Origin of the sequence: Saccharospirillum sp. HFRX-2 (assembly GCF_043196805.1) — a bacterium.
Taxonomy (GTDB): domain Bacteria; phylum Pseudomonadota; class Gammaproteobacteria; order Pseudomonadales; family Natronospirillaceae; genus Saccharospirillum.
This window is the reverse complement of record NZ_JBEBMU010000002.1, coordinates 230,687-342,132: the sequence shown is the minus strand read 5'-3', so window position 1 is coordinate 342,132 and position 111,446 is coordinate 230,687. Positions and strand designations below refer to the sequence as shown.

The 111,446-nt window shown below is 56.4% G+C and carries 118 protein-coding genes and 3 tRNA genes (2 of these 121 running past the window's edge); 85 read left to right on the top strand and 36 right to left on the bottom strand.

Going from position 1 to position 111,446, the window contains the following annotated elements:
- Positions 1-2,143 carry the 3' portion of a bifunctional 23S rRNA (guanine(2069)-N(7))-methyltransferase RlmK/23S rRNA (guanine(2445)-N(2))-methyltransferase RlmL gene (rlmKL, locus tag ABMA60_RS08210; RefSeq protein WP_392801344.1) on the top strand. Its footprint begins 2 nt before the window's first position, so the window shows 2,143 of its 2,145 coding nt (coding positions 3-2,145); only part of the start codon is in view: it crosses the left edge, with 1 base visible at position 1; it ends in the stop codon at positions 2,141-2,143.
- Here rlmKL and ABMA60_RS08205 read toward each other — a convergent pair.
- A complete protein-coding gene (locus ABMA60_RS08205; protein ID WP_392801342.1) occupies positions 2,140-3,246 on the bottom strand; it encodes a class I SAM-dependent methyltransferase in 1,107 nt (368 codons plus the stop codon). The genes rlmKL and ABMA60_RS08205 overlap by 4 nt on opposite strands.
- A 39-nt stretch (positions 3,247-3,285) precedes the next feature.
- Between ABMA60_RS08205 and ABMA60_RS08200 the strand changes: the two genes are divergently transcribed.
- The gene (locus ABMA60_RS08200; RefSeq protein WP_392801392.1) at positions 3,286-3,711 is read left to right on the top strand and encodes a secondary thiamine-phosphate synthase enzyme YjbQ; all 426 of its coding nucleotides are present in this window, start codon (positions 3,286-3,288) and stop codon (positions 3,709-3,711) included.
- A gap of 13 nt (positions 3,712-3,724) precedes the next feature.
- Here the strand turns inward: ABMA60_RS08200 and trmA are convergent, their stop codons facing one another.
- Positions 3,725-4,810, bottom strand: a complete 1,086-nt coding sequence (gene trmA / locus ABMA60_RS08195; RefSeq protein ID WP_392801340.1) for a tRNA (uridine(54)-C5)-methyltransferase TrmA — start codon at positions 4,808-4,810, stop codon at positions 3,725-3,727.
- Between the two features lie 147 nt (positions 4,811-4,957).
- Here trmA and ABMA60_RS08190 point away from each other — a divergent pair, with 147 nt between their 5' ends.
- Positions 4,958-5,590 carry a tRNA-(ms[2]io[6]A)-hydroxylase gene (locus ABMA60_RS08190; protein WP_392801338.1) on the top strand — a complete coding sequence of 211 codons (633 nt, stop codon included), beginning with the start codon at positions 4,958-4,960 and terminating at the stop codon, positions 5,588-5,590.
- Here ABMA60_RS08190 and ABMA60_RS08185 read toward each other — a convergent pair.
- The 3 genes from ABMA60_RS08185 to folD are packed head-to-tail and all read right to left on the bottom strand — an operon-like array spanning position 5,587 to position 7,771.
- Positions 5,587-6,372 carry a UDP-2,3-diacylglucosamine diphosphatase gene (locus tag ABMA60_RS08185; protein WP_392801335.1) on the bottom strand — a complete coding sequence of 262 codons (786 nt, stop codon included), beginning with the start codon at positions 6,370-6,372 and terminating at the stop codon, positions 5,587-5,589. The genes ABMA60_RS08190 and ABMA60_RS08185 overlap by 4 nt on opposite strands.
- Positions 6,373-6,374: 2 nt before the next feature.
- The gene (locus ABMA60_RS08180; protein WP_392801332.1) at positions 6,375-6,872 is read right to left on the bottom strand and encodes a peptidylprolyl isomerase; all 498 of its coding nucleotides are present in this window, start codon (positions 6,870-6,872) and stop codon (positions 6,375-6,377) included.
- 32 nt (positions 6,873-6,904) lie between these two features.
- Positions 6,905-7,771, bottom strand: a complete 867-nt coding sequence (gene folD / locus ABMA60_RS08175) for a bifunctional methylenetetrahydrofolate dehydrogenase/methenyltetrahydrofolate cyclohydrolase FolD (protein ID WP_392801329.1) — start codon at positions 7,769-7,771, stop codon at positions 6,905-6,907.
- A gap of 174 nt (positions 7,772-7,945) precedes the next feature.
- Here folD and ABMA60_RS08170 point away from each other — a divergent pair.
- The 11 genes from ABMA60_RS08170 (at position 7,946) to ABMA60_RS08120 (ending at position 17,749) form a co-directional block, all read left to right on the top strand.
- Positions 7,946-8,022 (top strand) — tRNA-Pro (locus ABMA60_RS08170).
- Positions 8,023-8,084: 62 nt separating this feature from the next.
- Positions 8,085-8,161: transfer RNA gene (locus ABMA60_RS08165), tRNA-Arg, on the top strand.
- A gap of 21 nt (positions 8,162-8,182) precedes the next feature.
- Positions 8,183-8,258, top strand: a tRNA-His gene (locus tag ABMA60_RS08160).
- A 155-nt stretch (positions 8,259-8,413) separates the two neighbouring features.
- Entirely contained in the window at positions 8,414-9,727 is a 1,314-nt protein-coding gene (tig, locus tag ABMA60_RS08155) for a trigger factor (protein ID WP_392801326.1), read from the top strand.
- A gap of 96 nt (positions 9,728-9,823) precedes the next feature.
- Entirely contained in the window at positions 9,824-10,462 is a 639-nt protein-coding gene (clpP, locus tag ABMA60_RS08150; RefSeq protein ID WP_108165334.1) for an ATP-dependent Clp endopeptidase proteolytic subunit ClpP, read from the top strand.
- 149 nt (positions 10,463-10,611) lie between these two features.
- Positions 10,612-11,898: an ATP-dependent Clp protease ATP-binding subunit ClpX gene (gene clpX, locus ABMA60_RS08145; RefSeq protein ID WP_392801323.1), complete on the top strand. Its 1,287-nt coding sequence runs from the start codon at positions 10,612-10,614 to the stop codon at positions 11,896-11,898.
- Between the two features lie 115 nt (positions 11,899-12,013).
- Positions 12,014-14,437: an endopeptidase La gene (lon, locus tag ABMA60_RS08140; protein WP_392801389.1), complete on the top strand. Its 2,424-nt coding sequence runs from the start codon at positions 12,014-12,016 to the stop codon at positions 14,435-14,437.
- Positions 14,438-14,625: 188 nt separating this feature from the next.
- The gene (locus ABMA60_RS08135) at positions 14,626-14,898 is read left to right on the top strand and encodes an HU family DNA-binding protein (protein WP_108127673.1); all 273 of its coding nucleotides are present in this window, start codon (positions 14,626-14,628) and stop codon (positions 14,896-14,898) included.
- Positions 14,899-15,014: 116 nt separating this feature from the next.
- Positions 15,015-16,874: a SurA N-terminal domain-containing protein gene (locus tag ABMA60_RS08130; RefSeq protein WP_392801320.1), complete on the top strand. Its 1,860-nt coding sequence runs from the start codon at positions 15,015-15,017 to the stop codon at positions 16,872-16,874.
- A gap of 87 nt (positions 16,875-16,961) precedes the next feature.
- The gene (locus tag ABMA60_RS08125; protein WP_392801317.1) at positions 16,962-17,204 is read left to right on the top strand and encodes a hypothetical protein; all 243 of its coding nucleotides are present in this window, start codon (positions 16,962-16,964) and stop codon (positions 17,202-17,204) included.
- Positions 17,201-17,749: a KdsC family phosphatase gene (locus ABMA60_RS08120; RefSeq protein ID WP_392801315.1), complete on the top strand. Its 549-nt coding sequence runs from the start codon at positions 17,201-17,203 to the stop codon at positions 17,747-17,749. The genes ABMA60_RS08125 and ABMA60_RS08120 overlap by 4 nt, the downstream gene beginning before the upstream one ends.
- On the opposite strand, the gene kdsA is transcribed toward ABMA60_RS08120, so the two are convergent.
- Positions 17,746-18,591, bottom strand: a complete 846-nt coding sequence (gene kdsA, locus ABMA60_RS08115) for a 3-deoxy-8-phosphooctulonate synthase (RefSeq protein ID WP_392801312.1) — start codon at positions 18,589-18,591, stop codon at positions 17,746-17,748. The genes ABMA60_RS08120 and kdsA overlap by 4 nt on opposite strands.
- 63 nt (positions 18,592-18,654) lie before the next feature.
- Between kdsA and dinG the strand changes: the two genes are divergently transcribed.
- Entirely contained in the window at positions 18,655-20,769 is a 2,115-nt protein-coding gene (gene dinG / locus ABMA60_RS08110; RefSeq protein ID WP_392801309.1) for an ATP-dependent DNA helicase DinG, read from the top strand.
- On the opposite strand, the gene ABMA60_RS08105 is transcribed toward dinG, so the two are convergent.
- Positions 20,770-21,846 (bottom strand): agmatine/peptidylarginine deiminase, encoded by a 1,077-nt coding sequence (locus ABMA60_RS08105; protein ID WP_392801306.1) that lies wholly within the window; start codon positions 21,844-21,846, stop codon positions 20,770-20,772.
- A gap of 63 nt (positions 21,847-21,909) precedes the next feature.
- On the bottom strand, positions 21,910-22,449 hold the full coding sequence (locus tag ABMA60_RS08100; RefSeq protein ID WP_392801303.1) for a PilZ domain-containing protein: 540 nt from the start codon (positions 22,447-22,449) through the stop codon (positions 21,910-21,912).
- A gap of 100 nt (positions 22,450-22,549) precedes the next feature.
- Between ABMA60_RS08100 and ABMA60_RS08095 the strand changes: the two genes are divergently transcribed.
- The 9 genes from ABMA60_RS08095 to murB all read left to right on the top strand — a co-directional run bounded on the left by ABMA60_RS08095 (position 22,550) and on the right by murB (position 31,103).
- On the top strand, positions 22,550-23,794 hold the full coding sequence (locus ABMA60_RS08095; protein WP_392801300.1) for a lipoprotein-releasing ABC transporter permease subunit: 1,245 nt from the start codon (positions 22,550-22,552) through the stop codon (positions 23,792-23,794).
- Positions 23,784-24,461 (top strand): lipoprotein-releasing ABC transporter ATP-binding protein LolD, encoded by a 678-nt coding sequence (lolD, locus tag ABMA60_RS08090; RefSeq protein ID WP_392801298.1) that lies wholly within the window; start codon positions 23,784-23,786, stop codon positions 24,459-24,461. The genes ABMA60_RS08095 and lolD overlap by 11 nt, the downstream gene beginning before the upstream one ends.
- 79 nt (positions 24,462-24,540) lie before the next feature.
- Positions 24,541-26,754 (top strand): DNA internalization-related competence protein ComEC/Rec2, encoded by a 2,214-nt coding sequence (locus tag ABMA60_RS08085; RefSeq protein WP_392801295.1) that lies wholly within the window; start codon positions 24,541-24,543, stop codon positions 26,752-26,754.
- Between the two features lie 75 nt (positions 26,755-26,829).
- Entirely contained in the window at positions 26,830-27,447 is a 618-nt protein-coding gene (locus ABMA60_RS08080) for a MotA/TolQ/ExbB proton channel family protein (protein ID WP_392801292.1), read from the top strand.
- A 10-nt stretch (positions 27,448-27,457) separates the two neighbouring features.
- Positions 27,458-27,877 (top strand): ExbD/TolR family protein, encoded by a 420-nt coding sequence (locus ABMA60_RS08075; protein ID WP_392801290.1) that lies wholly within the window; start codon positions 27,458-27,460, stop codon positions 27,875-27,877.
- Between the two features lie 25 nt (positions 27,878-27,902).
- Positions 27,903-28,853, top strand: a complete 951-nt coding sequence (gene lpxK, locus ABMA60_RS08070) for a tetraacyldisaccharide 4'-kinase (RefSeq protein WP_392801288.1) — start codon at positions 27,903-27,905, stop codon at positions 28,851-28,853.
- Positions 28,850-29,602: a 3-deoxy-manno-octulosonate cytidylyltransferase gene (kdsB, locus tag ABMA60_RS08065; RefSeq protein WP_392801286.1), complete on the top strand. Its 753-nt coding sequence runs from the start codon at positions 28,850-28,852 to the stop codon at positions 29,600-29,602. The genes lpxK and kdsB overlap by 4 nt, the downstream gene beginning before the upstream one ends.
- Positions 29,599-30,075, top strand: coding sequence for a low molecular weight protein-tyrosine-phosphatase (locus tag ABMA60_RS08060; protein WP_392801283.1), 477 nt, complete (start codon positions 29,599-29,601; stop codon positions 30,073-30,075). Before kdsB ends, ABMA60_RS08060 begins: the two co-directional genes overlap by 4 nt.
- Positions 30,072-31,103 carry a UDP-N-acetylmuramate dehydrogenase gene (gene murB / locus ABMA60_RS08055; RefSeq protein WP_392801281.1) on the top strand — a complete coding sequence of 344 codons (1,032 nt, stop codon included), beginning with the start codon at positions 30,072-30,074 and terminating at the stop codon, positions 31,101-31,103. Before ABMA60_RS08060 ends, murB begins: the two co-directional genes overlap by 4 nt.
- Before the next feature lie 63 nt (positions 31,104-31,166).
- On the opposite strand, the gene rne is transcribed toward murB, so the two are convergent.
- Positions 31,167-33,926, bottom strand: coding sequence for a ribonuclease E (rne, locus tag ABMA60_RS08050; RefSeq protein ID WP_392801278.1), 2,760 nt, complete (start codon positions 33,924-33,926; stop codon positions 31,167-31,169).
- 507 nt (positions 33,927-34,433) lie between these two features.
- On the opposite strand from rne, the gene rluC reads away from it, so the two are divergent.
- Both rluC and ABMA60_RS08040 read left to right on the top strand, forming a co-directional pair.
- Positions 34,434-35,384 carry a 23S rRNA pseudouridine(955/2504/2580) synthase RluC gene (gene rluC / locus ABMA60_RS08045; RefSeq protein WP_392801275.1) on the top strand — a complete coding sequence of 317 codons (951 nt, stop codon included), beginning with the start codon at positions 34,434-34,436 and terminating at the stop codon, positions 35,382-35,384.
- Between the two features lie 15 nt (positions 35,385-35,399).
- A complete protein-coding gene (locus tag ABMA60_RS08040; protein WP_392801273.1) occupies positions 35,400-36,392 on the top strand; it encodes a S49 family peptidase in 993 nt (330 codons plus the stop codon).
- Here ABMA60_RS08040 and ABMA60_RS08035 read toward each other — a convergent pair.
- Positions 36,389-36,964, bottom strand: a complete 576-nt coding sequence (locus ABMA60_RS08035) for a Maf family protein (protein ID WP_392801271.1) — start codon at positions 36,962-36,964, stop codon at positions 36,389-36,391. The genes ABMA60_RS08040 and ABMA60_RS08035 overlap by 4 nt on opposite strands.
- A 59-nt stretch (positions 36,965-37,023) precedes the next feature.
- Here ABMA60_RS08035 and ABMA60_RS08030 point away from each other — a divergent pair, with 59 nt between their 5' ends.
- The 11 genes from ABMA60_RS08030 (at position 37,024) to holB (ending at position 45,879) form a co-directional block, all read left to right on the top strand.
- Positions 37,024-37,557 (top strand): YceD family protein, encoded by a 534-nt coding sequence (locus tag ABMA60_RS08030; protein ID WP_392801269.1) that lies wholly within the window; start codon positions 37,024-37,026, stop codon positions 37,555-37,557.
- A gap of 92 nt (positions 37,558-37,649) precedes the next feature.
- Positions 37,650-37,832 carry a 50S ribosomal protein L32 gene (rpmF, locus tag ABMA60_RS08025; RefSeq protein WP_108165311.1) on the top strand — a complete coding sequence of 61 codons (183 nt, stop codon included), beginning with the start codon at positions 37,650-37,652 and terminating at the stop codon, positions 37,830-37,832.
- A gap of 6 nt (positions 37,833-37,838) precedes the next feature.
- Complete coding sequence (locus ABMA60_RS08020; protein WP_392801265.1) at positions 37,839-38,834, top strand: phosphate acyltransferase; 996 nt, start codon at positions 37,839-37,841, stop codon at positions 38,832-38,834.
- Between the two features lie 162 nt (positions 38,835-38,996).
- Positions 38,997-39,935, top strand: a complete 939-nt coding sequence (fabD, locus tag ABMA60_RS08015) for an ACP S-malonyltransferase (protein ID WP_392801263.1) — start codon at positions 38,997-38,999, stop codon at positions 39,933-39,935.
- Positions 39,929-40,672, top strand: a complete 744-nt coding sequence (gene fabG, locus ABMA60_RS08010) for a 3-oxoacyl-ACP reductase FabG (protein ID WP_392801386.1) — start codon at positions 39,929-39,931, stop codon at positions 40,670-40,672. Before fabD ends, fabG begins: the two co-directional genes overlap by 7 nt.
- 88 nt (positions 40,673-40,760) lie before the next feature.
- The gene (gene acpP, locus ABMA60_RS08005; RefSeq protein WP_108127175.1) at positions 40,761-40,997 is read left to right on the top strand and encodes an acyl carrier protein; all 237 of its coding nucleotides are present in this window, start codon (positions 40,761-40,763) and stop codon (positions 40,995-40,997) included.
- A gap of 128 nt (positions 40,998-41,125) precedes the next feature.
- Positions 41,126-42,364: a beta-ketoacyl-ACP synthase II gene (fabF, locus tag ABMA60_RS08000; protein ID WP_392801259.1), complete on the top strand. Its 1,239-nt coding sequence runs from the start codon at positions 41,126-41,128 to the stop codon at positions 42,362-42,364.
- A gap of 27 nt (positions 42,365-42,391) precedes the next feature.
- On the top strand, positions 42,392-43,207 hold the full coding sequence (gene pabC / locus ABMA60_RS07995) for an aminodeoxychorismate lyase (protein WP_392801256.1): 816 nt from the start codon (positions 42,392-42,394) through the stop codon (positions 43,205-43,207).
- Positions 43,200-44,306, top strand: coding sequence for an endolytic transglycosylase MltG (mltG, locus tag ABMA60_RS07990; protein WP_392801253.1), 1,107 nt, complete (start codon positions 43,200-43,202; stop codon positions 44,304-44,306). Before pabC ends, mltG begins: the two co-directional genes overlap by 8 nt.
- Complete coding sequence (gene tmk, locus ABMA60_RS07985; RefSeq protein WP_392801250.1) at positions 44,303-44,923, top strand: dTMP kinase; 621 nt, start codon at positions 44,303-44,305, stop codon at positions 44,921-44,923. Before mltG ends, tmk begins: the two co-directional genes overlap by 4 nt.
- Positions 44,920-45,879: a DNA polymerase III subunit delta' gene (gene holB, locus ABMA60_RS07980; RefSeq protein WP_392801247.1), complete on the top strand. Its 960-nt coding sequence runs from the start codon at positions 44,920-44,922 to the stop codon at positions 45,877-45,879. Before tmk ends, holB begins: the two co-directional genes overlap by 4 nt.
- Before the next feature lie 17 nt (positions 45,880-45,896).
- Here holB and ABMA60_RS07975 read toward each other — a convergent pair whose 3' ends face one another.
- The gene (locus ABMA60_RS07975; protein WP_392801244.1) at positions 45,897-46,772 is read right to left on the bottom strand and encodes a YiiX/YebB-like N1pC/P60 family cysteine hydrolase; all 876 of its coding nucleotides are present in this window, start codon (positions 46,770-46,772) and stop codon (positions 45,897-45,899) included.
- Positions 46,773-46,860: 88 nt separating this feature from the next.
- On the opposite strand from ABMA60_RS07975, the gene ABMA60_RS07970 reads away from it, so the two are divergent.
- Positions 46,861-47,481, top strand: a complete 621-nt coding sequence (locus tag ABMA60_RS07970; protein WP_392801242.1) for a TetR/AcrR family transcriptional regulator — start codon at positions 46,861-46,863, stop codon at positions 47,479-47,481.
- Positions 47,468-47,989: a DUF1285 domain-containing protein gene (locus ABMA60_RS07965; protein WP_392801239.1), complete on the top strand. Its 522-nt coding sequence runs from the start codon at positions 47,468-47,470 to the stop codon at positions 47,987-47,989. Before ABMA60_RS07970 ends, ABMA60_RS07965 begins: the two co-directional genes overlap by 14 nt.
- Positions 47,990-48,019: 30 nt before the next feature.
- Here ABMA60_RS07965 and ABMA60_RS07960 read toward each other — a convergent pair whose 3' ends face one another.
- A complete protein-coding gene (locus tag ABMA60_RS07960; protein WP_392801236.1) occupies positions 48,020-49,675 on the bottom strand; it encodes an electron transfer flavoprotein-ubiquinone oxidoreductase in 1,656 nt (551 codons plus the stop codon).
- 276 nt (positions 49,676-49,951) lie between these two features.
- Between ABMA60_RS07960 and ABMA60_RS07955 the strand changes: the two genes are divergently transcribed.
- Positions 49,952-50,701, top strand: coding sequence for an electron transfer flavoprotein subunit beta/FixA family protein (locus ABMA60_RS07955; RefSeq protein ID WP_392801234.1), 750 nt, complete (start codon positions 49,952-49,954; stop codon positions 50,699-50,701).
- Positions 50,701-51,627 (top strand): electron transfer flavoprotein subunit alpha/FixB family protein, encoded by a 927-nt coding sequence (locus tag ABMA60_RS07950; protein WP_392801232.1) that lies wholly within the window; start codon positions 50,701-50,703, stop codon positions 51,625-51,627. The genes ABMA60_RS07955 and ABMA60_RS07950 overlap by 1 nt, the downstream gene beginning before the upstream one ends.
- A 93-nt stretch (positions 51,628-51,720) precedes the next feature.
- Here the strand turns inward: ABMA60_RS07950 and ABMA60_RS07945 are convergent, their stop codons facing one another.
- Positions 51,721-54,261 (bottom strand): hypothetical protein, encoded by a 2,541-nt coding sequence (locus ABMA60_RS07945; RefSeq protein WP_392801229.1) that lies wholly within the window; start codon positions 54,259-54,261, stop codon positions 51,721-51,723.
- Positions 54,262-54,600: 339 nt separating this feature from the next.
- Here ABMA60_RS07945 and ABMA60_RS07940 point away from each other — a divergent pair, with 339 nt between their 5' ends.
- The 12 genes from ABMA60_RS07940 (at position 54,601) to gorA (ending at position 66,543) form a co-directional block, all read left to right on the top strand.
- Positions 54,601-56,763, top strand: a complete 2,163-nt coding sequence (locus ABMA60_RS07940; protein ID WP_392801227.1) for a response regulator — start codon at positions 54,601-54,603, stop codon at positions 56,761-56,763.
- A gap of 83 nt (positions 56,764-56,846) precedes the next feature.
- The gene (gspE, locus tag ABMA60_RS07935) at positions 56,847-58,340 is read left to right on the top strand and encodes a type II secretion system ATPase GspE (RefSeq protein ID WP_392801224.1); all 1,494 of its coding nucleotides are present in this window, start codon (positions 56,847-56,849) and stop codon (positions 58,338-58,340) included.
- The gene (gene gspF / locus ABMA60_RS07930; RefSeq protein WP_392801222.1) at positions 58,340-59,551 is read left to right on the top strand and encodes a type II secretion system inner membrane protein GspF; all 1,212 of its coding nucleotides are present in this window, start codon (positions 58,340-58,342) and stop codon (positions 59,549-59,551) included. The genes gspE and gspF overlap by 1 nt, the downstream gene beginning before the upstream one ends.
- A gap of 13 nt (positions 59,552-59,564) precedes the next feature.
- Positions 59,565-59,981 (top strand): type II secretion system major pseudopilin GspG, encoded by a 417-nt coding sequence (gspG, locus tag ABMA60_RS07925; RefSeq protein ID WP_392801219.1) that lies wholly within the window; start codon positions 59,565-59,567, stop codon positions 59,979-59,981.
- Entirely contained in the window at positions 59,978-60,538 is a 561-nt protein-coding gene (locus ABMA60_RS07920; protein ID WP_392801216.1) for a prepilin-type N-terminal cleavage/methylation domain-containing protein, read from the top strand. The genes gspG and ABMA60_RS07920 overlap by 4 nt, the downstream gene beginning before the upstream one ends.
- Positions 60,525-60,920, top strand: a complete 396-nt coding sequence (gene gspI / locus ABMA60_RS07915) for a type II secretion system minor pseudopilin GspI (protein WP_392801214.1) — start codon at positions 60,525-60,527, stop codon at positions 60,918-60,920. Before ABMA60_RS07920 ends, gspI begins: the two co-directional genes overlap by 14 nt.
- Entirely contained in the window at positions 60,917-61,657 is a 741-nt protein-coding gene (locus ABMA60_RS07910; protein WP_392801211.1) for a type II secretion system protein GspJ, read from the top strand. Before gspI ends, ABMA60_RS07910 begins: the two co-directional genes overlap by 4 nt.
- The gene (gspK, locus tag ABMA60_RS07905) at positions 61,644-62,612 is read left to right on the top strand and encodes a type II secretion system minor pseudopilin GspK (protein ID WP_392801208.1); all 969 of its coding nucleotides are present in this window, start codon (positions 61,644-61,646) and stop codon (positions 62,610-62,612) included. The genes ABMA60_RS07910 and gspK overlap by 14 nt, the downstream gene beginning before the upstream one ends.
- Positions 62,609-63,865 (top strand): type II secretion system protein GspL, encoded by a 1,257-nt coding sequence (gene gspL / locus ABMA60_RS07900; protein WP_392801205.1) that lies wholly within the window; start codon positions 62,609-62,611, stop codon positions 63,863-63,865. The genes gspK and gspL overlap by 4 nt, the downstream gene beginning before the upstream one ends.
- Complete coding sequence (gene gspM / locus ABMA60_RS07895) at positions 63,862-64,353, top strand: type II secretion system protein GspM (protein ID WP_392801202.1); 492 nt, start codon at positions 63,862-63,864, stop codon at positions 64,351-64,353. The genes gspL and gspM overlap by 4 nt, the downstream gene beginning before the upstream one ends.
- A gap of 62 nt (positions 64,354-64,415) precedes the next feature.
- Positions 64,416-65,069: a GNAT family N-acetyltransferase gene (locus tag ABMA60_RS07890; protein WP_392801199.1), complete on the top strand. Its 654-nt coding sequence runs from the start codon at positions 64,416-64,418 to the stop codon at positions 65,067-65,069.
- Positions 65,070-65,097: 28 nt separating this feature from the next.
- Complete coding sequence (gene gorA / locus ABMA60_RS07885; protein WP_392801196.1) at positions 65,098-66,543, top strand: glutathione-disulfide reductase; 1,446 nt, start codon at positions 65,098-65,100, stop codon at positions 66,541-66,543.
- Here gorA and ABMA60_RS07880 read toward each other — a convergent pair whose 3' ends face one another.
- Both ABMA60_RS07880 and ABMA60_RS07875 read right to left on the bottom strand, forming a co-directional pair.
- Entirely contained in the window at positions 66,544-67,848 is a 1,305-nt protein-coding gene (locus tag ABMA60_RS07880) for a tyrosine-type recombinase/integrase (protein ID WP_392801193.1), read from the bottom strand.
- Positions 67,820-68,458: a metallophosphoesterase gene (locus ABMA60_RS07875; RefSeq protein ID WP_392801190.1), complete on the bottom strand. Its 639-nt coding sequence runs from the start codon at positions 68,456-68,458 to the stop codon at positions 67,820-67,822. The genes ABMA60_RS07880 and ABMA60_RS07875 overlap by 29 nt, the downstream gene beginning before the upstream one ends.
- Before the next feature lie 218 nt (positions 68,459-68,676).
- On the opposite strand from ABMA60_RS07875, the gene ABMA60_RS07870 reads away from it, so the two are divergent.
- From ABMA60_RS07870 to ABMA60_RS07860, 3 genes are all read left to right on the top strand, one after another.
- The gene (locus ABMA60_RS07870) at positions 68,677-69,819 is read left to right on the top strand and encodes a sensor histidine kinase (RefSeq protein WP_392801187.1); all 1,143 of its coding nucleotides are present in this window, start codon (positions 68,677-68,679) and stop codon (positions 69,817-69,819) included.
- A complete protein-coding gene (locus ABMA60_RS07865) occupies positions 69,816-70,472 on the top strand; it encodes a response regulator (RefSeq protein WP_392801185.1) in 657 nt (218 codons plus the stop codon). The genes ABMA60_RS07870 and ABMA60_RS07865 overlap by 4 nt, the downstream gene beginning before the upstream one ends.
- Before the next feature lie 64 nt (positions 70,473-70,536).
- Positions 70,537-71,235, top strand: coding sequence for a hypothetical protein (locus ABMA60_RS07860; protein WP_392801183.1), 699 nt, complete (start codon positions 70,537-70,539; stop codon positions 71,233-71,235).
- A 119-nt stretch (positions 71,236-71,354) separates the two neighbouring features.
- On the opposite strand, the gene ABMA60_RS07855 is transcribed toward ABMA60_RS07860, so the two are convergent.
- Entirely contained in the window at positions 71,355-71,702 is a 348-nt protein-coding gene (locus ABMA60_RS07855; protein WP_392801180.1) for a helix-turn-helix domain-containing protein, read from the bottom strand.
- Positions 71,703-71,828: 126 nt separating this feature from the next.
- On the opposite strand from ABMA60_RS07855, the gene ABMA60_RS07850 reads away from it, so the two are divergent.
- The 17 genes from ABMA60_RS07850 to ABMA60_RS07770 all read left to right on the top strand — a co-directional run bounded on the left by ABMA60_RS07850 (position 71,829) and on the right by ABMA60_RS07770 (position 81,104).
- Positions 71,829-72,068, top strand: a complete 240-nt coding sequence (locus ABMA60_RS07850; protein ID WP_392801177.1) for a hypothetical protein — start codon at positions 71,829-71,831, stop codon at positions 72,066-72,068.
- Positions 72,065-72,346, top strand: a complete 282-nt coding sequence (locus tag ABMA60_RS07845) for a hypothetical protein (protein WP_392801175.1) — start codon at positions 72,065-72,067, stop codon at positions 72,344-72,346. The genes ABMA60_RS07850 and ABMA60_RS07845 overlap by 4 nt, the downstream gene beginning before the upstream one ends.
- Before the next feature lie 436 nt (positions 72,347-72,782).
- The gene (locus tag ABMA60_RS07840; RefSeq protein ID WP_392801172.1) at positions 72,783-73,295 is read left to right on the top strand and encodes a hypothetical protein; all 513 of its coding nucleotides are present in this window, start codon (positions 72,783-72,785) and stop codon (positions 73,293-73,295) included.
- Positions 73,295-75,385: a replication endonuclease gene (locus ABMA60_RS07835; protein ID WP_392801169.1), complete on the top strand. Its 2,091-nt coding sequence runs from the start codon at positions 73,295-73,297 to the stop codon at positions 75,383-75,385. Before ABMA60_RS07840 ends, ABMA60_RS07835 begins: the two co-directional genes overlap by 1 nt.
- Positions 75,382-75,615, top strand: a complete 234-nt coding sequence (locus ABMA60_RS07830; protein ID WP_392801166.1) for a hypothetical protein — start codon at positions 75,382-75,384, stop codon at positions 75,613-75,615. Before ABMA60_RS07835 ends, ABMA60_RS07830 begins: the two co-directional genes overlap by 4 nt.
- 237 nt (positions 75,616-75,852) lie before the next feature.
- On the top strand, positions 75,853-76,308 hold the full coding sequence (locus ABMA60_RS07825; protein WP_392801164.1) for a hypothetical protein: 456 nt from the start codon (positions 75,853-75,855) through the stop codon (positions 76,306-76,308).
- Positions 76,289-76,906 carry a hypothetical protein gene (locus ABMA60_RS07820; protein WP_392801161.1) on the top strand — a complete coding sequence of 206 codons (618 nt, stop codon included), beginning with the start codon at positions 76,289-76,291 and terminating at the stop codon, positions 76,904-76,906. Before ABMA60_RS07825 ends, ABMA60_RS07820 begins: the two co-directional genes overlap by 20 nt.
- A gap of 334 nt (positions 76,907-77,240) precedes the next feature.
- On the top strand, positions 77,241-78,086 hold the full coding sequence (locus tag ABMA60_RS07815; RefSeq protein ID WP_392801159.1) for a major capsid protein P2: 846 nt from the start codon (positions 77,241-77,243) through the stop codon (positions 78,084-78,086).
- A gap of 3 nt (positions 78,087-78,089) precedes the next feature.
- Positions 78,090-78,398 carry a hypothetical protein gene (locus ABMA60_RS07810; protein WP_392801156.1) on the top strand — a complete coding sequence of 103 codons (309 nt, stop codon included), beginning with the start codon at positions 78,090-78,092 and terminating at the stop codon, positions 78,396-78,398.
- An 8-nt stretch (positions 78,399-78,406) separates the two neighbouring features.
- The gene (locus ABMA60_RS07805; protein WP_392801153.1) at positions 78,407-78,553 is read left to right on the top strand and encodes a hypothetical protein; all 147 of its coding nucleotides are present in this window, start codon (positions 78,407-78,409) and stop codon (positions 78,551-78,553) included.
- On the top strand, positions 78,534-78,761 hold the full coding sequence (locus ABMA60_RS07800) for a hypothetical protein (protein ID WP_392801151.1): 228 nt from the start codon (positions 78,534-78,536) through the stop codon (positions 78,759-78,761). Before ABMA60_RS07805 ends, ABMA60_RS07800 begins: the two co-directional genes overlap by 20 nt.
- 9 nt (positions 78,762-78,770) lie before the next feature.
- Positions 78,771-79,232, top strand: a complete 462-nt coding sequence (locus tag ABMA60_RS07795) for a hypothetical protein (protein WP_392801148.1) — start codon at positions 78,771-78,773, stop codon at positions 79,230-79,232.
- Positions 79,232-79,786, top strand: coding sequence for a hypothetical protein (locus ABMA60_RS07790; RefSeq protein ID WP_392801145.1), 555 nt, complete (start codon positions 79,232-79,234; stop codon positions 79,784-79,786). The genes ABMA60_RS07795 and ABMA60_RS07790 overlap by 1 nt, the downstream gene beginning before the upstream one ends.
- Before the next feature lie 3 nt (positions 79,787-79,789).
- The gene (locus ABMA60_RS07785) at positions 79,790-80,191 is read left to right on the top strand and encodes a hypothetical protein (protein WP_392801143.1); all 402 of its coding nucleotides are present in this window, start codon (positions 79,790-79,792) and stop codon (positions 80,189-80,191) included.
- Positions 80,188-80,688 (top strand): hypothetical protein, encoded by a 501-nt coding sequence (locus tag ABMA60_RS07780; RefSeq protein ID WP_392801140.1) that lies wholly within the window; start codon positions 80,188-80,190, stop codon positions 80,686-80,688. The genes ABMA60_RS07785 and ABMA60_RS07780 overlap by 4 nt, the downstream gene beginning before the upstream one ends.
- Positions 80,685-80,894, top strand: a complete 210-nt coding sequence (locus ABMA60_RS07775) for a hypothetical protein (protein ID WP_392801138.1) — start codon at positions 80,685-80,687, stop codon at positions 80,892-80,894. Before ABMA60_RS07780 ends, ABMA60_RS07775 begins: the two co-directional genes overlap by 4 nt.
- Positions 80,895-81,104, top strand: a complete 210-nt coding sequence (locus ABMA60_RS07770; protein WP_392801135.1) for a hypothetical protein — start codon at positions 80,895-80,897, stop codon at positions 81,102-81,104.
- An 88-nt stretch (positions 81,105-81,192) separates the two neighbouring features.
- On the opposite strand, the gene ABMA60_RS07765 is transcribed toward ABMA60_RS07770, so the two are convergent.
- The 7 genes from ABMA60_RS07765 to ABMA60_RS07735 all read right to left on the bottom strand — a co-directional run bounded on the left by ABMA60_RS07765 (position 81,193) and on the right by ABMA60_RS07735 (position 86,191).
- Entirely contained in the window at positions 81,193-81,681 is a 489-nt protein-coding gene (locus ABMA60_RS07765; protein ID WP_392801132.1) for a hypothetical protein, read from the bottom strand.
- A gap of 583 nt (positions 81,682-82,264) precedes the next feature.
- Positions 82,265-82,756 carry an arsinothricin resistance N-acetyltransferase ArsN1 family A gene (locus tag ABMA60_RS07760; protein ID WP_392801129.1) on the bottom strand — a complete coding sequence of 164 codons (492 nt, stop codon included), beginning with the start codon at positions 82,754-82,756 and terminating at the stop codon, positions 82,265-82,267.
- Entirely contained in the window at positions 82,749-83,771 is a 1,023-nt protein-coding gene (gene arsB / locus ABMA60_RS07755; RefSeq protein WP_392801126.1) for an ACR3 family arsenite efflux transporter, read from the bottom strand. Before arsB ends, ABMA60_RS07760 begins: the two co-directional genes overlap by 8 nt.
- Positions 83,772-83,774: 3 nt before the next feature.
- Positions 83,775-84,500 carry an arsenical resistance protein ArsH gene (gene arsH / locus ABMA60_RS07750; RefSeq protein WP_392801123.1) on the bottom strand — a complete coding sequence of 242 codons (726 nt, stop codon included), beginning with the start codon at positions 84,498-84,500 and terminating at the stop codon, positions 83,775-83,777.
- Complete coding sequence (locus tag ABMA60_RS07745; protein WP_392801120.1) at positions 84,487-84,963, bottom strand: arsenate reductase ArsC; 477 nt, start codon at positions 84,961-84,963, stop codon at positions 84,487-84,489. Before ABMA60_RS07745 ends, arsH begins: the two co-directional genes overlap by 14 nt.
- Positions 84,963-85,334 carry a metalloregulator ArsR/SmtB family transcription factor gene (locus ABMA60_RS07740; protein WP_392801116.1) on the bottom strand — a complete coding sequence of 124 codons (372 nt, stop codon included), beginning with the start codon at positions 85,332-85,334 and terminating at the stop codon, positions 84,963-84,965. Before ABMA60_RS07740 ends, ABMA60_RS07745 begins: the two co-directional genes overlap by 1 nt.
- 74 nt (positions 85,335-85,408) lie before the next feature.
- Complete coding sequence (locus tag ABMA60_RS07735) at positions 85,409-86,191, bottom strand: CLCA_X family protein (RefSeq protein WP_392801114.1); 783 nt, start codon at positions 86,189-86,191, stop codon at positions 85,409-85,411.
- A gap of 108 nt (positions 86,192-86,299) precedes the next feature.
- Between ABMA60_RS07735 and imuA the strand changes: the two genes are divergently transcribed.
- From imuA to ABMA60_RS07720, 3 genes are read left to right on the top strand one after another with little or no spacing between them, the layout of a single operon-like run.
- Positions 86,300-86,962, top strand: a complete 663-nt coding sequence (gene imuA / locus ABMA60_RS07730; protein ID WP_392801112.1) for a translesion DNA synthesis-associated protein ImuA — start codon at positions 86,300-86,302, stop codon at positions 86,960-86,962.
- On the top strand, positions 86,955-88,379 hold the full coding sequence (locus ABMA60_RS07725; RefSeq protein WP_392801109.1) for a Y-family DNA polymerase: 1,425 nt from the start codon (positions 86,955-86,957) through the stop codon (positions 88,377-88,379). Before imuA ends, ABMA60_RS07725 begins: the two co-directional genes overlap by 8 nt.
- Positions 88,376-91,534, top strand: a complete 3,159-nt coding sequence (locus tag ABMA60_RS07720) for an error-prone DNA polymerase (protein WP_392801107.1) — start codon at positions 88,376-88,378, stop codon at positions 91,532-91,534. Before ABMA60_RS07725 ends, ABMA60_RS07720 begins: the two co-directional genes overlap by 4 nt.
- A 27-nt stretch (positions 91,535-91,561) precedes the next feature.
- Here the strand turns inward: ABMA60_RS07720 and ABMA60_RS07715 are convergent, their stop codons facing one another.
- Complete coding sequence (locus ABMA60_RS07715) at positions 91,562-92,527, bottom strand: LysR family transcriptional regulator (protein ID WP_392801104.1); 966 nt, start codon at positions 92,525-92,527, stop codon at positions 91,562-91,564.
- A gap of 131 nt (positions 92,528-92,658) precedes the next feature.
- Here ABMA60_RS07715 and ABMA60_RS07710 point away from each other — a divergent pair, with 131 nt between their 5' ends.
- Positions 92,659-93,546: a DMT family transporter gene (locus ABMA60_RS07710; protein ID WP_392801102.1), complete on the top strand. Its 888-nt coding sequence runs from the start codon at positions 92,659-92,661 to the stop codon at positions 93,544-93,546.
- On the opposite strand, the gene ABMA60_RS07705 is transcribed toward ABMA60_RS07710, so the two are convergent.
- Genes ABMA60_RS07705 through ABMA60_RS07690 form a run of 4 tightly spaced genes read right to left on the bottom strand, consistent with a single transcriptional unit; the run spans position 93,525 to position 96,569 of the window.
- On the bottom strand, positions 93,525-94,472 hold the full coding sequence (locus ABMA60_RS07705; protein WP_392801100.1) for an FAD:protein FMN transferase: 948 nt from the start codon (positions 94,470-94,472) through the stop codon (positions 93,525-93,527). The genes ABMA60_RS07710 and ABMA60_RS07705 overlap by 22 nt on opposite strands.
- Entirely contained in the window at positions 94,472-95,776 is a 1,305-nt protein-coding gene (locus ABMA60_RS07700; protein ID WP_392801097.1) for a DUF3570 domain-containing protein, read from the bottom strand. Before ABMA60_RS07700 ends, ABMA60_RS07705 begins: the two co-directional genes overlap by 1 nt.
- 17 nt (positions 95,777-95,793) lie before the next feature.
- Positions 95,794-96,018, bottom strand: a complete 225-nt coding sequence (locus ABMA60_RS07695; protein WP_392801094.1) for a DUF4266 domain-containing protein — start codon at positions 96,016-96,018, stop codon at positions 95,794-95,796.
- A 5-nt stretch (positions 96,019-96,023) separates the two neighbouring features.
- The gene (locus ABMA60_RS07690; protein WP_392801092.1) at positions 96,024-96,569 is read right to left on the bottom strand and encodes a TlpA family protein disulfide reductase; all 546 of its coding nucleotides are present in this window, start codon (positions 96,567-96,569) and stop codon (positions 96,024-96,026) included.
- A gap of 129 nt (positions 96,570-96,698) precedes the next feature.
- On the opposite strand from ABMA60_RS07690, the gene dsbD reads away from it, so the two are divergent.
- From dsbD to ABMA60_RS07675, 3 genes are read left to right on the top strand one after another with little or no spacing between them, the layout of a single operon-like run.
- A complete protein-coding gene (gene dsbD / locus ABMA60_RS07685) occupies positions 96,699-98,525 on the top strand; it encodes a protein-disulfide reductase DsbD (RefSeq protein ID WP_392801089.1) in 1,827 nt (608 codons plus the stop codon).
- Positions 98,526-98,535: 10 nt separating this feature from the next.
- A complete protein-coding gene (locus ABMA60_RS07680; protein ID WP_392801086.1) occupies positions 98,536-99,204 on the top strand; it encodes a response regulator in 669 nt (222 codons plus the stop codon).
- Complete coding sequence (locus ABMA60_RS07675; RefSeq protein WP_392801083.1) at positions 99,201-100,595, top strand: ATP-binding protein; 1,395 nt, start codon at positions 99,201-99,203, stop codon at positions 100,593-100,595. Before ABMA60_RS07680 ends, ABMA60_RS07675 begins: the two co-directional genes overlap by 4 nt.
- On the opposite strand, the gene ABMA60_RS07670 is transcribed toward ABMA60_RS07675, so the two are convergent.
- Together ABMA60_RS07670 and argF are read right to left on the bottom strand one after the other, a co-directional pair.
- A complete protein-coding gene (locus ABMA60_RS07670) occupies positions 100,548-101,321 on the bottom strand; it encodes a substrate-binding periplasmic protein (RefSeq protein WP_392801080.1) in 774 nt (257 codons plus the stop codon). The two genes, ABMA60_RS07675 and ABMA60_RS07670, sit on opposite strands and share 48 nt — an antisense overlap.
- Complete coding sequence (gene argF, locus ABMA60_RS07665; RefSeq protein WP_392801077.1) at positions 101,314-102,222, bottom strand: ornithine carbamoyltransferase; 909 nt, start codon at positions 102,220-102,222, stop codon at positions 101,314-101,316. Before argF ends, ABMA60_RS07670 begins: the two co-directional genes overlap by 8 nt.
- Positions 102,223-102,461: 239 nt before the next feature.
- On the opposite strand from argF, the gene grxD reads away from it, so the two are divergent.
- Genes grxD through ABMA60_RS07650 form a run of 3 tightly spaced genes read left to right on the top strand, consistent with a single transcriptional unit; the run spans position 102,462 to position 104,242 of the window.
- Positions 102,462-102,797 carry a Grx4 family monothiol glutaredoxin gene (gene grxD, locus ABMA60_RS07660; RefSeq protein WP_392801074.1) on the top strand — a complete coding sequence of 112 codons (336 nt, stop codon included), beginning with the start codon at positions 102,462-102,464 and terminating at the stop codon, positions 102,795-102,797.
- A gap of 45 nt (positions 102,798-102,842) precedes the next feature.
- Positions 102,843-103,613 (top strand): HesA/MoeB/ThiF family protein, encoded by a 771-nt coding sequence (locus ABMA60_RS07655; protein ID WP_392801071.1) that lies wholly within the window; start codon positions 102,843-102,845, stop codon positions 103,611-103,613.
- Positions 103,614-103,666: 53 nt separating this feature from the next.
- Positions 103,667-104,242 carry a YqgE/AlgH family protein gene (locus ABMA60_RS07650; RefSeq protein ID WP_392801068.1) on the top strand — a complete coding sequence of 192 codons (576 nt, stop codon included), beginning with the start codon at positions 103,667-103,669 and terminating at the stop codon, positions 104,240-104,242.
- 21 nt (positions 104,243-104,263) lie between these two features.
- On the opposite strand, the gene ABMA60_RS07645 is transcribed toward ABMA60_RS07650, so the two are convergent.
- The 4 genes from ABMA60_RS07645 to ABMA60_RS07630 all read right to left on the bottom strand — a co-directional run bounded on the left by ABMA60_RS07645 (position 104,264) and on the right by ABMA60_RS07630 (position 108,901).
- The gene (locus ABMA60_RS07645; protein ID WP_392801065.1) at positions 104,264-104,857 is read right to left on the bottom strand and encodes an SCO family protein; all 594 of its coding nucleotides are present in this window, start codon (positions 104,855-104,857) and stop codon (positions 104,264-104,266) included.
- Positions 104,858-104,881: 24 nt separating this feature from the next.
- Positions 104,882-105,718 carry a cytochrome c oxidase assembly protein gene (locus ABMA60_RS07640; RefSeq protein WP_392801062.1) on the bottom strand — a complete coding sequence of 279 codons (837 nt, stop codon included), beginning with the start codon at positions 105,716-105,718 and terminating at the stop codon, positions 104,882-104,884.
- 76 nt (positions 105,719-105,794) lie between these two features.
- A complete protein-coding gene (locus ABMA60_RS07635; protein ID WP_392801059.1) occupies positions 105,795-108,263 on the bottom strand; it encodes a heavy metal translocating P-type ATPase in 2,469 nt (822 codons plus the stop codon).
- A 62-nt stretch (positions 108,264-108,325) separates the two neighbouring features.
- On the bottom strand, positions 108,326-108,901 hold the full coding sequence (locus ABMA60_RS07630; protein WP_392801056.1) for a thymidine kinase: 576 nt from the start codon (positions 108,899-108,901) through the stop codon (positions 108,326-108,328).
- Positions 108,902-109,003: 102 nt separating this feature from the next.
- Here ABMA60_RS07630 and xthA point away from each other — a divergent pair, with 102 nt between their 5' ends.
- Positions 109,004-109,831: an exodeoxyribonuclease III gene (xthA, locus tag ABMA60_RS07625; protein ID WP_392801053.1), complete on the top strand. Its 828-nt coding sequence runs from the start codon at positions 109,004-109,006 to the stop codon at positions 109,829-109,831.
- Positions 109,832-109,872: 41 nt separating this feature from the next.
- Positions 109,873-110,382 carry a GNAT family N-acetyltransferase gene (locus ABMA60_RS07620; RefSeq protein WP_392801050.1) on the top strand — a complete coding sequence of 170 codons (510 nt, stop codon included), beginning with the start codon at positions 109,873-109,875 and terminating at the stop codon, positions 110,380-110,382.
- 106 nt (positions 110,383-110,488) lie between these two features.
- Here the strand turns inward: ABMA60_RS07620 and ABMA60_RS07615 are convergent, their stop codons facing one another.
- Together ABMA60_RS07615 and ABMA60_RS07610 are read right to left on the bottom strand one after the other, a co-directional pair.
- Complete coding sequence (locus tag ABMA60_RS07615) at positions 110,489-110,992, bottom strand: GNAT family N-acetyltransferase (RefSeq protein WP_392801047.1); 504 nt, start codon at positions 110,990-110,992, stop codon at positions 110,489-110,491.
- Between the two features lie 67 nt (positions 110,993-111,059).
- On the bottom strand, positions 111,060-111,446 hold the final stretch of the coding sequence (locus ABMA60_RS07610) for an insulinase family protein (RefSeq protein WP_392801044.1). It continues 2,526 nt past the right edge of the window; only the last 387 of its 2,913 coding nucleotides appear in the window; its start codon lies off the right edge, out of view; its stop codon occupies positions 111,060-111,062.

Below are 111,446 nucleotides of genomic sequence, written 5' to 3'. Positions count from 1 at the left end.
GAGCATTACCGAACCCGCGACATTTTGGGTGACTTGCCCCCAGGGCTTTCATCGACTACTGAAGCCTGAGATCACTCAAATCACCGGCCAGCCTGCGCTGGACTGGTCGCGTGGTCTGGCATTCGAGGGTTCGCTGGCCGACGCCTATCGGCTCTGTTTATGGAGCCGCCTGGCCAACCGCGTCCATCTGGCGCTGGGACAAAGCGATAACGTCAGCCTGGATGGCTTGATGGCGCTGATCGACAGCGTCAACTGGGACCAGCACGTTCGCCCGGGCGGTACTCTGAGAGTGGATTTTCAAGGTCGAATGAGTGGCATTGATGATCCGCGTTATGGCGCGCAGAAAGTGAAAGATGTCATCGTCGACCAGATGCGTGATCGCCATGGTATTCGCCCCAGTGTTGAGCGTGACTCCCCCGATATCGTGGTCTTTGTTCAGGTCGGCCGTCAGCGCATCGACTTGGGATTGGATTTGTCGGGCGATTCCTTGCATCGCCGCGGTTACCGTCAGGCGACTGGTCCGGCACCGCTGAAGGAAAACCTGGCGGCGGCTGTTCTGATGGCTGCTGACTGGCCCAAGCGAGCGGCGGCTGGCGAAGCCTTTATCGATCCACTCTGTGGTTCCGGCACTCTGGTGGTGGAAGCGGCAATGATTGCCGCCGATATGGCGCCGGGATTGATGCGACGTCGTTTCGGTTTTGACGGTTGGCTAGGCCACGACCGCGGTTTGTGGAATGAACTGGTTACCGAAGCGCGCCAGCGTCGTCTCGACGGCGAAAGCCAGATGAGCCCGGTCTTGGGTTACGACGCCGATGGTGGTGTCGTCGCGCGGGCCAACGAGACGCTCGAGCGGTTGGGGTTGTCGCGTCAGGCGCGCTGTTATCACAAGCCGTTGAACGATTGGACCAAGCCGACACACTGGGCTTTACAGCCGGGCCTGGTGGCCTGTAACCCGCCATATGGTGAGCGTCTGGGCAACAAGCCACAGTTACTGGCTTTGTACCGGCGTCTGGGTGAATTGGCACAAACCGAACTGGCCGACTGGACGGTGGGTATCCTCACGTCCGATACCGTTCTGGCACGCGAGACCGGTTTGAAAGCCAGCGCCAAGGAGCGTTTCTTTAACGGTCGTCTGGAAACGCATCTCTATGTGTTCGCGCCGGATGAGCGCGAAGCCAGTAACCAAACGCCGGCGATGGTTGAGCAAGACAGCGCTTTGCGTAATCGCTTGATCAAAAATCTCAAGCAACGGCGCAAGGCATTGAAAGGCAAAGACATCGAAGCCTACCGACTGTACGACGCCGACTTACCCGAATTTGCGCTGGCTATCGACGTCTATGGCAACCAATACCACGTTCAGGAATATGCACCACCGCGCGAAATTCCCGAAGACAAAGCGCGTGCGCGTTTGCTGCATGCGTTAGCGGTGTTGGGTGAGGTGATGGATGCACCGCCGGAAAACATCGTTTTGAAACAACGTCAGCGCCAGAAAGGCCGAACCCAATACGAACGCCAGGATGAAAGCGGTGACTTTTTTATCGTGCGTGAGGAAGGCGTCTTTCTGGAAGTTAACCTGCGCGACTATCTGGATACGGGCTTGTTCCTGGATCATCGACCGACGCGTCATTGGATTCAGCAACAGGTCAAAGATAAACGCTTTTTGAATCTGTTCTGTTATACCGGCGCGGTGACCGCCCATGCTTACGTCGGCGGTGCAGCGAGTACCACCAGTGTCGATTTATCGCGCACCTATTTAAACTGGGCGCGGGAAAATCTGCGCTTGAATGGCGGCGAACCCAATGCTCAACATCGTTTTATTCAGGCCGATTGTTTGCAATGGCTCGATGAGTGTCGCGAACAGTTTGATGTGATTTTTCTCGACCCGCCGACGTTCAGTAACTCGGCGCGGATGAGCGATACGCTGGATGTTCAGCGTGATCAGGTGGCGTTGATTGATCGGGTTATGCGGGTGTTGTCACCACAAGGGCTGCTGATTTTTTCTAACAACTTCCGCAAATTTCGACTCGAACCAGAGCTGTCAGAACGCTATGCAGTGACTGAGAAAACGTCCGTTTCTGTGCCATTCGATTTCCAGCAAAAACGGCCCCATCAATGCTGGCATCTGCGTCATAAAACGCATTAATTTTTGATGTCGAGAGCCGCCAGAACCACGAACTTCGGGTGGCTCGATTTTACCTCTACCTGCCTAAAATACCTTTTCAGTCGCTGGTGGTAACCCAGGTGTCGATTGCCGACTAACCAAAATTCGCCGTCTTTGGCGAGTGAGAGAGCAGCGCTTTTGATCAGCTGCTCGGCAATGACATCGGTCAGGCTGGTGTCTTGATGAAAGGGCGGGTTACAGAGCACCAGCGGCACGCTTTTTAAATCTAAATCTGTTAAACCGTTATTGTGAATCAGTTCCAGGCGTTCGCTCAGCTTATTAGCCTCGGCACTGGCGCGAGCGGAGGCGATCGCTTGGGCGCTTTCGTCAATGCCGATGGCCATCGCTGACGGATGATCTCGTAAATAACTCAACGCCAAAATGCCATTACCGCAGCCCAGATCCAAAACTCGATCGGCATTGGGGAGTTGGGCGAAATGCTTCAGGAAAACGAGTGCACCCGGATCGGTTTTTTGCGCGCTGAAGCAACCGGGTTCGCTGATCAATTTCAGGCCGTCGTCCGTACGGCTGTGGTGTGCCTGAACCATCTCGGCTGATAGTGGTTCGCCCAGCTCAACACAGCGTGCTTTTTTCTCGGCACGGCCGGGGTTGACCTGATCAAACCAGCGACGCATGGTTTTTTGATGCCCTGCGCTGAGATGTTTTACCATCCCCAATGCGTAGACTTTTCCGTTTGCCGCCAGGCGCTTTGTCAGTTGCCCCAGCTGCCAGTCGAACAGAGCAACTGACTTGGGTATCTGAATGATGGCGCAGCTTATGTCGTCTGGTAGTTCGTCGCTCGAATGAATCAGCTTGGGCAGAGCACGCTGGTTTCGCGCGCAGTTGTGTTGCAAGGCTTGTCGTGCCATAGCGCTGTCGTTCCACCAGGCGCTGACGCGCTGATCCAGTGCCACGGCTAAACTGCCGAAGCTGTCGTTGATCAGCAGTATGTTGTCGTCATCTGGCGACAGTCGCGACAGCACTAACTCGTCGGCAGCGTTCCAGGCTTGAAGCTGCGTATCAGCCGGTACGCGCTGCAAGCTGAAGGCGGAGAAGTTTTGCGCTAGGGAAGGTGGTGTTGTCACAATTTATGAGGAGTGTCAGTCATGGCGGAATCACAATCGATTTGGGCGCAACAGGAGATTCGCTTGCAACCGCGTGCGCGTGGCTTTCATTTAATTACCGATGAAGTGCTGGCGGCGCTTCCTGAGTTAAAACAGGTGAGTGTCGGCTTGTTGCATCTGTTATTGCAGCATACTTCGGCGTCACTGACCATTAATGAAAACGCCGACCCCAGCGTGCGTAATGATTTTGAAACCGTCTTTAACAGTCTGGTTAGCGAAGACCGCCGCGATCTGATTCATACCTACGAAGGGGCTGATGATATGCCGGCGCATATCAAGTCTTCTTTATTAGGCGTTTCATTAACCCTGCCGGTTCGTGAGGGGCGTCTGGTGCTGGGAACCTGGCAGGGCATTTATCTGGGTGAGCATCGTAATGCAGGCGGTAGCCGTCGCCTGGTTGCCACGCTTCAAGGGCAGAGCGACTAATAGATCAGAGCGGCTAGGCCCGGCTCAGCACTAAGCCTGCTTCCATATGATCGGTGTAGGGAAATTGGTCGAACAGAGCGGCGGCTTCGATGCGATAGTCGCCTCCCAGTTCTGCCACGTTTTGCGCCAGGGTTTCCGGGTTGCAGGAAATATAGATAATGCGCTCAAAACGTTTGGCAAGGGCGATGGTATCGGCGTCCAGACCGGCGCGCGGAGGATCGACTAAGAGCGTGTGGAAATCGTAGTCGTCGATTTGCCATTCGCGCAGTCGGCGTGACTGTGTCTGGCCAAGCCAGGCTGCGGAGAAGTCCTCGCTCGACATTCTGGCAATGCGCAGGTTGTCGACGCCGTTAGCGGCGATATTGTGCTGTGCACTGTTGACCGACACCCGGGAAATTTCCGTTCCCAAGGCTCGCCGGAAGTTTTCTGCCAGCGGCAGGCTGAAGTTGCCGTTGCCACAATAGAGTTCCAGCAAGTCGCCTTCGCTGCTCTGGCTGTGTGTTTTGGCCCAGCTCACCATCTGCTCACACACGCCCGCATTGGGTTGGGTGAAGCTGTTTTCGTATTGTCGGAAGTGATAGTCGCGACCGAGAATGTTCAGCGTCTCATTAACGTAATCTCGCTCCAACACCAGTCGCTGTTTACGCGCTCGGCCGATAACGGCGGCCTGCCATTGGTCCTGCCAATAACGGGCGCGCTCTTCCCATTCGCTGTCGAGTTTGCGGTGATAGAGCAGGGTGATCAGTGCATCGCCGGTCTGAGTGGTGAGAAATTCCACCTGAAACAGTTTGTGGCGTAGCTGCGGATCGCTTAGGACTGCGTCACGAACCTGCGGCATCAGCTCGTTAATTCGCTGGCTGGCGACGGGGAATTCGTCAACCCGCAGTGGTGTCTTGGGGTCGGCCGGGTCGAACATGGCGTACCAGGCGTCATCGCCGTCGTGCCAGAAACGAAATTCCGCGCGCATCCGGTAGTGGCTTGGCTGGGACGCGAATACATCCAGCGCCGGAAGTGGGCGATCAGCGAGTAAGGCTTTCAGTCGATCCACCTTGGTGTCGAGCTGTTCTTGATAGTGATCGGGATCGAACGGAAAGGGCATGAAAGGTCCTCAAGCTGGCGCGGCAGGCCATTCTATTCAGAGTGGGCCGGAGCTCTAATTTATACCGTTATCTTTTGTGGCGGTTCTGGTGGTCATAAGGCTAGGCGTCATTATAATGCGGCCCTCAACGATTCAGGCGCTTTAGTTATGACCACCACCCTTAGCGCGGCCGACTGTCAGGCCATGCTCGAAGACATCCCCGATTTTCTGGGTAACGCTACACCGCAAGCCTGGATTGATGACGCTCTGACGCAGCTTCCGACGCTGTTGATTGACCACGCCCAGTGCGAAAAGAAAGCAGCTTCCACGGCGATGTCGATGATGTACAAGTATGTCGATCGGCGTGATTTGTTGTCGAAGATGAGCAAGCTGGCGCGCGAAGAACTGGTTCACTTCGATCAGGTGCTCAAGCTGATGGATAAGCGCGGCGTTGAGTACACCCATTTATCCGCTGGCCGATATGCAGGCGCCTTGCACGAGATGGTGCGCAAGCCAGAACCGCAGCGCTTGGTTGATCGACTGATCCTGGGTGCTTTTGTTGAAGCCCGTTCCTGCGAGCGCTTTGCGGCCCTGGTGCCTTATCTGGATGAGGAGTTGGGACGGTTTTACGCCTCACTGCTTAAAAGCGAAGCGCGTCATTATCGTCACTATTTAGAGTTGGCGCGTTTGTATGCAGAGGAAGATATTCAACCGAGAATCGAGGCGTTCCGGGAGCTAGAGGCCGAACTGATCGCAACGCCAGATACCGTCTTCCGTTTCCACAGCGGTGTTCCGGCTTAAGCGTTTGTCTGGCTTGTTGCTTCCTTTATAGACAGCCCGGGTCCGTCCTCGATGTTAAAGCGGTGCAACTGCTGCTGGTTAACATCAAAGGACAAATACCAGCCGTGATGATGCCAGTCGCCTAATACCAGGCGCGGCTTGGCCATTCCATTTTCCAGTTTGTGCTGATGCCAGTCGGCTTTATGGGTATGACCATGGACCAGGCCGTCGACCTGTGAATCCGCTAACCAGTTTTGCACCGCTGATTCCGTCACATCCACATAACGCACAATGTTCATGCGGTTACGTTGCTGGCTGTTACCGCGCAGATAATCTGCCAGCTTAATGCGCCAGGGCAGTGGCATGCGACGTAAGGTGCCCAAAACCCAGGGGTGACGGATGACTTTGCGATAGCGCTGATAACCTTTGTCGTCGGTGCACAACTCATCGCCATGACTAAGCAGCCAGCGAAGGCCGCCGAGTTCAACCAGGGTCGGGTCCGGTAATAAGGTCGCGCCGCAGCGCTGGGTATAGTCTTCGCCCATGGCAAAGTCGCGATTACCGACCATCAGGTGGACGTTCATGGTTTGAGACAAAGCTCGCAGCCGCTCAGCGATGTCGAGATGGAAGGGCGTTGCTGCATCGTCGCCGACCCAGTACTCAAAGAAGTCACCGAGAATAAACAGCGCCTGGGTTTGACCAGGCAGCTGTTCCAGCAATTGAAAAAACGCCCGGGTTATGGCCGGGCGACTTTCCAATAAATGCAGATCGGAAATGATGATGGCCCGATCGTAGTGCAGCATCATCAATCCAGCAGTTTGGCTTTTTCGATGACGATGTCATCAGCGGGAACATCGCTGTGGCCGGCGGCAAAGGTGGTAGGAACGCCCTTGATGCGATTCACCACGTCCATACCGTCAACGACCTTACCGAAGACAGCGTAACCCCAGCCTTCGGGTGTTTCGGCGCTGTGGTTCAGGAAGTTGTTGTCAGCCACATTGATAAAGAACTGGGCGCTGGCGGAATGCGGGTCCATGGTGCGAGCCATGGCGACAGTGCCGATGTCGTTCTTCAGACCATTGTTGGCTTCGTTCTTGATCGGCTCGCCAGTCGGACGCTGTTTCATGCCCGGCTCAAAACCGCCGCCCTGAACCATGAAGTTGTTGATTACGCGATGGAAGATTACGCCATCGTAATGGCCTTCCTTAACGTAGTTAGCAAAGTTCTCGCTGGTCTTGGGTGCTTTTTCTGTGTCCAGCTCCAGGGTGATGTCGCCCAGAGTAGTGGTCAGCAATACTTTCACGGGATTACCTTTCTTCAGTGTAATAAGACAAATCAGTGCGTCAGGTTCAAATGCAACCGTTTCGCAGCGATCAGGGTGTTTTCCATTAAGGTGGCAACGGTCATGGGGCCGACGCCACCGGGAACCGGAGTGATCCAGGCGGCGCGTTCAGCGGCCGCAGCGAATTGCAGGTCACCCGACAGCTTGCCGTCTTCGAGTCGGCTGATGCCGACATCAATAGCTATGGCGCCTTCACGAATCCATTCGCCTGGAATAAAGCCGGGTTTGCCGACGGCGGCGACCAGGATGTCGGCGCGGCGCACGTGGCTTTCCAGGTTTTCAGTGAAGCGGTGGGCGGAGGTGACGGTACAGCCAGCCAGCAGCAGCTCGAGCATCATCGGCCGTCCGACGTGGTTGGAGGCGCCGATGACCACGGCTTCTTTGCCGCGCAGCGGAACGCCGGTTTCGCGCAATAAAGTCATAATGCCCTTGGGCGTACAGCTTTCCAGCATGGGGCGACGCTGCATCAGTCGACCGGCGTTAAAAGGATGGAAGCCATCGACATCTTTATCCGGACGGATGCGTTCCACGATGGTGTCGGCATTAATATGTTCCGGCAGCGGCAGTTGCACCAAAATGCCATCGATTGAGGCGTCTTCGTTGAGATCGTCAATCAGGGCGATTAATTCGCTTTCGCGCGTTGAACTGGGCAGGTCATGGCTGACGGACTTGAAGCCAACCTCTTCACAGGCGCGACGCTTGCTGCCGACATAGACTTGGGAGGCTGGATCAGCGCCGACTAAAATGACCGCCAGGCCGGGTGGGCGAATACCTTGTTCGGTCAGATCCGAGACTTCTGCGGCGATGCGAGCGCGAAGATTGGCGGCAACGGCTTTGCCGTCCAGTAGCTGAGCTGGCATTCAGGGCTCCAAAGAGGGTTTGGCGAATTTTCTCATGGCGCTGATGGCCGGGCAAGCTAACTTGAGGGTAGGGAAGCGCTATCGTCTTGTTTTTGCTGAATTTTTCATAGAAAAGATTTGACGACCCCGGTGGGCATGGGTACTATGCGCCGCACGTTGACGGGACGTCTTGTTCGGAGCATAGCGCAGTTTGGTAGCGCATCTGGTTTGGGACCAGAGGGTCGGGGGTTCGAATCCCTCTGCTCCGACCAATTTTAGTGGTTTCGTCCTGGTGAGCGAGGCAACCGAATCCGGGCTCGGGTCGGTTTATTAAGCGTCCGTAGCTCAACCGGATAGAGCACTCGCCTTCTAAGCGAGTGGTTGCGGGTTCAAGTCCTGCCGGGCGTACCAGTTTCGTGACAACGTATTGTGGTGGGCGTAGCTCAGTTGGTAGAGCCCTGGATTGTGATTCCAGTCGTCGTGGGTTCGAGTCCCATCGTCCACCCCACCTTCTTCTTAAAAGAGCCGCTTGTCGGCTCTTTTTGTATGTGTTCGGGGTGCGTCAACCGGGGTGCTCCACCGCGCCGGGCTTGATTCGGGTCCGGTCTGTCCCTACATTAACGGCCCCCTAAATTATTAGCGTTAAAAGCAAGAGGAAACCTCATGCAAGTCTCTGTCGAAGCGACTGGCGGCCTGGAACGCCGTGTGACTGTTGGCGTACCAGCCAGCGAAGTCGATGGTGCCGTGGATCAAAAGCTTAAGGAAACCGCGCGTCGCGTTCGTATCGACGGTTTCCGCCCTGGTAAGGTACCGGTCTCTGTTGTTAAGCAGCGTTTTGGCGACGGTATCCGCGCTGAAGTGCTGCAGGACGTTGTACAGCAGAATTACGCCAAAGCCATTACCGAAGAAAAGTTGACCCCGGCGGGTATGCCGAGCATCGAATTTACTCGCGACAAAGCGGGCGAAGATGTTGAGTTCGTGGCGACCTTCGAGGTGTTTCCTGAAGTCAAGCTGGCTGAAATCAGCGGCTATAGCTTTGATAAGCCCAGCGCTGAAGTGACTGACGCCGACATCGATAAGATGATCGATAACCTGCGCCAGCAAAAGGCTGAATATAAGCCGGTTGAGCGAGCGGCTCAGAAAGGTGATCAGGTTAAGATTGATTTCGTCGGCAAGGTCGATGGCGAAGTCTTTGATGGTGGCAGCGCTACCGATCAGACTCTGGTGCTGGGCTCAGGTCAGATGATCCCGGGCTTTGAGGATGGTATCGAAGGCATCAAGATTGGCGAAACCAAGCCCGTTAAAGTGACCTTCCCGGAAGAGTACGGCAATACCGAACTGGCGGGTAAGCCTGCGGTGTTCGACATCACTGTCAATGAAGTCGCAGAGCCGGAGCTGCCGGAATTGGATGAAGCGTTCTTCCAGGCATTCGGTAGTCAGCATACCGACGTAGACGGTTTCAGGACTGAAGTGCGTGCCAATATGGAACGCGAAGCGCGTAATGCGTTGCAGTCCAAGTTGAAGACGACGGTTATCGACAAGCTGCTTGAAGATAACGACTTGGATGTTCCAGCCGCGCTGGTCGACGATGAGATCGGTCGTTTGCAGCAGCAGGCTGTTCAGCAGTTCGGTGGTGGTGCGCAAATGGATCCGTCCAGCCTGCCGAAAGAACTGTTCCAGGATCAGGCTGAGCGTCGCGTGAAAATCGGTCTGTTGATGAATGAACTGATCGAAAGCGCAGAGCTTAAGCCGGAAGAAGCTGAAGTGCGTGCTTATGTTGAAGATCAAGCCGCTGTTTATCAGGATCCGCAGCAGGTCATCGACTATTACTACAGCAATGCGGAATTGATGAACCAAGTCCGCGCTATGGTTGTTGAAAACGCCGCAATCGACTATATCCTCAGTAAATCCAAGGTGAACGAGTCCACCATCGGATATGAGGATGCCGTCAAGTCAAATGGTGCGGAGCAAGGCTGACCGATCCGGTCGGGGTTGAACCGCTCGAATTAGACCGCAATGAAAGTTGGCGCTTCCCAGAGGTGCCAACTTTTTTGTTATTTAGGAGTCGCTTGAATGTCACACTTTGCTGCGGACGGGTCTGCGCCCGATATCATGAACGCCAGCGGTCTTGTCCCTATGGTTGTGGAGCAATCCTCACGCGGAGAGCGGGCCTATGACATCTATTCCCGTCTGCTGAAGGAAAATGTCATCTTTTTGGTTGGCCCGGTCGAAGACCACATGGCTAATCTGATTATCGCTCAGTTGCTGTTCTTGGAGAGCGAAAACCCGGACAAGGATATCAATCTCTACATCAACTCCCCGGGTGGTTCGGTAACCGCGGGCATGGCCATCTACGACACCATGCAGTTCATCAAGCCTGACGTATCCACCATGTGTATTGGTCAGGCCGCCAGCATGGGTGCGTTGCTGCTGGCCGGCGGTGCTAAAGGCAAGCGTCTGGCACTGCCTAACTCGCGCGTCATGATTCACCAGCCGTTGGGTGGTTATCAGGGCCAGGCGTCGGACATCGAAATTCATGCCCGTGAAATCATCGAGATGAAGCAGAAGTTGAACGAGATTCTGGCACATCACACCGGTCAGCCTTTGGACGTGATTGAGCGTGATACCGATCGGGACAACTTTATGAAAGCCGATGATGCCGTCGAGTATGGCCTGATTGACCAGGTATTGAGCTCGCGCAGCACCGACTGAGAACGGTGTTCGGGTTTAAAAATAACGGTAAATCAACAGGTTACGTCAGGTCGCGTAGGGCGTAAATCTGCCGACAAAAAACTTGCAATTGGCCCGATGTGGTTTCATCTTTAAATGAGCGACATGGGTATCAGGTATGGAGTAGTTGAATGGCCGACGATAGAACCGGAAAAGGCGAAGACGGAAAGCTGCTGTATTGTTCCTTTTGCGGGAAAAGCCAGCACGAAGTCCGCAAGCTGATTGCCGGGCCATCGGTATTCATTTGCGATGAGTGCGTCGATCTGTGCAATGACATCATCCGGGAAGAGCTGCAAGACAGCGGCCCCAAAGATGAAAGCAGTCGTTTGCCAACACCGGCGGAAATTCGTGAGACGCTGGATGAATACGTGATTGGGCAGTCGCGTGCCAAGATGGTGCTGTCAGTGGCCGTCTATAACCACTACAAGCGACTGCAGTATGGTGACAGCAATGACGATGTTGAGTTAAGCAAATCCAACATCTTGCTGATCGGACCGACCGGTAGCGGTAAAACCCTGCTGGCGGAAACGCTGGCGCGTATGCTGAATGTGCCATTCACCATCGCTGACGCCACCACCTTGACTGAAGCCGGTTATGTCGGTGAAGACGTTGAGAACATTATTCAGAAGCTGCTGCAGAAGTGTGATTACGACGTCGATAAGGCACAGCGCGGTATTGTTTACATCGATGAAATTGACAAGATTTCACGCAAGTCAGACAACCCGTCTATAACGCGTGATGTTTCCGGTGAGGGTGTGCAGCAGGCGCTGTTGAAACTGATCGAAGGTACGGTTGCCTCGGTTCCGCCGCAAGGTGGCCGTAAGCATCCCCAGCAGGAATTCCTGCAGGTTGATACCGGCAATATTCTGTTCATCTGCGGTGGCGCTTTTGCCGGCCTGGATAAGATCATTCGTGATCGTTCCGAGAAAGGCGGTATCGGTTTTAATGCGGCGGTTAAAAGTAAAGACAAAGGCCGCAAATTGGGCGATACCATTGCTGAAGTCGAACCGGAAGATCTGGTTAAGTATGGACTGATTCCTGAGTTCATTGGTCGTCTGCCGGTGGTCGCGACATTGACTGAACTGGATGAAGATGCATTGATCCAGATTCTGACCGAGCCTAAGAACTCACTGGTACGTCAGTATCAGAAGTTGTTTGATATGGAATCGGTTGAACTCGACTTCCGCATGAGCGCACTGAAGGCCGTTGCCAATAAGGCAATGGAGCGTAAGACGGGAGCGCGTGGTTTGCGTTCCATTCTGGAGAACGTCTTGTTGGATACCATGTATCGCATACCTTCAGAGCCTGGTGTGACCAAAGTAGTTATTGAAGAAAGTGTCATTCGAGGCGAATCTGAACCTTTGTTGATCTACGAAAATCAGGACAATCAAAAGACGGCCAGTGGCCAGTCCGATTGAGCCTTCGGCAATAACGGGCCCGGCGGCCCGTTTTTCTTTTCCGGTGCTTGATTTAGTCAGCCCGCGCCGCCATTAACACAGCCAATAATCCAACGGTTTCCGAGGTTTCATGAGTATGGAGCGTTCCGACTCCCCAAACGGCGACCCCATCGTACTGCCGCTGCTGCCGCTGCGGGATGTGGTTGTCTATCCGCACATGGTGATCCCGCTTTTTGTCGGGCGGGAAAAATCCATAGCGGCCCTGCAAGCAGCCATGGACGATGGCAAAAAAATCTTATTGGTTGCCCAGCGTAATGCGTCTGATGACGACCCGAATAAAAGCGATCTTTATGAAGTAGGGACGCTGGCCACAGTATTGCAGTTGCTGCGCTTGCCCGATGGTACCGTGAAAGTGCTGGTGGAAGGAGTTGATCGCGTTGCTATCGATGAATTGATCGATGGTGAAGATTATCTGCGTGGTCACGCGTCCATGATGGACGGCGCTGTCCTGAGCGAACGTGAAAGCGAATCCTTGATTCGGATTTTAATGTCGCAGTTCGACAAGTACGTTCAGCTCAGTAAAAAAGTACCGTCGGAAGTTATTACCTCGCTCAACAGCATTGAAGAGCCCGGACGTTTAGCCGACACCATTGCTGCACACCTGTCGTTGAAAATCGATGAAAAACAACAGGTGCTGGAACTGGCCGGAGATCGTGAGCGGATTGAACATCTGCTGTCTGTATTGGAGACAGAAATCGATCTGCTCCAGGTGGAAAAGCGCATCCGCGGTCGTGTTAAAAAGCAGATGGAAAAATCCCAGCGCGAGTACTATCTGAATGAGCAAATGAAGGCCATTCAGAAAGAGCTGGGTGATCTGGATGAGGCTAACCCGAACGAAGTCGAAGAGCTGGAAAACCGCATTGATAATGCGGGCATGCCTAAAGATGCCAAAGAAAAAGCCAAGGCGGAATTGAGTAAGCTGAAGATGATGTCGCCGATGTCGGCCGAAGCTTCAGTGGTGCGTAATTATTTGGACTGGATGGTTAATGTTCCCTGGTCCAAGCGTTCGCGCGTCCGTCACGACTTGAATCGAGCCAAGGAAGTACTGGAAGAAGATCACTACGGCCTTGAAGAAGTCAAAGAGCGTATTCTTGAATACTTGGCGGTACAACAGCGGGTCAAAAAAGTTAAAGGGCCAGTGTTGTGTCTGGTTGGGCCTCCGGGTGTTGGTAAAACGTCACTGGGTCAATCCATTGCTCGTGCGACAAATCGTAAGTTTGTTCGTATGGCTTTGGGCGGTGTTCGTGATGAGTCTGAGATGCGTGGCCATCGCCGGACTTACATTGGTTCCATGCCTGGTAAAATTATCCAGAAGCTGAGCAAGGTTGCGGTGCGCAATCCCCTGTTTTTGCTGGATGAAATCGACAAGATGGGTATGGACCATCGCGGTGATCCAGCCTCTGCCTTGTTGGAAATTCTCGATCCGGAGCAGAACCATACTTTTAACGATCATTATCTGGAGGTTGATTACGACCTGTCGGATACGATGTTCGTTTGTACTGCCAATTCGATGAACATTCCTGGTCCGTTGCTCGACCGTATGGAAGTGATTCGTTTGCCGGGTTACACCGAAGACGAAAAGATCAACATTGCCGAACGTTATTTGCTGCCTAAGCAATTAAAAGCCAATGGCTTGAAAGAAAACGAGTTGGTGTTGCCAACCGAGACGATTCGCGACCTGATCCGTTACTATTCCCGCGAGGCCGGTGTCCGTAGTCTTGAACGAGAGATCGCCAAGATCTGTCGCAAGGTGGTCAAGAATAACGTTATGGATAAGGCTGCTGAATCGACCACCATCGGTCCCGACGAGTTGGAAGACTACTCCGGTGTTCGCAAGTTCAAGTTTGGCCTGGCCGATAAGGATAACCAGATTGGTATGGTTACCGGTCTGGCCTGGACGTCGGTGGGCGGTGAGCTGCTGAACCTTGAAGCGACAGCTGTGCCAGGTAAGGGACGTACTGTTCAAACCGGGTCTTTAGGCGATGTGATGAAAGAATCCATCCAGGCTGCTTTGACCGTGGTAAGATCTCGCGCTCAGAGTCTGGGTATCATGCCAACCTTTAGCGAGAACCGGGATTTACATATCCATGTTCCTGAAGGCGCCACTCCTAAAGATGGCCCTTCAGCGGGTATTGGTATGGCGACCGCTTTGGTATCGGTATTGACTCGAATTCCTGTGCGTGCCGATGTGGCCATGACCGGTGAAATCACGCTCCGGGGTCAGGTGTTACCCATTGGCGGCTTGAAAGAGAAACTGTTGGCGGCGCGCCGTGGTGGGATCAAGACGGTTATAATCCCCCAGGAAAATGTGCGTGATTTAAAGGAAATTCCCGACAATATTAAGAACGATCTCGACATTCGGCCGGTTGAATGGATTGATGAAGTGTTGAATGTGGCGTTGGAGCGCAGTCCGACTGCCTTGACTGATGAGGAAGTCGAAGCCGAAATGGCTAAGGCTCGCTCTGAGAGGCAGGCCACATCTAGCCTCAGCACCCATTAGAACTGCTTGACAGTCGAAAAATGAGGCTGGTATAAAGTGTTTTCGACTCGTCTCGAAGCACAGGCTGAATAATAAACAAAACAGGTGCGGAAACCTCATTATCCGGGACCGCGGTCGTCTATTGTACTCTGGCCATTTACCAAGGACGTGAGATCCGCATCTCACAACGAAGTTAAAAGGGGAAAAGTGTGAATAAGTCTGAATTGATTGATGCTGTAGCAGCAGCAGCTGACATTCCTAAAGCGGCAGCTGGTCGGGCATTGGATGCTATGATCGACTCCGTTACCGACACTCTGAAGAAGGGTGACCAAGTGGTTCTGGTTGGTTTTGGTACTTTTGGTGTTAAAGAGCGCGCTGCGCGCACTGGCCGTAACCCGCAAACGGGTCAGCCGATTGAAATCAAAGCGGCCAAGGTTCCGAATTTCAAAGCCGGCAAGGCACTGAAAGACGCCGTCAACTGATTGAAGTGATTCGGGGCCAAAGTTCTGGTCCCGGTTCAGTATCACCAACAGCGTATCAGGCCTGATGCGCTTTTTTTTTATCTGCACAATCTCCTGAACAAGGGGTAGGACGCTCAATGCTCCAGTCTTTTAGAAACGCAGCCCGGGGACCCGTTGGCAAAACCATCGTCGCTCTCATCGTGGTTGCCTTTGTGTTTTTCGGCGCCGAATCGATTGTCGGCATTACCAATAATGCGGATCCGGTGGAAGTGAATGGACAAGGAATCAGTGCCAATCAGGTGCAGCGCCAGATTCGACTGCGCCAGGAACAACTGATACAGCAGTTGGGTGAAAATGCGACGCCCGAAATATTAAATGCTGGTTTCGTTCGTCAGTCCGTCGTTAACGACATTATCAATCAAGAATTACAACGGCAGGCGGCGGATGAACTTGGATTCCGTGTTTCCAGCGAACAAGTCAGTCGCGATATTTTGTCAGTGCCGTCATTTCAGATAAATGGTCAGTTTGACGAGACCACTTATCGCCGGTTAATTGCGCAGAATGGTTTTACACCGAACACCTTCCGCGAACAGCAAACTACGCAACTGCGTATGACCCAGATGCAAGCGGGATTGGTGTCATCGGCGTTCGCTCTCGACAGCGAAGTCAATCGTCTGGCCCAGTTGCAAAATCAACAACGTCTGGTCGCGGTTAAGAGTTTCAGCGCCCAGGATTACACCGCTGATGTCAGCGTTAGCGAAGGTGACATTCAGTCATATTACGACGCTAACAGCGACGAATTCCTCAGTCCTGAGCGCGTTAAAGTTCGTTATGTGCGTTTGAGTCAAGCTGCGTTTGAAGATGATGTCGTGGTTACTGATGCCGACCTGCAAGACGCTTATGACAGTTATGTAACGGCCCAGGAAAATGATACCCGCCGTGAGATCGGTCATATTCTCTTTGCTGGCGGTGATGACAATCTGGCCGATGCTGAAGCGGCACTGGCGCGCCTGGATCAGGGCGAATCGTTTGAATCTTTGGCGGCTGAACTGTCTGATGATCCTATCAGCGCTCAGGATGGTGGCTATTTGGGCGAGTTGGCGGAAGGCGTTTATGAAGAGGCCTTCTATCAGGCTGCACAGAACCTGACTGAGGTCGGACAGGTCTCGGCACCCGTCGAGACTGACTTTGGTGTTCACTTGATTCAATTGGCGGACTACAGCGCCGCTGAAGTTGAACCTCTGGACCAGGTCCGTGATGAACTAACCCAACAGATTCGTCAGCGCAAAGCAGCGGATGAGTTTGTGTTGGTCGAGAACCAGTTGGCCGATGAGGCCTTCCAGGCCGATGATATTGCTGCGGTAGCGGACGTTTTCGATGTTGACGTTCAGACCAGCGATTGGATCAACCGTAGCTCCCAGAGTGGCATTGCCGCTGAAGCTCGCTTTAGATCCGCTGCGTTTACGCCACTGGTGATTGATGATGGTCGCATCAGCGATGTCGTTCGGTTGAGTAACGGCGATCTGGCCGTTATGCAGCGTGAAGACTACGCAGCTGAGCAGGTTCAGCCTTTGGCTGAGGTCTCTGAGCAGATTGAATCCATTTTGATTAACGAAAAAGCTCAGCAAAGGGCAGAAGAAGTTGCTGCTGCCGAGTTGGCTGATCTGCGTTCTGAAGGTGCTCTGGGTGATGACTGGCCACAACCTCAATTGGTGGGTCGCGAAAACACCGATCTGCCGAGTGGCGCTGCTGCCTTTAGCTTCACACTGCCTAAGCCTGAAGCAGGTGACTTGACGGCGCAGATGCGTGAAACTCAGAACCGCATTGATGTAATTGCTGTCCTGGGTGTCGAAGAGCCACAGGTCGACATGAATCAGCAAGCGCAATTGGAAGGTGAACTGGCCAGCGAAAATGGTCAGTTGGACTACCAAAGCTTCTTCAACGGTTTACGTGTTAGCGCCGATGTGGAACTTCGTGGTATCGCCAGCCAGCGCTGATCGATAAAGTTGCAATGAAAAGCCGCGTCAGCGGCTTTTTTTATGGGTTCTGATAAACTGCGGGCAGTTCAACAGGAGGTCGCTTAGATGGCCCAACAGACCGACCGGTTACAACAGTTGCTCAGTGAAAATGCCTTGGATGAAGAGGCATTTGCTTATTGTCTGGGCATCGAGCCTGACCAGGCAGCCGCCATCTGTAATGGCCGCAGAAAACTGACCGCAACCTTGGCGCGCCAGATTGAGCAGACATTCAGCAAACCCGCCTATTGGTTGGAGACGGATGCTGCCGAGCAAGGCCCCAGTTATGACCTCTTCGGTGCCGATTCATGACGACGGCCGCTCAGCAGAAACTGGCTGATATACGCCTGGTGGCCTTTGATGTCGACGGTGTGCTGACCGATGGCCGGCTGTATTACGGTGCTGAGGGCGAGGTGCTGAAGGTGTTCCACGTTCGCGACGGCGTCGGTATGAAGCTGCTGGCGGACCACAATGTCGCTGTGGCGGTTATTTCAGCCAAAGACAGCCCCATGCTTACCCGTCGAATGAGTGATCTGGGCGTTCAACACTATTTCCCCGGTACATCCGACAAGCAACAGTGTGTGCTGGAGCTGTGCCAAAGGCTGGCCATTCCTGAACAGCAGGCGGCTTTCGTCGGGGACGATATGGTGGATTTGAAGGCGATGGCAGTGTGCGGTCTGGGGATAGCGCCGGCTGATGCTTATCCGGTGGTGCGCGACCAGGCCGATATGGTACTCACTAGCCGAGGAGGCGAAGGGGTGGCCCGAGAGGTCGCCGATCTGATCCTGACCGCTCAGGATCAATACCAACAAGCATACTCTGTTGCCGCCACCCCGGTATTCGAGCGCAAGCGTTAGCCGGTTACCAACTCAGGGAAGCTCTTAACAACTTCATCAATGGCCTTCATTTGCTCCAGGAACGGTTTCAGCTTGTTCAGTGGTAAGGCGCTGGGGCCGTCGCACTTGGCGTTATCCGGATCGGGATGCGTTTCCAGGAACAGACCCGCAATGCGCTGTGCCATGCCGGCGCGGGCCAGGTCGGTTACCTGAGCGCGTCGGCCATCGGCTGAATCGAGGCGGCCGCCGGGTTTTTGCAAGGCATGAGTAACGTCGAAAATGACCGGGAAGCCGGTTTGTTTCATGATGCCGAAGCCGAGCATATCGACGACCAGGTTGTTGTACCCAAAGCTGGTACCGCGTTCGCACAGAATCAGCTTGTCATTACCCGCTTCCTGGAATTTGTTCAAAATATGAGCCATTTCATGAGGCGCCAGGAACTGGGCTTTTTTGATATTGATGACCGCGCCGGTTTTAGCCATGGCAGCCACTAAATCCGTTTGCCGAGACAAAAACGCCGGTAGTTGGATGACATCGGCAACCTCAGCAGCCGGAGCCGCTTGGAAGGGTTCATGAACATCGGTGATTACCGGCACCTTGAACGTCTGCTTGATCTCCTCCAGAATCTTCAGCCCTTCATCCAGACCCGGACCGCGATAGCTGCCAATGGAGCTGCGGTTGGCCTTATCGAAACTGGCCTTGAAGACATAAGGAATGCCCAGTTGGCCGGTGGCTTCAACAAAGCGCTCAGCCACGGTCATGGCAAGATCCCGACTTTCCAGGACGTTCATGCCACCGAAGAGGGTAAAGGGTTGGTCGTTACCGACCTGGATGTTCTGTATTGAAACCTGACGTTGTTGCATGATGGCCTTCCTTCAAATTAGGGGGCGATTGTAGCCGTCTACCCCGAGAAGCTAAACCAGCCGATGCTATCTGACGAACTCAAAGAATCCATCCAAACGGCCTACAGCCGGTATCTGGCCGCGCGTGAATTGAAGCCGCGCAGCGGGCAGAAACAGATGTTGGCGCAGATCGCCCGCACTCTGGCATCGGTTGAAACCTCTGCGGACGGTCTGCGTCAGGGGCGCGCGCCGATCGCGGTAATAGAAGCGGGCACCGGAACCGGCAAAACCATCGGCTATGCGCTCAGCGCTATTCCCATGGCCCAGCATCATAATAAAAAGCTGATCATAGCGACGGCCACCGTTGCCTTGCAGGAACAGGTGGTGCAGAAAGACATCCCGGACCTGCTCGAACACAGCGGTTTGAGCTTTAACGCCGTTCTCGCTAAAGGTCGGGGGCGCTATCTCTGTCTGCAGCGTCTGGAGCAGTCGATTCAGTTGCAAGAAGGTGCGGTTACAGCGCTGGCATTGTTTGAAGAAGCCATGACTGCCGACGAAGCCGTACTCAGTCTCTACAATGAGATGCTCGATAAATTCGGGCGCGGCGACTGGAATGGCGATCGCGATCAGTGGCCGGATCGATTGGATGATGAACAATGGCGTGGCGTGACTTCAACGCACCGCGAGTGTTTGAACCGGCGTTGCCCGCACTTCCAGAACTGTCCGTTTTTTGAAGCACGCAAAGAACTGGATGAAGCCGATGTCATCATCGCCAATCACGATCTGGTGATGGCCGACCTGGCTTTGGGCGGCGGCGCTATTCTGCCGGCGCCCGCGGAAAGCATCTATGTCTTCGATGAAGGCCATCATTTACCTGATAAAGGCTTATCCCACTTCGCCAGCCAGTTGCCGGTCAAAAATACGCTTAACCAGTTCGAGAACTGGCGCAAGCAGTTACCCAAGCTGCGTTTGGAACTCGCTTACGGCGATACCGAAGAGCGCTTGCTGGACGCCTTGAACACAGCCTTGGGCGATGCGCATTCGGCGTTAACTGATGCCTGGGGCGCAATGAGCCCGATTCGTAGCCGGCTGGACGGCCATCAAGCGACTCTCGCGGTACAGGACGCCGATTGGCTGGCTCAGACCCAGTCGATTCTGGCACCGCTTGAGCAGCCCTTTACGCTGCTGCAATCAAGCTTGCTGCAACTGGATGAGCAGGTGCGTAAGCGACTGTCGGCGACCAATGATCTGGATGAGAAAAGCCGTTTGGAGCAGAGCTTGCCAGTGGTCGGGCGTTGGCTGAGTCGGGCCGAGCCGGCGCGCGACCTGGTGCTGGCCTGGCGCCAACAAGATGCGGCAGAAGCACCACCGATGGCGCGCTGGTTCGAAAATATCGATCGCCCGGAATATGACGACCTGGTGTTAAACGCCAGTCCGGTGTCGGCGCAGTCGATCCTGCGTCAGCATATCTGGAATCGCTGCTTTGCCAGTGTGGTGACCTCGGCCACCCTGACCATCGCCGGTGATTTTCAGCGTTATGCCATTCAGGCCGGCTTGCCGGACGGCACCGATTATTTGCGCTTGGGCAGTCCTTTTGATTATCGCTCACGGGTGCTGGCTCGGGTTCCGGCTTTGGCCTGCGATGGCGGCTTACGCGATCCTCACACCCAGGCCATGATCGAAGCCATTCCGGCCTACCTGCCGACGGAAACCGGCAACCTGGTGTTGTTCTCCTCACGCAAGCAAATGCAGGAGGTGTATCGCGGTTTACCGGAGGGCTGGCAGGAGCGGGTGACGCTGCAGGATGATCTGCCCAAAAATGCCTTGATTCAGCATCATCGCCAACGCTTGGAAGACGGCTTGGGTTCGACACTCTTTGGCTTGGCCAGTTTGGCCGAAGGGGTGGATCTGCCCGGTAACTATTTGACCCATCTGATGATCGCCAAGCTGCCGTTCGCCACACCGGACGATCCCATCTTGTCGACGCTGTCGCTGTGGTTAGAGCAGCGCGGTTCCAATCCGTTTCAGCAGGTCAGTTTGCCGACAGCGATCATTCGTCTGGTACAGGCTTGTGGTCGCTTAATTCGCAATGAGAACGACAGCGGCACGCTCTGGTTTATGGATCGTCGTCTGATCGATAAACGCTACGGCGCTCTGGTGCGTCAATCGCTGCCGGATTACAACTGGCAGGTCGACTGATCAGTCGACCTCTGCGCTGTCCCGTTTCAGAGTGTTAACCGGGATCTGCATGGTAATGCAATGCAGGCTGCCGCCTTGCTCAATCAGCGCCCGACAATCGATTCCCACGACTCGACGTTCTGGAAAGGCTTCGCTTAAGCGTTCGATGGCCAGGCCGTCCTGGGCGACACCATAGGTTGGCATCAGCACCAGTTGGTTGGTGATCAGAAAGTTGGCGTAGCTGGCGGCCAGGCGTTCACCCTCGTCATTGTATTGAGCATCGGGCCAGGGCAGGGCAATGAGTCGGTACGGCTCACCGCTAAGGGTGCGCAGCTGGCGCAACTCTTCGGCCATGGCTTGAAGGTCAGCGAAGTGTTCATCTTCCGCTTGATCGCAGCTTTGATAAACCAGAGTGCCGTTCGGCGCGAAGCGCGCCAGCGTATCGATATGAGCATCGGTGTCATCGCCGGCCAACTGGCCATGCTTCAGCCAGAAAATGCGTCCCGGGTTCAACCCCAGCCACTGCGTTAGCCGCGCTTCATAGTTGGTTCGATCGCTGTTGTCGGCCTTGCGGTTGGCATTGAGCAGGCAGCGCTCCGTGGTCAATAAGCTGCCATCGTCATCGACTTCGATACTGCCGCCTTCCAACTCGGACATGACGTCTTCCATGCCAACTTCGGCGCGGAAGATCCCCTGATCGAACATGGCACGATTCAGTGCATCGTCCTTATCCGCCGAAAACTTTCCGCCCCAACCGTTAAACATAAAGTTGCGGATAGTGCGGCCGGATTCCCCCTGTACCAGGGTGAGCGGGCCATGATCGCGCGCCCAGGTATCGTTGCTGTCGACAAAGACAAACTGACAGTGGGCCTGGTTGATGCCTTCCTTTTCGAACAGAGCCTTGAGGCGTTCCGGGTCTACGCTGGCATGGAGTTGAATCAAAACGTCCTGAGAGTGACTGATGGCACCGATCAGGTCGAGATACACGCTTTCGACGTCGGCCAACTTGTCAGCCCAGTCGGATTCGGAATGTGGCCAGGTGATCAGAATGGCATCCTGAGGGAACCATTCCGGAGGCAGGTGCAGCAGGTCACGCATCAACAAGACTTCGCTGTGAAAAGGGCCGCACAGTATAGCGAAAAGCGGACAACGGGCGCGAATTTAACCGGGATCGCGGTTTTGTGCCTGTACCTTGAACATGTGGCGGGTCAGCGCCTGCCGTTGGTTTTCCGGTAACTCGACGAACGCCAGCTCGACCCGGCTACCGCCGTTTGCTGCCGGCTGAGCACTGCTGACCCGGGCCCGGCAAAACAACGACAGATAACTGGGTGGAAAGATGATCGCCAGCGCCAGTTCCTGATTGACTTGGATGTCGTTTGGCAGCACGCCTCGAACGCCAGCCTCACCAATATTGATCGTCTGTGCATCCAATTGATGTTCATGCACATCGTGGATATGCAGGTAACGCGACATCAGGTTGAGTTTGTCGTTAAACAGACCAAGCAGCTTACGGGTGGCGGCATCTTTAACGCGATCTAAAAACTCCAGAAGCTGCAGGTCGACGTTTTCAAATTCCTTGAGCACGGCAATCTGGTGCAACTGCGGAAAGTAATCGGCAATGGCGGGTTTGTTTGGATCGTAGGGCGCCGCCACTAAATAAGCCGTGTCGTCGATACGGAAGTACTGTTGGTCATCGGCCATGGAGGTTGCTCCGTCATGAAAACGCAAAGCCATTATCGGTTCGAACAGTGTAGCTAAATTCGGCTTGGCAGGCCTACAGGCCAGTGGTTTAATGCCGGCCATGCTGAATAATATCCCCTTCCTGGTCGGGCTGCGTTATTTACGCGCACGCCGACGCAATCACTTTATTTCCTTCATTTCTGGTGTCTCCATGGTGGGACTGACACTGGGCGTGATGGTGTTGATTATTGTGCTGTCGGTTATGAACGGCTTCGATCGGGAGTTGCGCACCCGCATTCTCGGCATGGTGCCGCATGCGACGGTGTCACAACCCAACGGCCTGTCAGACTGGCCGGCGGTTGCCAGTCGTTTATCGCAGCATCCGCATGTGGAAGGCGTCAGTCCCTATACCGAAACGCAGGCTATGTTGGTTGGCCCGAATCAGACTAAAGGCGTGGCCGTCAGTGGCGTTGAGCCGGCCACTTTAAAGCAGGTCTCCATTCTGCCGGATCATCTGACTTCCGGTTCATTGGCGGCGTTGCAAGAAGGGCAGTTTGGCATTTTTCTCGGCGATATTCTGGCGCGTCAGCTGGGCGTAAATCTGGGTGACAAAGTCACCATGATGGTGCCGGAAGTAACCGTTAATCTGGCCGGCGTCACGCCGCGTTTCAAACGTTTTGAGGTGGTTGGTACCTTCGCCGTCGGCGCCGAGCTGGATGCCAATCTGGCGGTGGTGCAGATGAACGATCTGGGCCGCTTGCTGCGTTATGACGATCGCGTCGATGGTGTGCATCTGAAGGTCGATGATCTGTTCCAGGCACGGCAAATTGCCATCGAGGCTGGCCGTAATCTAGAAGGGCGTTATCTGGTCAGCGACTGGACGCGGACCCAGGGTAATTTGTTCCAGGCGATCCAGCTGGAAAAACGCATGGTTGGGTTGCTGCTGTTTATGATCGTTGCCGTGGCGGTGTTTAACATCGTGTCGTCGCTGGTGATGATGGTGACCGATAAACAAGGTGAGATCGCTATTCTGCGTACGCTGGGCGCGCGCTCCGGCCAGATCATGGGCATCTTTATGGTGCAGGGCACGGCGATCGGTTTGATCGGTATTGCTCTGGGGGTGATTCTCGGGGTGCTCGGAGCCTGGTCGGTGGCGGATATCATTGCCTGGGTCGAGAACACCTTCCACATTCAGTTCCTCAATGCTGAAGTGTATTTCATCAGCTATATCCCATCTGAATTGAAGTGGAGCGATGTGCGTTTGATTGCCACGGCATCCTTCATCATCAGTGTGCTGGCGACGATATATCCGGCCTGGCGGGCATCACGAATTTCACCGGCGGAGGCGTTGCGCTATGAATCCTGAAGTATTGAGCTGTCGTCAGGTTTCGCGGCGTTTCCAACTAGGCCCGCAAACGGTCGAAGTGCTGCACGAGATCGACTTTCAGGTGCAACCGGCGGAACTGGTCAGCATCGTCGGCAGCAGTGGTTCCGGTAAAACCACCTTGCTGAATTTGTTGGCGGGGTTGGATTCGCCGTCCGACGGCGAAGTGTCCATGGCCGGCCACACCTTGAACAGTCTGAATGACCGCGCCCGCGCTAAGCTGCGCAACGAACACATGGGTTTTGTGTTTCAGTTCCACCATTTGTTACCGGAATTTTCAGCGCTGGAAAATGTGGTGCTGCCGCAGATTATCGGTGGCCAGTACAACCGCGAGTCTGACCAGCGCGCGGCCGATTTGCTCGACCGGGTGGGTTTGGGCGATCGCGCTAATCATCGGCCAGCGGAGTTATCTGGCGGGGAACGTCAGCGCGTCGCCATAGCCCGGGCGTTGATTAACAACCCCAGAGTGGTGCTGATGGACGAGCCCACCGGTAACCTCGATGACACAACTTCCGAGCAGGTGCATGAGTTGATTCTGGACTTGAACCGCCAGTCCGATGCCAGCTTTGTGATTGTCACTCACAATCAGGAGTGGGCGCGTCAGATGCCACGCTGCCTGACCTTGAAGCGCGGTCACATTACCAGCTGACGCTTTTTTTGCACCGCACCCAGATTCCGTGATAGCTATGATGCTGTCGTGCAGCTAACGCTGTTCAGGAAGGCTTCGAATGATCAATGGATTGATCGGTCTGGCGTTGCTGTGCCTGACCATTCCTTATCTCTGGTTTCAGTGGGGCCTTATGGCCTCAGCGCTCCCGCTCTTGGCGATTCCCTTGGCAGGCTATCGGCAGTGGTGGCTGGCGGCGATCTGGCTATTGATGGCGCTGTCGCTGATTTTTCGGCTGGAAGCTGAAGCCAAGCATATTCTGCCCGCTCAGTGGCAACATCAAACCGCCGAACTGCAGTTTTGTCTGTCGCAACCACCGAAGGTGTTCGACCGTTACCAGCGATTCAGCGCGCGCATAACTGAGCAACCGACGGCATTATCACTGCGCAAGGTCCGTTTGACGGCTCAGTCGTCCGTCCATATTGCCGCCGGAGACTGCCTGAAAGCCGAGGTGCGCTTGCGCCAGCCGGTAGGACAATTGATTCCGGGCAACTTCAACGTCACTCGCTACTACTTCAGCGAACGTCTCGACGCGCTGGGCACTCTGGTTGAGGTGTTTGACCAAGAGGCCAGACCCAGCCCGGTGGTGCGGCTTTATCGACGGGCCGAAGCTCAGTTCGATGATGCTTGGGTAAAAGCGGTTTGGGCTGCTTTAGCGCTGGGCTGGTCATCGTCTATGGACACCGAACTGGCCGATTTGTTTGAGCAAAATCAGATCAAACATCTGATGGTGGTCAGCGGCATGCACATCGCTATGGTCGCAGCCTGGGCGTTGTTATTGGCTCGCTTGTTTCATCGACTGCCTGGCCCCTGGCGCGGTCGTCTGCCGATGTTAAGGCTAATAACAGTCGTCACCCTCTGCGGTCTTTTTGTGGCGTTAACCGGCTTCGGTTTCCCGGCGTTGCGTGCCTGGCTGATGTTGTTGGCGCCTTTGCTGGCGATGATGTTTGGCGCCCGGCTCAGCGCTCACCAGGCTCTGGCGTTGGCGGCTGTGGCCATTACTTTGGTTCGGCCGCAGGCCTGGTTGAGCACCGGTTCCTGGCTCAGCTTTGGTTTGGTCTGGGTGATGATTCGGCTGTATCAACGCTGGCGCAGTGAGCCTATTCCCGCCTGGCGGCTGGTGATTCGTTTCCAGGGCATGCTGTCGTTACTCAGCCTGCCGATGGCGGCCTTGCTGGGTTTTCAGTGGCATCCGCTGTCGCTGTTAATCAATCTGCTGGTCATTCCTTTGGTGACCTTGCTGATCTTGCCCTGGAGTCTGCTGATACTGATCTGGCCTGACTTGGCTGCTTTGGGGTATCAGCCACTGGTCGCCACTGTCATTCAATGGCTCGGTTGGGTGGCGCGCTGGCACCAGCAGTCGCCGGCCTGGCATTTGGCCGATATCGCTTTACTCGGCGGTCTGATCTGGTTGGCGTTGAGTCATTGGTTGGACCGTAGTCAGCGCTGGTTGGTCATGCCGCTGGTATTGGTGCCGCTGCTGTGGCCCGTTCGCGCCACATCGATTGATGAATTCCGCTTAACTGCGCTGGATGTAGGGCACGGACTGGCGCTGGTTCTGGAATGGCCCGACCAAAGCTGGCTGTACGACACAGCCGGGCAGTGGAGTGATGGCACCGCTATCGCAGAGGCGCGCTTGGCGGACTGGTTCCAGCGTCACAGACTTGATGTCGAGGGTATTGTCATCAGTCATTCGGATATTGACCACGCTGGCGGTGCGCGTTGGGCTGTCGAGCGGTGGCCTCATGCGCGACGCCTCAGTGGCGAGCCGAAAACGGTAGCGAAGCTGAGCGAGCACGGCGGCTGGCTGAATTGTCACCAGTTGGACGTCGACGGATTGCCGTTGCAGCTGATACCGATACCGGCCGAGTTGCGTAGCAATGACAATGATCGTTCCTGTGTAGCCGTGATTGAAACCTCAGCGGGACGCTTGTTGTTGACCGGTGACGCCAGCCGGCGGCTGGAATACTGGCTGCTGCAGTCACACCCTGAATTGTTCCCGCTGTCATTGATCGTGCTGGGTCATCATGGCAGTCGTACCTCGAGTGCGCCGGGTTTTCTCGACGCCAGTCCGGATGCTTGGCTGGTGGTCAGTGCCGGAGACCGCTCCCGGCCGCGCTGGCCTAACCCTGATTTGCTGGCTTATACGCAGCGTAACAGCCGTCTGCTGCTCAATACCGCCACGCGCGGCACTCTGGCGTTATCGGTGCAGGACGGTCATTGGCAGGTCCGTGATTGGCGTTCAGCCTTTCGGCGGCGTTTTATACAGCGCTGATTAGCATTGTCTGCGCTTGATTCCGTTTGCCTTCGGCTGTGTTAAATTACGCGCCTGAAGAAAGGAGACCTCTCAGTGTTTGAAATTGTCAAAGCGGGCGGCTGGTTGATGGCGCCCATCCTGCTGTGTTCAATCATCGCCATCGCCATCATCATCGAACGCTACTGGGCACTGCGCTACAGCAAGGTGATTCCTAAGGATCAGCTGCCTCAGGTCTGGCACTGGATCAAAAGTCATGAGCTGGATTCGACTAAACTGAAAGAGTTGAAAAATAGTTCACTGTTCGGATATGTCCTCTCTGCTGGTTTAACGGCTTCCAAACATGGTCGCGAAGCCATGAAAGACAGCCTCCAGGAAGCTGGCAGCCATGTCGCGCACGAGATGGAAAAATTTCTCAGCACCTTGGGCACCATCGCAGCCATTGCGCCCTTGCTGGGTTTGCTTGGAACCGTGGTCGGCATGATCGACGTCTTTACTGCCATCATGGTGCAAGGCAGCGGGGATACTGCTGTGCTGGCAGGCGGCATTTCCCAGGCGCTGATTACCACAGCTACTGGCCTGACCGTCGCGATACCGGCGTTGATCTTCCACCGTGCCCTGACGCGTCGGGTTGATGAGCTGCTGGTGTCGATGGAGCAGGACAGCACCAAGCTGGTCGAGGCGTTGCACGCCGAGACCGGTGCCAACAGCTAAGGAGCTGCAGATGCGATTTCGCCGCAGTCGACGTGAAGAGGTCCAGGTTAATCTGACGCCCTTGATTGATGTCGTCTTTCTGTTGCTGATTTTCTTTATGGTCTCGACCACCTTTACCCGCGAAACCCAGCTGGAAATCGATCTGCCTGAAAGCAGTAGCCAGCAGGCGGCCGCAGAGGGACCTTCGCTGGAGATCATGGTGGATGCACAAGGCCGTTATGCGGTTAACGATCAGCCGTTGTTGCGTCATGACGCCGATACCTTGAAACAGGCGTTGGCAGAGCTCGCCGGCAACCGTCGCGACCAGACGGTGGTTATTACCGGCGATGCCCAGGCGCCACACCAGGCGATGATCTATGCCCTGGATGCCGTTGGCCAACTGGGCTTCACCAAAGTCAGTTACACCACGCGCCTGCCGGTTTCGCCTTGAATCCGGCTAAGGCAGCACTCTGATTATGCGTTTTTGGTACCAGAACACGACAAGCTGGCCGGCTCGGCTGCTCACTCCGTTCACCTGGTTGATGGCGAGTATCGTCGGATATCGTTTAAAGCGGCGCTTTCGCGGTCAGTATGGAGCGCCGGTCCTGGTCGTTGGCAACCTGGCAGTGGGCGGCACGGGTAAGTCACCGGCTATTCAGGCTTTGGTGCGTCATCTCCAGGCTCAGGGCTTAAAGTGCGGCGTCATCTCCCGCGGTTATGGCGGCAAGGCGCCGAGCTATCCCTGGTTGGTTAATCGTGAAGATTCGGCAGAGGTGTGCGGCGATGAACCTCTGTTGCTGGCGCGCAGTCTCGATTGTCCGGTGGTGGTCGACCCGGATCGGGATCAGGCGGCGCGGTTTTTAATGGCGCAGCATCAGCCGGACGTGGTGATCAGTGACGATGGTTTGCAGCATTACCGTCTGGGTCGCAATTTTGAGCTGGTGATGATCGATGGCCGACGTGGTTTTGGTAATGGCCGCTTATTGCCCGCCGGGCCTTTGCGTGAACCGGTCAGCCGGCTGACACTGGTAGACTGGGTGGTGGCACGGGAGCAACAACCGGCTGGCATTACCACCGATGCGGTGCTGACCCTGAACCCTGAACCACCGACCAATAGGAATGGCCAGATACTGGCGCCGGGTAGCGAAGTCGATGCCTGCGCTGGCATTGGTAATCCGGAGGCGTTTTTTCAGCAGTTGAGTGACCTTGGCTATTCGATTAAACAACGCTGGACACCCGGTGATCACCAGCCGTTGCCCCGCGAAGCGCTGACCAGCGGCGAACGGCCGATGGTAATAACCGAAAAAGACGCCATTAAATTGCCCGGGCCTTTGCCGGAGCACTGCTATGTCGTGCGTCTACAACCAGCGTTACCTGAAGAATTACTGAGCACTATCGAACAGGCTCTTAGGAAGGCTTTGCAATGACACACCTGATCATGATTCCCGCCCGTTTCGGCTCCAGCCGCCTGCCCGGTAAACCCCTGTTGGATTTGGCCGGCAAGCCGATGGTGGTGCGCGTGGTGGAGGCGGCTCAACGCGCTGGTTTTGAGCGTTGCGTGGTCGCCACAGACGATCAGCGTATTCGTGATGCCGTCACCCACGCAGGCTATGACGCTGTTATGACGCGCGCCGAACATCCGTCCGGTACCGATCGATTACAGGAAGCGGCCGACCAATTAGGACTGGCGCCGGACGATATCGTCGTCAACCTACAAGGCGACGAACCGCTGATGCCCGGTGACAACCTGCGCCAAGTCGTCGCCTTGCTGGAAGCGGCACCGGATGCTGCCGTCGCCACCCTCTATGAGCCGCTGCCGATTGCTGATGCGGCTAATCCCAATGCAGTAAAGCTGGTACAGGACCGGGCAGGGCGGGTGCTGTATTTCAGTCGTGCGCCCATTCCCTGGGATCGGGATCAACAAGCCAGCGCTGAGCGTTCTCCCTATAAGCGCCATATCGGTCTCTATGCCTACCGAAAGCGGGCGTTGGATGCCTTTGTCACCTGGCCGGAAAGTCCCCTGGAACAGCTGGAGAAGCTGGAGCAATTGCGTTTTATGAGCGAAGGCTATGGCATCGTCGCTGCGCAAGCGGTGGCCAGTGTGCCGGCCGGTGTGGATACCCAGGAAGATCTGGATGCCGTGCGCGCGGTCTTTAGCCAGGGAGATGGATCATGAGCGATACCAGCGTACTGTTCGTCTGTTTGGGCAATATCTGCCGCTCGCCAACGGCGCAGGGCGTCTTTGAGCACGTTCTGGCCGAGTCGGCTTTGGCCGGAAAGGTTTCCGTGGATTCTGCCGGTACTGCGGCATACCACCTGGGTAAAGCGCCCGACGCACGCGCCACGGCCGCTGCCCGCCAGCGCGGTTATCGGTTAGAGGATTTACGGGCTCGCCAGGTCAGTGTGGATGATTTCTACCGCTTCGACTGGATACTGGCGATGGACACTCAAAACCTGGCTGATCTGCAAGCAATCCGTCCAGCCGACGGTCGCGCTCAGTTGGGGCTCTTTTTAGAGCAGCTTGAGCAACCCTCAGTGCGCGAAGTTCCCGATCCTTACTACGGTGGGGACGAGGGTTTTGAGCAAGTCTTGGACCTCTGTGAAACCGCCAGTCGGGCCTTGTTGCGTCGTTTGGAGGCGCAACTGTGACCCTTCAATACGATGCCGATTTATTAGCGCTGAACACGCTGGGCATTCCTTCTCGAGCGGATGCTCTGGTTCAGATAAACAACGACGATCAGCTTCCAACCTGGGTTGATTGGGCGCGTCAACGTGAGCTACCGGTTCGAGTACTGGGCGGCGGCAGTAATCTATTACTGGATTCCCGCGTCGATGGACTGATCATCGCCATACGGTCCCAAGGCCGGCGGGTTGTCGGTAGCGATGACCAGGGCCGTACCTTGTGGCGGTTGGCCGCCGGCGAGAACTGGCATCAGTCGGTGGTCGCCAGTATCGATAGTGGCTTGAATGGTTTGGAAAACCTGGCGTTGATTCCCGGTTCGGTTGGCGCGGCGCCCATTCAGAACATTGGCGCCTATGGCGTTGAGGTTGGCGAGCTGATACATGAGCTGGAAGCCTATGACTGTCAACAACAGCAGTGGGTGCGTTTTAACGCCGACCAGTGTGAATTTGGTTACCGCGACAGCCGCTTTAAACGTGAGGAAAACCGCTACATCGTGACGGCGGTGACCCTGGCGTTGTCGTCGACCTTTAGTCCGAAATTGAGCTACGGACCGTTGCAGGCGCTGGCAGAGCAAGAGGCATTGAATGCCCGAATGGTCATGGACGCGGTGATTGCTCAGCGCCAGTCCAAGCTGCCCGATCCAGCATCAATCCCCAACGCAGGCAGTTTTTTTAAGAATCCAGAAGTTGATGGCGAGACATTCCAGGCACTGAAATCACAGTGGCCGGAACTGGTGGCCTATCCGGCGGGTGATCGCTGGAAACTGGCTGCCGGTTGGATGATTGATCAGTGTGGTTTGAAAGGACAGGCCAATAAAGCCGGTGTTGGCTGTTACGCCAAGCAGGCGCTGGTGCTGATTAATCCTGATCACGCGGATTACCGCCAGGTGGCTGACTGGCAACAGCAGGTGCAACAGGCAGTGGACGAGCGTTTTGGCGTTCTGTTGGAGCGCGAACCTCGCTACTGGGGGCCACACGGCAACGGTCACTACTGAATACTGTGAAGCAATAAAAAAGCCGGCGTTAAGCCGGCTTTTTCGGTTAAGCGATAGTGAAGATCACTGTTCGCCTTGTTCGCGCTGCTGACGACGACGCACTTCGCGCGGATCGTTCGGTGCCCGACCTGAGGCCGTCGGTTCACTTTCAGTAGCTTCGCTGTCACCGGCACTGGCTTGCGGGGCGCCTTGTTCAGGCGCTTCGGCCGCGATCGGAGCTTCTTCGACCGTCTTTTCTGGAGCGACGGCTGCCGGAGCAGGCTCTTCGGTCTCAATCGGCTCATGCGCCACGCTTGGCTCGGGTGAATCTTCCAGCTTGGAAGGTTCTGGCTCTGCCTCGGTAACGACGTCCTCAGCCTTGGCTGCAGCGTTATCTGACGTATTGTCAGCGACTTCAGCGCTTGCCTCTTGGGTGTTCGAAGCTGATTCGACCGCAGGGGCAGGGGTCTTCGGACTCTCGCTCGGTGCGTCTGCTTCAGACGACGGCTGGGCGACTGTCTGGCTGGTTTCGTTTGCTTCAACCTGAGGTTCAACAGCAGCGTCGGTAGCCGGCTTTTCGACAGCCGGAGCGTCGACTGTTGGCTCTGCTTTGGCTTGAGCCGTTTCAGTCGTTTGCGGATCGCTGTTGATCAGGGCAATAACGGCATCGATATCGCTGACCACTTCATCCGGACGATCCGGGTTAGGGCGCTTGCTGGCATTCTTGCTGACGCCGCGAACTTTGCGGTTTTTACCGACTTCAGACTGCGGCACGCGGCCGGTGCTGCTTTCGCGCTCATCACGACGCTTCAACTGAGGCTGCTGCTGCCGACCTTTATTGCGCTCGTTGCGATTGCTGTCTTCATCGTTGGATGTTTCCGGCTGGGCCTTAACATCATCGTTCTTGCGTTCGCGTTGCTTAATGTCGCTCTTCTTCTTGGCGTTGTCGCTGGCGTCGTTACGGTTATTGCCTTGGCGACGGTTGTCGCGCGCTTGACCGTTTTGCGACGTGCGGCCCCGGCCAGAAGAACGATTATTAGTAGAACGGCCATTGCGCCCCTGACCACCGTCGCGGCCTGAACGATTATTTTGACTGCCCTTGTTGGCGTGACTGCGTTTCTTCGCAGCGCTATCGCTGCCACCGAATAGAGCTTTGAACAGGCGAGCCAGCAGGCCCGGCCCAGCGGGTTTTGCTGGTTTGGCAGGTTTTGACGCCACCGCCTTTTCAACCGTCGGAGCCGGCTGACGCGGTGCCTGAATATTGGAAATGGCCGCTTCTTGAGGCTTGGACTGAGTTTCCAGTACGGCCTCGGATTCGGACGGTGCTTCTTCAAATTTCAGCGCATAGCTGGGCACTGCGTTGACCAGGTTCTCGTCGTCATCGCGCAGGCGAACCACTTCGTAATGCGGGGTTTCCATCTGCGGGTTCGGTACCACCAGAACGTGCACCTTGAGGCGCTGCTCGATCTCGTGGATAGCCTCGCGCTTCTCGTTAAGCAGGAAGGTGGCGACCGATAGCGGCACAATGGCGCGAATCTGAGCGGTACGTTCCTTCAGTGATTCTTCTTCGACCAGACGCAGAATAGCCAGCGACAGCGACTTCACATCGCGGATGATGCCATGGCCGTTACAGCGCGGGCAGACGATGCCGCTGGTCTCGCCCAGTGAGGGACGCAGGCGCTGACGCGACATTTCCAGCAGACCAAAGCGTGACAACCGGCCTACCTGAACGCGGGCGCGATCTGAGTTAGTGGCGTCTTTGATTCGGGATTCGACCTCGCGTTGGTGCTTGGTCTGATTCATATCGATGAAATCGATGACGATCAGGCCGCCCATGTCGCGCAGGCGCAACTGGCGAGCGATCTCCTCGGCCGCTTCCAGGTTGGTATGGAAGGCGGTTTCCTCGATGTCACCACCCTTGGTGGAGCGCGAGGAGTTGATGTCGATGGAGACCAGCGCTTCGGTCGGATCGATAACGATGGAGCCGCCGCTGGGCAGCTTCACTTCGCGCTGGAAGGCGCTCTCGATCTGGGATTCGATCTGGTAGCGGTTGAACAGCGGCACCGGATCTTCATAGCGCTTCAGCTTGCTCTGATAGTTCGGCATCACCTTCTGCACGAAATCCAGGGCGTAGTCGTAGGCGTCTTTGCTGTCGATCAGCACTTCGCCGATGTCTTGGCGCAGGTAATCACGAATGGCACGCAGGATAACGTTGCTTTCCTGGAGGATCAGGAAAGGAGCTGGCCGTGACGTAGAGGCTTCGCGGATCGATTGCCACAGCTGGATCAGGTAATCGAGGTCCCACTGCAGCTCTTCAGCGCTGCGGCCAATGCCAGCGGTACGCACGATGACGCCCATGCCGTCGGGCACGGTGATGCCCTGCAGGGCTTCACGGATCTGAGCACGCTCGTCGCCTTCGATGCGGCGTGAAATACCGCCGGCACGAGCGTTGTTGGGCATCAACACCAGATAACGGCCAGCCAGACTGACCATGGTGGTCAGCGCTGCGCCTTTATTGCCGCGTTCTTCTTTATCCACCTGGACGATGACTTCGGTACCTTCCTTGACCAGTTCCTTGATGCTCGAACGGGAAGACATGGATGGGTCGATGAAGTATTCGCGGGCGATTTCTTTCAGCGGGAGGAAGCCGTGGCGCTCAGCACCGAAGTCGACGAAAGCGGCTTCGAGGCTGGGTTCGATGCGGGTGATTTTGCCTTTATAGATGTTGGCTTTCTTCTGTTCCCGAAAGCCGGTTTCGATATCAAGGTCGTAGAGTTTTTGGCCGTCTACCAGAGCAACCCTGAGCTCTTCGGCCTGGGTCGCGTTGATCAGCATTCTTTTCATTGAAGATTCGTACTCTGCTTGTAATGAGTGACAGAGCAGCAAGGGCAGGGTCTACAGGCGGGCGGACACCGAAATACCAAGGATCACGCAAGTTACACGGCTGTGGCGAAAGGGCACCACAGCGGGTCGGTGTCGTCGTCCATGAACAGCCGGGCAACGGAAAGAGTCTTACGGGGATGCCGGCTCTTTTTAGAAGCACTTGCGGTTTGTGGTGAAGTGCTTTCTTCCGTATGAACCCAACGTCATACGCTGTTTTAAACTGTACTTGCTGCCCAACCAATTCGTTTAGAACGATGCCTGTCATCGTTCTGGTGGTTGGGTTCCGCTTCCCGGCCGCCTGTGTGGTCTCTGGGCGGGGGGAGTTACGGACTCCCAGCTCGCTGGAGTTTAGCACCAAGATTACAACCCATCAATAAATGCTCTGGGGTCTCTTAGGTTCTGACTATCACCGCTGAAGCGAGGCTGAGAGACTGGTATCATGCGCCTTTTATTGCAGGCGCTTTTACCGTGTCAAAAGTCAGTTTTTATCGCGTCGAGATGGATAGAGCCGGTCAGAGGATTGATAATTTCCTGATCGGTTATTGGAAGAAGCTACCCAAGAGTCGTGTCTACCGGGTGCTGCGCAAAGGCGAGGTGCGGGTGAACGGCAAGCGCGTTAAGCCGGAATATCGTCTGGTTGCAGACGACGAGATTCGCCTGCCGCCAGTCACCTTGCCGGAAGCCTCGACAGCAACGGTGATGCCGGGCCAATCACTGCAGCAGCATCTGGATAACGCCATTCTTTATGAAGATGACTTTGTGGTAGCGATCAATAAGCCCTCGGGTTTGGCGGTGCATGGTGGTTCGGGCATTCGTCTGGGGTTGATCGAATCCTACCGAGCGATGCGACCCGAACTTAAGTTTGTCGAGCTGGTGCATCGTCTCGATAAAGACACCTCCGGCGTGGTGTTAATTGCCAAAAAACGCAGCGCCTTGACGACCTTGCAGGCGGAGTTTCGCACCAAGTCGACGGTCAAGAAGACCTACTGGTGTCTGGTTCATGGCCGCTGGTCAGACCAGGTGATCGAAGTGGATGCCCCTTTGCGCAAGCAGCAGGCGGTCGGCGCTGAGCGATTCGTGCGTGTCGCGCCCGATGGCAAAGCGTCGTTAACCCGGTTTCGCGTGCTCAAAGCCTATCAGCAGGCAACCTGGGTGGAGGCTCAACCGGTGACTGGCCGGACGCATCAGATTCGGGTGCATTGTCAGCATGCGGGCCATCCAATTCTAGGGGACAGTAAATACCAGAGCGGTCGGGCAGATCAGTTGTGCCGTGAGATGGGGCTGGAACGCTTGTTTTTGCACGCGGCTCAGCTTAGGGTGCCGCACCCGGACACCGGGGTGGAATTGGTTGTAGAGGCGCCGCTAGAGCGGTCGTTAGCGGGTTTGCTGCAGCGACTGTCAGCGGACTCTCATTGTTAATACAGGCGATACGCTATGTTTGGAAAAGATCGGTCTTCAACGGACGGCACTGAAAACTGGGCTGGTTCGCGCAAAGAGTGGCAGTTGATCGAAAAAGTCGTGCTGGCCAATACAGCGGAACTGAAAAAGCAGCGTCGCTGGGGCATCTTTTTTAAGCTGCTGACGTTTATCTATCTGTTTGCTTTGCTGTGGTTGCTGTTGCTTGGCAAGTCGTTCAAAGCCGACCATATACCGGATAAAACCGGCGGCCATACGGCTGTTGTTGAAGTGCGTGGCGTAATCGCCGACGGTGAAATAGCCAGTGCTGACAATATCTTCGCCAGCTTGCAATCCGCCCTGAATCATCCGGATACCCGAGCCGTTATTCTGCGTATTAACAGCCCCGGGGGCAGCCCGGTGCAGTCGTCCTACATCTATAATGAAGTGCGCCGGCAGCGTGAACTGCATCCCGACATACCGATTAATGCTGTGATTGCCGATACCGGCGCCAGCGGGGCTTACTACATCGCCGCCAGCGCTGAGAATATTTACGCCAATGGTGCCAGTCTGGTGGGGTCTATTGGTGTTACCGCCGCCAGTTTTGGGTTTGAAGATCTGATTGAGCGTCTTGGTATCGAGCGTCGTGAATTCACCGCCGGTGAACACAAAGCCTTTCTCGATCCGTTCCAGCCGGTTGATCCGGAAGAGCGCGAACTGTTTGAAACCTTATTGAACGATGTCCATCAACAATTTATCGAGGATGTGCGCGCCGGTCGTGGTGATCGTCTGGATGAAAGCAATGATAAGTTGTTTTCCGGCTTGGTCTGGACCGGCGATCAGGCGGTGGAGTTAGGCTTGATCGATGGCATCAAATCAACGGCTGAGTTGGCCCGCGATTTGGGTTATCCGCAGTTAGTCGATTTCTCCGCGCATCTGACGCCGTTGCAGAAGTTTGCTCGCAATCTGGGGGTAGGCATTGCTCAGACACTGGTGAAGCTGGGCGTGACTGAGCAACTAGAGCTGCGCTAAGGCAACGAATGGCCAGCCTGGCGCAGTCGCTGCGCCAGTGAAATCAGCGGCAGACCGATCAGGGCGTTGGGATCATCACTGCGAATCCAGTCAAACAGGGTGATACCCAAGGCTTCGGCTTTAAAGCTGCCAGCGCAGTCCAGCGGTTGTTCCGCCGCCACATAGCGCTCAACTTCTGCTCTGGTCAAGGTCCGAAAACAGACTTCGGTGGTGACCAGCCAGGCATCTTCGATGGCTCCAGCCAAGGCAACGCCACTGTAAAACACCACGCTTTTCCCTGAACAGGCAAGCAATTGGGCACAGGCGCGTTCGGCGGTCCCGGGCTTTGACAGCAAGGAACCGTCCGGAGCCGCTGCTGTTTGGTCGCTGCCAATGATCAGATGGTTGGGGAAATCATTGCTCAGGCTCTGCGCCTTGGTTTGAGCCAGCCTTAGAGCCAGGGCGTCTGGCGACTCTCCAGGCAGGGGGCTTTCGTCGCAATGCGGCGCGGCTTGCTTGAAGCTCAAACCCAGCGATGCCAGTCGTTCCGCCCGGTATTTTGAGGTGGAAGCCAGTAGTAATGGGGCTTGCATGGCGATGAACTCCTAAAAACTTTTGACTTGAAACCGCTCATCCGTATCATACCGCGCCTATGTCGAAATCCGAGCTTCCTGATCACCTCGATGCGTACAAGCTGGCGGAGCAAAAAACGTCCCTCAGCGGCCGGGTATCGCCCGCTCGACTGACTCGTTTAAGCGATGCTGTCTTGCGTATCGATGGCAGTGTCGAGGCGCAGTTGGATTTCTTCCAGGATGAGGAATATCGCCGCATCGTGGCAGGGAATGTCAGTGGTTGTGTCGAATTGGAATGTCAGCGTTGTCTGCAGCCAATGGAGCAACGACTGGATAGTCAGTTCCGCCTCGCCATCGTCTACAACGATGAAATGGCCAAGGCGCTACCGGCTGACGATGAGCCTTTGATGTTGTTGCCGGATGAGTCTTTGGATCCGGCCATGATCCTGGAAGAAGAGTTGTTGCTGTGTCTGCCTTTGCAGGCCATGCACGAAGAAACGGAATGTCGGATTCAGACCGAGTTTGCACCGGCGCAGGATGAGCAGGGCTCTGCCCAGCCGGAACCAGCTCGGGATAACCCTTTTCAGGTGTTGGCTTCACTGAAAAAGGACTGAAAGGTCCGGTGAGGCTAACCGGAAAATAACAGCCAAAGTTGGCGCTGCCAGCTTTGATTCAGTTAATTGTTATACATCAGGAGGCTACGGCCATGGCAGTTCAACAGAACAAGAAGACTCGTTCCCGTCGCGGAATGCGTCGCGCTCACGATTCTCTGAAGGGTACCGCTCTGGCAGTCGACCCGACTACCGGCGAAACCCATCGTCGTCACCACGTCTCTCCGGACGGCTTCTACAAAGGCCGTAAGGTCATCGCGGACGCCGACGGCGAGTAAGTTCCGGTGGCTGTTCTGGCCATCGACTTGCAGGGAGGGGATCAAGGCCCCTCCCAATTACTGCCTGCCGCTATCGATTTTTTCGAGCACCACCCTCACCATCGCGCCATTCTTTTCGGTCAGCCCCAAAGTTGTCAGCCTTTCCTGGGTTCTTTGCCGCCCAATATGTCGTTTCGTCCCTGTGAAGGGCGCTTGCCTGCTGGTTTGAATCCGGCACGCTTGCTGCGTCACGATTATCACAGCGCTATTGAAGCTGCGGCTCAGTGCCTCGCTAAAGAAGAAGCCGACGCTTTGGTTTCCTCCGAACACACCGGCGTGTTGATGGCGTTGTTGCATCGGCACAGCCTGGTTCACCCGGCGCTTGAACGACCGGCGCTGGTCAGCTGGGTTCCGACCGCGCGGCAACCGGTATTGATGCTCGACCTGGGCGCTTCTTTCGCCGCCTCTGCCGAGCAGTTGCTGGGTTTTGCCGCGGTCGGACTGGCCATCGCCAGCGATCGCAACAGTCGCAAACCACGCCTGGCTTTGCTCAATCTTGGTGTGGAAGCCAACAAAGGACCACCGGCCTTACATCTGGCTGCCGAACGATTGAGCAACTGGTCTGACGTCGATTTTCTAGGTTTTGCTGAAGCCAATACTATCTTCCGTGGTGACTATGACCTGGTTATTACCGACGGTTTTACCGGCAACGCCGTTATCAAGTCAGCTGAAGGTACCGTGGACTTGCTGCTATCCGCCCTAAAACAACAGTTGGGCGGTGACTTGGTTGGCAAGGTGATGGGTTGGGCGCTGGGTAAGCGCCTGGAACCGCTGCTCAACCAGCTGGACCCTCGGGCAAGTAACGGGGCCTTGCTGGCTGGGACGGGGCTGACGGTGATTAAAAGCCATGGTCATGCCGATGAAGTGGCTTTTAAAGCCGCTATTATTCGTGCTGTCGAAGCGACTGAAGGTGGCTGGAGCCAGCGTGTATTGCGGCGGCTCGATCCATTGCTGGCTGACTGAGTCATTCTGGTTCATCGGTCAATAATTAGTCTCCAGCTTTTCCCTGGGTTCATAAATGTTTTAACAGCGTCTCTCTTTACTGAGTCGCGTTGCAGACCATAATGCACGCCAGACAAGCTACCCTGTCTGGGTAGCCCATCCGAGATTGAAAGGAAAAGCATCATGTCTCAATCGTTCGCGTTTGTGTTTCCAGGCCAAGGTTCCCAGCAGGTAGGTATGCTGAGTGACTTGGCGGAACACTATCCGCTGATCGGTGACACTTTCGCTGAAGCCTCCGATGCTCTGGGGTATGACCTCTGGGCGCTGGTGAATCAGGGTCCGGCGGAAGAGCTGAATCGTACTGAGAAAACTCAGCCTGCATTGCTCACAGCCAGTATTGCTGTTTGGCGTTTGTGGTGCGCTGAAGGTGGTGCCCAGCCCGCGATGCTGGCAGGCCACAGTCTCGGTGAATATTCGGCGTTGGTTGCTGCAGATGTAATGCCTTTGGCTGAAGCCGTACGTCTGGTCGAAAAACGCGGCCAGTTGATGCAAGCCGCCGTTCCAGCAGGCGAGGGCGCAATGGCTGCGATTCTCGGCCTGGACGACGATGCTGTGATTGAAGGCTGTCGGCAGGCTGGCGACGTCGGTGTGGTTGAAGCGGTTAACTTCAACACGCCGGGCCAGGTGGTGATTGCCGGTACCAAAGAAGCCGTTGAACGCGCTATTGAAGTTTTGAAAGAAGCTGGCGCTAAACGAGCCATGCCATTGCCGGTCAGTGTGCCATCCCATTGCAGTCTGATGCGTGATGCCGCTGACGAACTGGCTAAGTATATGGACAGTTTGACCTTGGCGGATGCCCGCATTCCGGTGGTGCAGAACGTTACTGCCCGTGCCGAGCGTAGCATCGAGACGATTAAGCCGAATTTGATTGAACAGCTGTATCGCCCTGTTCTGTGGTCGCAATCTGTGGCCGAACTGGTACGTCAGGGTGTTACCGAAACCATAGAGTGCGGACCGGGCAAGGTATTGACCGGTTTGAACAAACGTATTGATAGCAGCCTTGAACTGACCGCCTTGGGCAGTCTGGCTGCGTTCCAGGGTCGCATAGGGAGTGCATCATGAGTGACGCCAAACTGGTGTTGGTAACCGGCGCCAGCCGCGGCATTGGCGCTGCCATTGCCGATGAATTGGGTAAAGCAGGTTACCGCGTCGCGGGGACCGCGACTTCAGACAGCGGTGCCGAGAAAATCACCGAGCGCTTTAAAGCCGCCGGTATCGAAGGTAAAGGCTATCGTCTGAATGTGACCGAAGCTGAGTCCATTGATGCCTTGATGGCTTCGCTTAAAGAAGAATTTGGTGATCCGGCTATCTTGGTTAACAACGCTGGTATTACCCAGGACAACCTCTTTCTGCGCATGAAAGAAGCCGAGTGGGACAGTGTTATCGACACTAACCTGAGCTCTGCTTTTCGCATGAGCAAAGCCGTGATTAAAGCCATGACTCGTGCTCGTTGGGGCCGAATTGTGAATATATCTTCTGTCGTGGCTTCGTCCGGCAATGCTGGTCAGGTAAACTACGCTGCTGCTAAAGCCGGGCTGGAAGGTTTAACGCGCTCCATGGCACGCGAAATTGGTTCACGTGCCATTACTGTGAATTCTGTCGCTCCTGGCTTTATTGCCACGGATATGACTGATGACCTGCCTGAAGCGAACCGTGAGGCCTTGCTCAAGCAAGTACCTCTGGGTCGTTTGGGCGATCCGAAAGAAATTGCCGCGGCCGTTGCTTTTTTGGTCAGCGACTCGGCGTCTTATATCACTGGTGAGACGCTGCACGTCAACGGCGGCATGTACATGAGCTGATCGGGTGGTTTTGACTTGCCCGTCAGCGATGGCTTTTAATACACTAACGCGCACTGAACGGTGCTGATTCCAATTAGGGAGTGTTCCAATGAGCAACATTGAAGATCGCGTCAAGAAAATCGTCTGCGAACAGCTGGGCGCTAAAGAAGAAGACGTAACCGCCCAAGCGTCATTCGTTGACGACCTGGGTGCCGACTCACTCGACACCGTTAACCTGGTGATGGCGCTGGAAGAAGAATTCGAAACCGAGATTCCGGACGAAGAGTCTGAGAAGCTGGCGACTGTCCAGGACGCGATCGACTATATCAACGCCCACCTGGGCTGAAGAACCGGCCGCTAGGCAGCCGTTCTATTCTGATATTGAAGCCGTATTGTCGCCAGGCAGTACGGCTTTTTTAGTTTCTGGATGATGGCGTTGTCCATCACAGAAAAATATTGGCATTGGAGGATTCTATGTCACGCCGCAGAGTCGTAGTCACAGGTCTTGGATGCATCAGCCCACTGGGGAACGATCTCCGTTCTACCTGGGAAGGCATTCTGGCCGGCCGGAGCGGAGCTGCTCCCATTGAGCTGTTTGATACTGAAAAATACGGCACTAAGTTTGCCGCAACGGTTAAAGGGTTTGATCCGACGTTGACGATCAACCCCAAAGACACCAAAAAAATGGATGGTTTTATCCAATATGGCTATGCCGCCGCTGCTGAAGCCATCCGTGACTCGGGTCTAGAAGCCACAGAAGCCAATGCACACCGCATCGGCTTGGCCATCGGTGCAGGTATCGGTGGTTTGGATAGCATTGAACGCAACCACGCTGCGCTGGAAAAATCTGGCCCGCGTCGTGTATCTCCGTTCTTCGTTCCTTCGGCGATCATCAATATGATCTCCGGCTATTTATCGATCGATTACGGTTTTAAAGGCCCTAACATCGCCATCACCACTGCCTGTACAACCGGTACGCACAACATCGGTTACGCCGGCCGCACCATTGCCTACGGTGATGCTGATGTCATGATTGCTGGCGGTGCTGAAATGGCCTCAACCCAGCTGGGTATTGCGGGTTTTGGCGCCGCTCGTGCGTTGTCGACCCGCAACGATGACCCGGAACACGCCAGCCGCCCCTGGGACAAAGACCGCGATGGTTTCATGCTCGGCGACGGCGCCGGTATTCTGGTGTTGGAAGAGTATGAACACGCCAAAGCGCGTGGGGCGACCATCTATGCCGAGCTGACTGGCTTTGGCATGAGTGGCGATGCCTACCATATGACGTCACCCCCCGAAGACGGTGCCGGTGCCTGCGCTTCCATGCGCAACGCCATCGCCGACGCTGGCCTGAACGCGACCGACATCAATTACATCAACGCTCACGGCACCTCCACGCCAGTCGGTGATGTCGCTGAGAGTCGCGCGGTTGAAACACTCTATGGTGCCGATGCCGATAAGGCTGTGATGAGCTCAACCAAGTCGATGATTGGTCATCTGCTGGGTGCCGCTGGTGCGGTCGAAGCCATCTTTAGTGTGCTGGCGATTCGCGATCAGGTTGCACCGCCGACCATCAACCTCGAACAGGCTGGTGAAGGCTGTAATCTGGATTACGTGCCTAACACTGCGCGTGAGATGAAGCTGACGCACACCATGTCGAACTCCTTTGGGTTTGGTGGAACCAATGGCACGCTGGTCTTCAGCAAAGTCTAAAGGACGGGGCTTCGGCCCCGTTTTTTTATGAATCTGAATTTTCTCAACGGCCAGCCCACCGATCAGATCGATAGCCGTCATCGTGCGCTCGCCTATGGCGACGGTATCTTCGAAACCTGCTGGGTACAGCAGGGACAGGTGCGTTTCTGGGACGACCATCTGCAGCGTCTGAACGAAGGTGCGCAACGACTTGGCTTAAGCTGGAGCGCATCGGACCAGCAGCAGCTTGAAGCGGAATTGACGCAGGTCTTGCCGTCACAAAACACGCCGCTGATCTGCAAGATCATGCTGTTACGACGCGCGCCTGGCCGCGGCTACGACTACGATCCGGCGCAACAGGCCTGCGACCGGCTGATTCAACTGACCGACTACCACAAGCCTGACTGGCACAGTGGGGCCGCCAAGGTGGTTCATTCTGCCGTCCCAGCATCGATTAACCCGGTGTTGGCGGGCGTTAAACATCTGAATCGACTGGACTCTGTGTTGGCCCGTCAAAGTGCCAGAGCTGCCGGTGCCCATGAAGCCTTGTTGGCATTACCCGATGGCCGCCTGGTGGAAGGCAGCATGAGTAATATCTTTATTAAGGCGGGCTCACAATGGCAGACACCGCCCTTGGATCAGGCCGGTGTGAATGGCATTATTCGCCGTCGCTGGCTGCGCCTGGGCAGCCTTATGGAAGCAGACTGGTCGGTGCAGAGTTTGCCTCAAGCAACGAGTATTCTCTTGGCTAACGCCCTGATGGGAATCGTGCCCGTGGCCTCTGTGGATGACCAGGCCATCGCTCTGCCAACGGCCTCTGAGCTGGCAGACTTGCGCAATCTGATTGGACTACCGAGTGATTAAACGACTACTGATCGCCCTGGTTCTGGTAGGCATTATTGCCGGAGCCGGTTTAGCGCTGTATGCGCGGGACCAACTGACATCCCCATTAGAGCTCTCTGAAGCGACCCTGTATCAGGTCGAAGACGGAGCCTCGTTAAAGCGCGTGCTGAACGACTTCGCCAACCGAGGCTGGATCGGCGAACCCCGCCTGCATGAGATTTGGCTGCGCCTGACCGACCAGACCGCCATTCAGCGTGGCGAATATCGGCTGCAACCGGATGAATCACCCAGCCAGGCGATCGCCCGTATGGTCGCCGGTGACAAAGTACTGCGTTCAGTGCAGTTTATTGAAGGCTGGAATTTCCAGCAGATTCGTGTCGCGTTGATGCTGCATGAACACCTGGAGCAAAGACTGCCGTCCTTGTCGGATCAAGCCGTGGCAGAGCTGCTGGGCATTGAACAGAGCAATCCTGAAGGCTGGTTCTTCCCGGACACCTACTTGTTTGAGCGTGGCTTGACTGACGTCGAAGTATTAAGGCGCGCCCATCAGCAAATGAAAGTTGAACTGGAGCGGGCCTGGGCGATGCGCGCCGACGACCGGGCTGTTGAAACGCCCTATGAAGCACTGATCCTGGCGTCGATTATCGAAAAGGAAACCGGTGCCGCCTTTGAGCGCCCACAGATATCCGGCGTGTTCAGCCGTCGACTGCAGCAGGGCATGCGTTTACAGACCGATCCGACAGTCATCTATGGTCTGGGTGAAGACTACAACGGCAACCTGACACGCGCCGATCTGCAGCGTAATACCCCTTACAACACCTATCGTCGTGGTGGTTTACCACCCACGCCTATTGCCAGTCCCGGTCGCGGCGCTCTGGAAGCAGCCGTTAACCCTGACGATGGCACCACCCTCTATTTTGTTGCCAAGGGTGATGGCACTCATCTGTTTTCGGATACCTACGATGAACATCGCGCGGCGGTGCGTGAATATCAGCGTTTTGGCCGCCGCCGTGACGATTACCGCTCAGCGCCACCTCCGGCAGACGAAACAGACGCCACTGCAGGTGAGGACGCTACTACGCCTGACGACGCCACTGCACCTGAGGACAGCGCACCATGACCGCTGGCTTTATCAGTATTGAAGGCCTCGAAGGTGCTGGCAAAACGACGCAGCGATCGGTGCTGGAAAGTTGGGTTACTGAACGCTTCGGTGCTCCTCTGGTCACCCGTGAGCCCGGTGGCACGCCGCTGGCTGAACGTATTCGTTCCATCGTGCTGTCACACGATGAAGAACCGCTCGATGCCTGGAGCGAATTGTTACTGGTGTTTGCCGCCCGCCGGCAACACCTCACCCAGGTGATTCAACCGGCCTTGGCGGCCGGGCAGTGGGTCATCAGCGACCGCTTTGCCGATGCCTCCTTTGCCTACCAAGGCGGCGGCCGTGAGTTGCCCTGGTCGCGCTTGCAGGAGCTGGAGCACTGGGTACTCGATGGCTTTGCACCGGATTTGACGCTTTGGTTGGACTGTCCGATCGAAGTGGGTCTGGCGCGGGCGCGCCAACGCGGTGAATTGGATCGTATCGAAGCCGAGGATTTGGCCTTTTTCGAGCGCGCCAGAGCGGCCTATGAACGGCGTTATCAGGAACATCCAGAGCGTATCGTGAGACTCGATGCTTCCGTCGATATTGAAACTCTGAGTCAGCAGCTCCGTGCGGTACTGGAGGAGCGTTTCGCATGAATTCAGCCTTGCCCATCTGGTTGCAGCCAGCCAATGAACGATTGATGCAGGCCTATCGGTCTGAGCGACTGCCCCATGCCGTCCTGATCATCGGTCGGGTTGGCGATGGTCTGCATCGCTTTGGGCAACAGCTGAGCCATCAACTGCTTTGTACCTCGAGCTCACAACGGCCCTGTGGCCAGTGTCGTGCCTGCCAACTGGTCGCTGCAGGATCCCACCCGGACCAGCGCGTTATTGAACCGGAAGGCAAGAGCGATACCATCAAGGTCGATGCTATCCGCGACATCGCCAACTTTATGCACGAAACCGCCCAGCAAGGTGGCAACAAGGTAATTCGCTTAACGCGCGCCGACCGCATGAACAACAACGCCGCCAACGCCTTGCTGAAAATGCTGGAAGAGCCGACCGCCAATACCTTCTTGTTGCTGGAAACCGAATCGCTGTCGCGGTTATTGCCGACGGTGCGTTCACGCTGTCGTCTGCTGCGTCTGGATAGGCCGACAACGGAGCAAGCACAGCAATATCTGCAACAGCAGAATGTGACCGATCGTCTGGACGACCGCCTGGCGCTGACTGCGGGTGCGCCCTTAGCGGCCGAACAGTTGAGCGATGAAACCCTGGCGGCCTGGCAGGAGCGGGTAGAGCGCTTTCGTCAGGAACGCGGCTTCAGTGCGCTGGCGGCTTTTATCGCTGACCAGGACAGCGATGTGCTGTTGACGCAATTGATGATCTGGATCGATGGCGCTGTACATCAGCAATTTAAGACTGATAGCGCCGTCAGTAATCTGGATGCGCCCGTGGTGACGCCTTTATCCGCATTGCCGAGTACCCAGCTGTTTGCCTTCCGCGATTTGATCGTCAGCCTGAAAGAAAGCCTGGCTGGTCAGGCCAACCTGAATGCCCAGCTGTGGAGCGAACAGTTAGCCTTACGCTGGCTGGAACTCACCTCAGGTTAGGTCGGTTTATATCAGCGTCACTCGGTTTCCTGACGTCGTTTCTTATCCGCTTGCGGTGCTGGCAAGGCTTCGTCCGCGCTGCCTTGCCCATCTTCAATGTAGTGCCGCGATTCTTCACTGGTCAGAGATACCGTTCCTTCCCAAGGCATCAACCGATAGGCCGGGCTGGCGTTGCCTTCAAAGTCCATATAGGGGTACTTGATGATGTCAAAGTAGGGGCTGTAATCGAAATCGCTGGGCGTGCAGAGCTTGGGGTTACGCTGAAACAGTCGGACATCGCCATTTACTTCGCGTTTTACCAGAGGCAGCAACGGGAAGGACACTGCAGCAAAGGCCTCTGCCAGCATGGTTGAGCAAACGGTGCGAGTGCCACCGCCAGGCTTCCAGCGGAACAGCGTTGAGCGAAACCGTCGCGGAAACAAACTCCAAGGCAGATAAAACCGCCACAAATCAAGAATCTGGCGCACATCGTATCGGGTTCCCAGGCGACCGATGGCGTAACCAAGCACCAATTGCACATCTTCATACGCCAGATCGCGCGGCCGGCAGATGCGCAGATGACGGTGCTGGTAGACGTTCAGAGGGCGAATCACCGTGCCCAGGCCGAGCTGGCTTTCGGCGATCAACTGCACATCCGGCTGGCCATCGTAAAATGCGCGGATGCGTTGGCGTAGCATAGGATCCGCAACGTCGTGCAGTCGGCCAATGTAGAGCGCCGCATGAGACCAACGGCTGCGCGTTACCATGCCGATGACCTCGGCAATGCGTGAACGTCCCTCTACCAGAATGACATCGCCGCTGCGAATCTCGTGGCGTAGCTTACGAAAATCGCTGCGCGGATAATCCGGGTCGTCTTTCTCTTCGGTTAACCAGCGTTTCAAAAAAGTAAGCATAGGGGCAACTCTACCTCCGCTGCCTTGCATTGCCGGGGTTGATCCCACAGTTATAGACTAGTCGCTAAATGCCGCTCTATCGAGATTCATGCTTAATACACTCTTACCTGTCAAAGACCGACATCCCACCGAGAGTGCCATTCTCAATTCAGCGATGAGCCTGTTTTTATTGGCCGGTGAGGACAGCGTTACCGTCAGCCGACTGATTCAAACCGCAGGCATCAGCCGCTCGGTTTTCTATCACCATTTTTCCGGCAAGGATGATCTCTACGCCGCCATGCTGCTGTCCGACGAACTGGGCATTGGCGACATGCTGCATCGGGTTCGGCGCAGCAATGATATGGCGACGCTGTTGCGCGAATGCCTTAAGTATCGAATTCAGCAGATTGATAAGCATCGTCTGATGATGCGTCTGGAAACCAAGCTCGCCAGCGAAAACTCGACTCTGGAGCGTTATCGTCAATGGCAACGGCTGAAGCGAAATCACATGGCGCTGTTTGCGGAGATTGCCAGCGAATTGCTTGACGTCGATGCTAACAATGACGATTTGCGTTTTCTCTACGGACTGGTCTGGACGCTGGCCGATGGCCTGGCATCCTTGCGTGATAACGAGCTGTACCATGAACTGATTCAGGATCGACGCGGATTCAGTCGTTACCTGCTGGATAGCGTTGCCCTGATAGGACAAAAATCGAATGAAACTCGATGATCTACTGCAACAGATCGGTGATCAGAAACACCCGCCGGTCGAGCGCTGGGATCCGCCGTTCTGCGGCGATCTGAACATGCAAATTCGCCGCAACGGCGACTGGTTCTACGAAGGCACGCCCATCGGTCGGCCGGCGCTGGTGAAGCTGTTTGCCAACATACTCAAGCGCGACGGCGATGACTATTTTCTGGTCACCCCGGTGGAAAAGGTTGGCTTGCAGGTCGAGGCTGCGCCCTTTATCGCCGTCACGGCCGATCTTGTTGAAGATACCTGGATCGTCACCAACAACCTGGGCGAGCAACAACCGCTGGACGCAGAGCATCCGCTGGACATCACCACTGAGCCGGAAAACCCGGTCATGACCTGGCGCCGTAACTTACCAGCACGAATCCATCAGAACCTGATGTATCAATGGCAAAGCTGGGCGCTGGAGCAAGGCGGCCTGGACGACAATGGCCGGCTCTGGCTGGACAGCAGCGGGCAACGTTTCTTGCTGGCCCAGACATAAAGAAGGCCCCATTCGGGGCCTTTTTCGGTATTACATATTGGGATAGTTCGGACCGCCACCACCTTCCGGTGTCACCCAGGTGATGTTCTGCGCTGGGTCTTTAATGTCGCAGGTTTTGCAGTGCACACAGTTCTGGGCGTTGATCTGGAAAGCCGGTCTGCCATCGTCGCCTTCAACCACTTCGTAGACACCGGCCGGGCAATAGCGTTGCGCCGGCTCAGCAAACTTGGGCAGGTTGTCACGAATCGGTAACTCAGGATCGGTCAGTTTCAGATGCACCGGCTGATCTTCTTCGTGGTTGGTGTTCGACAGGAACACTGAACTGAGTTTATCGAAGCTCAACTCGCCATCTGGCTTGGGATAGTCGATCGGCTGGAACTGGTCAGCGGGTTTCAGCTGAGCGTAATCCGGGGTGGTGTCCGCCAGCGTCCAGGGCAGTTTGCCGCGGAAGATATTGATGTCGATAAAGGCGTAGGCCGAGCCGAGGATGTTGCCCCACTTGTGTTGCGCCGGGCCGAAGTTGCGCTGCTGATGCAATTCCTTCCAGGCCCAGCTTTGACGGAAAGCAGAATCATAATCGGTCAGATCCTGACCGGCTTCCCAGCCTTGGGCGGCCTGCTTAAGAATGGTTTCGGCGGCGACCATGCCGGATTTCATAGCGGTATGGCTGCCCTTAATCTTGGCAAAGTTCAGCGTGCCGGCGTCGCAACCGATCAAAAGACCGCCGGGAAAATGCATCTTCGGCAGGCTTTGAATACCACCCTTGGCGATGGCGCGGGCACCGTAGGAAACCCGCTTGCCGCCTTTGAGTACCTTGGCGAAGGTGGGGTGGTGCTTCAGGCGTTGGAATTCATCGAACGGGCTGAGGTAGGGGTTGGCGTAGCTCAGATCGGTGATCAGGCCGACCACCACCTGGTTGTTCTCCAAGTGATACATAAAGCTGCCACCGGCAGCGCCGTGTTCGTCCAGCGGCCAGCCGGCGGTGTGGACGACTTTACCGGGTTCGTGCACGTCGGGGCTGACGTCCCAGAGTTCCTTGATGCCCAGGCCATAGTGCTGAGGTTCGGCATCAGCGTTGAGCTGGAACTTTTCCATCAGCGACTTGCCTAAATGACCGCGAGCGCCTTCGGCGAACAGCGTGGTCTTAGCGTGCAGTTCCATGCCGGGCATGTAGCCGTCTTTTTCCGAACCGTCGGCGGCCACGCCCATATCGCCGGTGATGATGCCTTTTACCGAACCATCATCGGCGTAAAGCACTTCGGCGGCGGTGAAACCGGGGAAAATTTCCACGCCCAGTGCTTCCGCCTGTTCGGCCAGCCAGCGGCACAGGTTGCCCAGGCTGATGATGTAGTTGCCCTGGTTGTGCATAGTGCTCGGCGCAAACAGGCCAGGGACCTTGATGCCGCTGGTGGCACTGCGCAGCACCTGGATATCGTCGGCGGTGACCGGTGTGTTCAGCGGGGCGCCTTTGTCTTTCCAGTCCGGGATCAGTTCGTTCAGAGCGCGCGGCTCGAACACCGCACCGGAGAGGATATGGGCACCGACTTCGGATCCCTTTTCCACCACACAGACGCTCAGTTCCTGGCCACTGTCAGCCGCGCCTTGCATCAGGCGGATGGCAGCCGACAGACCGGCAGGGCCGGCACCGACGACGACAACGTCAAATTCCATGGATTCGCGTTCCATAGGGACCTCCTGGTTCACGCCCGGTGGGCCGGGGCAGAGTCTTCACAACAACCGCTTTGGCACGGTGCGGCTGTCGTTCGTTGTAATTTGCTGTTTTGGCGCCATCTAGCCGAACGGATTAGTCGCCGTGGGCGCCGACGAGCGGGGAGTTTAACTGCTCGTCTGGGAAAATTAAAACAACTGTTTGAATTTTTCGTTTAAAACGGATTAAATGAGCCCCAATCTCAATACCGGCCCGGCTTTCCGGGCAACCGCATCCAGACGATTGAGGACACTATGAAAGTACTGGTACCCGTCAAACGTGTTGTGGACTACAACGTCAAAGTCCGCGTCAAGCCGGACCACAGCGATGTGGACCTGGCCAACGTCAAGATGGACATGAATCCCTTCTGCGAAATCGCCGTGGAAGAGGCTGTCCGTTTGAAAGAGCAGGGCAAGGTCGACGAAATCGTCGTGCTGTCCATCGGTGAGGCCAAGGCCGAAGAACAACTGCGTAAGTCGATGGCACTGGGTGCCGATCGCGGCATTCTGATCACCACCGATGAAGCGCCGGGCTCATTGTCGGTTGCCAAGCTGATCAAGGCGGTGATCGATGAAGAACAACCGGGCCTGGTGATTCTCGGCAAACAGTCCATCGACAGCGACAACAACCAGACCGGCCAGATGCTCGGCGCCTTGACTGGTTGGGCTCAGGGTACCTTTGCCTCCAAGTTGGAAATCGATGGCGATACCGCCAAGGTGACCCGCGAAATCGACGGCGGTCTGCAGACTGTTGCGCTGAAGATGCCCGCTATCGTCACCACCGACCTGCGTCTTAACGAGCCGCGCTACGCCAAGCTGCCAGACATCATGAAGGCCAAGAAAAAGCCGCTTGATAAGAAAACCGCTGACGACTACGGCGTGACCATTACCAAGAGCGTCAAGACGCTGAAGGTCGAGCCGCCTGCTGAGCGCGAAGGTGGCGTCAAAGTTGGTTCGGTCGCCGAACTGATCGACAAACTGAAGAACGAAGCGAAGGTGCTGTGATGAGTATTCTGATTATTGCGGAACACGATAACCAAGCGCTGTCGTCAGCAACGGCCCATACCGTGACCGCAGCGCAAGCCATCGGTGGTGATATCGATGTATTGGTGGCCGGTGAGGGCGCTCAGGCCGTTGCCGATCAAGCGGCCAAACTCAGCGGTGTCAAGCGCGTCCTGTTGGCTGACAGCCCGCTGTACAAGCATGCCCTGGCTGAAGAACTGGCGGCTTTGGTGGCTGCACAGGGTAAGAGCTACAGTCATATTCTGGCCAGCGCCACCACCTCCGGTAAGAACTTTATGCCGCGTGTGGCTGCGCTGCTGGATGTGGAGCAAATCTCCGACATCATCGCCGTGGAATCGGCCGATACCTTTAAGCGCCCGATCTATGCCGGTAACGCTATCGCGACCGTGCAATCTGAAGACGCCATCAAGGTAATCACCGTGCGTGGTACCGCCTTTGATGCCTGCGCCGAAGATGGCAGTGCATCCGTTGAGAGCATTGCCGCTGAAGCTGCAGTGGCGGTTTCCGAGTTTGTCGGTGAAGAACTGGCCAAATCCGATCGTCCGGAACTGACCTCGGCCAAGATCGTTATATCCGGTGGTCGTGGTCTGGGCAATGGCGAAAACTTTGAGCTGCTGTACAAGGTTGCGGAAAAGCTCGACGCTGCCGTCGGTGCTTCGCGCGCTGCGGTTGACGCCGGTTTTGTTCCCAACGACATGCAGGTTGGCCAGACCGGCAAAATCGTTGCACCGGAACTGTATATCGCTGTCGGCATTTCCGGTCAGATTCAGCATCTGGCCGGTATGAAAGATTCCAAAGTCATCGTCGCCATCAACAAAGACGAAGACGCACCGATCTTTCAGGTGGCCGACTACGGGCTGGTTGCCGACCTGTTCGAGGCGGTGCCAGAGCTGGAAAAGGCGCTCTGAGCGTCACCACCACAGCCAACGCAAGCCACTGAACGTCGTTTATGCTAGCTGAAACAGAAAAGGCGCCGAAGCGCCTTTTTTTGTGCGTGTGTTTTAACGATCAGCGAGCTTCTGAGGGCGTGGTATCTGCAATGGGGTTTTAATGGACAACCGCCAGTCTTTACCATCGGTGGAGCGCCAGATTTCGTTGCTGGGTCCTTGGTCTGTGCGGCCACTGATTACCCACAGGGCTTTGTTGTCGGGTTGGGCTGGGTTGTCAAAAACGACCAGTTGGTGGCTGGTGCGTGGCGAGAAGGCTGCGGTTTCGGTTTCCAGTTGCCAGTTTTCACCATCGCTGGAGGACCAGACATCGTTTAATCGGTCGTTTTCTTTATCCCCACCCACTAGCCACAATCGTTCATGGGTGTCGCCGGGTGCGGCATAGACCGCGAGTTGATGGAATTGGCGTTCAGTGAAGCAGGAGACGGAGACGGGTTGGCAACTAAGTGTTTTTTTGTCCCAGTTGATGCCGTCTTTTGATGCCCAGACATCATTATGGTAATCGCCACCATGGCCGCCTATAAGCCACATCTCAGCCGGAGTGGTGCGGTTGTCCGGGTCGGCATCGAAGACTACCACTTGATGACCGTAGCGAGCTTCGAAAGCGGTATGATCCTCCGCCTTCACTCGTTTCCAGTCCTTGCCATTGGTCGAAGTCCAGACGTCATTCACGGAGTTAGTAGGGTGTTTGGTGTATCCGCCGATCAGCCAGAGCTGTTCGCCCTGGTTAGTGTTTTCGTCATCACCTTTGGCCTCGAACACCACCACCTGATGCCCATATCGGCCAGCGAAGCAGTCTGTGGGTTCACAACTGAGGTCCTGCTGAGTCCATGAAATGCCATCTGGCGAGGACCAGACATCATTTAGGGATGTGGAACTTCGATCTCGGCCCCCGATTAGCCAAAGCAGCGGGCCTTCCTCATCACCTTTGGCATCGAAAACCACCAGTTGGTGAGCGGAACGGGGTACGAACAGGGGCTTGTCCTGGGCTGTTTTTACCTGTTCCCAATGGATGCCATCGGCGGAGGACCAGACCTCGTTGCTGGCACCTCTGCCAAATCCACCCACTAGCCAGAGCCGTTCGCCTTGGCCGGCATCGAAGCGGACGACCTGGGCACCGTCGCGTGCGCTGAACTCGGGATAGGGGGTTAACTGATTCCAAGTGTTGCCATCGCTGGTGGTCCATATGTCGTTGAGTTCATGGTTACCGGTATAGCCAGCCAATATCAAAAGTTCATCCTGCCCATTGTGGTCGGCATCGGCGACGATCAGTTGGTGGTCGGCGCGTGAGGCAAAGGGCGTTTTGGTGTGTGCTGTCCAGTTAATGCCGTCGTCTGAAGACCAGACGTCATTGAGCCAGTTAACGTGATTTCCAGTTCCCCCAACCAACCACAACCGGAGTTTGGCGTCGCCGTCGGCCTGAAAGGCCATCACTTGGTGACCGCGTCGTGGTGAAAATCGCTTGTCTATATCTTCGTTGTTGTCGCTTTTCTTAGTCCAGGTTTGGCCGTCCGGCGAAGACCAAATGTCGTTTAAGTTTAAATTGAAACCACCGTTATTGCCCCCAATCAACCACAACTGGTTGCCCTCTCCGCCGTCAAAGGCCACTAGTTGGTGGCCTTCGCGGGCTGAAAAGAGCGGCTCGTTTTCCCCAGCCGAATTCTTCAGATCGACCTGTTGCCAGTCAATGCCATCGGTCGAGGTCCAGACATCGCCCAGAGGAGCTTTAGTGTCATCAGTGTCATCGCCGCCCAATAGCCAAAGCTCTGACTCACCGTTACCATCCGAATCAAAGACGGCTACTTGGTGATGGTAGCGAGGCGAAAACTGTTGATTATCGCCCTCAGGAGTTGAGTCTTTTCGGCGGGTCCAATTAATGCCATCCAACGACGACCAGATGTCGTTTTGAATTCCACCTTGATATCCCCCAATCAGCCACAGTTGTTCACCGGCGTCAGAATCATCGTCCGCGGCTTTGAAGACCACCAGTTGGTGGCCGAAGCGTCCTGTAAACAGATTTTTCACCTGGGAGTTTATGCTGTACACCGAGGTTTCCTGTCGCCAGTTAATACCATCGGCGGAGGACCAGAGGTCGTCGTCCTGTCCTTCATTGGCCAAATCCGGTCCTCCCCCGACCAACCAAAAGCGGCCTTTGAAATAGACCGCTTGGTGCTCACTCTTTTTCGGGAACTGTTGCGTATTCAGCAAGGTGGTGGCTTCCTGCTTGCCCAAGCGCAAGCGGGCGTAGCTGGGTTGGGTGAGGTTGAGGTATTGGTCGCCGCTTTCGAAACGGTAGGGTTGTTTGGTCAGTTTGTGTTCTTGGGCGCAGGTTTCGCCATCGGCAATCACATTGCAGTCTGGGTCTTGGCCGAGATAGAAAGTGAGGTCATCAATGTCTTCGAAATCACCGCTAATGGTCAGTTGACTTCCCTTGGAGCCAACCCATGCGCTGAGTTCCATGTCTCCAAGGGTCTTTTGGGGGCTGACTCTCGACGACCCCGAATCACAAGCCGCCAATACAAGACCCAACGTCAACCAAAGCGCTGCATGAGTGATGCGCCAAGGCTGACGCGGCGTAATAGAAGGATTATCCATAGCGTTAAGCTCCATAAGTTGAACCGTCCTTAAATGACTGAAGCTGCCAGAGTGAGCAGGTATTCCCAAACCTACCGTCTCGCGACCGCCAATATATTGACATAAAGAAATCTATAAAGGATTAATTTATTGACGATTGACTAAGAGGTGGCTCACAGAAACGAGGTGACTCTGGCCTTGGTTCAGACACTTAACGGAGGGGTTAACGGTCGCCCAGGTTGGCTTTGGCGATAAGCAATGACCAAAAGCGCTGCCAGTGGTTGGGTCTGTCTGCAACTGCGGGTATAGTTGCCGCAATTTCGGCGGCCGGGGCTGGTCGTCCATGAATTGGAAGCGGTCATGAGCTGGTTTTTTAAGCCTCAGCACAAAGCCCAGAAAGACAGGGCTATTCTCAAACGTATTGACGAAACGCTGAGCCGCCAAGGGCTGCCCAGTGCCATCCTGCATTTCCTGGTTTTTTTGCTGCTCGAGTGGCAGTGGCGCTCGCTCGGTCCGGTGCCCAATGCCAGCTATGTGTTTGGTTTGTTGCTGGTCATTATGGCGGCCTGGCGTTTTATCATGATTGCCCAGTTCAATGATTGGTATGGCAGGGGCCCGGCCCGTTGGCGTGACTGGTTTATTGGTTCGGGTTTTCTGCATGCCGGTCTGTGGTCGGCCTATTTGTTGTACCGACTCGCAGGTCCCGATCATCCCATCCAGTTGTTGGGATTGCTCTATACGCTGGCCGTCGCAGCTGGCGGTACCTTCGTATATTCGTTGTACGGCCGCACGGTCCGTATCTATCTGGCCATTTTGCTGTGGCCAGTCGCTGCCTATTACGCCTTCGCACAGCATACCGCGGGCCATTGGCTGATCAGCCTGGCCTTTGTTGCGCTCTATCTGTATCTGGTCAGCACTGCGGGCCGGGTATCGGAATTGGTGTGGGGCTTTTTGACTCACAATCACGAGCTGAAAATGCGCTTGCGTGCGCTGGAGCAGGCGCGTGAAGCCAATGTGATTCAGGCCACCACCAACCGCCGGTTTATCAATCAGTTATTGCATCGAGTTAAAAACCCGCTCAGCGGTCTGCTCGGTGTGCTGGGTATGCTCAGTCACGACGAGTCCTCCAGTGAGCACCAGGGCATGTTGAACATTGCCCGGCGCAGTGGTCATTCCATTCTCGATCTGGTGAATGATCTGGAAGCCTATATTGAGCAACGCGATCAGGCGCGGGTGCCGCAGTCGGTGGTGTTCAATCTGCGTAAGACGCTGGAGCATGCGCTGTCGGACATGGGCAGCAAGGCGCATGAGCACGGTCTTGAGCTGGCTTACCTGTACCATCCGGCGGTACCTGAGCGTATCGAGTCCGATCCGCAATGGTTGTCGAATGCCTTCCGCCGCCTGCTGGATTTTGCGCTCGACAGTGCTCAGGAAGGCGAAATCACGGTGCGCATTGCGGTCGATCAGCGTGGTGAAGAAGAACGCCTGTTGCTGTCCTTCTATTTCATCAATGAAGAAGTCAGCACCGAGGACTTGCGGTCTGCCATTCATCGCAATATGGATACCTTGCCGGAAGACGAGGATGTCTCCGATCAGTTAACGCTGATGGTCGCCTCGGCCCAGTTCCGTGCCATGGGCGCCGAGTTGAGCGCGAGCAGCCGCGACAAGGGACACTTGAAGACGATACGGGTGTCGCTGCCGATGATCGCCTCGTCACAGCAGGCCAGTTCATTCCGGCCGGCACGCTTTATGGCGGGCCGCTCGGTGGTCTTGTCTGATCTAAGCCCCGTCAATGAGCGGGCATTGAGCGCCGAATTTCTCAGTTGGGACATGAGTGTCTCTACCTGGCCGTTGGAGCGTCTGTTACAGGAGGCGGATCAACCCGCCGATTTTATTCTGCTCAATATTCCGGTTCAGGATGGCCCGGCCCGCCATACCCTGGCGCAGGTGCAACAATTGCTGCAACAGCTTGAGGGGCAGTCGGTTTCGGTCTTTTTGTATGCATCGGAACTGCAGCGCGGATTATTGTCTGATCTCAACGGTAAATTTCAGTTTATTGAAAAGCCCATTACCCGCGATGCGTTGTTGCATGCATTTCGTCGTGCTTTGGATGATCATCGTCCGGACCGCGACCAGGACTACCGTTGTGGTAACACCCGGGTCTTGTTGGCGGAAGATAATCTGGTAACGCAAAAGGTGATTAGCCGGCTGCTGGAACGCATCGGTGTCACCGTCGATTCTGTTGTCAATGGGCGTGAAGCAGCGCAAATGGCCGTTTCGGGCGAGCCTTACGATCTGGTCATTATGGATTGCCTGATGCCACGTATGGATGGTCTGGAAGCAACCCGCCTGATTCGCCAGCAGGAATTGAACTCAGGCGAACATATACCGATCATCGCTATGACGGCGGAAGATACGCCAGAGCAGGAAAGGGCGTGCCTGGCCGCCGGTATGGATGACTTTATGGTCAAGCCAGTCAGTTATGAGAACCTGGTGACCTTGGTGCAGCGCTGGGTGGGTTAAGCGGCTGCCACCGTCTGGGCCACCAGGGCCGTGACAGTTACTATTACGCTAAGGATAAGCGGATTGAATATCGGGATGACGCAATGACAGCGGTACCTTCGGTCGAATTTGAACGGCGTTTGCCGTTTTCCTTTGCCAAACGGCACGGCGTAGTGATCGACTTCCAGCACGTCGATGGTCCGCGTTTGCTGTATCGGCCCAACGCCAACCTCAATGCTTTGCAGGAAGCACAGCGACTGGCACCGCAGCTGTTACCGCAGGTGCAGGTTAATGATCAGGAATTTTCTGACCATCTGAATAAGGCCTATCAGACCGACAGCGACGACGCCATGCAGATGGTCGAAGGCCTGGGTGAAACCCTGGATCTGAGCTCGCTGGCCGACTCGGTGCCGGAAACTGAAGACCTGATGGAGCAGGAAGATGACGCGCCCATCATCCGTCTTATCAACGCCATCCTCACCGAAGCGGTGCGCGAAAACGCCTCGGATATCCATATCGAAACTTACGAAAAACGCCTGTCAGTGCGCTTTCGCGTCGATGGCGTATTGCGTGAAGTGGTACAGCCCAAGCGGGCGCTGGCGCCCTTGTTAGTGTCGCGCATCAAGGTGATGGCGCGGCTCGATATCGCTGAGAAGCGAGTGCCTCAGGATGGTCGTATCGGTTTGCGTGTCGCCGGTCGGGAAGTCGATCTGCGGGTCTCCACCATGCCCGCCAATCATGGCGAACGCGTGGTGTTGCGACTGCTCGACAAGCAGGCGGGGCACCTGGAACTGACGCATTTGGGGCTGCACGACCAGGCAATGTCGACGCTGAGCGATCTGATTCAGCGGCCGCACGGCATCATTCTGGTCACCGGGCCCACCGGTTCGGGCAAAACCACCACGCTCTATGGCGCGCTGCAGGCGTTGAACAGCCATGCGCGCAATATCATGACCGTCGAAGACCCGATTGAATACAGCCTCGCCGGCGTCGGCCAGACGCAGGTCAACACCAAGGTGGAGATGACCTTCGCCCGTGGCCTGCGCGCTATTTTGCGGCAGGATCCGGATGTGGTGATGATCGGCGAGATCCGTGACCATGAAACCGGCGAGATCGCCGTCCAGGCCAGTTTGACCGGTCACCTGGTGCTGTCGACGCTGCACACCAACAGTGCCGTTGGCGCGGTAACGCGTCTGCAAGACATGGGCATCGAACCCTTTCTGCTGGCTTCCAGCTTAATCGGCCTGGTCGCTCAGCGGCTGGTCCGAACTCTGTGCCCAGAATGCAAAACCCCTTACCAAGCCGATGCCGCTGAATGCGAATATCTGGGCATGGACCCTAACCAGCCGCCGACGCTGTATCACGCTGCCGGCTGCAGCAGTTGCCGTAATTCTGGTTACCGTGGGCGGGCAGGGCTCTATGAAGTGATCCGGGTCGATGAAGCCATGCGTCAGCTGATTCACGATCGCGCTGGTGACATCGATCTGGAACGCCATGCCCGTACGCTGTCGCCGAGCATCCTGCAGGACGGCAAAGACAAAGTACTGGCGGGTCTGACCACGCTGGAAGAAGTTCTGCGCGTTTACCGGAGCTATTAATGGCCGCTTTTGAATTCGCCGCTCTGGATGAAAACGGCAAGCGTCGCACCGGTGTACTGGAAGCCGACAGCAGTCGTCAGGTGCGCCAGCAACTGCGCGACAAAGGCTGGTTCCCGGTTGAGGTTGAAGCCAGCCAGAAAAGCCAGAACCGTCGCCCGGGTTTGTTGGGTGGTCCGTCGATTTCGGTGCCTGATCTGGCCCTGGTTACCCGCCAGTTGGCGACGCTGGTCGCTGCGGGTATGCCGCTGGAAGAAGGCCTGCGAGCTGTGGCGGAGCAATCTGAAAAGGCGCGCATCCGCAGTTTGATGCTCGCGGTGCGCTCACGGGTGTTGGAAGGTTACAGTCTGGCGCGCGCCCTGGGCGATTTCCCGCGCGCCTTTCCGCGGCTGTATTGCGCCACCGTTGATGCCGGCGAACACAGCGGCCATCTTGATCGCGTGCTGAATCGTCTGGCGGATTATCAGGAAGACCAGCAAAAGACCCGCAAACAGATCCAGATGTCGTCCATCTACCCGACCTTCTTAACGCTCGTCGCCTTCGGCATCGTTATCTTTTTGCTCAATTCGGTGGTGCCGGACATTATCGGCGTGTTCACCTCCACCGGTGAGCAACTGCCCGGGCCCACCCGCGCTTTGCTGGCGGCCAGCAACTGGGTGCAAAGCTGGTGGTTGGTCAGCCTGGTCGTCATTGCTTTGGCAATATTCGGTTTTATGATCTGGAATCGCGATCCCGCCCGGCGCCGCATTACCCATCGCTGGCTGCTGCGCCTGCCGTTGATCGGCCGCGTTTCCCGGGGTTTCAATACCGCCCGTTTTATCGGTACGGTCGCCATTCTCTCGGGCAGCGGTGTGCCTCTGGTGGAAGCCATGCGCATCGCCGCTGAGGTGGTCTCCAATCTGGAAATTCAGGCCGCCGTGCGGACGGCAACGGTGCGGGTGTCTGAAGGCGGTTCCTTGCATAAGGCGTTGGCTGAATCCGGCTATTTTCGGCCGATGATGCTGCACATGATCGCCAGTGGCGAGGCCAGTGGTGAACTGGACGCTATGCTGCAACGCACCGCCGATGCCGAGGACCAGCAGATCAAGGATTTGATCAGTACGGTGCTTGGTTTGTTTGAACCGATCATGGTGTTGTTGATGGGCGGCATTGTGCTGATCATCGTCCTCGCCATTGTCTTGCCCATCATGGAAATGAACAGTTTTGTGGCTTAGGAAATCTATCGTTATGCGTAAACAGCAAGGTTTTACACTGATTGAATTGATGGTCGTTCTGGTCATCCTGGGTATTTTGTTCGGGCTGGTGGTGCCCAACGTTATTGGTCGGGGCGATGAGGCGCGTGTTACCGCCGCCCAGACCGACATCCGCACGCTGGAAAATGCGCTGGAAACCTACCGACTGCACAACTCGCACTACCCATCGACTGATCAGGGGCTGGAAGCGCTGGTCAGCCAGCCCAGCGGCAGTCCGCAGCCGAATAATTGGCGTGGACCTTACGTTAAGCAGACTCCGGCTGATCCCTGGGGCAATCCTTACGCCTACATCAACGACGGCAACAGCTACGAGATCATCTCCTACGGCGCCGATGGCCAGGCCGGCGGCAGCGATATCAACGAAGACATCTCCTCCAACGCCAGCGAATGATCCGCCCCTCGAATCATCCCGCCGGCCGGCGTGCCGGCTTTAGCCTGATCGAGCTGTTGGTGGTGATCATCATCATCGGTGTAGCGGCTGGTGCGGTTCGTTTGGCGATCAGCCAGCCGGATCCGTTGGGTGATTTGGAGCGTTCGGCGCAGCAACTGGCTTATCGTTTTGGCCAGGTACAGGATCGGGTATTGCTCAGTGGGGAAGACCGCGGCCTGGTGTTTGTGGACGGCAGCGCGCAATTTTTGAGCTGGAGTGAAGGCGACCCGCGAGAGGGCGAGCCGGATGTTCTCTGGCAAATCGATGACGGGATGCCAACCTGGCAGGTGCCTGACAATACCGAGTTGACTCTGATCTGCGATGGACAACACATTGAGCTGCTGCGCAACCCGCCGGAAGACGAGCGGAACTGGCAGCCGATGATCGTCCTGCTGCCCTCGGAAGACTACCAACCCAGCTTTGACCTCTACTTAAGAGCACCGGGTCTGGATAACCAGGCCGTGCGCCTGCATGGCGATGGTTTTAACCGTCTGGAGGTCAGTCGTGTCACGCTCTGAAGGCGGTTTTACCTTGCTCGAAGTGATGGTGGCTCTGGCGGTCTTTGCCGTTATGGCCGGTGCTATTGCCCTGGCCAACACTCAGAACCTGGCCGCGGCGCGGCAGATCGAAGAGCAAACCGATGCCCGCTGGGTGAACCAGAATATTCTTCAGCAACTGCGTTTTTCCGCCTTACCGGATGCCGGTGATCGCTTGACGCGAGAAACCACCTTCAATGGTCGCGACTGGAAGGTTGAAGTGAGGGTGACGGCCTTTAACTTTCCGATGTTGCCGCCGGTTGAGCCCTATCTGCGCGCCGTTGAACTCAGTGCCCGTCTTGAAGCGGAACCCGATGACGCCCCACCGGCCGATCGTCTAACCGCTGTACTGGCGGCACCATGAAACGATCGCACCAGGGTTTTACGCTGATTGAACTGCTGATTGCGCTGGCTATTTCGGCCATTCTTGCGGTGGGTACTTTCTATTTGGTGCAGACCTCACGCCAAACCCAGACCACCTTGGTAGAACGCAACGAAACCCGCACTCAGCTGACCCGGGTTATTCGCAAACTGGAAACCGATCTGCATCAGTGGGTGCCCGATCGTCCGGTCCGTGACGCCTTCGGCCAGGAAGTACCAGCGCTGCTGATGGACGAGAACGGCCTCAGTATTACCCGCGCAGGCTGGGCACGCAGCCAATTGCTGCAACAACTGAGTGACAATGATCTCTTTACCGCCCCCAAGCGCTCAACCTTACAGCGCGTGCGTTATCGCCTGGCCGAGGAGGGCAGTGAGCTGTGTCCGTTACCGGAAGGTGAGACGGACTTCAGCGCCGAACCCCAAGGCTGCCTAATACGCAGCTTTCTGTTGCAACTGGACGATGACGGCCGTCTGGAATGGCAGCATCAGCGCTTGCTCTATCCTATTCGCACGCTGCAATTTCGCTTTCTGAGCCAGGTTGGCGATGAGCAACGGTTTTTCGATAACTGGCCACCAGAAACACCGGAAGTGTTGGACAGTGCGCCCATTCTGATCGCCATTGAAGTTCGCCTGGTGCTGCCCGATGCTGAGTTGAATCGGCTGATTTCGGTACCCATGCAACGTGAAGATGCCGAAGGAGGCGCTGATGCGACCTCCTGAGCGCGGTTTCGCATTGATTCAGGTATTGCTGGTTTTTGCCTTGCTGGCGGTGATCGTAGCGCGGTTGCAATACCAGCAACGTGTTCAGCTTGAGCGCGCCTTCCAGGGGCAATCGATGAGTCAGGTACAGACCTGCATCGACAGCGCCGAAGCCGTTGCCAAAGTTGGCCTTCGGCTCGAGGCGCAACAGGAGGCGCCTGAGCAGTTAAAGCAATTAATGGATGAAAACGGCAATCTTTACTTGCCGGCTTTTCCACTCGGCGAATGCCAGATGACGGTGTCTCGCTATGATCTGCAAGGTCGTTTTAATGTGAATTGGCTGCACCCGGCGGCGGTAAATCCTGACGGAGCTGCCGAGGGGTTTAAGCGGCTGCTGCTGGAGCTGGATCTGAACGAAGGCATTGCCGATGAGTTGCAGCAGTGGTTTGATTCGGACAGCGGTGCTGAGTTCAATTATATCGATCAAGAGCCCAGTTACCGGCCATCTTTTATGCCCATGGCTGACATCAGTGAGTTACATCTGCTCAAAGCCGTCAGCTCCGATGACTATAAGGTTCTGGCGCCCTATGTCAGTGCATTGAGACCCGATGAACCGCTTAATATTAATGTCGCCTCCAGGGAAGTATTAATGAGCCTGGCGCCTTTTATCAGTCGCGAAGAAGCCGACGGGCTGATTGAGCAACGCGGCGATGGCTTTGACCGGGTGGATGATCTGCTGAACCTGCCTTTGTTCCAGGAGAACGACGATACTCCTCTGTACAACGAACAACTCAGCGTGACGTCGAACTGGTTTGATTTGTCTGTTGAGGCCCGGTACCAGACGGTTGAGTTACGCCAGATCAGCCGCTTATACCGGACCGAAGGCGACAACCAGGTTATCGTCAATCTACGAACTCAGGCAGTAAACGGCCTCGACTTATTACCGAGTGACAAGGAAGAAGGAAGTACAGAATGACCCCCGAATTGTCCATTTATTGGCAAGGACTGGATCAGCTCGAATGGCGCTGGCACAGCCAGAGTGACTCCCAGGCAGGACGCTGGGACGATCTGGTCGATCAGGTGCGCGAGCGCAATCAAGCCGGAGCCGCAACAAGGCTATACCTGCCGCATACGCATTTCACCGCCTTGGTAATTAAAGTGCCGGCTGGTCGTCGGCGTCTGGCGCCAGCTGTTATGCGCTTCACCGCCGAAGAGCAGTTGGCGCAGGACATCGACAGCCTGCATCTGGTGCCGCTGGAGCAGCCTCAGGATGGCAAGATGACGGTCCTGGTCACCGAGTCGGCCTTGCTGACAGATTTGCAGTCGACGCTGGCCGAAGCGGGTCTGACACTGGTCGAAGCCTTCGATGCCGGTTACTTCCAATGGCCAGAGATGCCGTACAGCGATATCCAGCTCGATCTGGACCAGCACAGAGTCTTTTGTCGCCACGGCTGGCTATTGCACCAAACGCATATACAAGGCTTTGCCCAGTGGTTTGAAAGTTTTAAGCAACAACAAAACCTGTCTTCGCCACTGCGTCTGGCGCTGACCTCGCGCGCCAATGATGAAGGCGCCCGCCAACTGCGTACTGAACTCGAAGCCACGGGCGATGCGTTGGAATGGGTCATCAGCCCGCTGCCGGATATTGCTCAATGGGATGAGCAGGTCCGCAGCGGCCAGCAACGGGGCAACCTGATGACCGGCGCGTTGGCCATTAAAAACGAAGGCGGGCAGGGGCGATACTGGCTGCCAACCGCGATCGCGGCCGCCGTTACGCTTTGTCTATGGCTGGTGGTCAGTGGCGCTAATGCCTGGCGTGACCAGCAGCGCGCCGAATCAACCTGGGCTGCCAGCGACGCCGTTTTTCGCCAGGTATTTGGCAACGACAAGCGTATCCAACGACCGTTGATGATCCGAGAAATCGACAATCGAATTCGCGCACTCAGCGGGGGGCAGAACGGCACTGAGGCAACGGTTATCAGCGCTATCGAAGCGTTAATGGTGTTGGACGATGCCTTAGTCCTGGACGATTTCCGCTATCAGCAAAGCAGTGGCCAGATGCTGTTCACGTTGCGCCAGCCCAGTGATGTAGAGGGTGATGCCTTTGCCCGGTTCGAGGCCACCAAGACCGCGCTGCAGGATCGCGGCTATCAAGTTGAGTATTCGGCGAGTCAGGACAGTCAGGCTGTTCGTGGTCGTTTTCAGGTCAGTCTGGAGGCTAACGGATGAAGGCACTTATCGCACAATGGCTGCAACCTCTGAATGGCCGTTGGCAGCAGTTGGGTCAGCGTGAACAGCAGGCGTTGCGTTTACTGGCGGTCGTTGTCGGCCTGTTGGCAGTCTGGTTGCTGTTGATTCAACCGCTCCAGCAATGGCGCCAGCAGGCCAGCCAGGAACTGGCCAATGCCCAGTCAACCTATCAGCAACTGCTGCAAAAAGCGCCGCAGGCGCTGGCTTCGGGCGCCTCGACGGCTAACACCCCCAGCGATTCCCTGAATACCGAACTTAGACGCCAAGCCAACCGTTTTGGTTTATCGATCCAAGGCTTCGAGCCCGATGGCGATTTATTGCGGGTTCGCCTGGACGATGCTCGTTATAGTCAGGTGATTCAATGGCTGGCGGCACTACAAGCTCAGGGTGTGATGGTCGATCAACTGACGTTGAATGGCCGTGACCGACCCGGCCGTGTTCAGGTGATCGCCGTGATGCGACGCTAGGCAGCTTTTACAAAAGCTGGCACGATTAGCCTTACGCCAAAAACAACAATATAGAGGCCTGCATGACCCAGAACGACCTGGATTGGGTGGAACTGGTCCGGCTGGATGAGCGCAATAGCCGTCAGGCGCGCTCACTGCTGTACCATTCCTATCGTAATGAACCGACCTTCCGTTATCTGCTCAACGCTGAACGTCCGGGTTACCGGCAGCGTATCCGGGCAACCATTCGTGAGTTGATCTTTCTGCATTTTGAACGCGGCGAAACCGTGTTCGGCGTGCTCGACAAAGCCACACAACGCTTGTTGGGCGTTGTCTTTGTCAGCGATGTTGGCCTGAAAATGGACATCTCCCGGCAATTGCGCTGGCGCCTGAAGATGACACTCACTGCCGGCTTTGAAGCTACCCGGCGTTTTATCAGCTACTACAACGATGTTCAGAACAGTCTGCCGGACAAGCGTCATCGGCTGGTCAGCCTGATTGGTATTCACCCGGATTTCCAAAAACGCGGCTTAGGGCGGATGCTGATGGAAGCGGTGCATGAGCTGACCGAACAGGATCATGAATCCATCGGACTGTTTCTCGATACCGGCAATACCCGTTATTTGTCGTTTTATGAGTCGTTGGGTTATCGCAGCTTTGCTGAGCTGCCCTTGGGTGAATTGACTGAGACGGTGCTGTTTCGGCCCAATCCCAACTATGCCGAACAAGCCGCTTAGGCGGACTATTCAATAGCCAAGACGCCGGTTGGAACTTTCCACCGGCGCCCCCATCCAAGCCACTCCTTCACATTCTCTAGGAAGTCCCATGTCTGCATCCTATGACTATGACCTGGTGGTCATCGGCGCGGGTTCGGGTGGTGTACGTGCCGCCCGGATGTCAGCTTCACGCGGTGCGAAAGTCGCCATTATTGAATCGCGCTACCTTGGTGGCACCTGTGTGAACGTGGGTTGTGTACCCAAAAAACTCTTCGTTTACGCGTCGGAATACGCTCAGGCATTCGAAGATTCTCAGGGTTATGGCTACCGTGTAGATAATAAACCGAACTTCGACTGGGCGACATTAAGAGACAACAAGACCGCCGAGATAGAACGCTTAAACACCGTCTATGACGGGCTTTTGAGCCGGGCAGGGGTGGAGATAATCAACGGTCATGGTCGATTCGTAGACAATAATACCGTTGAAGTGAATGGTGAAAAACGCCTCACCGCCAAGAACATCCTGATCGCCACTGGCACCTGGCCGAGCAAACCGCAAATTCCCGGAGTGGAACATTCGATCAGCTCGAACGAAGTCTTCTATCTCAATCAGTTGCCAAATGATGCCATTGTTGTTGGCGGCGGTTACATCGCGGTCGAATTTGCCGGAATTTTTAATGGATTGGGTGTTTCAACCCATCTGGTTTATCGGGGCGAGCCGGTGCTGCGTGGCTTCGATAACGAGGTCCGCGACTTTGTTTCTGGTGAAATGGCACAGGCCGGCGTGGATTTGCAATACAACCGCAACCTCGCCAGCATCGAAAAACTCGACAATGACAGGCTGAAGGTCACTTATGAGGATGGCTCGCAAGCTGAAACGGGTCTGGTGCTGTTTGCGACCGGGCGAGATGCCTTGGTCGATAACCTGGGGCTGGAAAGCACCGGTGTTAAGCTCGACGACAACGGCTTTATCAGCGTCGATGATCATTACCGCACGGCAGTCCCGCATATTCGGGCGCTGGGCGATGTGATTGGGCGAGTGCCACTGACGCCCGTTGCCATTGCCGAAGGCATGTTCATCTCCGCCGATCTGTTCGCAGAGCAAAAACCGCAGCCGGTCGACTATCAGCAGATACCGACGGCGGTCTTCTGTCAGCCCAATGTGGCCACCGTAGGCTTAACCGAAGAAGAGGCGGCTGCACACTTTGATCGTGTCGAGGTCTACAGCACCCAATTCCGGGCCATGCGCAATACCTTGTCCGGTAATCCTGGGCGTACCCTGATGAAGATGCTGGTGGATGCGAATTCGCAGCGAGTGATTGGATTGCATATGGTCGGTGACGATGCCGGAGAGATTATTCAGGGTCTGGCGGTGGCCATGAACGCTGGAGCGACCAAGGCTGACTTCGATCGCACCATTGGCATTCACCCAACGTCGGCAGAGGAATTCGTCACCATGCGCGAAGCCAGCCGCGTCGTGGGTAAGGCCGTCTGATCAGACTGGATTGATCTTCTTATTGCGCGCCGAGGCATGGCGCGCCTGCCGTTCGACATCAATATAGCGGTCGGTGATGGCGCTGGAACCGTGTCCAGCGTCGTCGCGTACGTGCTCGCGCGGCCGGGTTTTAACGTCTTCGGAAATGCCGGTGTGGCGCAGCCAGTGTACCGTCGCCGCCTGCAAAGCATCGGCTTCTTCGGGTTCGCCCTGGGCGCGCAGCCGGTCGATCGCCAGATCGAAACACTCCTGGACGATAAAACGAATCTGGCGGGTGCTGGTGATGCCACCACGGCCACGAACTTTGGGAATCAAAGGGGCGGATTCGCCGGGCAAGGGCAGCGGCGTTTGACCCAGAAAACTGCGAAAACGACGCAATGACGCCAGCATGGCATCAGACACCGAAACATCCCGTTCCTTATTACCTTTACCAACCGTCGTGAACCACCAGTTGCCGTGCGCATCCTGGGTAAAGTCACCCATGCTGGGCTGCCAGCGATCGGTTTCAGCTAACTCAGAAATCCGCAGGTACATACCAAACAGGCAACTAACGATAAACAAAGCGCGCTCATAGCGCTCAGGGTTCTCCGGCACCGCCTGTTCAATGGCGTTTAAGACCTCATGCCACTGGGCTTCCGACAGCCGGCGTATGGTCGTTGCGCCCTGGCGTTTACGCAGAAACTTGCCTTTCTGGCGGATCTGAGCCACCGGGTTAAGCTCGACGTGTTCTTCCTGCAGCAGGTAATTGAAGAAGGTCGACAGCACAGAGAAGATCGCCTGCAAGGCGCTCTGGCTTAAATCGAAACTGCCAATATCTGCACTTTGGCCACGCTTGTGGTCGCGCTTGGAGACCTTGGCGACAAAGGGTTTCCAGTCCGGATTACGGACCCGTTCACCGCCGCTGTCGCGAAACCGCGCCACGCTCTTGGTGCCGATCCAGTGTCGTGGCGGGTTCTGGCAAAACTCCACAAAAGCTTCGATATGCTGGCGCCGCACTTCGATCAGGCTGATGCCCTGTAAAAACCAGCACCACTGCATAAAGCGTTCAATCTCGCGGCGGTACGAGGCAAAGGTGTCGGCGCTGCCGCGGTAGCTGTAGAGAAACTCATGACAAAGCTGAAGGTCGTTGCCCAGAACCGTTTCATCAACGCGGGCGTGTTCGCGCACCCATTCACTCGGCTGCGGCCGATGCCGGAACGGATTCTCGAAATGACTGAGGTTATCGAAGATCGGAATCGGAGCGGGGTGGGGCGTGGTCACCGGTAAAACATCCTGTTTATAGCGATTGAAGTCGGTCTGAGCCATTTAACCAGTCGGCAACTGAGACCAGAACCAAGGGACCGTCATTGTAAGCGCCACGATCGATAAAGACGGAATTGCCTAGTTGAGCGACCGATTTGACGATGGTATGGCCGTGAAAAATCCAGTCAACACCAGCCACTTCGCGGCGATCTCCAGAGTTCAGGCGTGAACGTCCCCAAATCCAGTCGGCCATGTCATAGTCGCCTGCGGTTAAACGGTCATCCCAATTCGGCAAGCGATATTGGGCGTGGCAAAGGCCGATACGGTAATCACCATGCGCTACCGTCAGGCTATAGGGTAAGGCTTGTAAACGCTCGGCCCAGTGCTGCAATTCGCCTTCATCATGCTCGAGCGCCCAGTTACCACCGTTCATCAGCCAGCGACTCCAGGCTAATGAGTTCTGGTGAAGGACCGCATCGATGAGCATTTGTTCGTGATTACCACGCACGGCGAAGAACCAGGGCTCATCAAGTAACGCCAAACAGCCAGGACTGTCCGGGCCTCGGTCGATTAAATCGCCGACCGATAAAAGTCGGTCTTGATGGGGGTCAAAATCACGCTCGGCCAGGCTGTCTTCCAGTCGCGACCGATGGCCGTGTAGGTCAGCTAACACAAAATCTCGTCCGTGAGGGTTAGTAGCGAGGAGCTGATGATTCTCGGTCTGAACATTCATAGCTGCATTATGCGCGTGCTGCTGGCTAAGCGGAAGACGCCGCAGGATACGTCCTTGATGACCTTTGGGCACTGGGCGTAACGCCCGGCTCGGGCTAGACTTCGTCTGATCAGGTGCTCATCTGGCGGCACCCTTATTTATATTTTGAGGAGATCTTCGTGTACCGCAATGTGCTGGTGCAAACCCTGGAAGGCGCCATCGGCTACCTCGCCTGGGCCGTGGTCTGCTACCTGACGTTAAGCAGTGAGCCGGCTGATACGCCTGGCGGCCAGATTCGTCTGCTGCTGATCGTGGCCGGCTTGCTGGTCTATATCGTCGGCTTTTATTTTTCCTCGCGTGACGCCCAATACGAGCGCTTTGACCTGCGCATTCGTCAGCTCGCCTATATGGCGCAGTTTCTGGCGGTGATCAGCATCCGTTTTGAAACAGAAACCGGCGTTATTGCCATTCTCAGCGTCGCTCTGGCCGCGCAGTTGCCATTTTTCTTCTCCCGACAGGGCGCTTTGATTGGCTTGGCGGTGCTGGTGGGTATCGATTTCGGCTTTACTTTCTGGGCCTGGGAACTGGAAGATCCGGTGCTGCGCTGGACCATGGTTGGTGCCTTTCACGCCTTCGCCATGCTGATGAGTCAAAGGGTGATTCAGGAACAGGAGGCGCGCGATCAGGTGTCGGCACTCAACCGCGAACTGCTGGCAACTCAAGCCTTGCTGGAAGAGTCCGCCAAGCAAACCGAGCGTATTCGCATCGCCCGGGATCTGCACGACGGCCTGGGACATAAACTGACCGCCTTGATCCTTAAACTCCAGTATCTGACTCACACCACCGAAGACGAGACTCAAAAAAGAGTAGGGGAGACGCACGAACTGGCGCGGGCGTTGTTGTCTGACGTACGCGAGACCGTTCACCAGATGCGTGGCGACTCCAGCATTCGTCTTAAAGAAGCGCTTGAAGCCCTGGTATCTCAGGTGCCGCGGTTGCGTATTGAACTCGACCTGGATCCGACCGCCAGTGTTGCCGACGTAGAAGTTGCCGAAGCACTGTTTCGCTGCATCCAGGAAGCCATTACCAATACCCTCAAACACGGTAATGCCAGCCGGATGACCATCACCACGCGCAAAGGTCCCAACGACATTCAGCTGTTTGTTGCTGATAATGGCGGCTGCCAAGGTGGCTGTTTTGTAGAAGGTGACGGCCTGCGCGGTATGCGCGAACGCATTGAAGCCTTACGTGGCCGTTTAGATATCGCTACTCAAAGCGGTTTTGCATTGAACATTTCCATTCCTGTTGCGGAGGCGCTATGAGCGAGTCCATCAAAGTCATGCTGGTGGATGACCAGACCCTGGTGCGTGAAGGCATCAAATCCCTGCTGCAATTAGCCGGGCATATCGACATTGTTGGCGAGGCCAGCGATGGCATCGAGGCATTGGAACTGATTCCTCAGTGTCAGCCCGATGTGGTGTTAATGGACATTCGTATGCCGCGTCTGGACGGTATCGAAACCACCCAGCGCCTGGCCTCCGACGCGGGCGCGCCACCCGTGATCATCCTCACTACCTTCGATGATCACGAACTGGTACTCAACGGCATTCGCGCCGGCGCCCGGGGATTTTTGCTCAAGGATGTGTCACTGGAAAGCCTGGTTGAGGCTATTGAAGCGGTTAACCGTGGCGAAACTTTGATACAACCAGCCGTTACCGAACGCGTTATGCGCGGCTATACCGAACTGACCGGCGAAACCAAAATCGATAAGGACCCGATTCAGGAGCCACTGACGCAGCGTGAAATTGAAATCCTGCGGTTAATGGCCGGCGGCTACAGCAACAAAGAAATCTCCCGGGCCATCTTTAAATCCGAAGGCACCATCAAGAACCACGTCTCCAATATTCTCGCCAAAATGAACGTTCGTGACCGCACCCGGGCGGTGCTGAAAGCACTCGAGCTGGGGCTGATCTAAGCTGGCTTGATTTCACTTACAGGCCATGGATACTGGGCTTAAATAATCTACCTTGTAGACATTTATGCCCAGACCTCGCTTTCGCATTGGCACCGATGACTGGTTCGACGCCCTCGACTGGCTCGATTACCAACTCAGCCAGCCCACCTGGCTGCTCGCCGAGCAGCATCCCATTCACCGTTACGGCCTGGCGAGCTTCAAAGAGCAATGTCGTCAGTTCCGTGATGTGAGCGAACCCGGCCAAGGTCATTGTGATGACCTCCAGGCCATTCTTAATGATGTACTTGAACGTTCAGACTGGGATCGACTGCGTAAAACGCTATCAGCCAGACGCCGTCGCCGGCGTGAAAAGCGCACCAATCAAGGCCCGGTCAATCTGACTCTCAGTGGTCAGGCTCACCAATGGCTGAAACAACTGGCCCAAGCAGGCCAATACAGCACTTTGAGTGAAGCGCTGGAGCAACAATTACCCGATCTGGTGGCACAGCTTGAGGCTGACATTCAGGCGGAGCGCGCCACTGCGATCGAAGCCGAGCTGGTGTCCTGGGCTCAGGACAGGCTGCTGGCCGCTATCGAGGCCTATCTGGCGCAGGCTGCGAACGAACGCAGCCTGGCCACAGCCTGTCGCATTGCTTACCAGTGGTACCAACGTGAACCAGACGCCACCAAGGCGGCGTTATTGCGTGAGCGCTTCATTGAAGACCTGGTCTGGAATGAAGCGCATTTGAAACGATCAGCCAGTGAGTTCCTGGCGGCGTTTTGATTGAGGCTGAGATCAGCGCGGTCGCAGTAAGAATCGCGCCGATCGAGCCCGATAACTGCATATCTATATTATCCTGTAATAAAGAAGATGAGCCGCGATCAGGCAAAGAAGGGTAGTGTTTAGAAGGGAGGTAAATTGTTAAATAGAAAAACGGCAAACATGGCTGCAGCCCCCGTTGTTGCTGTCATTTCCAACCTTTGCAGTATTCTCCGATAGACACCGGCAGCGCCGAATTTCCCTTGTTTTACAGCTCGTTCAATCTGGCAACAGGTGATGATATAAGCCGGATCGATTTCCAACTTATCGGCAATAATCAAAGCCGTCTCATCATCAAAAGTAGTCCGTCCTTTTGCCCAGCTAGCTACCTGGGCGTCAGTCTTATCAAGCAATTGCGCCACTTTGTAACGCGACGGCAGGTCGTATTTATCTTTGATCATTTGGATAAAGTCGGCCGTCGTGTGCGTCATGGTCTTGCCATCCGTTTTTAGACCCTTTTGATATTAGGCAGTGTACTGGACCCTTCGCGGGGGTTTTACTATTTACCCTGCATAGTAAAGAATCCTCTCCACTCGATGGTATCTGAGGGAAAGAGGATGACACCTGAACAGATTCTCAACTTTATAGATCAGCGTGCGGCCACCTGGCGCCGGTTCGAAGCTGAGGCGGCAGGCGTCGGCTTTGACGCCGACAGCGAGCGCAGCGGCCAAAAAGCCCGCTTAATCGAGCGGCTGGCAAGTGATATCCGCGCCGAAATGGCCGCCGAAGTGCGCAACGAAGCGCTGGCCTTTGCTCATGACGAAGCCCGCGCCCAAGCAGGGAGGGTGTCATCGTGAATCAAAACGAGCTACTCGATTTTATCAATCAGCGAATTGAGCTAACGCTGAGTGGCTGTCCGGCTGTTCATCAACGTTCGTCCGGCGAGGTTCTTTTGCCGGCCGATGTGGCGGCCGTTTTCGATGAGTTGTGTTTTATCAAAGCAGTGTTGGAAGACGCTGGTTCCCGTTCTTTGTTTTTAAGAATGGATCCGCCAGAAGGCTTCAAAGCTATGCACCTAGGTGATGGGTATTCGCAGTTTCTGAAAATTAAGGAAAGCGACGGGGTCGAGCAATGACAGTGCAATCCGTTCAGTCCCAATCCGTCCCGCGTCCTGGCAGTCATGAGTGGTTCGAGCAACTGCGCTCCGACCTTCGACCAGCTGCAACGCTCCGGGAATGCCAAGCCTGGGAATCGCTGCAGGCCGTCGAGCGTAAGGCCGTCTTACGTATGGCGGGCCTTTCCGCAACTGTCGGCCGTTTCGGTGGGCAGGGGGTTACGCCTGTCGCGTTCTATGCCCGCCAGGACTGGGCCGACCTTCCCGAAGGCGTTCGCGCTCGCGTTCGCTGTATCAGTCAACGTCTAGCCGGCCTGCTCGGTCGGTTCCAGCTGGAGAAAAAGCCCCATGAGTCAACGACTTAGAGACAAGGCTCGCTTTGTCGCGGCCAACATTCTGCGCGGCGTGCTGATCGGCATCGCCTTGGTTTTGGTTCAAGCAGTAACGATAGGGATCGATGGCAATGCACTTGATGATGACCGGTTGGCCTCGGGCCATGTGTGGCAGGGATACGATCAAAAACAACCTAGAAACCACGGACCGAGTGTCGGAAGTGACCTGCAAAGTGTGTTTGGCGCGTTGGGAGCGTCTGCAAGTGACCGAGCCATACGCGGGGGAGCCGATTCGAGTTTGCGAAATCGAGCACTGGCAGGGCTTAGAAGCGAGCGAGCGGCGCGTCATCTGCCGCCGCCATCGGGATACCCGCAACCTGGCCGGCTTCGCCTGGTATCAATTCAGCAGCCGCCAGCGGTCGTTATTGCTGGATGCGATGCGCTGGGACGGTGCCGCCTGTTTGGCGCTTGGTATTCCGGGCCGCGACGCGGGGCCACTGGAATCGGAGCACCTGCGCCAACTGTGGCGCGTTCAGCTGCGAATTATCGAGCGGGTCCGGGATGGACGGCAGGAGCCCGCCGATTTGGCGCGCGTGGTTGAGATTCAGACCGAGTTAGCGCGGGAGGTTCTCGGCTGATGCACCTTCACCACGGTGAAAAAGCGCAGAAACACCTTGAGGCGGTCCGCCGTCGCGCTGCCTGGCAGCGGCGCCAGTGGACAGCGACCGGTCACAACCGGATGTTTCAGCGCGGCCAGCTCGCGGCACTGGGGCCGATCCAGCCCAAAGGCGTACCGGCTTACGGTGCCGACCGTAACCGGGAGTTGCGCCGACTGGCTGAACTGGCGGAGTCGCTGGACAGCCGGACCCACTTCGGCTGGCTTCATTGGGATGCGGATGAAGGCGCGGCTGATGAATACTGCCATCTGATGGCCGAACGGGTGGAGGGCATCTTGTCCGATTTCGGCCGCGCGCTGCCCGGTGTTGAAGATGATCCTTGGCCGCCCTGGTTCGGGGCTATGTGCTACGACGCAGCCAAAACCAACCCGCGCACCTTCTGGGGCTGGTTCGCCAGCCAGGACGTACGTCAGGCGATATTCCGCATTCTCGACGCTCACGAATTGGAGCCAATCGACTCCGACTCAGTGCCAGCGGTCCAGCTTTCAGAGCTGCTGAAAATCACAAAGCCGGCCTGGTGGGTCCGCCAGTGGCGCAAGGCTTACGCGCGCCGGCTGGATGAACTGGCGCGTGCACTGGGCCAGGTTCGCAAGTTCCGGGCGCCATATTGCGCTGACATTACCGTCGATAATTGGCGACGCCGACAGATTGAAAACTGGGAAGCGCTGAAGGCCACCGAAGCCGAGAACGAAGCCGGGCAAAAGTTTGACTTGGCCGACCTGGTTGCACGATCCAATGCAAACCCAGCCATTCGCCGCGCGGAAATGATGACGCGACTACGCGGCTTTGAAATCTACGCCCGCGACCGTGGTTATCGTTCGGAGTTTTGGACGATTACCGCGCCGTCACGCTTTCATCCGACGAAGACAATCACTAAGGGGAGGAAATCCCGTGCTGTTGAAAATTCAAAATGGGTGGCTGCGGGCCGCCCGACTGTTCGGGCTGCACAGCAGTACCTTTGCACCGTATGGGCTCGCATCCGTGCTGATTTGGCTCGGCTCGGTTGCGACGTTTTCGGTTTCCGTATCACTGAGCCCCATGGCGACGGCTGCCCTCATTGGCATTTGCTCGTTTTCCTGCCTGCTGATATGGCCAGTAGATTCGATGGCGCTGGGCTTGGAGCGGATGCAGCGAGCAATGCAGCAGCATCAGAGCAACATGGCGCACGAACTGGCCGATCAGACGAAAGGCTGGAACGAAGCGGCGGGCGCTCTGCGGTCAGACTTGGAAGCGCTGCGGCTGCTGCTCGGCGTCAGTCCCTTGTCGACAACCCTGACGAACCCGGAGCACAGCGCGCCCGGTTCGACTGTGAGCCCATCCGCGACGGAATCAATCCCGACACTGGCGAACCTTTCAGCGCTGTTGGATACGTTGCGAAATACATCGCCAAGAATTTGGACGGCGTACACGCAGCGGATGAGCCAGACCACACCGGCGGCGGCACGCTCGGAGACAATGCCCGACGCGTCAGAGCCTGGGCCAGCACTCACGGAGTCCGCCAGTTCCAGCAGTTCGGCGGCCCATCCGTCACAGTCTGGCGAGAGCTAAGGCGGCTCTACAACGATCCCGAGCAGTGGGACGATAACGAATTCCTGCAGGCGGTTTTTGCTCAGACTGAGCAGGAAGACAAGGCCGAAGCCTGGGCGGCGTTCTGTGCGCTGCATGACCGCGCTCAGCTGTCTGCCATCGTCTTGCGGGCTCAGCGCCTGGTCACGGAATCCCATTGTTCGGCCATCAACTTTGAATCCGGCATCTTTCGCCGGGAACTGCGCCAGCGGCCACTGATCGGCAAGCACGGTTTGCCGGTTGTTGCCGTAACTGGCTTACGCCTTAACGGCCGGAAATTCACTACCCGGCCACACGTATGGACCTTACGCCCGAAGTCCGTACGGATCGAACCAGAGCCCCCTGATTGGGGTTTGCTTTTACCGGACCGGCCGAAGGCCGGAACGGCTTGGACTCGTGTCAATAACTGTACGGGGGCCAGGCCGCCCGCCGTACGGACCTTTGATGATCTGAAACAATGGGAACGGGAGCTGGAAAAACTATGACGACGACAACAGAGAGCCGCCGACAACTGGAAGCCGCCGAAGAATCACTGGCGGGCCTGGTCGATCTTGCCGATCAGGCCGAAGGGTTGGGGGTGTTCGACGTGAGCGAAAAGATGCGGTTAGCGGCTGAGGGGCAGTCGATCGCCCGTGAATTGATGGAATCACTGGTGGGCTGTGTCGGTCACCTGGTGCGGGAAGTGGAGGAAATCCGGGGAGGTGAGCATGTCTGAAAAGCGCGTTTCATGTCCGGCGTGCCACTCGGTTGGCTGGGTTAAGCCAAACGGTCGGGGCGATCCTTATTTGACCTGCTCGAAGTGCGGGCCGTGGAACGGCCGGGGACCGGCGTTCCGTGAGTGGCTGGCCAACATGCCAGCCTTAGCCGAATCAAAACCGGAAGCTGAGCCAGCGCCGGCCGTCGAGACTGCCGCTACTGAACCACCAAACCCTAACAATTGGCTGGATGACTTATGAGCGCAGCAGAACAGCGAGACTGGAGCCAGCTAGGCGACGTTGAGGCGCTGGATCGCCTGGCTGGCTTTGATGGGCGAGGGGGGGCGGAAGCGGCCAATGACAGTTATGCCGAGTTCGACGCGAGGCAACAACAGGGCGGCGGTAGCTGGCCTTTTGATGCGGTAATCGCTGAAAACGCCATGATTTTTATCGGCGTTGGGTTTTCGGTGGTAGCGAAAAAGCGCGGGCCGCATTGGGCTGTTGAGCAGGACGACGCGCGCCGGCTTGGGGTTGCTATAGCTCAAGTGGTGCACCGTTATATGCCTGATTTCGACAACGTCGGACCGGTCGGCAATCTGTGCATCGTTGGTGCAACGATGATCGGACCACGCCTCATGCTGGATGCCATGCAAAGCGGCCAGCGAAAGCAAGAGGATAGAAAAGGGGGTGAGGGTGAGCAGTCGAATCAATGACCGTTTGCCGGCGGATATCCGGGCGTATTTCGCCGCCAGCGGTGGCGGCAAAACACACAACATGCTGCAGGACTGCAAGCACGATAAGCGGGTTTTGGCGTTCGATCCGACCGGAGCTCTATCTGCGCAGGGGTTCACCGGCATACAGGACTTTCGCCAGTACGCTAAGGCGGTGCGCAATAGTGGGGTGGTTCGTCTGGCGTTTGAGGCGGGCGGTTCGGCCAATTTCGCGCTTTGGTGTGAGTTGATGATGGCACAGGCCGATGCGCGGCGACCGACAACGGTTGTCGTTGATGAACTCGGCGGTGTGACTACACCCAGCAAGGCGCCAGAGCATTGGCATAACGTGATCAGCCTGGGCCGCAAGTACGGCCTGAAAATCCGTGCAGGCGCTCAACGGGCGCCGGAAATCGATAAAACTCTGATCGGTAATAAAACTCAGCTTTGGATCGGCTTCCAGTCGCGGGCGGCCGATGCTGAATACTTGGCACGCGAAACCGATATCCCTGTGGAGGAAATTAAAGCGCTGCGGCCAACTCCACACTATGACGCCATTGTTTTCCGGGGGCGTGATAACTACAGCATCAAGCGGCGATGAATCTCTTTGGTGATCATTCGGGGCTAATCAGCCCCTTTTTTTTGTCTGAAATTCGGGTATTTCCATACGTACGTACGTACGGAACTGGGGCTGGACCTGGGGCGGAAGCGTCGTCTGCAATAGCGGCCTGACTGAACAACCGGGAAACCGACCGAGGAACGACGATGAACAAGGGCACTCAAAAGGCCATTTTTATCTCTGCAGCCACTGCCGCTTTGGTGGTGTGGGCAGCCAATAACGTTGACGCAGTTTCTGACGTTCTGGGCGATAAAGGCTGGTTCTGATCGGGCATTGAGCCAGAAGAATGAGCGAATTCACTAACGGAGTGTGAGCAATGCAACATCCGATCAAACTTGAATCCTTTAGCGCTGTGGGTCCGGGCTCTACTGCCAACCTGGTATTGGCAACTGGCCTGACTTACGACGCGATTTATATCGAAACCAACCTGGCACCGGCTGAAATTCTGGGCGTTAAGCTGGAACTGAACGCCGAAGAGATTTTCAACCTTACCGGTGCTGAACTGGTCATGCTGGATCAATTCGACGAAGTCGAAACCAGCTTTGCTGGTCCTACTTACCGCTACAACCTGCCGCTGCAATTCGAGTCTGCCGTTTTGGCCGACACTCAGCGCACGTTGTCGCTGGCGTTGGGTCCGGGCGATAACTGCGTTTTGAACGTCGATATCGCAAGTGGCACAAGTCCTGTGCTGTCGGCATTTGCCGAAACCGGCGCAGACCGTGGCAAGCGCGAATTGGTGCGCAAGTTTGAGCGCTACACCGTGCCTGTGGCTGCCGCTGGTACCACTGAGTTTTTCAGCATGAACAAAGGCAGCCGGGTTATCCGTATGCACTTTGATTCGGCTGATATGGAAGGCCTCGAAATTGTTCGCGACCGCCTGAAACTCTACGAGCTGGACAAAGCTCGCAACGACTTCTTGTTGCAGCGCGCAGGCAAAACGCCTCAGACCGGGTATTACCATTTCGATCCGACTAAGCGCGGCTTTCCAATCATCGACAGTTTCAGCACTCAGGCTCAAAACCTGGTGTTTAAGTTGTCGATGGCTGATGGCGGTAACGTGCCGGTACTGGTCGAACGTCTCTATCCGATGCCGTTTAACTGGAGCCAGGGCGCAGCAACCAGCGTCCCGACTCGCAAGCGTCGGACAATCGGCCGGGGTTAAACCATGGCAACTGATGCAGGGGGCGGCGGTGCCGCCTCAACTCAAACCGGCGGAAGGGTAGAAGGCATGAGCTTATGGCAGCAAGTCGGCGGTTGGTATGACAACGCGACCGACTATGTAGGCGGCGGCATCGAGAACGTTAAAGAATGGTTCACCGGTGACGACGAACAAAACGCCGCTGATGAATCCGCGATTCCGGGCAGTAATGGCCAGACCGGCGCCGGCCAGACGGGTGGCAGTCCTGTGAATTGGACGGCTGCCAGCGTGTTGGTGGGTGCTGCCGGCCTGGTTATGACCCTGCTGAAAAAGTAGGGGGCACTGTGCCAATTCCTTTCATTTGGGCGGCGGGGCTGTTCGTCGCGGGCTTTGGCGTCGGTGGCTACACCTTCGCCGGAATCGGGAAAAACGTTCTGATCCTGGGCGCGCTGGGCGTTGGGGTTTATGCCTATGCAAAAGCAAAAGGGTGAATCTATGGGGGCTGGTAGCAGCTTTTTAGGCGGTGATGGTTGGAACCTGTCAGCCGGCGACAAGCGGGGCGATACCGCTAACGATTCGGCTACTGGCAGTTTCGGCGGCGTGACATTCAACCGCGGGGGCGATGGCATCACTATGCCCGCTCTTATCGGAATCGCCGGTATTGTCATGGGTGGCCTGTTCCTTATGAGCCGTCATTAAGGAGGCCGCATGGGTCTGAACATTTTTGGTAGTTCCAAAGGCGATAGCAGCACTACAAACGACTACCGCCAGGACAACAGCACAAGCATTCAAGAAGGCGATTTAAGCGAGGGTGCTATTCGTGCTGACGGTGACGTAACTGTCACAGATGGTGGCGCTTTTGATCTAGTGGAAACCACCGCTAAAGAGTCGCTAAACCTGGCTGGTGACTTGGGCAGTCAGGCCTTTGACCTGAGCCGTGATCAAACAAATAGCGCTTTGAATTTTGGGCGCGACGCACTGGGGTTCGCATCCGATAACGCCGCCGACACGTTCAACGCTATCAGCGAGAACAACCGGCGCACTTATGACTTGATCGAGCGTGCAACCAATGATGGCGCCCTGGTGGCGGACACCGTGAACACCAGCACTCGTAACATGCTGGTGGCGCTGGTCGCTGCCGTGGGCCTTTTTGCCTGGAGTCGCCGTTAATGAAGCCAAACACAATTACGCTGGAAGTGGGGCAGTCTCAGAACATTGGCGGAAAATTGCGCCGATTGAAGTTGATCGATGCTGATGGACCGGTTTTGATTAGGACGCCTACCGAGATCGCGCCGCTTGAACTAGGTGAGACTCTTACGCTGGAAAGTGCCAGTGATCGTACTGAAATCATCAATCAGCACACGGCCAACAATACGCTACGTCTGTTAGTAATTAGCTCAGGTGAAGGTGATATATCTAGTCCTTCGTCTTCTGTGGCAATCAACAACCAGCCCAGCGTGAAAGTTTTGCCCGCTTCCTCGTTCCCTGGGCTTGCGCCTGTGGAGTTCGATGGTTCGCCGCAAGTAATGCCGGGCAATCCTGATCGAAAGGAGTTGCTTGTGGTTGCGGCCGAGGAAAATCAGGGTCGTGTGTGGATCGGCTCGACTGACGGCACTACCGGAATTCCGTTGAAGCCCGAGGGCACTTTTACGACTGATGTTGTTGGCGATATTCAGGTGTTTGGTATGTCCGGCGACAAGCTCTATTTAGCGGAAAAGGTGTAACCAATGTCTCAGTTGATGGTGCCACCACCAAAACCGGCAGTGATCACACGGCATCCGGCTGCATACGGCGGTGGCGGCTTTGGCGCTGGTGTTTTTTCTTTCTGCCAATTTGGGCGAATGATCGTCATTCAGTATTCCGGGCATAGCGACATGGGCTTTTCATTATCCACTCTAAAAGCCAGCGGAATTATCCCGGTAGGGATGCGGCCTGAAGCAGAAACGATTGCTGGCATGTTTTCCATTGAGCATTTCGGGCAGACGTATGACAACAAGCGCGTTGTCTGCACGATCTATCCGAATGGTGATATTCGACTGAATATCTATCGAGAGGAAGACTTCAGAGAAAGCGATATGGACGGCGTGGATATGCCCGCATTTAGTTTTTCGTATTTGGCAGCGTCATGAAACCAGTTCACGTGCTGGGCGGCTTGGTGGCTGCCTACGCGGTCGCCTGGAAATGGAAGGAACAAACAGTGAAGTTGCGATATTTCAAACCGTCCGAGTTCGGCCAGTGGTGGCCGCTGATGGATGCGGACCTGTTGCGCGGCCTGGATGAGTTTCGGCATCGCCTGGGGCGTGCCGTGCTGATAAGCCCGGCTATCGGTGCTTTGGGTCGTCCGGGTGCTGGCGACTCAATGCACAACGTCGCCAAATGGGGCCAGGTTCGGGCCGCTGACGTGATCATTCCAGGTGCAACCAAGGCCGACTTGCCAGGTTTTTATCAGGTAGCGCGTGAAATTGGCGTTTTTGGTGGGATAGGGGTTTATCCGGATTGGGAACCTTGGCCAGGTCTGCATTTAGACACGCGCGACCGCGATCCGGCAGAACCAGCAACCTGGGCCGGTCTCAAAGATGCTAGCGGCGAACAATTCTATACGGGGGTTAATCAGGCATGGGCGTGATCAAGAAAATTGGCGGCATCGTCGCCAAGCTGCGCGGCAAAGCGCTTAAGGTCGCAGTGACGGCAGTCGTAACGCTGGGTTGTATGGTTCTGAGCGTGAATCTTCCTGAGCCAACCAAGCAGGCCATCGTTAGCGGCTCAGTCGTGGTGATCGAGGCGTTTCTGTCGACCGACGATGCGAGCATCGAGCCAGGCGGGTCCGAATAGATGCCGCAAGCAGTAACTAAGATCAGCAACCATGCCGCGTCAGTGTTTTCTGGCGCGACGTTGGCCGCTGTTCTGTGGTTTGGGCAGACAGTCGTTGAACTGGATAAGCAACAGGCGTTGTTGATTTACCGTGTCGACGTCCTCGAGCAGCGCGCCGGCCAGGAAATCGAAACGCCATCACACCTTACAAAACTGGGAGCAACTCTGTGAACGCAGGACGAACCAAAAGCGGCAAATTTAAAAAGGGTTATCGGCTAACCAAGGGTGGCCGGGTCGTGAAGGCAAAGAAAAAGAGGCGTTAAGCGCTTTGGTGTAGTCTTTGAATGACTCTGGTTGCTTTTGGGTGATCTGAGAAAGTGTGGTGTGCGAACACATAGATCGGGCGCCCTGGTGCTTTTTCCAATAACCAGTCAATATAAATTTGACCACTCCAGTAATCCCCAGGTTGAAGCAGAACGGGTAGTTTCGCAGTAGTTAGAGTAAATGGAGTTCGCCATGGGAGTGATGCGATCGGATTTCTTTTTCTAAATTTAGCAAGTCTATTTTGATAGCTTTTTATCGATATATGTCTAACAGTTGTAGACAACTGCCCTCTATTAGTAATGGTGACCATAAGGCCATACTTTGGATTCTGATCTCTTTCTGAGTGTTCGATTTCTTCGAATTCGGCTACCCGGATAACTATTTTAGGTTGAGGTGCTATTTTAGATTGCCAATACATAACTGGGATAACTACGACCGCAGCTAATGTGGCTATGATTGGTAGCGCAGAAACAATGAAGCCCATCAGTTTTTCCAAAAACATTTAGTAAATATTGATCTAAAAAAAATCAATTTCACATATTGACAGTTCAAAAAACAAACAACAAGCAAGCTATGCCCGTTACTCTCAGCTTGCATCCCTATTTTATCCTGTAATAAAGATTACAGGAAATAGTGAAAGTATAGATATCTGCCCTCCACACAACGACTAACCAAGTTGCTTCTTTTATATCAGTTGATCAGGTTCTCTGTGCTCAGGATGTTTATGAGCCCTACATTCCAAGTTCATTCACGCAGATTAAGCATCAATGGTTTGCTGCAGTAAAAACCGAAAAATTCGCGCGAGATATTTGCTCAGGTTTAACTGAGACGGCGCTATACACAGCACCGGTTGCAACTAGTCATTAATGAAGCGGTAGCTGGTAAGCCAGCTGGTTGGAGCTAGTGTGTGACGAGCAGTCTTTGACTTAAGCGGTTAAGCGCGACACTGGCCTTAGGGGATTTCTTCTAGCTTTAATAGCCTTAAATCCGACTGATTAAGCCGACTGGCTCCGGTTGTCCGCCGGCCATACATAGGCCATAGCCAGCGTACTCTAAATCGATTTGTCTCAGGTCAGATATTCAACAATCACCACATCCAGCCATTGGCCGTTGAGCTGACCATGGCGCTCATAGACACCGACTTCCCTGAAGCCCAGTTTCCGACAGAGCCCCAGGCTGGCTTTATTCGCGGTAAAGATGCGTGAAAGCACTTTATGAAAGCCGGCTTGACCAGCAACGCTTAAAAGCTCCGATAACAGCCGCGTACCGCCCCCCTGCCCTTGGTTTTTCGGGTCCAGATAGATGGAAAACTCGGCGATACCGTCGTAGCAAGGGCGGGCCCGATATGAAGAAAGCCGGGCGAAACCGGTTACTTTGTTGTCTTGAACGGCGACCAGTGTCGGGTATCGCTCGGCTTCATCTAGCCAGTTGGCAATCTCAGAAGGTTCTCGCAGACGGGTCTCAAAGGTTCCCAGTCCGGATTCAATGCCCAGGTTATAGATGTCGGTGATGGCGGCCACGTCGTCCGCTAGAGCCGGTCTTATCATCAAGTCAGTCATAGTCGTGAAACCAATGTTGAGTGCGATTAGCGAAAGCAACCAGCGATAACATTACCGGCACCTCGACCAGCACACCGACAACGGTGGCAAGTGCCGCACCGGAATTCAGCCCGAACAGCGCTATGGCCACGGCAACCGCCATTTCAAAGAAGTTCGATGTGCCAATCATGCAAGCCGGCGCAGCCACTTTATAAGGCAGCTTGATGAGTCGCGCCAGCCCATAACTGAGCGCAAAAATGCCATAGGTCTGGATCAGCAACGGAATGGCGATCAACAGGATCACCACTGGCTGGTCGAGAATACGCGGCGCTTGCAGACCAAATAACAGCAGAACGGTAATAACCAAACCCAGTATCGAGCCGGGTTTGAGTTTGTGAATGAAGGCATTTAATCGATGCTCACCCTGGGACTCCAGCTGTTGACGCGTTAGGTAACCGGCAATAACAGGCAACAGTACATAAAGCAGCACCGACAGAATCAGGGTTTGCCAGGGAACCTGGATGTCGTTGAGCCCCAGTAACCAAGCGGTTATCGGAGCATAGGCAACGATTAGGATCAGATCATTGAGCGAAACCTGCACCAGAGTATAGTTGGCATCACCGCGCGTCAGCTGGCTCCAGACGAATACCATGGCCGTGCAAGGCGCCGCGCCGAGCAATATCATGCCGGCGATGTATTCACCGGCGGATTGCGGATCGACCCAGGGCTCAAATAACACGCGGAAAAACAGCCAGCCCAGTGCTGCCATGGTGAAGGGCTTGATCAACCAATTGACGACAAGCGTCAACACCAGCCCTTGAGGCTTCTGGCCGATGTACTTCAGCGCGCTGAAATCGACCTGAATCATCATCGGATAGATCATCAGCCAGATCAGCACGGCGATAACGCCATTCACCTGAGCGTATTCAAAGGCCGCCAGGAATTCGAATAAGGACGGGAATACGGATCCAAGGCCCAGTCCTAGCAGGATGGCAAGGCCAACCCATACCGACAGATAACGTTCAAAGACTCCCATAGGCTACTCCGTGGCCACCTTTTGATTAACCCGTTGCATCAACTGTTCGGCGCTTTCCACCCGTTCGGAATAGCGGTCGACCAGATAAGCCCCCTGCCCGCGCGTCAGCAAGGTGAACTTCATCAGTTCCTCCATCACATCGACAATGCGGTTGTAGTAGCTCGATGGTTTCATACGACCGTCTTCATCGAATTCGTTAAAGGCTTTGGGTACCGATGACTGATTCGGGATGGTGATCATGCGCATCCAACGGCCCAGTACGCGTAACTGATTGACCACATTGAAGGACTGAGAGCCGCCACAGATCTGCATGACCGCTAAGGTTTTGCCTTGGGTGGGACGCACCGCGCCCAGTGACAGTGGTATCCAGTCGATCTGACTTTTAAATACACCGGTCATGGCGCCGTGGCGCTCGGGCGAGCACCAGACCTGGCCGTCAGACCACTGCACCCAGTCGCGCAACTGCTGCACTTTGGGGTGCTCCCTATTTTCTTCATCCGGCAGCGGCAGGCCGTGAGGGTCAAATATGCGCACCTCGGCACCCATGGCGGTCAGCAGACGAGCACATTCTTCAATGACCAGACGACTGTAGGAGCGCTCACGCAAGGAACCATAGAGCAGCAGAAAACGCGGTGGTTGGTCAGAAACCTGGCGCTGAAAGTCATCGCTCGATGGTCGCTTGAATTGGTCGGCGTCGAGGCTGGGTAGGCTCAGATCAGTGATGGTCATGCTGGGCTCCCAGACCGGTTAGAGCGTCGGGCCATTGTGCCGGGTCCTGCTGAGCCAGCTCGATCAGGGACGCCACTCTTTGTTCAATGATGCTGATGGTGGCTTTAAAGGCGTCAGCCACCTCAGCCTCAGTGCCCGGGTGTTTGGACGGGTCTTCCAGGCCCCAGTGCACTTTGAGCGTACGACCAAACCAGAGTGGGCAGCTTTCGCCGGCAGCTGAATCGCAGACGGTAATAACGATGTCGGGCGCGAAATCCTCGAATTCATCCCAGGATTGGCTGGTTAAGTTCTGAGTGTCGTAGCCGGCCTCGGCCAGGTATTTCAGCGACAGCGGATGCACGGCTCCGGCCGGTTGACTGCCCGCGCTGCGTGCCTCAATCAGGCCGGCAGCCCGGCTTCGGGTAATGGCTTCACACAGGATGCTGCGGCAACGGTTGTGGGTACAGATATAGAGAATTTTCATCAGCAGCAGTTCTCCGCTTCAGTGGTAAAACGGTCGCTGCTGTTGTCACTAGCACAGCAACTGGCAGGCAACCGCGCCAGGCAGTCACTTAGGTAGTCAGCATTGTTTGCCACGGTCACGCTCAGTACTTGGCGCGCCCAATCCGGCAATTCAGGATTGAGCCGGTAATGAACCCATTTGCCACGACGCTCGTCGGCGACCAGCGCGCATTTGCGCAGTTCCGCCAGATGTCGCGATACCTTGGGCTGACTCAACTCCAGCGCATCCTGGATATCACAGACACAAAGCTCCCCTGCCCGGCTGATCAGCAGCAGCGTCTTTAAGCGGGTGTCATCGGCGAGCGATTTGTAAAAAGCTAAGGGTGATAACATGATGCGCCTCCTGATATGCGAAATAACATATATATGAAATTTCGAATGTCAAATACTAGTTGTGTTCAGGAGGTCTATGACTGTTGCGATTGTTGCTTCAGAGCGTTGCCCAGCCGCTTAAAGTAATGACTGAACGCCAGCTTGATCCGTTCGCGCTCCTCGCCTTTTGGATAAAGCCCTGCCCGGGCTTCGGCCGACGTACGACTGCCATACACCAGAAAGCGATTCTTGATGCTGGCATCCTCAACAAAGGCTTCAAAGGCTCGGGCGCAGAGCTCTTCCGGCTGACTGTAATAAAGCTGGCCGCGCTCGCGATCGGCCTCGGCAGCCGCCTGAAACAGCGCACTCGGTTGCGCCCCGTCGGCATCCAGCAATACGGCTTGATAGCAGCCAAACAACTGCTCATTCAGGGCGTGCGGCCGCATTGCTCGACTGTCCAGCCAGGCGCGCGATCCCATTAGGCTCGAGGGTGGATCAATAAAGGCTTTGTCGGTGATGTAATGGTCGAAGGCATGAAACCATTCGTGAGCGATGCTGCCGGGGCCGGCGTTTTTGGCCAGCGCAAAGGCTCGAGTGGCGGGCATATAGTGCGCCGCCACACCCAACTGACCGCCCAGGCCGTATTCCAGCGACAGGGTGCCGCGCAGGCCGATCAGCAGTTCATTGCCGCCCAGAATAAGCATTAGGTCGCACAGCGCATCGTAAAAGGCGGTCGCGGCACGGTCGCGTTCGTCCGGTTTAACCCAGCGACCCAGGCGCACCGAGCGAAAATCGAAGCGGCGGCGAATGTCTGCAAAGCCGACTTGTTGCCCACTGCGATGATCCGGGCCGCGTCGTTGCCACTGTCTGTTACTCATTCAATCAAGGACTCCAAAGCGTCGGTTACAAATTCTGACGGCTGTCGGCTGGCAAAGTAAAACGTGCCAATTATACTGTATTTATATACAGTATTTGTGTGCAGTTTCATGTCTCTACTGACGACCCTAACCGAACGCGGTGACCTCTGGTCCGGCCAGCATTGGCGGCAAAATCAGATCGCCGCACTCAGTACCGGCCTGCCGGAATTGGACGCTATTTTACCCGGCGGTGGCTGGCCCGCTGCCGCCATGACCGAACTGTTTTACCAGACCGCAGGCCAAGGCGAATTACGCTTGCTGTTGCCGACACTGGCGCATCTGAGCCAGACCGATGTCCGTTGGCAGGTCTGGTGCAACGCCCCTTTTCGACCGCACGGTTCGGCCCTGGCTCATTGGGGGCTGCGCCTGGATCGTCTGCTGCTGTGCCAGGCTGACAGCGAAACGGAACTGAGCTGGACGCTGGAACAAAGCCTCAGCAGTGGTGGCAGTCAGGCGGTATTGGCCTGGGTTTCCCAGCTCGATCCCCGGCGCTTGCGGCGCCTGCAACTGGCCGCTGAAAAAAACGCGGTGCCGCTGTTTTTACTGCGGCCGGCGCGTTTGCAGCAGCAGGCGTCCATGGCCGCCTTGCGACTGTTGATCGAACCAGACAACAACGAACGTCTGCATTGCCGTGTGCTTAAACGTCGTGGCGGCTGGCCCGGCGCCGATGTTCGGTTGTCCTTGCCTTTAGTCCGCGATGCCAACGTCGCGCAGGACGACGACCATGGCTAAAACCGTCCAACCGCTGTGGCTCTATCTGCATTTTCCGCTCTTGGCTCTGGAAGCCCGCTTTGGTGAGGTTGCACAAACACGACCGGTATTGCTGACCAGCAGCGATGGCCGCAGCGTACAGCAATGCAATGCCCTGGCGCGAAGCGAAGGCGTTCAACCCGGTATGAGCCTGCGCACCGCCTACTGTCTGGTCGATCAGGTTGCTCAGGCGAGCTATAGCGCGCAACTTGAGGCTACTCAATTGCGGCATCTGGCGGTGCTTTGTTACCAGCATTGCGCGGATATCCGGCTCTGTTCGCCGCTGGGTTTGAGCCTGGAAATCGGCTCCATGCTGCGTTGGCACGGCGGGCTCGAAACCTTTATCGAGGCTCTGGACAGTTCACTGCAGCACAGTGGCCATAACTATCAGTTGGCGCTGGGCCATACACCGCTGGCGGCGCGCTTATTGGCGGAGAATCACCAGAATGGGCGGCTTATCGATGCCGCCGCCGAGCAACAGCAGTTGGGCAAGCTGTCGATCGACCAATTAGCCTTACCGCTGGACGCGCGCGACCTTCGCGCGCTGGCCGCCATGGGGCTGAAAAACTTGCGCCAACTGCGCCAGGCGCCTCGCTCTGAACTGGGTTATCGCTTTGGTCAATCGCTGATCAATCATCTGGCGGCTCTGGAGCGGCCGCGTGAACAGGGCGAACCTTTCCAGCTCCCTCCTTGTTATGACGAGCGCCTTGAACTGTGGCACGAAGTGGATTCGGCCGAAGCGCTGATATTTCCTATCAAACGCTTACTGCACGGGCTGGCGGCCTATCTGAACGCCCGTCAGCTGAGCACGACCGAGCTTCATTTCAAGCTGGAACATCGTGATGCTCCCATTACCACCATGAGCATTCAGCTCAACACCGCCTCACGCGGCGCGGAAAGCTGGCCAGTCTTGGTGGCGCTGGCCTTGGAGCGATTGACGCTGCCGGAAGCCGTCCTGGTTATCGGCTTGCGCGCTGAGGCACTGACTGAACGCGGCGATACCGCAGGTGATCTGCTCGGTGACAGCCGCCCTCAGACAGACGCCCAGCACCTGTTGTCACTACTGCGTTCCAAGCTGGGCGCTAAGGCCGTTCAGCAGCCCAGCGCCGGTGCCGATTGGCGCCCTAACCTGGCCAGCCGCCCGGTTGTTGTCGGTCAACAGCCAGACAGGCTTTTTCCACGCGCTCAGCCGACGCTGTTATTGGCGAACCCCGAGCCGATCAATGCTGCTGAATATCAGGCTTTAAGCGGTCCGCAACGCTTTGCACTGCCCGCCTGGGTGCAGCCGGATGGCTTCCAGCGTGACTATTATCGGGCCTGGCACCCGGCCAGCCGCAGTTATCACTGGATCAGCCGCCATAGCGACGGCGGTTGGTACCGTGAAGGCGTCTTTGCATGAGCACTGCCTTTGACTATGCCGAGCTGCATTGCCTGAGCAATCACAGCTTCCTGCGTGGTGCTTCGCATCCGGATGAACTGGTGCTGCGCGCAGCCGAATTGGGCTACCGGGCGCTGGCACTGACGGACGAATGTTCCGTTGCCGGCGTGGTCAAAGCCTGGCGACCGATTAAGGACAAACGAATTTCCCTGAAACTGATCATTGGCAGTGAGTTCCGCTTTGATGATCAATTGGTGGTGCTGTTGGCACCCAACCGGCAAGCCTATGCTCAGCTCTGCCATTTGATCACCCGCGCCCGGCGCCGTTGCGATAAAGGTGACTACCGAGTCAGCCGCGCCGATTTTACTCAGGGGCTCGATGACTGCCTCTGCCTATGGCGGCCGTCTGGGCGTTCAGATGATCTTAATTGTCTACACGGTTTCCGAAATGACTTTCCCGGACGTTGCTGGGTACTGGTCGAAAACCTGCTTGATGAAGGCGCTTTCGAAGCCGCCAGCCGCGCCCTGGCACTCAGTGAAGTGGCCGAGGTGCCGGCTGTCTGTGCCAATGCGGTGTTGATGCATCACCCCGAGCGCAAGGAGCTGCAGGATGCTTTGACCGCTATTCGCCATCGCCTACCACTCGACCAGGTCTGGCCGCGGCTCAAACCCAACGCCGAGAACCATCTGCGCTCCTTTAATAAGCTCAGCTCGCTCTACTCACCTGCTCTGCTGGCTGAAACGATGCGCATCGCCGAACGTTGCCATTTTGATTTACGCGAGTTGAGCTATAGCTACCCCAGTGATCTGGTACCGGGACAATTTACCGCGCCGGAGTATCTGCGCTTGCTGGTGCGTCAGGGTGCCAAGCGACGTCATCCGAAGGGCATCAGTGCGGCCTTTGCCGAGCAGCTCGATAAGGAACTGGCGTTGATCCGGGAGAAAGGTTATGAGCACTACTTTTTGACCGTCTACGACATCGTCCGTTTTGCCCGCTCACAAAACATTCTCTGCCAGGGGCGCGGCTCAGCCGCTAACTCGGCGGTCTGTTATTGCCTGGGCATCACAGAGGTGGATCCGGTGGCGGGCAAGCTGGTGTTCGAGCGCTTTATCTCCAGCGGTCGCAACGAGCCGCCGGATATTGATGTCGACTTCGAGCACGAACGCCGCGAAGAAGTGATTCAGTACCTGTACCGCCGCTATGGCCGCAAGCGGGCGGCGCTGGCGGCGACGTTGATCACCTATCGCCCCAAAAGCGCGGTGCGCGATGTCGGCCGGGCGCTGGGTATCGATCTGGCGCAGTTGGAACGCCGCCTGGCCAACTATGGCTGGCGCTATCGCTCCAAGAACTGGATCGACGAGCTGGTTCAGGATGAAGGCCTGGGGCTTTCGGCGCATCAAATCAGCGTCTTCAAACGGCTACTGGCCAGTATTCTGGGATTTCCGCGTCACCTGTCGCAGCATGTCGGCGGCTTTGTGCTGACCGATCAGCGCATTGCTGACTACGTACCGATCGAGAACGCGGCCATGGCTGAGCGCACGGTGATCCAGTGGGATAAGGACGATCTGGAAGCGATCGGCCTGATGAAGGTCGACGTGTTGGCGCTGGGCATGCTGACGGCGGTGCGCAAGACGTTGGATCTGATCCGCCAGCATCAGGGCGAAACCCTGCGCTTGCAGGATATTCCGCAAGACGATGCCGAGGTCTACGCCATGATTCAACGTGCCGATACCATCGGCGTGTTTCAGATCGAATCCCGCGCTCAGATGAGCATGTTGCCGCGGCTCAAACCTAAGCAGTTCTATGACCTGGTGGTCCAGGTAGCGATCGTCCGGCCAGGCCCCATTCACGGCGATATGGTGCACCCTTATTTGCGCCGCCGTCTGGGCCAGGAAGCGGTGGATTACCCCAACGATGCGCTTAAGGAAGTGCTTGAGCGCACCCTGGGCGTGCCCATCTTTCAGGAGCAGGTGATCTCTCTGGCGCGGGTGGCGGCCGGCTTTAGTGCAGACGAAGCCAACACCCTCAGATCGTCCATGGCCAGCTGGAAAAAAACCGGTCATATCAGTGAGTTACGCGACAAACTTCAAAATAATATGCGCGCCAATGGTTACGCTGAAGACTTTATCCAGCGCATCAATCGGCAGATAGAAGGCTTTGGTGAGTATGGTTTTCCCGAGTCTCACGCCACGGGCTTCGCGATGATCGCCTACGTCTCCGCCTGGCTGAAACACCACCACCCTGCCGCTTTCTGCTGCGCGCTGCTGAACAGCTTGCCGATGGGTTTTTATTCGGCGTCGCAGCTGGTCCAGGACGTGCGCCGTCACGGTGTAGAGGTTCTGCCGGTCGATATTAACGCCAGCGCCTGGGATTCCACCTTGGAAGCCGGAGAGCAAGGTTGGGCCATTCGCCTGGGGCTACGCCGGGTGAAGGGGCTGAACGAATCAACCGCGCGGACTCTTATTGCTTACCGGCCTGGTGACGGTTTTCAGCATTTGCGGCAATTGGAAGGCGTCCCGGCGTTGAGCCGGCGTGATCTCGATGCGCTGGCGGCGGCCGATGCCTTTCGGGGTTTGGCCGAAAACCGTCACCAGGCGCGCTGGGAAAGCGCGGCGCTCAACTTGCAGGCGCCGCTGCTGAAGGATGCTTTCGATCAACCGGTCGCATCTGGCTACCAGCTGCCGGCGCCGGATGCACTGGATAACCTGGTTGAGGACTACCACAGCCAGGGCCTGACCTTGGGCCAGCATCCGGTGCAGTTGTTGCGTGAACGCGGCCAACTACCCGACAGCGCCCCCGCTGATCAGTTGCTGGTACTGGCGGAAGCCGAGCAGGCGCGCTTGGAGCGCTTGGCCGAGCAACACGGCCTGCCATTGCCTGAGCGAGTGCGGATACCGGTGCAGGTGCTGGGTCTGGTGACCAACCGGCAGATGCCCAAGACATCAACGCGCATCACCTTTGTCACCCTGGAAGACGATACCGGCAATATCAATGTCATCGTGCGGCTATCGCTGGCGCAGGCGTCGCTGAAAGTGCTGACCACGCGCAGCCTGATCCGCGTCAGCGGTGTGCTGGAAAAAGCCTTCGATAACGATGTTATTCACGTGCTGGCCGACCGACTGGAAGCGCTGGATGCCGAGCTGGAGCTGAAGGTTCGTTCGCGCGATTACCACTGAGCCGATTACCAATGAATCAGGCTCAAATCAGCGTGCTTCCGGCAATGCATCTACGTCCAACAGCCCACTGGCCACCGCCTGCTGACGAACCCATTGGCGCAGCAGCCGGATGCCGGCTTCCTGGCGGCGCGACGTCTTAAAGGCGAAATAGAAACGATCGCCGGTGACCAGGCTATGACAGGGTATGCGCACCAGCTCGGGGTCGTCGTCGATGTTGTGCATATAGTCGTTGGTCAATGCCAGGCCTTGATGGTGGCGCGCGGCTTCCAGCGCCATCAACATATGGCTGAAATGCTGCACGCGGGTGCTGTCCGGCAAGGTCAGATCGGCCTGGGCAAACCAACGGCGCCAGTCTTCGGTATGGATGTCGTAGATGCTGTAGGTCGAAAGCAAGGGATAGCGCAACAACCAGGCGGGATCGATTTGCTGTGGCTCATTGCTGTCAATCAGGCCGGCTTGCTGCCAGTCGGCACACATCGACTGCCAGAATGACCGGCTGGCAATGACGAACATGCGCTCGCAATACAGCAGATCGGCGGTAAAGCCGCGGTGTTCGTTCTGCAGGGTAATAAAACAATCGGCGACCCGATCCGACAACTGCGGCGATTCGTTCATCATTTCCAATGCCAGATCCAACTGCGGATGCTGCCGTTGCAGTGTGGGAAGCCGGGGAATCAACCAGCGTACGGCAATGGAGCTGTACATGGCAATCCGCACCCGGGTATCCACCCGGCCCTGCAATTGCTCGCTGGCGCACTCCAACTGAAACAAGGCTGAACTGACGGCTTCCTGATACTCCCGCCCTTCGTTGGTCAAACTGAGATGACGACCCTGGCGTTGAAACAGCGCCTCGCCAAGATAGGCCTCCAACTGATGAATTTGATGGCTGACCGCGCTCTGACTGACGTTCAGCTCGATGGCGGCGCGTGAAAAGCTGTTCAGTCGGGCAACGGCTTCAAACACCGGCAAAGCTTTCAGTGGCGGCAGTTTCATCGCAGATCCTGTTATCTAAAAAACTAATAGATAAAAGAATAACTCATTTCTCGGGCTGGCGCTGTCGCACTAAACTGCGCTCCTCTGGTGCATTCCGGCACCATCATGGGTTATCGATTTAGGAGTCTGTTATGTCGGGTAAGACGGTTCCCAGCGCCATCCTCTTGCTGGTGATCGGCAATGCCCTGGCGCTATTGTCGGACATCATCATCAAGTTGCAGGACGCCGACGCGCCCATTTTCCAGTTTATTCTGGTGCGTACTCTGTGCGTGCTGGTCATTCTGCTGCCATTGCTTGGTCAGGTAGACCGTCAGCAGCTGTTAAGGGGCTGGAAAATCCATCTGCTGCGTGCCCATATCAGCATCTTTGGCATAGCCTGCATGGTGGTGGCGCTTAAGTCCCTGCCCTTGGCAACCGCCAATGCCGTCTTCTATGCCGCACCTTTGCTGGTCATGCTGTTGGGATTGCTGTTTTTTGGTGAGCGCTTGACCGCGCCCAGCCTGATCGCCGTGGTCAGCGGTTTTGTTGGCATCGTGGTTATCCTGCGGCCGGTCAGCTTTGACTGGGGCAGCTTAAGTGCGGTGGGTGTGGCTTTTACGCTGGCGATCGGTGTGCTGCTGGTGCGTAAGCTGCCGTCGGGTCAGTCGACCGTGCATTCACTGGTGCTGGTGCATGTGTTGATGCTGCCTTCTCTGGTAGTGCTAACCTTGATTGAAGGCGCCAGCTGGAAAGCTGAAATCCTGCTCGCCGCCTTTGGTTCGGCCTTCTTTATTCTCTGCTACCAGGTGACGGTGCTGAAGGCTTATCGCTGGGTAGCGGCCAATCAGGTGACCAGTGCCGAGTACACCGGTTTGATCTGGGCAATACTGGGCGGCTGGGTACTCTTTGGCGAGCAACCGGATCTGTTCTTTATTCTCGGCTCGCTCATGATCATTGTGCCGCTGTTGTGGCTGGGACTGCGTGAACGGCGCCCTCGCCGTCGCGCCAAAGAACAGCTTCAAGCCTCGACAATCCAGTAAGGCAAGCCCGTTTCGGCGAGAAATTCACGGGCGTCAGCTCCGGCGAGCATGGCCAGGCTGGCGACCAGACCACTCTGAATACAGCTGGGTGCCGCGACCGTGACCGATCGCGGCGCCTGTTCAATTGGCCAGCCGGTTTTGGGGTCGAGTAAATGGCTGTAGCGATGGCCATTTTTGAGCAGAAAACGACGGCTGTCGCCGGATGTCGCCAATCCACCTTTGGACAACTTCAGCAGCATCGACGACTGACCATCGTTGTCCGGCGCTTCAATACCGACGCGCCAGGGTGTCTGATCCGCCCGAGGACCATTGCAAGCCAGATCCCCACCCAGATTGATCACGATCCCTACTGACTTCCAAGCCGACGGCAGCGCTTGCAGGCACTTGCCCAAGGCGCGGTCCGCGGCGTATTCCTTACCGATGCCACCGAAATCGAGTTCCATGCCGGCGGGCAAGGTCAGCCAGCCGCCAGCAATGTTGCCCTGCTTGTCGGCCGGATCGCTATGCCACTCGACTTTCTGCCAGCCAATCCGTGTCAGCAGAGCCTCGACCGCCTGAGGTTCCGGTAGCCGATCACTGCCATCAAACTTCCACACCTGACGCAACAAGCCCGAGGTCAGATCGAAACGACCGTCCGACAACTGCCAGGCCTGGTCGGCAAAATTCAGCAGGCGAGCGGTTTCGGCATCGACCCGCTGGGCTTGATCGGGCTGGGCGTGCAAGGCGGTAAAGAGGTTGTCCCGGCGATAACGGCTGTAACGTTGCTCGATACGCCACACTTCGTGGGCGGCGACGCTTGCCAGCCGCCGCGCCAACTGTTGCTGCGCCTTGGGTAACGCAATGAGCACTTCGCAGGGACTGGCCATGGCGTCGAAACGCCCCAGCCAGGCCCCGTCGTGCCATTGCAGACGCAGCTTTTGCGACATCAGAAACGACTTCCGATGGTGAACATCACAGCGGTCATTTCCGGCAGATCGCCGGCATCGGCTGGAGTGGTGTCTGAGCTGAAGTCACGTGGCATCTGTCGATAGGCCGCCAGTCGGGTGTAGAGCTCGGTGCGCTCGTTGAAGCGATAACCATAGCGCACACCCAGCGTCCAGGCGTCGAAATCGCCCAGCCGATAATCGGCCGTCAGCGCATCCGGATTATCGGCCAGTTGCGCCGAGGTGACGTAAGGCTGATAGGCGTCGATCGCCGATTGCGAATACCAGCGTGCCTGAGGCTCAAGATACTGGTGACCGAAGCGCCAGCGGTAGCGCGCATCGACGGTATGAGAGGTCATGCCCCAGTCATCGAACAGGAAGCGGTAGCTGCCATCGATGATGTCGCCACTGCCGAACTGGTATTTGCCCTGCCAGAACAGCGCTTGTTTTAAACGGCTGTCCGGACGTTGCTCATAGCGGTAACCCTGGACCGTGCCTCCAGCGGTATCGAACTCACTGATGATTTTATAGGGGTCGCTCAAGTAACCGTCGTTAAAACTGAGGCTGTAATTGAACTGCATCAGAGCGCGACGATTGATGATCTGGCTGACACCCAGTATCACATCGGTGACCTGCTTATCGGCCTCACTGCCGTCACGGCTGGCGGCGAAATCGGAGTTGAAACTCGGACTGCCGGGTTCGGCCATGGCGCTAAGCCCAACTGGTACACCCCCTTCGGGCGACAGGGTGTCCATCGACAGATTGGTCGCCAAGGTCACAGTGGTGTTCTTCTGGTTGAAATAGCGCGACAGGCTGGCGTTGAGACCCCGGGATTCATAGTCGTGTTCGGTGGAATAATGCACGCCGGTCGAGTAACTCCAGTCCCGCCCCCAGGGCGCGCTCCACTGGATGTTGCCGGTGTAGCGCGTGTCTCTGAAGGTATCATCGAGTGGTAACTGGCCGGATTCGACGGTGTAACTGCCCCGCCCTGACGGCCGGGTAAAGGTTTGCGGTTGATCGGTCGGCAGCGCGCCGTTGGGCGACGCTCCAGTCAGCGTATCCAGCGTCAGTTTGAAACTGAGCTGGGTTTCACTGTCGAAATTACGGGCCGCGCCCAAGATGGCTTCGGTCGCTTGAACGCGATCGTCGCTTTCTGAATACTGCATCACGGCCGCATCAAAGTCCCAACGCTCTAGTTCACCGGCCATGGCCTGATTGGGCAAGCCCTGTAAGACCGCACCGCCGATAGCCGCCAAGCTGGCACTGAGCGCCATGGTCTGGCGCGACACTGGTTTATTCGTTTTCATGCGCATCTCCTGCGAAATCAGTTACAGCCACAACCGCCGCCGCCAAAGCCGCGGCCACCACTGCTGCCTTCTTTACTGAAGTAGACGTGATCGTCGAGCGACGCCTCAATCGGATCGCTGATTAATTCCATATCCTGCTGTGCCAGCAGGTCGCGCTCCCAGGGTTTAACACCGAGGTTGCTGCAGCCGGTTAGTGCGAAAGCCAGAACCGTGGAAAGCGCCAGATAAGTCAGATTTTTCATGCTCATCACTCCGCAAGCAGTTGTTCGATGCTGGCTTCGTAGTCGGCAACACGGCCGCTGTGAAAACCGGTGTGGGTGGCACGGACCCGACCTTGGCGATCGATCAGGTAGCTCGATGGCATGCCGATCAGGCCGTAGGCTTCGGGCCACTGAGCCTGGCTATCGAAGGCGATGGTGAAATCGGCCGGTACCGCTTCAAGAAACGCCCGAGCCGCCGCCGTGTCCTGGTCCAGATTGACGCCGACAATGACCAGACCGTCGTCGCTATAGCGTTGTTGCACCTGGTTCATCCAGGGGAAGGATTCGCGGCATGGACCGCACCAGGAGGCCCAGAAGTCGAGCAATACGACCTGGCCGTGCAAGTCATTCAGCGTTAATTCGCCGCCATCGATGGTCGGCAATGGCTGATCGCTCATCGCCGCCAAAGGCGCCGCATCGGCCTCAGTGAGTTCATCGGCTTGAGCAACGGACACCCAGACCACCAATAACAGTCCCAGCACGACCGCGTTTAGAGCCGCATTGAGAGAAAAGTTGCGTAGCATGATTGTCATAACACCAACCTTTTTTGTGGATTCGCAGGCCAGCTTGCCCGGCGCAACTTAAGGCAGTCTTAAGCGCTATTTAAGGTGCCCTTAAGGTTGCTCGATAAAGCTGGGCGGATGAAAAACGAGGAGGTCGTTATGAAATCCGCCAAAATCTATTATTACGTTGCTCTGTTGTTGGTTTGCTGTGTGTCCTGGGCGCAAGCTGAGGACTTTCTGCCGCCGGACCAGGCCTTTGCCAGCCAGGTTCAGTTCGATGACGAACAATCCCAGTTGCAGGCGCAATGGGATATTGCTCCGGGTTATTACCTCTATCGCAATAGAGTGCAGCTGAGCGTCAATGGCCAAAGCCAGCCAATTAGCTTTGTCACCTCATCGCAGCTTAAAGAGGATCCTTATTTCGGCCCCACCGAGGTTTTCCACGACCAGCTCACCATCACCTCGCCGATACCTGCTGGCACGGCCTCGCCTTATGACGTTGCGCTGGTTTATCAAGGCTGCGCAGAAGCCGGACTCTGTTATTCGCCCCAGACCAAGCGGCTGAGCTTTACGCCGACGAATGCGCCGGCAACTGTGGTCACCACCGAGCTCTCTGCTGCGGACAACAGTGCTGCGGTACGACCGGAAAACACCGCTAATGCCTCCGGTTTGGCGCAATGGATGGCCGATGCTAATCGTTTTTGGATGTTGGCAACCTTCTTCGTGCTGGGTCTGGGACTGACCTTTACACCCTGTGTATTGCCGATGATTCCGATTTTGGCTGGCATCATCGCCGGTCAGGGCGAAAGCCTCAGCGTCCGCAAAGGCGTCAGCCTGTCATTGGCCTATGTGCTGGGCATGGCAACGACCTACTCACTGGCCGGTATTCTGGTGGGTTTCTTTGGCGCCCGCCTGAATCTGCAAAGCGCTTTGCAAAACCCGATAGCGCTGTCGGTTTTTGCGGCCATCTTTGTGGCGCTGTCTTTGGCCATGTTCGGCTTTTACGAGTTGCAGGCCCCGGCCTTTATCCGCAATCGCCTGGGTCAGGTCGATACCGGTGGCGCCAAAGGCGGGCTAGCCCGCTATGGCAGTGTTGCCCTGATGGGGCTGATTTCCGCCTTGGTCGTTTCTCCTTGCGTGTCGGCGCCGCTGGCCGGTGCCTTGGTGTACATCAGCACCACCGGTGATGCCTGGCTCGGTGGTGGTGCGCTCTTTATGCTCAGCCTGGGTATGGGTGCGCCCTTGTTACTGGTTGGTGCCGGTGGGGGTCGTTTGTTGCCCAAAGCGGGCATGTGGATGATTGCGGTTAAGCAGTTCTTTGGCGTGGTGTTGCTGGGTATTGCCATCAGCCTGGTGTCGCGTTTTATTCCCGCGGCTTTGAGCCTGGCGCTGTGGGGACTGTTGATCCTGATCTACGCAGCGCAACTGGGCTTAGGCGGTGAACTGAATACTGGCTGGCAGAAGACTCGTCGTGGTATTGCCGCTGCCATGGGGCTCTATTCCGGCGCTTTGTTGATTGGCGCCCTCGCCGGCCATGGCGATCCGTTGCAGCCTCTGGCGGGTTTGAATAGTCCCGCGGTCGCCGGTCAAACCCAGACTGCAAAGGCGGAATTATTTGAGCGCACCGCCGATGTCGCCGCACTCAATCAACAATTGGCCGTTGCCCAGCGCGCTGGTCAGGTGGTGGTGTTGGATTTGTACGCTGACTGGTGCACGGCCTGCAAAGACATGGAGAAAAGCGTTTTTGCTCACGAAAGCGGCAATTACGATGGTCAGGTGCGTTTTCTGCAGCTCGACATAACCCGCAACAGCCCCGAACAGGTGGCCTTTCTCAATGATCACCACTTGTTTGGCCCGCCGGCTCTGCTTTACTTCAGCGCTGATGGGGAAGAAAACGATGCGTTGCGCACCCTGGGTGAAATTGATTTTCAGCAATGGCGCGCTCAGTTGAGTCAGTTAATGTCGAACGGCAGCCAACCTCTGTAATGGAAGATGCATGCGCCTACTGTTGATTGAAGATGACGCCGATCTGCGTGACGGCGTCCGCACTGCCTTAAAATCGGAAGGTTACACGCTCGACTGCCTCGGTGATGGACGTCAGGCGTTACATGCGCTGCGTCATGAGGTCTTCGATCTGGTGTTGTTGGACCTGGGTTTGCCCGGCCTGGATGGTCTTACGGTGTTAAAGACGCTGCGCTCAGAAAGCCAACAAACACCGGTGCTGATCCTCACCGCCCGCGATGCGGTAACCGACCGCATTGCCGGGCTCGACAGTGGCGCCGATGATTATCTGGTTAAACCCTTCGATATCACCGAACTGAAAGCCCGCATCCGTGCTCTGCTGCGACGCAGCGCCGGTCGGGCCGACAGCAGTCTGACCGTTGGCGAGCTGCGCATCGAACCGCAAAGCCAGACGGTCTACTTTCAGGACCAAGCCGTTTCCCTGACTCGCCGTGAATTTGCGCTGTTGCATGAATTGGCGAATCAGCCCGGCCATGTCTTTACCCGCGACCATCTGCAGCAACTGCTTTATGGCTGGGATGACGATGTCGAGAGCAACGCACTGGAGGTTCATGTGCATCATCTGCGCAAGAAGCTGTTCCCGGCCTTGATTCGCACCTTGCGCGGTGTGGGTTATGCCCTGGATAAGGACGCCCGCTCGTGATTCCCAACGCCATCCGCACCCGAACCCTCGGTGCTGCGCTGTTGTTGCTGGTTGTCGTCAGTTCGCTGATCGCCTGGAACAGCTTTAACGATGCGGCGCACGAAGTTGAAGAACTCTATGACGCCCATCTGGCGCAACAGGCGCGATTGCTGGGCAATCTGGTATCGGGGCTGAATCGAACCTCGCTCAGTCAGCTCGAGAAACTGCGCCTGCTGAGCACCCTGGAGACGCTCAGCGCGCAAGCCGACCCGCGTCAGGGACATCCTTACGAGAGCAAGGTGGTGTTTCAGGTCTGGTTGGATCAGCAGTTGATTCTGCGTTCGGTCAATGCACCGTCGGAACGGCTGACCGATCTCACCGGCGGCTACGGTGAAGAACAGGTTGAAGGCCAGCGCTGGCGTGTTTTTGTGTTGCCCGATACCCAGAGTGAAGAACGCATCATCATCGCTGAGCGACAGGATGTCCGGGGTGAACTGGTGGAAAACATCGCCTGGCGCAGCCTGATTCCCGAGTTGATTGGCCTGCCCCTGCTGGGCCTGTTGCTGTGGTGGGCTATCGGCTTTGGTCTGCGCCCCTTGGCGCAACTGGCTGAGCAAATTCGACAGCGTGACCGTCGTTCACTGGAGCCGCTGGCGCAACGACACCTGCCGGCCGAGCTGGAACTGATTCAGGACGCCATTAATCATCTTCTGCTGCAGTTAAAACAGCGTCTGGAGCGCGAACAGCGGTTTATCGCTGATGCCGCCCACGAACTGCGTACGCCCTTATCTGTCCTCAGTCTGCACACCCAGAACGCGCTCGGCAGCCTGGACGAAACGGATCGGCAAAACGCTCTTCAAGCGCTGCATACCGGCATAGACCGCACCACGCGCATTGTGTCTCAACTGCTGACACTGGCGCGCCTGGATCCGGATGACAGTCCGCCGAGGCAGTTTATTGATCCTTTAGCGGTCAGTCGCCAGGTGCTGGCCGACCTGGCGCCGCTGGCTTGGCGTGATGACGTTGAGCTACTTTTGGTCAACGACGAGGCGGACGCTCCCTGGCAGCTCTCCGTTGAAGCCGGCGGCCTGGAAATACTGCTGCAAAACCTGATCAGCAATGCCATTTCCCATGCAGCAGCGGGATTGCGCATTGAGATTCAGTGGCGTGCACTGGGCAATGGACTCGAATTGAGCGTTCAGGACCATGGCCCTGGCGTGAGTGAAGCTGAGAAGCCACAACTGATGGAGCGTTTCTATCGAACAGGTAGCACGGCCGGTGCGGGTCTGGGGTTATCGATTGTGGCGCGGATTGTTGAACGGCATCAGGCTGTGGTGCAGCTGGACGATACTCCCGGCGGGGGCTTAATCGTCCGTATTCTCTGGCCACAACGTCGGGTAGTCGCGCACTAAACGGCCATAGTCGCCATTGTCTTTCAAACGCGCCAGACCGGTGTTGAACTGTTCGATAATGGCTTCGCCGGCTGGAGTTTTGGCGGCAATCAGATAATGACGGCTGCGCTGTACCGGCGTTTTCGCCAGATGGAAAGCGTCGGGATTTAATTGGTTTACCTGCGCCTGTACTTCCCACTGCAGGTTATTGCTGAGCAGAAAATCGACTCTTCCGGCCAGTAACATGCGAAAACAGGAGGTGTACTGAGGCGCATCGACGACCTGAATAATCCCCGCCGCTATGCCGTCGCGAATCACAGCAGGCAGTCCCCAGCCCTGAGCACGGCACAAAGCCATGCCCCGTAACGACTCCACTGATTGGTAATCCAAGGGTTGAGACGCCCGGCTGATAATGACGGTATCCACGTTCATAAACGGATCGGAAAACTGCATTTCAGCTTCGCGCTGGTCGGTATGAACGTAAGGAAAGGTGGCGTCAAAGTCGCCATTGAGCGTGGCCCGATAACCACGCAGCCAGGGCTGAAAACGAATATCGACGGTCTCACCCGTGGCGGCAAAGGCGGCCTGAACCAGCCGGGAGCTGAGTCCACCGTCGGGAAGGCTTTGGTCGGTAAAGGGTGGATAGTCATTACCGGTTACCAGCCGGACTTCCGCCCGGGCTGCGACGGTAAGGGCCATCACCAGGATGGCCACAAGCGCGGTTTTTAACGTCAAGGTGTTACTCACTGCAGAGCAGAAACTCCAACAAGGCTTTTTGCGCGTGCAGACGATTGCCCGCCTGCTCCCAGACGACAGAACGTGGATCATCCAGCATATCCAGGCTGACTTCTTCGCCACGGTGGGCCGGCAGACAGTGCAGGAAGATCGCCGCCGGATCGGCTTTATCCATCAAGGCGGGGGATACCTGGAAACCCTCGAAAGCTTTAAAACGCGCTTGCGCTTCTTCTTCCTGGCCCATGCTGGCCCAGACATCGGTAGTGATCAGATGCGCGCCTTCCACCGCTTCGGCCGGATCGCGCAGGATACGCACCCGATCACCGGCTTCGTCGAGCAGCGACTGCATCGGCTCATAACCTTCCGGGCAGGCGACGTTCAGTTGGAAGTCATATTGGCGGGCGGCATTGATATAGGAGTTGCACATGTTGTTGCCATCGCCGATCCAGGTAACTGTCTTACCCTGAATCGGGCCGCGGACCTCATGATAGGCCTGCATGTCGGCCAGCAGCTGACAGGGATGGTAGTCATCGGTCAGCGCATTGATGACCGGAACCGAGGAATAGTCAGCAAAGGTGGTGACCTTGTCGTGCTCGAACGTCCGGATCATCACCGCATCGACCATTTGTGACAGCACTCTGGCGCTGTCTTCGATCGGCTCACCACGTCCTAATTGAGTGTCGCGTGGCGACAGGAATATAGCGCCACCGCCGAGTTGAATCATGCCCGCTTCGAAGGAAACCCGGGTTCGGGTCGAGGATTTCTCAAAGACCATACCCAGCACGCGGTTTTTCAGCGGTTCATAGCGCGTTCCGCGCTTGAACATACCTTTCAGTTCGATGGCGCGTTCGACCAGATGCCGAAGCTCGTCCGTGCTCAGGTCGTTTAAGGTAAGAAAATGCCGGACCGACATGCTGTTTTGCCTCTCACTTATCGTTATGGGTCACGGCCGCTGATGCGGCCCGGAGCGGGAAAACCGTCCATGATACTTAAGCAGCCGAACAGCAGCAATGCACCCTTGCTTCTCTGCAATTCAGTGTTGCCATCGCATCCATTGAAAAGACGCTGCCCATCCCCATCTGCACGAAGACGGAATTGGCGTACAATAAACGCCATACATTCCACTTCTCATTTCACTATGGACGCAGCAAGATGAGCGACGAGACCCTCAATACCATTAAAGACCAAATCGCCAGCAACCCCGTGCTGCTGTACATGAAAGGCAATCCCAATCAGCCCATGTGCGGCTTTTCCGCGCAAACCGTGCAGGCGGTAATGAACTGCGGTAAGCGCTTTGCTTACGTCGATATTCTGTCTAATCCGGATATCCGCGAAAAACTGAAAGAATACGCCAACTGGCCAACCTTCCCGCAGCTGTGGGTTCAGGGCGAGTTGATTGGTGGCTGCGATATCGTCACTGAAATGGCCGGCAACGGTGAGTTGCAACAGTTGATCAATGAAGCTGTGCCGGAAGACGAAACCAACTGAGCCAACGGGCCCGGTGTTATACCGGGCCAACTCCCCCTCCCTGCCATGACTCAATTCCCCGACCTCACCGACGACGAACTGCTGCGCTACAGCCGTCATATTCTGCTGCCCCAAGTGGATATCGCCGGTCAGCAGCGACTTCGCAATGCTACTGTTTTGGTGGTGGGTGCTGGCGGTTTGGGCAGTCCTATTTTGCTGTATCTGGCTGCAGCCGGCATCGGTGAGCTGCGCATCGCCGATGGCGACAGCGTCGACGAAACCAATTTGCAGCGCCAGATCGTGCATACGTCTGACCGCGTCGGCCAGGCTAAGACACACAGCGCCGCTGAGACCTTGCGCCGCTTAAACCCGCACTGTCGCTTGGTGGAAATTGACCAGTCGCTCGATAAAGACGGCCTGCGTCAGTGGGCGCAAGGTTGTGATCTGGTGGTGATCGGCACCGACAGTTTCGCCAGTCGTTATGACGCTAATGAGGTTTGCATCGAGCTGGGATTACCGTTGGTCAGTGGTGCTGCCCTGGGTATGAGCGGCCAGGCCACGAGCTTCGATGTTCGCCGCACCGACAGTCCCTGTTTTCGCTGTCTCTATCCGGATGGTCAGGATGGAGAGCTGAGTTGTTCAACCTCGGGCGTACTGGGGCCCTTGGTGGGGTTGATCGGCTCCATTCAAGCCACCGAAGCGCTCAAGCTGTTAGCCGGTTTTGGTGAGCCGCTGGTCGGCCAACTGCTGACCGTTGATGCGCTTGACCTCAGCGTTCAGCGCTTCCAGTTCAAACGCAATCCCGCCTGCCCGGCTTGCTCCAACCGCTTGACCTAAAACAACTTCACTGGCGTACTAAAGCCATCCATATCGCCGCTGGGAGCCCCTTCATGAGCACGCAACACAGTGATGGCAGCAGCCTCAGCAACCACTTCATCATCGCCATGCCGGATATGTCCGATCCCTGGTTCAGCGGCACCGTTTCTTACCTGTTTCAGCACGATGGCGATGGCTGCATGGGCTTGGTCATCAACCGCTTAACGTCGATGAAACTGGGTGATGTGTTCGACTCCCTCGATATCGAATGCGACGACCCGGAGCTGTGCGACACCCATGTCTACTCAGGCGGCCCGGTGATGCCGGAACACGGCTTTATCATCCACCACTCCAAGGAAGGCCCTTGGAGCAGCACGGTGAACAACGGCTATATCAGCATCACCACCAGTCCTGACATTCTCGAAGCCATCGCTCGAGGCGGCGGCCCCAGCGATTATCTGGTGTGTCTGGGCTGTTCCGGCTGGTCGCCGGGTCAGTTGGAAGGTGAACTGAAAGGCAATGCCTGGCTGACCGTGCCAGGTGATATGGGGCTGATTTTCGAGGAAGGCATCGAAACCCGCTATGACGCTGCGCTAAAACGGTTGGGCATCGACAAGATGTTTCTCAGCGACAGCGGCGGCCGCGCTTAACGGCCGACCGCCGCTGGATCGTCAAAGCTGCGCCAGACGCATCAGGTCGGCTGAAATTCTGTCGGTCGGCAACTCACTCTTGATCAACACCCGCGTTTTTCCTTCGGCGTCGAAGCCATAAACGGCTGAGCTGTGGGAGACATTGTAGAAGCCATTCTCATCGGGTTCGCCATAACCGTAAGTCGCGCGCATGCGCTTATTCAGATCCTCCAGCTGACGCTGGGTACCGGTCAGGCCGATAAACTGTGGGCCGAAGGCTGAGGTATAGTCACGCAGGCGTTGGGGTGTATCGCGCTGAGGGTCAACGCTGACGAACAACACCTGATAATCATCCTGTTCATCGGCCTGCAATCGATCGATGGCGCGCGACAGACTGGCCAGCGTCCCCGGGCAGATATCCGGGCAATTGGTAAAGCCAAAGAAGAGTAATGTTGGCTGGCCGATGTAATCCGACTCGTTGACCGCTTCACCGTCTTCGTTGATCAGATCGAATTCCAGGTCGGGCATGACCCCGGACAAATCGGTGCCTTCCCACTGGATTTTTTCGTCGCCACAGGCGCTCAGTAGCCCTAAAGCCGTAACTATCAGTGCGACGGACTTCCACAATGGCTGCATTTCATCGTTCTCCTTAAGTGGTTATCAGGCGGTGGCTGGTCGACTGGACGCATGCAACAGGCGTCGCAACACAATCAACATAGTCAACACGGCCATCATGCCGGGCGGAATCCAGGTCAGGATGCCGCCGAGCAACTGGTCGTTCATCGGGTCGATCGGCCAGGCGCGGCCGCAGACATCATAGACATCGAACAGTGGTTCGCGACTGGTCGCAATATAAGCCCCTAACCAGAGCTGGGGAATGGTGACGAACCAGATCAGCAAAATGCGTTTGCCAAAGCCGAGGGTGCGCGCTTGCTGAGGATGACGCGGATCGAGAATCAGCCACCAGAACAGTATGCCTTCCAGCCACATGCTCCAGTTCATCGCCAGATAGTACTGCTGATCCAACATGGCGCGGAAATGGATGCCTGGCTCAAGCCAGAAGAAAATCAGCCCAAAGAAGAGCACACCGGCGATCAGCGGATACTGGACGATGGCGTAACTCCAACGGATCGGCGCTGACTGCAATAGCCGGGTAAGCAGGTGTCGAGTGCGGCCTTTGGGTACGCCTGCGGCCAACACCCGCCACGGATTCGCCAGACACAACAGAATTGGCGCCAGATGGTGCAGCACCAGATGCTGACCACGATGAATAAAGAACATGAACTGGGCGTAATAATCGAAACGGGTATGCAAAACGGTATAGGCGAGCAGCAAACCAAACCAGAACAACAGCTGACGTCCAGGATGCTCACCCTGCCCGGCTTTTTTCAGCGCCTGAGCGCCTCGCACATAAAGTACGGCCGCGGTACCAAAGAACACCACGGCCAACCAGGACAATTCATAGGGAAGTACAAAGTTCAGGACGTCAGTAATCACAGTAACCGTTCCAGCGGGCTGAAGAGGCCACTCTAGCAGGCCCGCTGTTAAAAGATAAAACGTCTTTGCATCAGGCTCAGACGTTATCGCCCAATTTCAGTGCACGCAGACGCAATGCATTACTGATCACCGAGACTGACGACAGGCTCATCGCCGCCGCCGCCAACATGGGTGATAACAGCGCACCTACGAAAGGATACAAAATCCCCGCCGCCACCGGCACACCGAGGCTGTTGTAGACAAAGGCGAAGAACAGGTTCTGCTTGATGTTGCGCAACGTCGAACGGGCCAGCTTCCGCGCCCGCACCAGCCCGACCAGATCGCCCTTGATTAGGGTAATACCGGCGCTTTCGACGGCCACATCGGCGCCCGTGCCCATGGCAATACCGACGTCAGCGGTGGCCAGAGCCGGAGCATCGTTAATGCCATCGCCGGCCATGGCGACTTTGCGACCCTGAGCGCGCAGCTCTTCAATCAGTTGTTGTTTGCCTTCCGGGGTAACGCCGGCGCGAATCTCATCGATACCCAGTTCGCGCGCCACGGCCCGAGCGGTGGTTGCGTTATCGCCGGTCGCCATCACCAGGTGTACGCCCTGCTTCGCCAACTGTTGGATGGCATCAGCGGTGGTTGCTTTAATCGGATCGCGCACGGCCACCAGACCAGCCAGTTGCCCATCAACGGCGACGAACATGACCGTTTTGCCATGCTCACGCAGTGACTCCGCGGTTTGCTGCAACGGCGCCAGATCGACCTCGCGCTGCTCAAACAGTGCCGGATTGCCCAGCCACAGTTGGTGGCCTTCCATCTCACCGACCACGCCCTGGCCGGTGATCGATTCGAAATGGGTCACATCAACGGGTTCTACACCTTCGTCCCTGGCGCCGGCGACCAGAGCCTCCGCCAGCGGATGCTCGGAGCCACGTTCCAGACTGGCCACCCAGCGCAGTACTTGCCGGCGGTCCTGACCATCGATCAGTTCCGCATCGGTCAGTTTGGGGCGGCCTTCGGTCAGGGTGCCGGTTTTATCAACCACCAGGGTGTCGACCGCGGCAAAGCGTTCCAGAGCTTCGGCGTCTTTGATCAGCACGCCGGCCTGAGCGCCACGACCGGTGGCGGTCATGATCGACATGGGGGTCGCCAATCCCAGCGCACAGGGGCAGGCGATGATCAGTACCGAAACGGCAGCCACAATGGCGTAGACAAAACTGGGCTCAGGACCAAAGATCGACCAGACTACAAAGGCGATCAAGGCGACGGCGACGACCGTCGGTACAAACCAGGCCGCCACCCGATCGGCCAGCCCCTGAATAGGTGCACGGGAGCGCTGAGCCTTGGCGACCATCTCGACAATTTGCGACAGCACAGTGTCGTCACCGACACGCTCAGCCGTCATCACCAGACTGCCCTGCTTGTTAAAGGTGCCACCGGTCAGCGCATCGCCAACGGCTTTTTCAACCGGGACCGACTCACCGCTGATCATCGACTCATCAACCGATGACTGCCCTTCGGCGACGATGCCATCGACCGGAATCCGATCGCCGGGCCGCACCCGCAGTTTGTCGCCGCTGCGCACCTCATCCAAGGGGACTTCTTCGTCCTGACCATCGGCCTTGATCCGCAGCGCGGTCTTCGGTGCCAGATCCATCAGCGCTTTGATGGCTGAGCCAGTGCGCTCGCGCGCTCGCAACTCCAGCAACTGGCCTAGGAAGATCAAGGCCACGATCACCGCCGAGGCTTCAAAATAGACCGCGACCTGGCCGCCGTGCTGACGAAAACCGTCTGGGAAGGCGTCTGGTATCAGCGTTGCAACCAGGCTGTAGCCGTAAGCGGCGCCGACGCCGAGCATGATCAGCGTCCACATATTGGGGCTACGGTTAATGATCGAATTCCAACCGCGCACAAAGAATGGCTGCGCCGCCCAGAGCACCACGGGCGTGGCCAGTATCAGTTCTATCCAAATGGCCAGGCGCTCGCCCAGCCAGGCGCGGAATGGCAAACCGGCCATCGGGCCCATGGTCAGAATCAGTAATGGCACGGCCAGAGCGACGCTGACCCAAAAACGGCGGGTAAAATCGATCAATTCGGGATTCGGCCCGGTGTCGGCTGCGCCCGGGTTCATCGGCTCCAGTGCCATCCCGCATTTAGGACAGGTACCCGGCCCTTCCTGCACAATTTCCGGGTCCATCGGGCAGGTGTAGAGCGTGCCCTCAGGCATGGGTTCCGGTGCCGGCCGATCGCCGAGGAAGGCTTCAGGTTCGGCTTTAAAGCGCTCAGCGCAACCTTCTGAACAGAAGAAAAAGCGTTCGCCCTGATGGTGTTCAACGCCTGCGGCGCGGGCGCGTTCGACTGTCATGCCACAGACCGGGTCTGCAGCGGTCAGATAGTCTTCGGGATGCTTTTGAAAGCGGTCGCGACAGCCCGGGCCACAGAAACGATAGGTGGTGCCCTGGTGGTCGGCCTCAGGCTTGTCGGCGTGGGGATCGACCGTCATGCCGCAGACAGGATCGCGGGTCATAACGGAAGAATGGTCGTGATGGCAACTCATGGCGCCCTCCTCGATCAGGTTATCAGCTGTGACCGAGGCTAAACCTTGACGCAACTGGAAGGTCAAGCGCCAGTGATGGCCTCCCGATAATGACGTCGACACATGGATACATAACGCTCGTTGCCGCCAATCACCACCTGATCGCCTTCGGCAATAGCGCGGCCGTTTTCATCCAGGCGCGCCACCATACTGGCCTTGCGGCCGCAAAAGCAGACGGTTTTCAGTTCGGTGAGTTTGTCGGCGATGGCCAGCAAGCGTTCAGAACCCGAGAACAACTGGCTGCGAAAGTCGGTGCGAATGCCGTAACAGAGCACCGGTACGTCATCGTCATCGGCCAGGATCGCCAACTGATCCACCTGTTCATGGGTCAGAAACTGGGCTTCATCGACCAAAATACAGTCGGCCGGTCCGGCTTTATGGCGGTACCAGTCGAGCAGATCGGTATCTTCATCGAAGCAATCGGCGGGTTGTTCCAGTCCGATGCGCGAATGAATCACGCCCTGGCCATAGCGGTTGTCGATGCGGGCGGTCAGCAACAGCGCCTTCATACCGCGCTCGCGGTAGTTGTATTCCGACTGCAGCAAGGAGGTCGATTTACCGGCGTTCATCGCCGAATAGTAAAAATAGAGTTGAGCCATGGGCGGCATTTCCGCAAAGAGGTGATTAATAGCTTGCTGGTTTCAAAGCCGGCAGTGGTTCGCAATAATAGCCGCCACTGTCTGATTCGGGAAAGCCCTACCATGCGCATCATTTCGTTCAATATCAACGGCATACGTGCCCGCTTGCACCAACTCGAAGCCCTGCGTCAGCTGCAGGATCCCGATATTCTCTGCCTGCAAGAGATCAAAGTTCACGACGATATGTATCCGCATGAAGATGTGGAACAGGCCAGCGGTCTAAGCTCGCAGACCTGGGGTCAGAAAGGCCATTTCGGTGTAGCCACACTCAGCCGCACCGCCCCGCAAAGCGTCGAGCGCGGTTTTCCCGATGACGAAGACGATGCCCATCGGCGCATGTTGATCAGCCGCCATGCGCTCGCCGACGGCCGTACACTGACGGTGATGAACGGCTATTTCCCTCAGGGCGAAAGTATTCACCACGAAACTAAATGGCCGGCCAAGCGTCGCTTTTACGCCGACTTATTGGCTTGGTTGGAGAACAACCTTACCCCGGACGATCCGGTGATTATCCTCGGCGACTTCAATATTGCGCCAGTCGATGAAGACCTGGGTATCGGTGAGAAGAATGTGCAACGCTGGCTGCGCGAGGGCAAGTCCGCCTTCCAGCCTGAAGAACGCGCCTGGTTTGAGAAGCTGCGCGCCTGGGGACTGACCGACAGCTACCGCCACCTCTACCCGGATAACAATGAACGCTTCAGCTGGTTCGACTACCGCTCCAAAGGCTTTGAAGACACCCCGAAACGCGGCCTGCGTATTGATCATCTACTGGTCAGCGCTCCCCTGGTTCCATTAATTCGCGGTGCCGGCATCGATTACGACATTCGCGGCATGGAGCGGCCCTCCGACCATGCCCCGGCCTGGCTGGATCTGGATTTGAAACTCGCATAATGTCTACCGCGTAGACATTACCATTCAAGGCGATGCGCTGAATGCAACTGAATACAGAACGCCTGAGGCTCAGACCCAGAACCCTCGTTGATGCAGAGGATTGTTATCAGCTGGACCAACAGCCCGGCGTTCTGGATTACGTTTCTGGCCCCTGGCACGACCCTGAAGCCCATCGTGCCTTTATCCATCAGCGCACAGTTCAGGACTACGGCGAAGGACTGGGCTATTGGGTGGTGTCGCCGGCCGGCGAGCCCGATCAGTTTTTGGGCTGGGTACTGCTGATACCGGTCGATGGGATCGGTCCGGAGATTGAAATCGGCTGGCGATTGCTGCCTCGCAGTTGGGGTAAAGGCATCGCCAGCGAAGCGGCAAGAGCGGTAATGAACCACGCCTTCCAGCATCTACGACTTGAGCGCGTGATTGCCGATATACATCCTGATAATCAGCGCTCCAAGCGTGTGGCCCGTAAAATTGGCATGATCAGCACCTTACAGCAGCCGGGCGACTATGAGCGTTTTGAAATCGATCAAGCCCAATTCTTCAACATATAATGTCTACACGGTAGTCATATAAGACAGTCTGCGCTCCTAGAATGCTCGCTCCAGCGCGGTTTCCAGAAAAAAGGCTCCCGATGGAGCCTTTCGAATGTCTGAGACTTTAGCCAGCGATGCTGTCGGCAAATTCCTCTAATGCCTCGTTTTCGAACCGGTAGTATTGCTTGACCGTTAACAGGTCCGCACAGATAGCGTTATAGAACTCCCCTGCCTTGGGGTTGTCCGATTCCGCCGTCCAGTCCAGGCGCGAGCAACCTTGCTGCAGCGCAAGCCGGGCCAGGTGTTTCATCAGACGCTGCCCCACTTTCTGGCCACGGGCACGGGCGGCGACATACAGATCCTTCATATACATCTGTCCCGACAGACGCATGACCGGATACATAACCGTAAAACTGGCAAAGCCGAGCATCTGGTTACCCTGGTAAGCCGCGACCACCCGAATACCGCTATAGTCAGAAAACATTCGCTGGCGAATATAGTCTTCCAACTGGTCCAGTGAGTAGCTTACCGGCTCTGCTGAGTAGTACTGATACTGCTCCAGCAACAGAGGCGCCAGTTGTGCAGCCTCTGTTGCTGTGACTGGTCGAATATCGAGCGCTTTGCTCATCCATCCATCATCCGTTTGGTCATCCCGTCTTCACCAGCCGACCTCTTCAGCAAAGCCGTTATTGGCCTCAGAGCGTTTCGACGCTGAAGCCCTGTTCACTCAGGGCAGTGGCGTGTTCTTTATCGGTAACCACCGCTGTGGAGGCTTTCTCGGCGTCAAAATAGCCTTGAGCGACTCTAGCCACATCGGTCGGGGTGACCGACAGCAGCGCTTCACGATGGGCCTTACGGTATGCATCTGTCCGGCCAAATAAGCGATTCTGGAACGCCTGTTTGGCTTCACCGGCCGGAGAGCCGGGTTTATCCATGGAGCTGACCACACCCAGAATGGCCGATTCCACCTGCTCGGCAGTGGCGCCCGTCTCACGCACCCAATCGATACTGGCGCGGAAGTCGTTCAGCGTGCCGTCGATACGCGGATCGCGGTAAGAGAAGAACCGGAAGGTGCCGGTATT

Bases quoted from the DNA above. Each gene is read 5' to 3' on its own strand.
- trmA (WP_392801340.1), bottom strand. From the start codon at position 4,810: ATGCCCTTTCCGTTCGATCCCGATCACTATCAAGAACAGCTCGACACC.
- ABMA60_RS08190 (WP_392801338.1), top strand. From the start codon at position 4,958: ATGACCACCACCCTTAGCGCGGCCGACTGTCAGGCCATGCTCGAAGAC.
- ABMA60_RS08185 (WP_392801335.1), bottom strand. From the start codon at position 6,372: ATGCTGCACTACGATCGGGCCATCATCATTTCCGATCTGCATTTATTG.
- folD (WP_392801329.1), bottom strand. From the start codon at position 7,771: ATGCCAGCTCAGCTACTGGACGGCAAAGCCGTTGCCGCCAATCTTCGC.
- tig (WP_392801326.1), top strand. From the start codon at position 8,414: ATGCAAGTCTCTGTCGAAGCGACTGGCGGCCTGGAACGCCGTGTGACT.
- clpP (WP_108165334.1), top strand. From the start codon at position 9,824: ATGTCACACTTTGCTGCGGACGGGTCTGCGCCCGATATCATGAACGCC.
- clpX (WP_392801323.1), top strand. From the start codon at position 10,612: ATGGCCGACGATAGAACCGGAAAAGGCGAAGACGGAAAGCTGCTGTAT.
- lon (WP_392801389.1), top strand. From the start codon at position 12,014: ATGGAGCGTTCCGACTCCCCAAACGGCGACCCCATCGTACTGCCGCTG.
- ABMA60_RS08130 (WP_392801320.1), top strand. From the start codon at position 15,015: ATGCTCCAGTCTTTTAGAAACGCAGCCCGGGGACCCGTTGGCAAAACC.
- ABMA60_RS08125 (WP_392801317.1), top strand. From the start codon at position 16,962: ATGGCCCAACAGACCGACCGGTTACAACAGTTGCTCAGTGAAAATGCC.
- ABMA60_RS08120 (WP_392801315.1), top strand. From the start codon at position 17,201: ATGACGACGGCCGCTCAGCAGAAACTGGCTGATATACGCCTGGTGGCC.
- kdsA (WP_392801312.1), bottom strand. From the start codon at position 18,591: ATGCAACAACGTCAGGTTTCAATACAGAACATCCAGGTCGGTAACGAC.
- dinG (WP_392801309.1), top strand. From the start codon at position 18,655: ATGCTATCTGACGAACTCAAAGAATCCATCCAAACGGCCTACAGCCGG.
- ABMA60_RS08105 (WP_392801306.1), bottom strand. From the start codon at position 21,846: ATGCGTGACCTGCTGCACCTGCCTCCGGAATGGTTCCCTCAGGATGCC.
- ABMA60_RS08100 (WP_392801303.1), bottom strand. From the start codon at position 22,449: ATGGCCGATGACCAACAGTACTTCCGTATCGACGACACGGCTTATTTA.
- ABMA60_RS08095 (WP_392801300.1), top strand. From the start codon at position 22,550: ATGCTGAATAATATCCCCTTCCTGGTCGGGCTGCGTTATTTACGCGCA.
- lolD (WP_392801298.1), top strand. From the start codon at position 23,784: ATGAATCCTGAAGTATTGAGCTGTCGTCAGGTTTCGCGGCGTTTCCAA.
- ABMA60_RS08085 (WP_392801295.1), top strand. From the start codon at position 24,541: ATGATCAATGGATTGATCGGTCTGGCGTTGCTGTGCCTGACCATTCCT.
- ABMA60_RS08075 (WP_392801290.1), top strand. From the start codon at position 27,458: ATGCGATTTCGCCGCAGTCGACGTGAAGAGGTCCAGGTTAATCTGACG.
- lpxK (WP_392801288.1), top strand. From the start codon at position 27,903: ATGCGTTTTTGGTACCAGAACACGACAAGCTGGCCGGCTCGGCTGCTC.
- kdsB (WP_392801286.1), top strand. From the start codon at position 28,850: ATGACACACCTGATCATGATTCCCGCCCGTTTCGGCTCCAGCCGCCTG.
- ABMA60_RS08060 (WP_392801283.1), top strand. From the start codon at position 29,599: ATGAGCGATACCAGCGTACTGTTCGTCTGTTTGGGCAATATCTGCCGC.
- rne (WP_392801278.1), bottom strand. From the start codon at position 33,926: ATGAAAAGAATGCTGATCAACGCGACCCAGGCCGAAGAGCTCAGGGTT.
- ABMA60_RS08040 (WP_392801273.1), top strand. From the start codon at position 35,400: ATGTTTGGAAAAGATCGGTCTTCAACGGACGGCACTGAAAACTGGGCT.
- ABMA60_RS08035 (WP_392801271.1), bottom strand. From the start codon at position 36,964: ATGCAAGCCCCATTACTACTGGCTTCCACCTCAAAATACCGGGCGGAA.
- ABMA60_RS08030 (WP_392801269.1), top strand. From the start codon at position 37,024: ATGTCGAAATCCGAGCTTCCTGATCACCTCGATGCGTACAAGCTGGCG.
- rpmF (WP_108165311.1), top strand. From the start codon at position 37,650: ATGGCAGTTCAACAGAACAAGAAGACTCGTTCCCGTCGCGGAATGCGT.
- fabD (WP_392801263.1), top strand. From the start codon at position 38,997: ATGTCTCAATCGTTCGCGTTTGTGTTTCCAGGCCAAGGTTCCCAGCAG.
- acpP (WP_108127175.1), top strand. From the start codon at position 40,761: ATGAGCAACATTGAAGATCGCGTCAAGAAAATCGTCTGCGAACAGCTG.
- fabF (WP_392801259.1), top strand. From the start codon at position 41,126: ATGTCACGCCGCAGAGTCGTAGTCACAGGTCTTGGATGCATCAGCCCA.
- pabC (WP_392801256.1), top strand. From the start codon at position 42,392: ATGAATCTGAATTTTCTCAACGGCCAGCCCACCGATCAGATCGATAGC.
- tmk (WP_392801250.1), top strand. From the start codon at position 44,303: ATGACCGCTGGCTTTATCAGTATTGAAGGCCTCGAAGGTGCTGGCAAA.
- holB (WP_392801247.1), top strand. From the start codon at position 44,920: ATGAATTCAGCCTTGCCCATCTGGTTGCAGCCAGCCAATGAACGATTG.
- ABMA60_RS07975 (WP_392801244.1), bottom strand. From the start codon at position 46,772: ATGCTTACTTTTTTGAAACGCTGGTTAACCGAAGAGAAAGACGACCCG.
- ABMA60_RS07970 (WP_392801242.1), top strand. From the start codon at position 46,861: ATGCTTAATACACTCTTACCTGTCAAAGACCGACATCCCACCGAGAGT.
- ABMA60_RS07965 (WP_392801239.1), top strand. From the start codon at position 47,468: ATGAAACTCGATGATCTACTGCAACAGATCGGTGATCAGAAACACCCG.
- ABMA60_RS07960 (WP_392801236.1), bottom strand. From the start codon at position 49,675: ATGGAACGCGAATCCATGGAATTTGACGTTGTCGTCGTCGGTGCCGGC.
- ABMA60_RS07955 (WP_392801234.1), top strand. From the start codon at position 49,952: ATGAAAGTACTGGTACCCGTCAAACGTGTTGTGGACTACAACGTCAAA.
- ABMA60_RS07950 (WP_392801232.1), top strand. From the start codon at position 50,701: ATGAGTATTCTGATTATTGCGGAACACGATAACCAAGCGCTGTCGTCA.
- ABMA60_RS07945 (WP_392801229.1), bottom strand. From the start codon at position 54,261: ATGGATAATCCTTCTATTACGCCGCGTCAGCCTTGGCGCATCACTCAT.
- ABMA60_RS07940 (WP_392801227.1), top strand. From the start codon at position 54,601: ATGAGCTGGTTTTTTAAGCCTCAGCACAAAGCCCAGAAAGACAGGGCT.
- gspE (WP_392801224.1), top strand. From the start codon at position 56,847: ATGACAGCGGTACCTTCGGTCGAATTTGAACGGCGTTTGCCGTTTTCC.
- gspF (WP_392801222.1), top strand. From the start codon at position 58,340: ATGGCCGCTTTTGAATTCGCCGCTCTGGATGAAAACGGCAAGCGTCGC.
- gspG (WP_392801219.1), top strand. From the start codon at position 59,565: ATGCGTAAACAGCAAGGTTTTACACTGATTGAATTGATGGTCGTTCTG.
- ABMA60_RS07920 (WP_392801216.1), top strand. From the start codon at position 59,978: ATGATCCGCCCCTCGAATCATCCCGCCGGCCGGCGTGCCGGCTTTAGC.
- ABMA60_RS07910 (WP_392801211.1), top strand. From the start codon at position 60,917: ATGAAACGATCGCACCAGGGTTTTACGCTGATTGAACTGCTGATTGCG.
- gspK (WP_392801208.1), top strand. From the start codon at position 61,644: ATGCGACCTCCTGAGCGCGGTTTCGCATTGATTCAGGTATTGCTGGTT.
- gspL (WP_392801205.1), top strand. From the start codon at position 62,609: ATGACCCCCGAATTGTCCATTTATTGGCAAGGACTGGATCAGCTCGAA.
- gspM (WP_392801202.1), top strand. From the start codon at position 63,862: ATGAAGGCACTTATCGCACAATGGCTGCAACCTCTGAATGGCCGTTGG.
- ABMA60_RS07890 (WP_392801199.1), top strand. From the start codon at position 64,416: ATGACCCAGAACGACCTGGATTGGGTGGAACTGGTCCGGCTGGATGAG.
- ABMA60_RS07880 (WP_392801193.1), bottom strand. From the start codon at position 67,848: ATGGCTCAGACCGACTTCAATCGCTATAAACAGGATGTTTTACCGGTG.
- ABMA60_RS07865 (WP_392801185.1), top strand. From the start codon at position 69,816: ATGAGCGAGTCCATCAAAGTCATGCTGGTGGATGACCAGACCCTGGTG.
- ABMA60_RS07860 (WP_392801183.1), top strand. From the start codon at position 70,537: ATGCCCAGACCTCGCTTTCGCATTGGCACCGATGACTGGTTCGACGCC.
- ABMA60_RS07855 (WP_392801180.1), bottom strand. From the start codon at position 71,702: ATGACGCACACGACGGCCGACTTTATCCAAATGATCAAAGATAAATAC.
- ABMA60_RS07850 (WP_392801177.1), top strand. From the start codon at position 71,829: ATGACACCTGAACAGATTCTCAACTTTATAGATCAGCGTGCGGCCACC.
- ABMA60_RS07840 (WP_392801172.1), top strand. From the start codon at position 72,783: ATGGCAATGCACTTGATGATGACCGGTTGGCCTCGGGCCATGTGTGGC.
- ABMA60_RS07835 (WP_392801169.1), top strand. From the start codon at position 73,295: ATGCACCTTCACCACGGTGAAAAAGCGCAGAAACACCTTGAGGCGGTC.
- ABMA60_RS07830 (WP_392801166.1), top strand. From the start codon at position 75,382: ATGACGACGACAACAGAGAGCCGCCGACAACTGGAAGCCGCCGAAGAA.
- ABMA60_RS07825 (WP_392801164.1), top strand. From the start codon at position 75,853: ATGAGCGCAGCAGAACAGCGAGACTGGAGCCAGCTAGGCGACGTTGAG.
- ABMA60_RS07815 (WP_392801159.1), top strand. From the start codon at position 77,241: ATGCAACATCCGATCAAACTTGAATCCTTTAGCGCTGTGGGTCCGGGC.
- ABMA60_RS07810 (WP_392801156.1), top strand. From the start codon at position 78,090: ATGGCAACTGATGCAGGGGGCGGCGGTGCCGCCTCAACTCAAACCGGC.
- ABMA60_RS07800 (WP_392801151.1), top strand. From the start codon at position 78,534: ATGCAAAAGCAAAAGGGTGAATCTATGGGGGCTGGTAGCAGCTTTTTA.
- ABMA60_RS07795 (WP_392801148.1), top strand. From the start codon at position 78,771: ATGGGTCTGAACATTTTTGGTAGTTCCAAAGGCGATAGCAGCACTACA.
- ABMA60_RS07790 (WP_392801145.1), top strand. From the start codon at position 79,232: ATGAAGCCAAACACAATTACGCTGGAAGTGGGGCAGTCTCAGAACATT.
- ABMA60_RS07785 (WP_392801143.1), top strand. From the start codon at position 79,790: ATGTCTCAGTTGATGGTGCCACCACCAAAACCGGCAGTGATCACACGG.
- ABMA60_RS07780 (WP_392801140.1), top strand. From the start codon at position 80,188: ATGAAACCAGTTCACGTGCTGGGCGGCTTGGTGGCTGCCTACGCGGTC.
- ABMA60_RS07770 (WP_392801135.1), top strand. From the start codon at position 80,895: ATGCCGCAAGCAGTAACTAAGATCAGCAACCATGCCGCGTCAGTGTTT.
- ABMA60_RS07765 (WP_392801132.1), bottom strand. From the start codon at position 81,681: ATGGGCTTCATTGTTTCTGCGCTACCAATCATAGCCACATTAGCTGCG.
- ABMA60_RS07760 (WP_392801129.1), bottom strand. From the start codon at position 82,756: ATGACTGACTTGATGATAAGACCGGCTCTAGCGGACGACGTGGCCGCC.
- arsB (WP_392801126.1), bottom strand. From the start codon at position 83,771: ATGGGAGTCTTTGAACGTTATCTGTCGGTATGGGTTGGCCTTGCCATC.
- arsH (WP_392801123.1), bottom strand. From the start codon at position 84,500: ATGACCATCACTGATCTGAGCCTACCCAGCCTCGACGCCGACCAATTC.
- ABMA60_RS07745 (WP_392801120.1), bottom strand. From the start codon at position 84,963: ATGAAAATTCTCTATATCTGTACCCACAACCGTTGCCGCAGCATCCTG.
- ABMA60_RS07740 (WP_392801116.1), bottom strand. From the start codon at position 85,334: ATGTTATCACCCTTAGCTTTTTACAAATCGCTCGCCGATGACACCCGC.
- ABMA60_RS07735 (WP_392801114.1), bottom strand. From the start codon at position 86,191: ATGAGTAACAGACAGTGGCAACGACGCGGCCCGGATCATCGCAGTGGG.
- imuA (WP_392801112.1), top strand. From the start codon at position 86,300: ATGTCTCTACTGACGACCCTAACCGAACGCGGTGACCTCTGGTCCGGC.
- ABMA60_RS07725 (WP_392801109.1), top strand. From the start codon at position 86,955: ATGGCTAAAACCGTCCAACCGCTGTGGCTCTATCTGCATTTTCCGCTC.
- ABMA60_RS07720 (WP_392801107.1), top strand. From the start codon at position 88,376: ATGAGCACTGCCTTTGACTATGCCGAGCTGCATTGCCTGAGCAATCAC.
- ABMA60_RS07715 (WP_392801104.1), bottom strand. From the start codon at position 92,527: ATGAAACTGCCGCCACTGAAAGCTTTGCCGGTGTTTGAAGCCGTTGCC.
- ABMA60_RS07710 (WP_392801102.1), top strand. From the start codon at position 92,659: ATGTCGGGTAAGACGGTTCCCAGCGCCATCCTCTTGCTGGTGATCGGC.
- ABMA60_RS07705 (WP_392801100.1), bottom strand. From the start codon at position 94,472: ATGTCGCAAAAGCTGCGTCTGCAATGGCACGACGGGGCCTGGCTGGGG.
- ABMA60_RS07700 (WP_392801097.1), bottom strand. From the start codon at position 95,776: ATGAAAACGAATAAACCAGTGTCGCGCCAGACCATGGCGCTCAGTGCC.
- ABMA60_RS07695 (WP_392801094.1), bottom strand. From the start codon at position 96,018: ATGAAAAATCTGACTTATCTGGCGCTTTCCACGGTTCTGGCTTTCGCA.
- ABMA60_RS07690 (WP_392801092.1), bottom strand. From the start codon at position 96,569: ATGACAATCATGCTACGCAACTTTTCTCTCAATGCGGCTCTAAACGCG.
- dsbD (WP_392801089.1), top strand. From the start codon at position 96,699: ATGAAATCCGCCAAAATCTATTATTACGTTGCTCTGTTGTTGGTTTGC.
- ABMA60_RS07680 (WP_392801086.1), top strand. From the start codon at position 98,536: ATGCGCCTACTGTTGATTGAAGATGACGCCGATCTGCGTGACGGCGTC.
- argF (WP_392801077.1), bottom strand. From the start codon at position 102,222: ATGTCGGTCCGGCATTTTCTTACCTTAAACGACCTGAGCACGGACGAG.
- grxD (WP_392801074.1), top strand. From the start codon at position 102,462: ATGAGCGACGAGACCCTCAATACCATTAAAGACCAAATCGCCAGCAAC.
- ABMA60_RS07655 (WP_392801071.1), top strand. From the start codon at position 102,843: ATGACTCAATTCCCCGACCTCACCGACGACGAACTGCTGCGCTACAGC.
- ABMA60_RS07650 (WP_392801068.1), top strand. From the start codon at position 103,667: ATGAGCACGCAACACAGTGATGGCAGCAGCCTCAGCAACCACTTCATC.
- ABMA60_RS07645 (WP_392801065.1), bottom strand. From the start codon at position 104,857: ATGCAGCCATTGTGGAAGTCCGTCGCACTGATAGTTACGGCTTTAGGG.
- ABMA60_RS07635 (WP_392801059.1), bottom strand. From the start codon at position 108,263: ATGAGTTGCCATCACGACCATTCTTCCGTTATGACCCGCGATCCTGTC.
- ABMA60_RS07630 (WP_392801056.1), bottom strand. From the start codon at position 108,901: ATGGCTCAACTCTATTTTTACTATTCGGCGATGAACGCCGGTAAATCG.
- xthA (WP_392801053.1), top strand. From the start codon at position 109,004: ATGCGCATCATTTCGTTCAATATCAACGGCATACGTGCCCGCTTGCAC.
- ABMA60_RS07620 (WP_392801050.1), top strand. From the start codon at position 109,873: ATGCAACTGAATACAGAACGCCTGAGGCTCAGACCCAGAACCCTCGTT.
- ABMA60_RS07615 (WP_392801047.1), bottom strand. From the start codon at position 110,992: ATGAGCAAAGCGCTCGATATTCGACCAGTCACAGCAACAGAGGCTGCA.